This is a genomic window from Bradyrhizobium sp. JHI2711, from assembly GCF_056156565.1.
This window is the reverse complement of the sequence record NZ_JBPZPT010000001.1, coordinates 333,702-445,358: the sequence shown is the minus strand read 5'-3', so window position 1 is coordinate 445,358 and position 111,657 is coordinate 333,702. Positions and strand designations below refer to the sequence as shown.

Sequence of the window (111,657 nt, the reverse complement as noted above, 5' to 3'; positions counted from 1 at the left end):
GTCATGCCGCGTTTTCGGACGCGAACCCGTGCCCACTTCGCGGGAAAACGCTTTAGTCGCGCGCGATCACCTTCAGCCCGCCCATATAGGGCTGGAGCACGTCCGGGACCGCGATCGAGCCGTCCTCCTGCTGATAGGTTTCCATCACGGCGATCAGCGCGCGGCCGACTGCGGTGCCGGAGCCGTTCAGCGTGTGCACGAAGCGCGGCTTGCCGTCGGGCCCGCGCGAGCGCGCATCCATGCGCCGTGCCTGGAAGTCGCCGCAGACCGAGCAGCTCGAGATCTCGCGGAACGCCCCGCCCTCGCCCTGCCCGGGCATCCAGACCTCGATGTCATAGGTTTTTTGCGCCGAGAAGCCCATATCTCCTGCGCAGAGCGTCATCACACGGTAATGCAGGTCGAGCTTCTGCAGCACCTGCTCGGCGCAGGACAGCATCCGCTCCAGCTCGTCCTTGCTCACTTCCGGCGTCGTGATCGAGACCAGTTCGACCTTGGTGAACTGGTGCTGGCGGATCATGCCGCGAGTGTCGCGCCCCGCCGCACCCGCCTCGGCGCGGAAGCATGGCGTCAGCGCGGTCAGCCGCATCGGCAATTGCTTCTCATCGAGGATGGATTCGCGGGCGAGATTGGTGAGCGACACTTCGGCGGTGGGGATCAGACCGAGGCGCTCGGTCTTCAGCCGCTCATGGTCCGGCGAGGCGAGCAGCTCGCCCTTGATCGCCCAGAACTGATCGTCCTCGAATTTCGGCAATTGCCCGGTGCCGAACATCACCTCGTTGCGCACCAGGAGCGGCGGATTGATCTCGGTGTAGCCGTGCTCGGTGGTGTGCAGATCGAGCATGAACTGGCCGATGGCACGCTCGAGCCGCGCCAGCCCCTTCTTCAGCACGACGAAACGCGCGCCGGAGAGTTTTGCCGCCGCTTCGAAATCCATGTAGCCGAGCGCGGTGCCGAGATCGTCATGCAGCTTCGGCGCAAAGCCATAGTTGCGCTTGTTGCCGAACACGTGATGCTGCACGTTGCCGTGCTCGTCGAGACCGTCGGGCACGTCCTCGAATGGAATGTTCGGGATCGCGGCCAGCTCTTTGGTCAGCTCATCGTCAGCGGCTTTTGCCGCCGCTTCGAGTTCGGGCATCGTGGTCTTGAGCTCGGCGACCTCGGCCATCAGCTTCGACGCACGCGGCTCGTCCTTGGCCTTCTTGGCATCGCCGATTTCCTTCGAAGCTGCATTGCGCCGCGCCTGCGCCTGCTCGGAGGCGAGGATCGCCGCACGCCGCTTCTCGTCGATCGCGAGCAGCGAGACCGACATCGGCTTCAAACCGCGCCGTGCGAGGCCGGCGTCGAAGGCTTGCGGATTGTCGCGGATCGCTTTGATGTCGTGCATGGCTGTGGTCCTGGATCAGCGCGTAAATAGTCAACGTTTATGCCGACAACTTACATTGGCGCGCTTTCCCCTAGCATTCTGTCATCGCCCGTGAAAGCGGGCGATCCAGTATTCCAGAGACGTCAGTGTTTCCCCGAGGGGCCGCGGCGTACTGGATTCCCCGCTCCAGTGCGCAATTGCGCACAAGGCGGGGAATGACACCGGTGGGCTTGGTCGCCCTACTCCGCCGGATTGGCCGGCGTCGACACGTCAGTGCCGGTGGCAGCCTGTGCGGCGGCCGCTTTCCTCTCCACCATCGCCACCGCGAGGATCGAGCCCTCGTAGAGCGCCATCAGCGGAAACGCGAGGGAGCACTGGCTGAGCACGTCGGGCGGCGTCAGCACGGCTGCGATCACGAAGGCCAAGACGATGAAATAGCGGCGCTTCTCGCGCAACATTGTCGAGCTGACGATGCCGATCCGCCCGAGCAGCGTCAGGATCACCGGCAGCTGGAAGGCGATGCCGAAGGCGAAGATCAGCGACATCATCAGCGACAGATATTCGCCGACCTTGGGCAGCAGCTGGATCTGCGCGGTCTCGTCGCCGCCGGTCTGCTGCATGCCGAGCGAGAAGCGCACCAGCATCGGCAGCACGACGAAATAGACCAGCGCCGCGCCCAGCACGAAGAAGAACGGTGTCGCGACAAGATACGGCAGGAACGCCTGCTTCTCGTGCTTGTAGAGCCCGGGCGCGACGAACTTGTAGATCTGCGTCGCCACGATCGGGAACGAGATGAAGCCGGCGCCGAACAGCGCCAGCTTGAGCTGGGTGATGAAATATTCGAGCAGCGCCGTGTAGATGAATTTCGAGTTCTCCGGCCCCGCAATCCACACGAACGGCCAGACAAGCACGTTGTAGATCTGCTTGGCGAAGAAGAAGCAGAAGATGAAGGCCAGGCCAAAGCCGAGCAGCGCCTTGATCAGCCGCGAGCGCAGCTCGATCAAATGGTCCATCAGCGGGGCTTTGCTGGCCTCGATATCGGCGTCGGTCATGACGCTTTGGCGTCCTTGATCGCTTCGGATGGCGCGGTGTCCTGCGCAACCTCTGCCTGTTCGACCTCACGGGTGATCGCGAGCGGCTCGTTCGCGGCCGCATGCGCTTCGGCTTCCATGAAGGTCGACGGCGTCGGGGTCTCCGGTGTCGTGGGCGTGACGGGCGGATCGATGGTAGTAGCGGCCGGCGTCTCGGCCGGCTTGTCCAGCGCATCGATGCGAAGCGCGTCGCTCACGTCCTTCTGGAGCGAGCTCATCGGATTGAAACCCGTGGCGGCTTCCTTGACCTCGTCGAAGCTTTTCTTGAGGTCGGCCATCTCGGCCTCACGCATCGCCTCCTGGAACTGGCCCTGGAATTCGGCCGCCATCTTGCGCGCCTTGCCCATCCACTGCCCGACCATGCGCAGCACGCCCGGCAGCTCTTTCGGGCCGATGGCGATCAGGGCCACGACCCCGATGAGGACCAGTTCACTCCACCCGATGTCGAACATGAGGTCTTCCGTTCACGCGAAGCCGGAGCCGGCCCAATCCCTTGCGCGCAGGATCGGGCCGCTACCCGCGTCTCGCGTGCTTCTTCCGGCTCAGACGGCCTTGCTGCCGACGTCGGACCGTGTCGCGGTCGGCGCAGCATTGTGCTCGATCGACTTCGCCGGCTCGGGCTTCTCGGCAGCCTTGTCGTCGTCCTGCATGCCCTTCTTGAACGCCTTGATGCCCTGAGCCACGTCGCCCATCAGATCCGAAATCTTGCCGCGGCCGAACAGCAGCAGGACCACTGCGATCACCAAGATCCAGTGCCAAATGCTGAGTGAACCCATCCTGCAACCCTCCAAACGCGCATGGCCGGGGACCCGGCCGATCTCACCGAAACCTAGGCTTGGCAGACCTCAAAAACAAGGACCAAGGCAGCGCCAATTCGCTGTCGGCGCTACGCAATCTTGCTAGTGTTAACTGGTCGCAGGGGCCCGTATTTCGCCGGTACGTCAGTCCTCGGCGCCGCCTTCGCTGCCACCCTCATTACCGCCTTCTGGCGGACTCTCAGGCTCGACCGCAGGCGCAAGGGCGAGATCGAGGTCATCGCCCGGTTCCAGCGGATCCTCGTCCTCCCGCAGGGCCGGATCATCCGACGGCGTCGGCACGCTGAACCCGGTGGGCAGGCGCGAATCCAACAGGCCCGTCCCCTTCAGCTCTTCCAGGCCCGGCAGGTCGCCGAGCTGTTCCAGGGTGAACTGCGACAGGAACTCCTCGGTGGTTCCGAAGGTCAAGGGCCGGCCCGGCGTCTTGCGCCGGCCGCGCGGCTTGATCCAGCCGGTCTCCAGCAGCACGTCGAGCGTGCCCTTCGACGTGACGACGCCGCGGATCTCCTCGATCTCGGCCCGCGTCACCGGCTGGTGATAGGCGATGATCGCGAGCACCTCGATTGCGGCCCGCGACAGGCGGCGGGTCTCGGTGCTCTCCCGCGTCATCAGCCAGGCCAGATCGCCCGCGGTGCGGAACGTCCATTTGTTGGCGACGCGAACGAGATTGACGCCGCGCGAGGCATAATCGGCCTGCAACTGCTCGAGCGCAGCCTTGACGTCGACGCCCTCGGGCATGCGCTTGGCCAGCGTCGCAGTGTCCAGCGGTTCATTCGAGGCGAACAGCAGCGCCTCCAGCAGCCGCAACTCCTCGGGACGCGCCTGGGATTCGTTCTCCATCGGCTCGGCCTCTTCTACCCGCACTTCAGCCAGGCTTGCCATGGCAGATTCTCCTTCTTGCACTTAAGCGACCGGCGCATCAGGCGCAGGAGCTGCGTCCGGGACCGGTTTTGGGCGCCCCTTCCGGAAATAGATCGGCGCAAACGCTTCCTTCTGATTCAGCTCGAGCTGACCTTCGCGCACCAGTTCGAGCGCGGCGGCAAAGCTCGAGGCGAACACCGTCGCGCGCTGCGTCGGGTCGGCGACATGCCGGATCAGGAAGTCGTCGAGAACACCCCAATCGTCCTGCTCGGTGATGCTGCCGACCAGCCGCTCCAGCGTGGCGCGTGCTTCGGCGAGCGACCACACCGTGCGCTTGGCCAGATGCACGCTCGCCAGCACGCGCGACTGGCGTTGCGCGGCATAGGCGGTGAGCAAATCATAGAGCGTGGCCGTGTATTTCGGGTGCTTGATCTCGGCGATGTGCTCGGGCTCGCCACGCGCGAAGATGTCGCGCTGCAATTGCGGCCTGTTCATCAGCCGGTTGGCGGCTTCGCGAATGGCTTCCAGGCGGCGCAGCCGGTTGGCGAGCGCCGTCGCCATCTGCTCGGCGCTCGGGCCTTCCGCGCTCGGCGGCTCCGGCAGCAGCAGGCGCGACTTCAGGAAGGCAAGCCATGCGGCCATCACCAGATAGTCCGCGGCGAGCTCCAGCCGGATCTTTCGCGCGGCTTCGATGAAATGGAGGTACTGGTCGGCGAGCGCGAGAATCGAAATCTTGGCGAGATCGACCTTCTGCTGCCGCGCCAGCGCAAGCAACAAATCGAGCGGGCCCTCATAGCCCTCGACGTCCACCACCAACGCCGGCTCACCCTCGGCGAGCTCTGCGGGCCGCCCGGTTTCGAACGATAGGATTTCTGCAGTCATGCCGATGCCGTGTTTGCCCGTGCGATCAATGCATCCAGTTCGGCGCGTGCGGCCACGCGGTCGAACGGCTGCGGCGGCTTGCGTGCGGCGAGCGCGGCGTTCGCCCGCTCCAGCGCCCCACCGGCCAGTTCAGGTGTCTCGCCGGCGACGTCGCGCATCTCCTCGATGTTGCCGTTGCAATGCAGGGCCACGTCGCAGCCGGCCGCGAAGATCGCGCGAGTCCGCTCGGCGATATTTCCCGACAGCGCGTTCATCGACACGTCATCACTCATTAACAAACCCTGGAACCCGATTGCGCCGCGAATCACGTCAGCAATCATTGTCGCAGATGTCGTCGCCGGATGGGCGGGGTCGAAGGCGCTAAACACAACATGTGCAGTCATCGCCATCGGCAGATCAGCCAGCGGTTTGAATGCGGCGAAATCGGTCCGCTCCAGCTCGTCCCGGGGCGTGTCGACGGTCGGCAGCTTGAAATGGGTGTCGGCGGTGGCGCGGCCATGCCCGGGAATATGCTTGAGCACCGGCAGCACGCCGCCCTGCTCCAGGCCCTCGGTGACTGCACGGGCGATCGCCGCGACCTTGCCCGGCTCCGTGCCGTAGGCCCGGTTACCAATGACCGCATCGGCGCCCGGCACCGGCACGTCGGCCAGCGGCAGGCAATCCACGGTGATGCCGAGATCGGCGAGATCGGCTGCGATCAGGCGGGCACTGAGGCGCGCCGCAGTGAGCCCGAGGGCCGAATCAGTGTCGTACAAATTCGCGAATACGGCCCCCGGCGGATAAACCGGCCAGTGTGGCGGCCCCAGCCGCTGCACCCGTCCCCCCTCCTGGTCGATCAGGACCGGCGCGTCGGGGGCCTTCGCGACCGAACGCAATTCTGCAACCAACGCAGCAACTTGTGCTGGTGTTGCGACATTACGCTTGAACAGGATGAAGCCCCATGGGCGTTCGGCACGGATAAACTCCCGCTCGGCGGCGGTCAGTTCCGTTCCGGATACGCCGGTAATGAAGGCCCGCGTGCTCATAACGGCCGATTAACTCTGCCCCGCGAGGGGGTCAAGGAAACGACCGTTAATTCCTCTGGACGAAGCAGGCAGACAGGCCTGCGGACTTCAGATTGTTGCAGGCTTGCGTCGCTTCCTCGGCCGAACCATAGGGGCCGGCGAAGGCGCGGTAGACGACTCCCTTGCCCTTGTCGGTGAGGTCGACACGCTTGATGACGGGCGAACGGGAACCGAGCACGCTGCCGTACTTGCCCTGGAGCACCCGGTAGGATGCGGCGGCGCTGTCCTCGCTCTGCTGCGAGGAGACTTGCACGATGTAGCCGCCACCGCTGCTGGTGGGCGCGATCTGCGTCGGGTTGGTCGCAGCTATCCGCTGCGGCGGCTCGGCCGCCGGGGACGATTGCGGCGCCAGCGACATCGGCTGGTTGGCGCTGGCATTGGCCGAGGTCGGCGGATTGCGCGGCGCGGCGGGCGCAACCGGCGCGGCAACGGGCTTCGGCGCCGCGGGCGCCGGCTTGGCGGCTGCCGATTGCGGCACGGCGCTATCGGTCTGATCGCCCTTCACCGCAACGGTCCTGATCGCGCGCGGCGAATTGTTCGGCAGCGTGCCGTTGCTCGGGCTCGGGCCCGCGCTCGGCGGCGGCACGGTGGATGGCGACACGCTCGCCACCGAGGGCGGGTTCGCATTCTGGTTCAGCGGCGGGAACACCACGCGCGGCCCGCCCGCCTTGGCGTTGACGTCGACGGGCGCCTCCTCGCGTGGCACGATCTTTTCGGTGCCGTCACCGCTGACCATGCGGTCCGGTACCTTGACCGCGGAGTCCGTCGGCGCCGGCACGATCTTGGTCGGGGTGTTGTCGGCCTTGATGATCGGCGGCTCGCCGCTACGAGGCGAGCCGATATAGGTCTTGTAGGCGAATGCAGCACCGGTGCCGAGCACGGCAAGCGCCAGGATCGCCGCGACCGTCATCATGCCGCCGCGCTGCTTCTTCGGCTCCTCGACCTCGTCCTCCGGATAGTCGCTCTGGTCGGCGTAAGGGTCGTCGGGATAGGCCGGCTCGCGCTGATAGTCCTGCTCGCCCGTCTCCAGCCGACCATAGAGCGCATCGTCGTAGCGCGACGGATCGGGCTGCGCATACGGCTCCTGATAGGATTGCTCCTGGTAGGCCTGACCATGCTGCTGATAGGCCTGCTCCTGATGAGCCTGATCTTGATGAGCCTGATCTTGATAGGTGTCCTGATAGGCCTGGGGCTGATAAACGACAGGCTCGGGCGCGGCAGACTTGGCGGCGTAGCGATGCAGCGGGTGGACCGGGCTTACGGTGACCGGATAGTCAGGCTCCGGCGCGGGTGCCGGCTGCGGTTGCACGTTGGCACGCCGCATCCATGAGGGCGGCGACGGTGCCTGCTCCGCGTAGTCCTGCTGATCATCGAGCTGGCGGTAATCGTGGTCCTGATAGCTCTGGACCGGCGGACGCGACTGCGCTGCAAACGGATCGGTCTGCCCGATCAGACGGGCGAGCTCGGCCAACGGATCGCTATCCGCCTTCCCATGCTGGTCGCCGCCGCGACCATAGTCATCGGAAGGAAACGGTCTGTCCTGATATCGTTCGGCCATCGTGATGATGCGTCCCTTCGGGAAAGCCGCGCGCCCCTCGACCAAGGCACGGCTTTCGACCCACAAGGCTTTGAACCAAGTCTAAGCGATCCGGCTTCTGCCGGTTACCCCCGAATTCCCCTTAAGTAGTTCGCCCCAAACTACCGCATCTCGTCCGGGGCATGGACGCCGAGGATGGCGAGGCCCGATGCCAGGACCGAGACGACGCCCTGGACCATTGCCAATCGCGCCTTTGTAAGATCTGCATCATTATTGATAATGAAGCGTAAATAGGGCAAATCGCGCCCTTTCGTCCAAAGTGCATGAAATTCGCTGGCTAAATCATAGAGATAAAAGGCAATTCGGTGCGGCTCATGGGCCGCGGCGGCAGCTTCCAGCATGCGCGGATAAATTGCGAGGCGCTTAAGAAGATCGAGCTCGACGGGGTCCGACAGCCGTTCCACCGCCGACTCAGCGAGCCATGCGATCCGCGCGCCGGCATCCTCCGGGAGTTCCGGGAACACCTCGGCGCGAGCATTGCGGAAGATCGAGTGACCGCGAGCATGGCCGTACTGGACGTAGAACACCGGGTTGTCGCGCGACTGTTCCATGACCTTGGCGAGGTCGAAATCGAGCACCGCGTCGTTCTTCCGGTACAGCATCATGAAGCGGACGGCGTCCTGGCCGACTTCATCCACCACTTCACGTAAGGTGACGAAGTCCCCGCTCCGCTTGGACATCTTCACCGGCTCGCCGTTACGCAAGAGCTTCACCAGCTGGACGATCTTGACGTCGAGCGATCCCTTGCCCGAGGTCGTCGCTTTCACCGCCGCCTGCATGCGCTTGATGTAGCCGCCGTGATCGGCGCCCCAGACGTCGATCATCTCGGCAAAGCCGCGGTCGAACTTATTCTTGTGGTAGGCGATGTCGGAGGCGAAGTAGGTGTAGGAACCATCCGACTTGATCAGCGGACGATCGACGTCGTCGCCGTAGGCGGTCGCCCTGAATAGCAGCTGCTCGCGGTCTTCCCAATCCTCGACCGGCGCGCCCTTCGGCGGCGGCAGGCGGCCTTCGTAGATGTCGCCCTTGGCCTTCAGGAAATCGATGGTCTCGGCGACCTTGTTGTTGCCGGTTTCGATCAGGGAGCGCTCGGAGAAGAACACGTCGTGGCGGATGTTGAGGGCGGCGAGATCGTCCTTGATCTCGTCCATCATCATCGCGATGGCCTTGGCGCGCACGGTCGGCAGCCACTGGGCCTCGCTCATCGCGAGCAGCTTGTCGCCATGCTCCGTCGCCAGCGCCTGCCCGACCGGCTTGAGGTAGTCGCCGGGATAGAGCCCTTCCGGGATCGCGCCGATGTCCTCGCCGAGCGCCTCGCGATACCGCAGGAAGGCCGAGCGCGCGAGCACGTCGACCTGGGCGCCGGCGTCGTTGATGTAATATTCGCGCGTGACGTCGTGACCGGCGAACTGGAGCAGGCTGGCCAGCGCGTCGCCGAACACGGCGCCGCGGCAATGGCCGACATGCATCGGCCCGGTCGGATTGGCCGACACGTATTCGACATTGACCTTGGCGCCGCCCCGGATGCGGCCGTAATCGGCGCCTTCGCGCAGCACCGTACGCAGCGCCTCGGCCCAGGCGGCCGGCTTCAGCGTCAGATTGATGAAGCCGGGACCGGCGACATCGACCCTGGCGATGAGCGCGTCGGCACGCAGCCGTTCGGCAATCTGCTCGGCGAGATCGCGCGGCTTTGCCTTTGCCTCTTTCGCAAGCACCATGGCGGCGTTGGTCGCCATGTCGCCATGGGAGGCATCGCGCGGCGGCTCGACGACGACGCGGGAGAAATCGATGCCCTCGGGCCAGCTGGAATCCGCCGCAAGCGCGCGGCAGGCGCCGTGCACGCGTGCGAGCACGTCGGCGAACAGATGCAGCGATGAGGATGTCTGGGGCATGGCCGCCGCCTAACGCAAATCCGGGGTCGAGTCAAAGAGCCGCTGGTGCTCGGTCAGGGCGAAACGGTCGGTCATTCCGGCGATGAAATTGCCGATCCGGCGGGCCCGGTCGCCCTCATCGTCCGCCTCCGACCCCAGCAGCCATTCCGGCGGCAGCTCGCTGGGGGATTTCAGGTATTTTGCGAACAGGTCAAACAGGATCTGCTCGGCCTCGCCCATCACCCGCATCACCCGCGCGTGGCGGTACATGTGCTGGTACAGGAAGCGTTTGATGGCGGCCTCTTCCTCGGCCACTTCGGCGGGGAACGCGACCAGCGCCCGGCTCTGCCGGCGGACATCCTGGGCCGATTGCGGCTTCACGGCCGCCAGGTTCTTCCCTGTCTCCGCAAACACCGCTCCGATCAGGTGCGAGATCAGCTCGCGCACCAGCTCAGCACCGCGCCGGACGTCTTCAAGATCGGGATAATGCGCCGCAGTCTCGGCGATGATCTCCGCCGTCAGCGGCATCACCTTGAGATCGTCGAGCTGGAACAGGCCGGCGCGCAGACCGTCATCGATGTCGTGGGCATCATAGGCGATGTCGTCGGCGATCGCGGCGACCTGCGCCTCCAGCGAGGCGAAGCTCCACAATTCGAGATCGTAGGTCTTGACGTAGTCGGCGATCCCGACGGGAACGCCATGCTCGCGGTAGCCCCCGACCGGGGCGCCGCTGCGGTCGGTCAGCGGACCGTTATGCTTGACGATGCCTTCCAGCGATTCCCAGGTCAGGTTGAGCCCGTCGAACTCGGGATAGCGGTGCTCGAGCGAAGCCACGACGCGCAGCGTCTGGGCATTGTGGTCGAAGCCCCCGAACGCCTTCAGACAGGCGTCCAGGGCCCGCTCGCCGGCATGCCCGAACGGCGGATGACCGAGATCGTGCGCGAGCGCCAGAGTTTCGGTGAGGTCCTCGTCGAGCCCGAGCTGGCGGGCCAGCGCGCGGGCGATCTGGGCCACCTCCAGCGAATGGGTCAGCCGGGTGCGGTAGTGGTCGCCCTCGTGGAACACGAACACCTGGGTCTTGTACTTGAGGCGGCGGAACGCGGTGGAATGGATCACCCGATCGCAATCGCGCCGGAACGGGCTGCGGGTCCGGCTCGGAGGCTCGGCGACCAGCCGGCCGCGGCTGCGATCGGGGTCGCAGGCATAGGGCGCGCGGGGGGCTGCCATTCCGACGGACACGGCGAATTTAGTCCCTATCCATTTGATTCTGCGTATGGTGGCACTTAACTATGTCGGGCGCGGGATACCAAATGAATTGGGTATGACGCCGGGACTATCGGAGACCAGCAATGACGACTGCCGTGACCATCAGCGACCGGGCCGCACGCCGGATTGGGGAGATCCTCAAGGGCGAAGGCTCGGGCGCGATGCTGCGCATTTCGGTCGAGGGCGGCGGCTGCTCCGGCTTCCAGTACAAGTTCGACATCGACCGCGCCCGCACCGAAGACGATCTCGTGATCGAGCAGGACAATGCGGTGGTGCTGGTCGATTCCGCCTCCCAGCCGTTCCTGGCGGGGTCGCAGGTCGATTTCGTCGACGACCTGATCGGCGCCTCGTTCCGCGTCAACAATCCCAACGCCACCGCGTCCTGCGGCTGCGGGACGAGCTTCTCGGTCTAGCGCGCCTACGCGCCCGTTATCTCCCTTTCCTCGTCCGTCCAGGCCACCTCGACCGGCATCAACGTCGGCTGGAGCGGTGCGTCCTCCGACATGACGTGACCGTCCAGCGCCCGCAGGAGCGCTCCGACCAGTGCCGGCTTGCGCAGCGGCTTGGCCAGGAAGTCCGACATGCCGGCTTCGCGGCAGATCTTGATGTCCTCGGGGAAGGCATTGGCGGTCAGCGCGATGATCGGCATGGCTTCGAAGCGCTCGCCTTGCGCGCGGATCGCGCGGGTGGCGGCGAGCCCGTCCATGTCGGGCATGCGCACGTCCATCAGCACGACGTCGTAATTGCCCTCGCAGGCTGCCGCGACGGCTTCGGTCCCGTCGGTGACGACACGCAGCTCGATGTCGAATGCCCCCAGCATCTTGCTCACGACCATGCGGTTGACCGCATCGTCCTCCGCGACCAGCACCTTCAGCGGCCGGTCGAGACCGGAGATCCGGGCCTGGAGCTCGTCGGCTTCGTCGCGGCCGCCAGCCTGATCGGACGCCTGCGCCTGGCTCCAGGGCAGGACCAGCGTGAAGCGGAAGGTCGAGCCCTCTCCCGGCGTCGAGATGACGCCGATCGTGCCGCCCATCTGCTCGATGATCCGCCTGCTGATGGCAAGGCCGAGGCCAGTGCCGCCGAAGCGGCGGCTGATCGAGGCATCAGCCTGGGCGAAGTCGCTGAACAGCAGGTCGAGCTTGTCGGGCGCGATACCGATGCCGCTGTCGGTCACCGTCCATTCGACGGTCGCCAGCAGGTCGCGCCGCGCCTGGCAGGTCGCCGATATCGTCACCTCGCCTTCGTCGGTGAACTTCACAGCGTTGGAGGCGAGATTGAGCAGCACCTGGCGGATGCGCGCGACGTCGCCGCGGAGCGTCGGCGGCAGGTTCGGATCGAGCTCGACCTTGACCGTGAGCCCCTTGCTCTTGGCGCTGGCGCGCACCACGGTCGCAACCGTCTCGACCAGCGCCTGCGGCGCGAAGTCGATCGCCTCGAACTGGAAGCGGCCTGCTTCCAGCTTGGAGAGATCGAGAATGTCGTTGAGGATGCGCTGGAGGTTGTCGCCGGACTCGCGGATCGTGGTGACGGCCTCGCGCTGCTCCGGATCGAGCCTGGTTTCGAGGAGCATGCTGGCAAGACCGAGCACGCCGTTCATGGGCGTGCGGATCTCGTGGCTCATCACCGCCAGGAAGTCTGACTTGGCGCGGCTTTCGGCCTCGGCCTTTTCCGCGCGCCAGCGCTCGGTGACGTCGCGCCCGAAGCCGCGATAGCCCAGGAAATGACCGTCACGATCATGGGCCGGCTTCGCCGTCAGCGACCACAGCCGGGCCTCGCCGCCGGCGACGACCTTGAGATTCATCTCGTGCAGCGGCTCGGCCTGCTCCATCAGGCCGACGATGTTGTAGGCCGCTGACTTGTCCTCGGGGCAGAGCATGTCGAGCACGTCGGCGAACTGCGCGCCTTTCAGCAGCGGAAGCGGCAGCTGCGCGACGTCCGCGAAGCGCTCGGGCACGTCGACGAGGCGTCCCTCGGCATCGGTCTGCCAGAGCCAGTCGCTGGCGTTCTCCTGAAAATCCTTCAGCAGCAGCGAGATGATCTCGGTCTGGCGCTCGAGCTCGAGCTGGGCCTTGAGATTGCCGAGGAAGAGGTTGCCCTGGGAGACGATGTTGCGCGCCATGAAGAATGCGAACAGCAGCAGGAACACGGCGGTCACCAGATATGGGCCGGTGCCGCACAGGAGCAGCGCACCGGCGCAGGCGATCGTCATGGTCGCGAGATAGACGAGGCCCGCGCGCGGGAAGGTCGAGAGCGTGAAAGCGCCGCCGGACATCATGCCGACCATCAGGCAGGCCAGGAGCAATTGACTGGTCGGCTCGATGCGGCTGAACAGAGCGAGCGGCAGCGCGCCCCAGATCGCGGCGAGAAAAAACGCCTGCCGCAGCATCTGCCGCGCCGCGTGCGGCGATGCCTCCTGCGGCGGGTTCTGATGCGACTTGTGCCACGCGCGCACCGCGAGCGAAGCGGTGGCGGCGAGCGTCAGGCCCCAGATCGCGAGGAAGTCGTTCCAGCCCCTGCCCCAGAACAGGATCAGCACGATGGCGACGTTCAGCATCGTCACGGCCATCGTCACGGGGATCAGCTGGGTCACCGCGTCGATCTGCTTGGCGCGGATGCGGCGGATCTCGCGCTCGCTGAGATCGGCGGTCAGACCGTCCTCGATCTCGAAGCCGCCGAGCCAATACAGGAACGCGCCGATCAGGCCGTCACGCGGCTGAGTTCGATTCATCGCCTTGTCCGGCCATCCATCCGAGGAACCTCTTGACGATCAATGGCCTGCGGCCTGCTTAAGCCGGGTTAATTTTGTGGGAGATTTTGCGGCCGGCTTGACGGGTGCGTTTGCATTTTGTTCTAACAAAGACCCCTGCCCGGAGCCCCCCATGCCCATCAGAGTAGCCACCTGGAACGTGAATTCGGTCCGGCAGCGGATCGATCTGCTCCTGACCTGGCTGAAAGAGTGCCAGCCGGACATCGTCTGCCTGCAGGAGATCAAGTGCGTCGACGAGGCCTTTCCGCGGCTGGAGATCGAGGCACTCGGCTACAACGTGGTGACGCACGGGCAGAAGACGTTCAACGGCGTCGCCCTGCTCTCCAAGCTCAGGTTCGACGAGACCAAGTCGGGCCTCGCCGGCGACGACGAGGATAGCCATGCCCGCTTCCTCGAAGGCGTGGTGACGCTGAAGCGAGGGGTGCTGCGCATCGCCTGCCTCTATCTGCCCAATGGCAATCCGGTCGGGACCGATAAATATCCCTACAAGCTCAAATGGATGTCGCGGCTTCTTGATTATTCGAAGGAGCGACTCAAGGAGGAGGTCCCGCTGATCCTGGCCGGCGACTTCAACGTCATCCCGCATGCCCGCGACGTGCACAATCCGGCCGCCTGGACCGAGGACGCCTTGTTCAAGACCGAGACGCGCGAGAGCTTCCAGTCCCTGCTCGGCATCGGCCTCAGCGACGCCTTGCGCGCCGTCACCGACGAGGGCGGGCTCTACACGTTCTGGGACTACCAGGCCGGGGCCTGGCAGAAGAACCAGGGGCTGCGGATCGACCACCTGCTGCTGTCGCCGCAGGCCAGCGACAAGCTCGCCAATGTCGGCATCGACAGCTATGTGCGCGGCTGGGAGAAGCCGTCGGATCACGTGCCGGTGTGGGCGGATCTCGATCTCGAGGCGGCTTAAGGCCGCCTCAGCCGATCACTCCCGACGCCCCTGCACCCATTGCTCCAGCATTTGCAGGGCCATGGCGCGGTCGTCGTCGGAGGCCTTGGCGAAGGCGCGGTTGTAGCTTTCCTTGATCCAGACCTCGTCGGCACCGGCGCTGTCGCGCGCCAGCGTCAGCCACATCAGGCCGCGTGCGGCCTGCCGCGGCAGGCGGTCGCCGTTGAACAGCATCTGACCGAGCAAGGCCTGGGCCTGATGCTGGCCCTTCTGCGCCGCGAGGCCAAGCCAGCGCGCGCCATAGCGGTAGTCCTCGCGCGAGGCGTCCGGGGTCTTCAGGTACAGACGGGCGAGGTCGTACTGCGCGTCCGCGTTGCCGAAATAGGATGCGGCATAGGAGAACATCTCGCGGGCGCGGTCCGGGTCGGCCTTGACCTTCGAATTCGGGATGCCGGCCAGATAGTAGCGGCCGAGGGCGACGAAGGCGTTGGCCACGATCTGCGCCTGCGGCGCCGACGGGCTGTCCTCGGCATGCGCGTTGGCGATCCGGCTGAAATATTCGAAGGCACGCAAATCGTCCTGGGCGACGCCGTCGCCGTTGGCGTACATGCGGCCGAGCTTCCATTGCGCGATGGGGTGGCCGCCCTCGGCGGCATATTGCAAGGCGGTGAGCGAGGTTTCCTGGGTCGCGACCTGCGGCGGAACCTTGGTGCGCACCGCACCCGCAGCGCCGGGCAAGGTCGTCACGACCGGGATGGTGGCATCCTTCGGGTTGACCGGCGCACCGTCGAAGGCGAACGCCGGCGCGGCCAGCGCAGCCGCCCCCAACACAAACGCAACTGTGGCACGCCTAAATGTCCGCATAGCACTGTTTCTCGTGCGCGCCGCCCGGATGGGTCACTGCCCCCCCGACCGCCGGTCCAACCTGCTGAGCATATTTCCAGAGCGCACCCGACGTGTGGTTAGTCGCGCGGGCGCTCCATTTGGTTCTGCGCTGGGCGAGCTCGGCGTCGCTCAATTTTACGTTAAGAGTACCGGCCACCGCGTCGATCTCGATGACGTCGCCGTCCTCGAGCAGCCCGATCGGGCCGCCGACCGCCGCCTCCGGCCCGACATGGCCGATGCAGAAGCCGCGGGTGGCGCCGGAGAAGCGGCCGTCGGTGATGAGCGCGATCTTGCCGCCCATGCCCTGGCCGGTCAGCGCTGCCGTGGTCTGGAGCATTTCCCGCATGCCGGGACCGCCCTTCGGCCCCTCGTAGCGGATCACGATGACTTCGCCTTCGCGGTAGGTGCGATTCTGGACCGCCTCGAACGCGTCCTCCTCACGGTCGAAGCACCTGGCCGGACCGGTAAACCTGAGGTTGGACATTCCCGCGACTTTCACGATCGCACCTTCTGGCGCCAAATTGCCCTTCAGGCCGACCACACCGCCTGTCACGGTGATGGGCTTGTCTGCCGGGTGCACCACGTCCTGGTGCGGATTCCATTTCACGCTCTTGAGGTTTTCGGCGATCGTGCGGCCCGTGACGGTAAGGCAATCACCGTGCAGGAAGCCGTTGTCGAGCAGCGTCTTCATCAGAAGCGGTATGCCACCTACTTCAAACATGTCTTTGGCGACATAACGGCCACCCGGCTTCAAATCCGCGACATATGGTGTCTTTTTGAAGATTTCAGCGACGTCGAACAGGTCGAACTTGATGCCGACCTCGTGCGCGATCGCAGGCAGGTGCAGCGCAGCATTGGTCGAGCCGCCGGATGCAGCGACCACGGCGGCCGCATTCTCCAGCGCCTCGCGGGTAACGATGTCGCGCGGCCGGATGTTCTGGGCGATCAGGTCCATCACCTTCTCGCCCGCGGTCATGCAGAAGGCGTCACGGATTTCATACGGTGCGGGGGCACCGGCCGAGTAAGGCAGCGCGAGGCCGATCGCCTCAGACACGGTCGCCATGGTGTTGGCGGTGAACTGCGCGCCGCAGGCGCCGGCCGAGGGACAGGCGACGCGCTCGATCTCGTCGAGGTCCTCGTCCGACATGGCGCCGACCGAATGCTTGCCGACCGCCTCGAACATGTCCTGCACGGTGACCTGCTGCCCGCGGAAATTGCCGGGCAGGATCGAGCCGCCATAGATGAAGATCGAGGGCACGTTGAGGCGGACCATCGCCATCATCATGCCCGGCAGCGACTTGTCGCAGCCGGCGAGCCCGACGAGCGCGTCATAGGCATGGCCGCGCACGGTCAGCTCGACCGAATCGGCGATGCATTCGCGCGACGGCAGCGAGGAGCGCATGCCGTCATGGCCCATGGCGATGCCGTCGGTCACGGTGATGGTGCAGAATTCGCGCGGCGTGCCGCCGGCGGACGCGACGCCTTTCTTCACCGCCTGCGCCTGACGCATCAGCGCGATGTTGCAGGGAGCAGCTTCGTTCCAGCACGAGGCGACGCCGACGAAGGGCTGGTGGATCTGCTCGGTGGTCAGACCCATGGCGTAGAAATAGGACCGGTGCGGCGCGCGCGCAGGGCCTTCCGTCACGTGACGGCTCGGCAGCCTTTGCTTGTTGATCTTCGCGCCCATCGCAACCAGCTTCTCCGGCCAACCCTTTCAGACCCGAAAAATCAGAGCCAAGATTTGAATCGACCTTGGGATTTTCTCGTCGCCTTCGAAGACCGCCACTGCCCTTAAAACATTAGAGCGATTTTATTCATGTCCGGGTGTGGCCAAAAAGCGGCGGCGATGCGAACCGCCGGTGATAAGGGTTAAATCCGATGTGGGTGTTGCACAGACAGCACAATCGTTACCGGGAAGACACGGGTTTGCTTACGAGATACCTCGCTAAAGTGACGATCCACAACCTCAGATCTTTCGGAAGGCACAGAACATCCACTCTGGACGACAGGCGGGCATTCCCGAAGTGAGTCGGCGGCAGCCCCACGCGAAGCGATGCGGTTCGCTCGTTGTCCCGGACAAGTTGCAACGCGCGGGGCGTTGCGGCGCAGAGCCGGGACCCAGGGGCGACATGGTACGGCGCAGATGGATGGGCCCCGGCTTCGGCAGCGCATCGTCGAACCGGACGATGCTTCGCATCGCCGGGGGGACGCTGCGCTGCGTCCGGGGCACGAGAGAGTTTAGCGCTCGCACTCTCCTCCTCGTTGCGAGGAGCCCTTGCGACGAAGCAATCCAGATTCCCGCCGCGGAAAGATTCTGGATTGCTTCCGCCTTCGCCAAAGGCTTCCGCGGACAAGTTGCTGCGCTCGTAATGACGGAGTGTGAGGCGACGCTGCGTTCTCCAAGTAACACTGTCATTCCCCGCCTTGTACGCAATCGCGCACTGGAGCGGGGAATCCAGTACGCCGCGGCCTCTCGATTCAATCACTGGCGTCTCGGAGTACTGGATCGCCCGGTCAAGCCGGGCGATGACACCGAATGTGTGGACGCAGACGTGCGTATTCAGCCCCGCAGCGCATTTTGCCCGAGCTTTGCTTGGTCTCGCCGCCCTCATAGCCAAGAGGGCGCAGGGAAGGCCGGGTGCCGGCGGCACCCGCGGTCCGCTGCGCTAGAGCACACGCAGGAAGAACCGCACAGCAGCATACAGGTGAAGCCCAACACACGGCCTTCCCTGCGCGATGGTCGGACGGCTTATGCCGCGCTCTCCCGGGAGCCGAGTTCCCTCTGGCCTCCCTCGCTCCCGCGAAAGTCGCCGGCACCGCGCCGGTTGACGCCAATGCCGCATTCGCCAGAGCTTGACCGTAGCAACGACGGCCAGGACCACACGGTTTTGCCGTACGCGCGGTCCGTTGGCGCCGCAGGGTTCGACGGCGTTGTGCACGTTGCCATCGAAATGCCGGCGCGACGAACCTGACAGCGCCGCTCGTCCGTACGAAGCCTCGGGCTCACGGAGAGCAATCCGCCCCGCCCTCAGCTCTCGTACACGACGCTGCCGCGTCCACCGCAAGCCCGGCTCGCGACAATGACGACCTCATGATCGCCCCTCGAGATTGAGCCGGGATGGGCGATACATACGCCATTTCCGAATTTCGGTAAAGTGGAATATTTCTATGCGGGCAGATTGACAGAGAAGCGAAACACCGACGAGACGGCGACGCCGAACATCAGGACCGCCCGCGCGAGCGTTGCGCCTGGGCCCAGGCGACAGCGACATCGCGTGGCGGGGCATCCACGCGCTTGATGGGGGTCAATTCGCCGGAGGCCGAGACGATCGCCGTTTCTTCGCGGCGGCAACGCGTGCAGACGAAGCGGACCTCGTGCGGCGACGCCGACCAGCTCGACCGTTTCACATTGGCCGCCATCGGCCAGGCATCGCAATGCGAGCACGACACCAGAAATCGACCGGGATCGAGCATACCCATTCCATTGGACTCCGCGTCCTGCCGCCTCCTTCAATGATTAATGCATGTGAATCGTTCCGGTGCTCCAGCACCGCCGGCATTGGCTCGAGGGCCCTACCGGTTCCGCGCATCCGCAAAGTGCTCAGCGGGCGCCCTTGAGGGTGCAGGAGGTCGTGCAGGTGACCGTCGTGCCGCGGTCGCACGTTTTGCAGGCGCTGACGCACTGGTTCATGTCGCGTGGATTGTAGCTGTAGTTGCGCAACGGACAGGCCGGCGTCGTCGAGCCGGTGATGTCCTGCTCCTGATCGCAGGCCGCCGTCATGAGCGCGAATATGATCACTGCAACGAGGCGCATGGGATTGCCCTGTCAGACATGGCAAATCACACTCACGAGGCGCGCTGCATTGCAGCGAACCCCGGCCTTCCCACCAACGAGTGTCACCGACCGGCGATGCTCGCTTGCTCCAAGGATGCGCGCCAAACGTTAAGAACGGATTTCAGCCGGCTCAGGCCGCAGCCGTCGTCGCGATCGCCTGCCGGATATCGACGGCCAGCTGACGGTACTGTTCCCCGAGCTTCAAATAGAACTCGCGCTTGCTGCTGTCGGTGGCGAGCTTGGCGATCAGCTCGCATTCGGCGGTGAGCGTCTCGAACCGTTCCAGCCTGTCTTCGAGATGTGTCATCGGCGTGTCCCCATCAGACGCCTCATGGACACCCAACCTAAGCCCGGGAAATAGGTCACGGCGAACATCGTTATGGAGTAGCATCTTTTTTTCCGGCGCGGCGTGCCCGACCGCAAAGCACGGCTATTTCTGCTCCAGCCGCCAGACGCCGTCCCAATCGGGATCCGGCGGATTGGCCGCAAATTGAGCGATGCGGCCGAGCATCGTGCGCGAGGGGCCGTCGCCGGGGACCGCCTCGAGCGCCGCGTTGAAGGCGGCGCGGGCCTCGTCGAAGCGCCGCGCACGATAGGCGGCGAGACCATCGGCATAATGCGTGCGCAAGCTCACTTGCGCATCGCTGAGCGCGCCCGGTCTCGCCATCAGCTCGAAGATCGCCTGCGGCGCGCTTTGGCCCGCGACCGCCAGACGGTCGATCTCGCGCAATTCCAGGCGCGATCCGATCCCGTCCGCGGTCGCCTGCGAGATCAGGATGCGGGTGCCGTAGACCTTGTTGACGGCCTCCAGCCGCGAGGCGAGATTCACGGCATCGCCCATCACGGTGAAGCTCATCATCAGCTCGGAACCGATACTGCCGGTCAGGACCTCGCCCGTGGCGATGCCGATGCGAAGATCGCACGGCGCCGGCATGGCGCGGATGCCGAGCAGGTCCGGCAGCTGCTTCTGCAGCGCGGGCACCTGATCGGTCATCTCGACGGCGGCGAGCCCTGCGAGCAGACCCTGCTCATCCTCCTCGATGAAGGGCGGCCCCCAATAGGACATGATGGCGTCGCCGATATATTTGTCGATGATCCCGCGATTGTTCCTGATGGGAGCGGACATCACGGTGAAGTAGTGGTTCATCACCTTGACGAGGCCGCGCGGCGTCATGCCCTCGCTCATCGAGGTGAAGCCGCTCATGTCGCAGAACAAGATGGTCATCACCCGGCGCTCACCGTCGATGGCGACCTCCGGCCGGTCGATCAGGCCCTGCACCACCTTCGGGTCGATGTAACGGCCGAAGGTCTCGCGAATGCGCTCGTTGTGCCTGAGCTGCTCGATCATGCGGTTGAAGGCGGCAGCAAGCTCGCCGATCTCGTCCTGTGTCGAGACGGTGATGGGCTTGTCGAACCGGCCCGCCTCGACCTCGCGGGCGCCGGCCAGCAGCAGGCGCACCGGTCGCGTAATGCCGCTACTCACCAGCAGCGCAAACACGAAGCCGACGATCGCCGCGAGCAGGGTTACGACCCCCGAGACGATGATGGTCTGGTGCTGGCGGCCGATCACCTGAGACGTCGAGAAATAGACCTGCGCCAGCATGTCGGCGCGGATCGCATCGACCTTCCGGTTGAACGCATCGCGCAGCGTGTCGAGGTGTTCCAGCGTGCCGCGGGCCGCGGCCATATCCTTGGCGTCGACCTGCTTGAGCAGTTTCGCATTGCCCTCGTCCAGATCGCGCCGCAGCTCGGTGACGGAGCTTTCGATCCGGACGTCGAGCCGTGCCAGCGCGGCGTTGTCGGAATACGTCCTGGGGTCGTCGATGATCGCGTTGATGAGCTTGCGAGCGGCCTCGGCCTCCCGCTCGAAATTGCGGTCCAAGGCCTCGAAGTCGCGAAGCCGCGCCGCGTAGGCCTCCTCGTCCGACGGCGCCTCCATCCTGGTCATCACCATCCGCCGCTGCGCCAGCGCCCGTTCCAGCGAGCGGATGTTCGCGCGCGCCAGATGGCTATAGGCCGGGATGTAGCGGTTGGTCAGCTCGTCGAGCAAAATGCCGACCTGGCTGGACATCACCATCGACAGGATCGAGGTGACCAGCATCAGGACGATCAATCCGAGCGCGATGCCGACGATCTTGCGCCGGATCGACTGGTTGAAAATCGGCATAGGTACAGGGCAAAGGTTGAAAGGATGAAGAGAAGGAACTCATACACCGGATTTCGCCGAGGGAACACGCGCAATCTGGCCGTTCCGGCGTCCTGTACCGTGCGCAATCGTCGCGCGAGTCCAGATCGTTAACAAAGATTAAAGCCACTGCCTCTTCCGTCACTCGGAAGTTCCCCAGTTCCAATCCGTATTTTGCCGCATTGTTGCGACAGCCTGAGGATGCGACACGATGCCGACGCATCGTTCGGTACTTTGATTCGCAAGCCGCATGTCGCGGACCTTGGTTTGTAGTGGTTTTCGCAGGGGGGACCATCCAATGAACCAGTGCCTACGCTCGCTCGCGTGTGTCGTTGCCGTGGCCGCGATGGCCCTCCTTCCCACCGAGCTTGCGGCGAAGAGCAGTCAAAACTCATCCGCACCGAAGAAGACGCATGAGGCGAAAGCGGGCAAGCACCGCCACGCATCCGCCGGCAAAGCGCGGCACGGCAAGCACGCCGAGGCCAAACGCAAATCGAAGAAGGCGGTCGAGGAGCCCGCGGCCAAGCCGCCGCTGACCGGCGATCTTGCCGCGCTCAAGGACGCCATCGACCTGACGCGCAAGGGCAAGACCGAAGACGCGAGCGCTGCGCGCGACCGCATCACGGACCCTGCCGGACAGAAGCTCGCCGACTGGTTCATGCTGCGCCATCCCGACAGCACCGCGAATTTCAAGCGCTACGCCGCCTTCCTCGCCGCCAATCCCGGTTGGCCGAGCAGCGCCCTGTTCCGCCGCCGTGCCGAGGCACGGCTGTGGCAGGAGAAGGCCGACGCGGCCATCGTGCACAAGTTCACGATGGATCGCCCGACCAGCGCCAAGGGCAAGTTCGCACTCGCGCGCGTCCTGCTCGCCGAAGGTGAGACCGACAGGGCTGCGCGGCTGGTCCGGGAAACCTGGCGCGCGGAGGAACTGTCCGAGCGGAGCGAAGAGGACTCCTATGCGGCGTTCGGCGACCTTCTGTCCGCCGACGATCACCGCGCGCGCATGGACAAGCGCCTCGGCGCCAAGGATTATGCAGGTGCGCGGCGCGCGGCGAAGCGGCTCGGCGAGGACGCGCTCGCGATCGTGAAGGCCTGCGCCGCCGTCACCGGCAAGGCGAGCAAGGCCAAGGATCTGCTCGAGGACGTCGCGGCCGAGGAGCGACGCGATCTCGGTTACGTGCTGTGCCGCGCGCAGTGGCATCTTCAGAACGACCGCATCGACGACGCGGCCGAGGTGATCCTCGCTGCCAAGCCCGACATGATGGCCGCGCAGGACACCGATGCCTGGTGGCGCGAGCGCCGCATGCTGGCGCGCAAGCTGCTCGATCAGGGCAAGGCCAGGATCGCCTATGACGTGGTGCATACGGCCGCGGTGCCGGAAAAGGAGGTCTACCGCGTCGACTATCACTTCATGTGCGGCTGGATCGCGCTACGCTATCTCGACGATCCCAAGACGGCGATGGTGCATTTCGCCTCGATCGACGCTGGCTCGTCCAATCCGATCGCGCTGTCGCGGGCGCATTACTGGCGCGGCCGCGCGGCCGAAGCCATGGGCGCGGCGGCCGACGCGCGCATGAGCTACCGGGCGGCGGCGCGCTATCACACCGCCTATTACGGCCAGCTCGCCCGCGCCAGGCTCGGCCTCGACGGCATCGAACTGCGTCCGCCCTCGCCGGTGCTGGCCTCGGCCGATGCGCAGCTTGCGGACGAGCGCGTGCGCGCCGCCGACATGCTCTACGGCATCGGCGAGCGCGACATGGTGTTCTATTACGCCGAGGATTTCGCCAAAGAGAGCACCGACGTCGCCGCGCTGGAAGCGCTCGGCGAGCTTGCGGGCCGGCGCAACGATGCGCGCGTGATGCTGGAGGTCGGCAAGACCGCGCTGGCGCGCGGGCTCGCGCTCGACCATTACGCCTTCCCGACCATCGGCATCCCCGAGCACAAGCAGGTCGCACCGGCGATCGAGACCAGCGTGATCTATTCGGTGGCACGCACCGAGAGCTCGTTCGAGCAGCGCGACAAGTCGCATGCCAACGCGGTCGGGCTGATGCAGGTGACGCCGGAAGCGGGACGCGACACCGCGAAGCGCTTCGGCCTGACTTACGACTGGGACAGGATGGTCTCCGACCCCGTCTACAACACGCAGATGGGCGCCGCCGAGCTCAGCGCGCTGTTCTCGGAATATCGCGGTAACCAGATCATGACCTTCGCCGGATACAATGCCGGCCGCGGCCGCGTGCGTGAATGGGTGCAGAAGCGCGGTGATCCCCGGGACCCCAACATCGATCCGGTCGACTGGGTCGAGCGCATCCCGCTGTCCGAGACGCGCAACTACGTCCAGCGCGTGATGGAGAACGTGCTGGTCTACCGGGCAAGGTTCGAGGGCAGCAGCATGATCGCCGGCAAGAGCGACCAGCGCGTGGTGACGCACGAGGCCAGCGCAACGGAGCCAGCGGCGGCCGCAGCACCCATTCCCTGATCAACGCCGCCGGGGCTGGACGCGGCGCCTGCAAGAATACGGTGCTGCGGCTTCTACGCGCGTGCAGCCGCGCAGCTAAAGCGCGATGCGATTAGGATGAATCGTCATCGCGCTTTAGGTTATTGTTTGAGCATGATCGTTTCGGAAAACCGCTTCACACTTTTCCGGATCATGCTCTAGGTGTCACCTCCTTCCATCGTGATCGGGTCGCGACTGTCCAAATATGCGCCGGTCAAAGCTCTCGCGAAGGTCCAGGCGGTGATCGTGCAGCTCCAGCACCAGACGGCACTCATCACCGTCAACGTCTGGATCATGCTGCCAGCGGCGAGCTCGACCTTGCCGGCAATTGGTTCCGTCCGCCCAGGCACCGGCCAGTGCATGAACAGCGTGGAGAATTCGCCGCGCCGGTAACAATCGTCGTCACAGTAACGGCGCTGCGTCCGCGCATGGCGGACATAGCCGGAGCGGAGCGACCGCGAGCATGTGCTGCACGCGGCCGCGTGCAACGGCGGCTCGTGATTGACCACCACGAATTTCATGAAGCCGCTCTCACGCCATCTTTGGCGAGCGTCTCGCAGAACAGCGCGTAGCACTGATGATCGCAGTAAGGCAGACGGGTCGCAATCTCGCGCAAATAGCTGCCCCTGATCGGCTCGCAGCACTGCATGCACGAGGTCTGCCGGAAGGGGGTCCGGCCGTTGACCAGCACGAAAGCGAATCTCATGTGGCACCTCCCAAAGCGAAGCAGTAAACGCTGTCGAGCGGAGACAGTGCGGGCGGTGGAGCGCACAGATGGTTCCGGCCGTCCGGATTATCCCTGTTTCGCTCCACCTTTTGCGGTGGGATCAGAATGTATCTCCCGTCCTCCCGGCGCCGCGCATAGATCTGGCCGTCGATGTACTTGATGTCGGTCGGATAACAGTCGGCGCTGTTGCAACAACTGAGGCTCGGGTTATCAGGCATGTGCCAGGTGGAATAGAACTTTTCGTGCAGCGCCTGGTCCTGGGGTGGGTGCTTGCGATGAACGGCACCGTGTCCCGTCTCCTGTGCCTGGCCGGCCGCGATGGGGGCGATGAGAACGATCCAGCAGAAGAGCTTGCATGAGCGGTTCAACGCACGGCCTCCCGGATCAACTCTCCAATCCAGCCTTATGCGACCTGGGCCCGAAACAACCACCGGCGGTCGCGTTCGCTTCGCGTGCGGAAACGATCAACGCACTTCTTGGAGCAGAGCGCCGTGCGCCAGGAATAGTAGCGGATCAGGCCAAACTTGCCGCCGCACACTGCACAGCCCTTGACTGAGGAGCAACTTTCGGACGCCGATGGGCGACGCTCAGGAAGTACCGACATATCGCACATTGCTGTCTCCCTCTGTTGCTTGCGCTTTTCTCGGCTGTTCGCTTCGACACTCCCGATGGTCGAGAGGCTAGTCCGCCGGGCACGAAACGCTCAATTGTACGGAGGTAAAATGGCCGACATGACTAGGCATGGAGGAGCTATACCTAAGTTTGTCCCGTATTCGCCCGGGCCCACGCGGCCCGAGTTCAACGAGACGGCGCACGACGCACCGGCTGCACGGTCACCGTGAACCTCGGCCGGCACGGTGTCCTTGAGGCGCCGCAATGGACCTGGCGGTGAGCGGACGGTCCAAAGGCGAACGTCATGACGGCCGACCCGACTTTGGCTGGAATTGCTCCTCTGGCCGCAACGTGCTCTACTCCTGTTCACGCAGAGAGTGCCGGGAGCGTCAGCGATGAAGCCTGGCCGGGCAGCGACGTTCGGAAAGTCAGCCGCGCAATTCCTCGTCGGCTGCTTGAGGCAAACTGTTCCCGCCAAGCAGCGCACCGATGCCAATGCCGCCGACTTGCTCGAGGCGGTCAAGCAATGGCAGCAGGTCTTCGAGCACACGCCGGTCATGTACTTCATGGTCGATCCGGCCGGTACCGTGATCAACGTGAACACATTCGGCGCCGAGCAGCTGGGCTACACGCCGGCGGAGTTGATCGGCCGATCCGTGCTGGATGTCTTCCTCGCGGAAGATCGCGCCACTGTCCGCGCCTGTGTCGCGTTGTGCCTCAAGACCCTTGATCAGTCACACACCTGGGAGATCCGGAAGGTTCGCAAGGACGGCTCGATGTTATGGGTGCGCGAGAACGCCAAGGCCATGCTGCGAGCCAATGGCGGGCCGATCGTGCTGGTCGCCTGCGAGAACATCACTGAGCGGAAGGAGGCCGAGAACGCGCTGCGACAGAGCGAGGCTTATCTCGCCCAGGCGCAGGAATTGAGCCACACTGGTAGTTTTGGCTGGAAGGCCGCAACCCGCGAGATCACCTGGTCCAAGGAGACCTATCGCATCTTCGAATGCGAGGAAGGGACGAAGCCCGCGATCCCCTTCATGCTCCAGCGGATCCATCCGGAGGACCGGCTCGCTGTGCAGCAGACGACGGGCCGGGCGGCGCGCGAGGGCAAGGACTATGATCACGAATACCGGCTGGTGATGCCCGACGGTTCCATCAAATACGTCCGAGCGGTGGCACGGGCAACGCGAGATGCGAGCGGTCGCGTTGAGTTCGTCGGATCGGTCACCGACATCACCGCGACCAAGGAGGCAGAACGCAGGCTTCGTGACAGCGAGCAGCGCTTTCGCGACTATGCCGAAACCGCGTCTGACTGGTTCTGGGAAACCGGGCCGGACCACCGGGTCACCCAGATATCCGAGCACTCCGATACCAACACCGCCCCCGCCGGCCTGATCGGGCTCACGCGTTGGGACATTGCGCCCGACGCCGCTCTCGAGCCCGAAAAATGGCGACAACATCGAGCGGCGCTCGACGCCCACGTCCCGTTCCGCGACCTGGTGTACCGCAGCAAAGACCGTAGTGGGCAGCCGATCTACGTCCGGACCAGCGGCAAACCCTTCTTCGACGCGGACGGCACTTTCCTGGGCTACCGTGGCGTTTGCACGGACGTAACCGCCGCCATCCGGGCCAACCAAGCCGAAGACGCACTGCGCAAGGCCCAGGCCGAGCTCGCCCATGTGACACGTGTCACGACACTGGGTGAGCTGACCGCTTCGATTGCGCACGAAATCAATCAGCCGCTCGCTGCAGTGATCGCAAACGCCGACGCCTGCCTCGCCTGGCTGCAGCGCAGTCCGCCGGATCTCAAAGCGGCCCGCCGCTCGGTCGAGTGGATCATCGAGGACGGCAGGCGTGCCGGCGACGTGATCCGTCACGTTCGGGCGCTCGCCAAGCGTTCTGACATCGAGATGGTTCCGCTCGACGCCAATGCGGTCGTGCGGGAGGCCGTCGCGCTGGTTCAACGCGAGATGGCCAGCCACGCCGTGTCCGTCCGCATGGAGCTGTCGTCGGCACTGCCGAGGATCTTTGGCGATCGCATCCAATTGCAGCAGGTCCTGATCAACCTGATCATGAACGGGATCGAGGCCATGGCAGACGTCCACGATCGCCCGCGCGAGCTGGCGATTCGCTCACAGGCGAGCGGCGATAGCGCGATGCAGGTGAGCGTTTCCGACTGCGGAACCGGCATCAGCGAACAGGCGATAGACCGCCTGTTCACGCCGTTCTTCACCACGAAGTCCTCCGGCATGGGCATGGGCCTGTCGATCTGTCGATCGATCATCGAGGCCCATGGCGGACGACTTTCCGCCATACCAAATCAGGAGCGCGGCGCGACTTTTCAGATCACCTTGCCCCTCCACCGAGAGGAAGCATCGTGACCGAGCGCGCGGAATCTTCGCCGCCGCAGAAGGACGGCGATCAGCCCCTTGTCCTCATCGTCGACGACGACGCGTCCATGCGCCGTGCGCTCACCAATCTGTTCGAGTCGGTCGGTCTCAAGGTCGAAGCATTCGGCTCGGCGCCGCAGCTCCTCCAGGCCAAGCCGCCAGACGTCCCGAGCTGCCTGGTGCTCGACATCCGCCTGCCCGGAACGAGCGGCCTCGAGCTGCAGGCCGACCTTGCCAAGGCAAATATCCACACGCCTATCATCTTCATTACCGGTCATGGCGATATCCCCATGACGGTTCGGGCCATGAAGAGCGGGGCGATCGACTTCTTGACCAAGCCGGTCCGCGATCAGGACATTCTCGACGCAGTTCAGGCCGCCATCGAGCGAGACCGCAAGCGCCGCGACATCAACAGGACGGTCTCGACGGTCAGATCACGCTTCGAGTCACTGTCCTCGCGGGAGCGAGACGTATTGTCACTGGTGACGTCCGGCCTGATGAACAAGCAGGTCGCCGCCCAGCTCGGATTGGCCGAAATCACCGTCAAGATCTACCGCGGCCAGATCATGCGGAAGATGGGCGCGAAGTCGCTGGCCGATCTGGTGAGAATGAGCGAGGCGCTCGGGATCGGCCCGAACAAGCCCGATGCACAAACCTAAGTATGAGTTTCCAATCGTGACCGGCAGGTCCACCTTGCGCCTTTATGTTCTAGCCGTGGCGACGGCAAGCGTAATTCCCGGCGAGGAGCGGACGTCTTGTCAGTGGCTTCGGTCATCTCGGTGCTTGACGACGACCCCTACGTTCGGGCCGCGATCAACAATCTCCTGGAATCGCGCGGATACAACGTCCACACCTTCGCCTCGGCGGAAGAGTTCCTGAGCTCGACCGATTCGAGCGACACCTCGTGCGTGATCGCCGACGTGCAGATGCCGCTGATGAGCGGAATCGATCTGTTGACGCAAATGCGGGCGCAGGGGTCGGCTACGCCGTTCATATTCATCACAGCTTTCCCGGATGAGGGCGTGCGTGTGCGGGCGCTCGATGCGGGCGCAATCTGTTTTCTCGGTAAGCCGTTCGCCGCCTCGGATCTGATGCAATGCCTGGACCGTGCGCTGGCACCAGGTCACCAAACCACGTCTTGAGCGCCCCGCCGCCAGCAAACGCGGCGGTGACGCCGCGAGGAGTGCGCCGCCGGTTCAATCCACCTTGATGTTGGCCGCCTTGATGATCGGCCACCATTTCGCGATCTCGGCCTTTTGCCGCGTGCCGAGCGCTTCGGGCGTGAGCTGATCCTTCGGTGTCATCTCGAGACCCTGGCTTTCGAGCTGCTTCCTCACCGCAGGATCGTTCAGCGCCTCCACGGTCGCGGCGTTGAGCTTTGCGACGATCTCCTTCGGTGTGCCCTTCGGCACCCACATGCCCGACCACAGCGTCATGTTGAAGCCTTTCAGGCCCGCCTCGTCCGCGGTCGGGATCTCGGGCGCGGAGGCGAGGCGTTTGTCGTCGGTGACGGCGTAGGCGCGGATGGTGCCGGCGCGGACCTGGCCGATGGAATTGGAGGTCTGGTCGACGATGATGTCGATCTGGCCGGCGATGAGATCGTTCAATGCCGGTGCAGTGCCGCGATACGGCACGTATTGCAGCTTGATGCCGGAGACGCTCTCGAAATAGACGCCGGCGATGTGGCTGCCGGAGCCCGCGCCGGCCGTGCCGGCGGTCGGCGGCGACGGTCGCGACTTCAGCCAGTCGATCAGCTCCTTCAGCGAGGTCGCCGGCACCGCATTCTTGCTGACCACGATCATCGGGTTGCTCGGCAGCAGCACCACCGGCTCGAGGTCGGCGACGAGGTCGAATTTGAGCTTGTAGACGGCGCCGTTGGCGACATGGGTGCCGAGATGGCCGAACGAGATGGTGTAGCCGTCGGGCGGCGATTGCACGGCACGACCGACACCGATCGAGCCGCCTGCTCCGGTGACGTTTTCGACCACGACCGGCTGGCCCAGCGGCACCCGCATACGCTCGGCGAGCACCCGCGCCATTGCGTCCGAAGGGCCCCCGGCCGCGAACGGCACGATGATGGTAATGGGACGCGAGGGAAAATCGTCGGCGCGCGCGGCGCCTGCAACAGCGAGAACAGCAATCAGCGCAGCCCAGAAGGCCTTCTTCATTGTCTTCTCCCCAGTGATGTCTTTTTCTTCACCTCGCCCCGCTTGCGGGGAGAGGTCGAATTGCGAAGCAATTCGGGTGAGGGGGAGTCTCCGCGAACTCAACTGTCACTGTGTTTGCGGAAGCAGCCCCTCACCCCGACCCTCTCCCCGTAAGAACGGGGAGAGGGAGAAGCAAGTTAGAACTTCGAATAGTCAATCGGCTTGTGGCGATCGAGCGTGCGGGTGACCGGCGGCAGCGGATATTTCAGGCCGGTCGCGCAGTTGAACAGCATGACGCGATCGGTCTTGCTGACCCGGCCGTCGGCGAGACTTTCCTTGTAGGCGGCGTAGGTCGCGGCACCCTCGGGGCAGAGCAAGAGCCCCTCCTCGCGCGCGACCTCGTTCAGTGCCGCCGAGATCTTGTCGTCATCGACGGCAATGGCAAAACCTTTGCTCTCGCGCACGGCACGCAGGATGAGGAAATCGCCGATTGCCTGCGGCACGCGGATGCCCGAGGCGATGGTGTGTGCGTCCTCCCAGCGCGTCGCATGCTCGGTCCCGGCCTCATAGGCGCGCACCATCGGCGCGCAGCCGGAGGCCTGCACCGCGACCATGCGCGGGCGCTTTGAGCCGATGAAGCCGATCTTCTCCAGCTCGTCGAACGCCTTCCACATCCCGATCAGGCCGGTGCCGCCGCCGGTCGGATAGAAGATCACGTCAGGCACGTCCCAGCCGAGCTGCTCGGCGAGCTCGAGGCCCATCGTCTTCTTGCCCTCGATGCGGTACGGCTCCTTCAAGGTCGAGGTGTCGAACCAGCCGACTTTCGCCTTGCCCTCGCCGACGATCTTGCCGCAATCGTCGATATAGCCGTTGACGCGGTAGACGGTCGCGCCCTGCAGCTCGATCTCGCTGACGTTCACTTCGGGCGTATCGGCCGGGCAGAAGATCGTGGTCTTGATGCCGCAGGACGTGGCATAGGCCGCCAGCGCCGCGCCGGCATTGCCGTTGGTCGGCATCGCCATGTGCTTGATGCCGAGCGCCTTGCCCATCGACACCGCCATCACGAGGCCGCGCGCCTTGAATGAGCCGGTCGGCAGCCGTCCCTCGTCCTTGACGATGACCTCGCCGCCGCCGAGTTTTGCGCCGAGCTTCGGCAGCCGGATCAGGGGCGTCGTGACTTCGCCGAGCGAGACGATGTCCTTGCATTTGCGCACCGGCAGCAGCTCGCGATAGCGCCACATGTCGCCGGGGCGCTGGGCGAGCGCATCCTTGGTCAGCGCCTTCTTCACGCCCGCGAGGTCGTAGCGGACCAGAAGCGGCTTGCCGGCCTTGGAGAGGTTGTGAACCTCGTCGGCCGCGTAATGATCGCCGTCCATCGCGCATTCGAGATGGGTGACGAAGGTCGGGCGTTCGATGGTGAGATTGTCGTTGTCGTTCATGCTGCTTCTTTCTTCTTGTTTATTCAATCCGCTCTATCCACTCGTCATTGCGAGGAGCTCTTGCGACGAAGCAATCAAGACTGTTTCCACAGCTGCAGTCTGGATTGCTTCGCTTCGCTCGCAATGACGGCTGTCAAATGTTCAACACCCGTCCATACGCATCCAGCACGGCTTCCTTCATCATCTCCGACAGGGTCGGATGCGGGAAGACCGTGTGCATCAGCTCTTCTTCCGTCGTCTCCAGATTCATGGCGACGACGTAGCCCTGGATCAGCTCGGTGACCTCCGCGCCGACCATGTGGGCCCCGAGCAGTTGGCCGGTCTTCTTGTCGAAGATCACCTTGACCAGGCCCTGGTCCTCGCCGAGCGCGATCGCTTTGCCATTGCCGACGAAGGGGAAGCGGCCGACGCGGATTTCGCGGCCGCTCTCTTTCGCTTTGGCTTCGGTGAGGCCAACCGAGGCGACCTGAGGGTGGCAATAGGTGCAGCCCGGGATCATGTTCTTGTCGAGGGGATGCGGATTGAGGCCCTTGATCGCTTCGACGCAGATCACGCCCTCATGCTCGGCCTTGTGCGCCAGCATCGGCGGACCGGCGACATCGCCGATGGCGTAGATGCCGGGGACGTTGGTCTTGCCGTAGCCGTCGACCACGATGATGCCGCGGTCGGTCTTCACGCCGACTTTTTCCAGGCCGAGATTCTCGATGTTGCCGACGACGCCGACCGCCGAGATCACGCGCTCGAACTCTGATGTGACGGGCTTGCCCTTGCCGTCGTCAATGGTGGCGAGAACGCTGTCGGCCTTCTTCTCCAGCTTGGTGACCTTGGTCGAGGACATGATCTTGATGCCCTGCTTCTCCAGCCGCTTGCGGGCGAGGCCCGCGATCTCGGCGTCCTCGACGGGCAGAATCTGCGGCAGCACCTCGACCACGGTGACGTCGCTTCCCATGGTGTGGAAGAACGAGGCGAACTCGATGCCGATCGCGCCGGAGCCGACCACCAGCAGCGACTTCGGCATCCGCTCCGGCACCATCGCCTCGAAATAGGTCCAGACCAGCTTCTTGTCCGGCTCGAGGCCGGGCAGCACGCGCGGCCGCGCGCCGGTGGCGACGATGATGTGCTTGGCCTGGTAGGTCCCCTCGCCTAGCGCGCCCTTCGGGCCCTCGACGTCGGACTTCTTCACCGTGACCTTGCCGGGCGCATCGATCGAGGCCGCGCCCCAGATCACGCTGACCTTGTTCTTCTTCATCAGGAAGCCGACGCCGTCGTTGAGGCGCTTGGAGACGCCGCGCGAACGTTGCACCACCGCCTTCGGATCGAACGAGACCTTCTCGGCGGAGAGCCCGTAGTCCTTCGCGTGCTGCATGTAGTGGTAGATCTCGGCCGAACGCAGCAGCGCCTTGGTCGGAATGCAGCCCCAGTTGAGGCAGATGCCGCCGAGATAGGATTTTTCGACGATCGCGGTCTTGAAGCCGAGCTGCGCGGCGCGGATGGCGGTGACATAGCCGCCGGGGCCGGAGCCGATGATGATGACGTCGAAGGATGTGTCGGCCATAGCGGCTCCCGTTCAACTCAAGAAGCGCCGCGGGCGCGGCGCTTGACCAGAAAAGACCTCACCAGCCATTCGAGCAGCACCACCAGGACTATGATGGCAAGCGCAGTGAGCACGATCGGCTGAGCGATGTTCCGTGCCAGCTGCTCGCCGGCAAAGAACGCAGAGTGAAGAAAATCGAGCCCGACGGGGTTGAGCGCGACGATGACTCCGAGCAATAGCGATATCCATGGCCAGCGGGTCCGGACATGCAAGGTTGCCCCCTCTGCCGCCGCTTCAGACCATCATCATCACGGGTTTTTCGATCAGCTGCTTGAACGCGCCGATCAGCTCGGCGCCGAGCGCGCCGTCGATGGCGCGGTGATCGCAGGACAAGGTCACGCTCATCATGTGCGCGATCTCGATCTTGCCGCCGCGCACCACGGGACGCTCCTCGCTGGTGCCAACCGCAAGGATCGTGGCATGAGGCGGATTGATCACCGCAGTGAAGTGGCTGATGCCGTACATGCCGAGGTTGGAAACGGCCGTGGTGCCGCCCTGGTATTCCTCCGGCTTGAGCTTGCGCGAGCGGGCGCGCGCGGCAAAATCCTTCATCTCGTTGGAGATGGTCGAGAGCGTCTTGGTCTCCGCTTTCCGGATGATCGGCGTGATCAGGCCGCCGGGCATCGCGACGGCGACGCCGACGTCGGAATGGTGGTGCTTGACCATGCCGCTTTCGGTCCAGCTGACGTTGCAGTTCGGGATCTTCTGCAGCGCCACCGCCATCGCCTTGATGACGAAATCGTTGACCGAGATCTTGTAGAGCGGCTTCTTCTCCTTGTCCTTCGGCGCGGCGGTGTTGATCTCCTCGCGGGCAGTGAGCAGCTTGCCGATGTCGCAGTCGATGGTGAGGTAGAAGTGCGGGACGTTCTGGATCGATGCGGTCAGGCGCTGGGCGATGGTGCGGCGCATGCCGTCATGCGGGACGATGTCGTAGGAGCCGGGCTCGAACAGCGATAGGATCTGCTTGTCCGACATGGTCGGCGCGATCGCAGGCGCGCCTGACGGTGCCGCGGCGGGCGCTTTCAGACCCTTGCCGGACTTGGCCTGCTCGACGTCGCGGGCGACCACGCGGCCGTGCGGACCGGTGCCGGCGACCAGGGCGACATCGATGCCGGCCTCCTTGGCGAGACGGCGCGCCAGCGGCGACGAGAATACACGGCCGCCATGACCATTGGCTTGCGCTGCCGGAGCTGCAGCCTGCTGCGCGGGTGCCGCGGCGGGCGCAGCAGCTTTCGGTGCGGCAGGCGCAGGCGCGGGAGCCGGCGAAGCAGGAGCCTCAGCAGCCTTCGGCGGCGCGGCCGAAGCGCTGGGCTTGGCGCTCCCTGCAGCCTTCACGTCCTCACCCTCGCCGGCGAGTACCGCGATCACGTCGTTCACCGGAACGTCCTGCGTGCCCTCGGGCACCAGGATCTTGGCGATCGTGCCCTCGTCGATCGCCTCGACCTCCATGGTCGCCTTGTCGGTCTCGATCTCGGCGATGACGTCGCCGGACTTGACCTTGTCGCCCTCCTTCTTCAGCCACTTGGCGAGGTTGCCCTTCTCCATCGTCGGCGAGAGAGCGGGCATCAGGATGTTGATGGGCATGCTGACCTCAAGAAGAACTTTGCAAAACGTCGTCATCCGACAGCGGCGACGAACAGACCAGGTTTAGTTGCCGATGTCGCCCTGCCACAGGCGCTCATTGGCAGGGATGGAACGCCAATTCTTCATCATGGTGATGGAGCGGTCGTCGGCAAGGTCGATCCACGGAATCCCGAACTTGTCGAGAATGTCCCTGGAGCCTTCGAAGGTGACGGATTCCCCGATCACCACCAGCTTGACCTTGAACAGCGCGAGCGCGCCGGCGCACATCGAGCAAGGCGACAGCGTGGTGTACATGACGGTGTCGTGGAACGAGATCGCGCCGGCCTCGCGCAGGCAGCTCATCTCGCCATGCAGGATCGGATTGTTCTCCTGCACGCGGTTGTTGTGGCCGCGGGCGATGATCTTGTTGTCGCGCGTCAGCACCGCGCCGATCGGCAAGCCGCCCTGCACGATCGAGGCTTCCGCCTCGCGGATCGCCTCCAGCATGAAATCGTAATGATAGGCTTCGATCGCCATGGTCAGTGCCCCTTGCCGCGTGGCGTGGTAGTGCCCGTGTCGGTGGGGCGCTCGATCTCGGCCTGGAACATGTCGAGGATCCGGTTCAGCGCGTCCTCCTCGGTATATTCGCTCTCGCGCGCATAGGCGCGCGCGGCATGACGTGCGAGATCGACGAGCAGGAGGCCCCACATGTCCGGCTCCTCGAAGGCGCGCTGGAACGCCATCGACAGCCCACCATCCAGAACGAACACGCGCAGGATCTCGACCGCGTCGTCGCGGGTCATGACGTCTGGCGGCAGTGGCTGCTCCTTGGGGCCTGCCATGATCTACCTGTAGCAGACGGCTTTGGCGGCTTCGACGACGTCCGCCGCCGAGGGCAGCGCGAGCTTCTCCAGGTTCGCGGCATAGGGCATCGGCACGTCCTTGCCAGACACGCGCGTCACCGGCGCATCAAGATAGTCGAAGGCGTTCTCCATGATGCGCGCGGCGATCTCGGCGCCGACGCCGCTCTGGGCCCACCCCTCTTCCACCGTAACCGCACGTCCCGTTTTCTTCACGGAGTTGATGATGGTCTCCGTGTCCATCGGGCGCAGCGTGCGCAGGTCGATTACCTCGGCCTCGATGCCGTCCTTGGCGAGCTCGTCCGCAGCCTTCAGCGCATAGGTCATGCCGTTCGACCAGGAGATGATCGTGACGTGACTGCCGGCGCGCACGATGCGCGCCTTGCCGATCGGAATGATGAAGTCGTCGAGCTTCGGGACTTCGCCAGTGTGGCCGTACAGCACCTCGTTCTCGAGGAAGATCACCGGGTTGGGATCGCGGATCGCAGCCTTGAGCAGGCCCTTGGCGTCCGCGGCGGAATACGGCGCGACCACCTTGAGGCCCGGGACGTGCGAATACCACGCCGAATAGTCCTGGCTGTGCTGGGCGGCAACGCGCGCGGCCGCACCGTTCGGACCGCGGAACACGATCGAGCAGCCCATCTGGCCACCGGACATGTAGAGCGTCTTGGCCGCGGAGTTGATGATCTGGTCGATCGCCTGCATGGCGAAGTTGAAGGTCATGAACTCGACGATCGGCTTGAGACCGGTCATCGCGGCACCGACGCCGACGCCCGCGAAGCCGTGCTCGGTGATCGGCGTGTCGATCACGCGCTTGGCACCGAACTCCTGGAGCAGGCCCTGGGTCACCTTGTAGGCGCCCTGATATTCGGCAACTTCTTCGCCCATCACGAACACGTCCGCGTCGCGGCGCATCTCTTCGGCCATGGCATCGCGCAGCGCTTCGCGGATGGTCTGCGTCACCATTTCGGTGCCAGCGGGGACTTCCGGATCCGGCTCGGCGACGGCCTGCGGAGCAGGAGCGGCTTTCGGCGTGGGCGCCTCGGCCTTTGCTGCGGCCGGCGGCGCGGACTCCGCAGCCTTCGCCGCCGCTGCGGGTGCCTTGGCGAGATCAGCCGCGCTCTCGCCGTCTGCGAGGATGGTCGCGATCGGGGTGTTCACCGCGACGTCGGCGGTGCCCTCGGGGATCAGGATCTTGCCGAGCGTGCCCTCGTCGGTCGCCTCGACCTCCATGGTCGCCTTGTCGGTCTCGATCTCGGCGATGACGTCGCCGGACTTGATCGTCTCGCCCTCTTTCTTCAGCCATTTGGCGAGGTTGCCCTTCTCCATCGTGGGCGACAACGCGGGCATCAGCACTTGAATTGGCATATCTTCTCCAAAGAAAGCTTGCGCGCGTTCAGCGGTACACGTCGGTCCAGAGCTCGGCGGCATCCGGCTCGGGATCATGCTGGGCGAAATCGGCGGAGGCGTTGACGATGTCGCGCACCTCGGCGTCGATCGCCTTGAGGTCGGCCTCGCTGACCTTGGCGGCGAGCAGGCGATTGCGAACCTGCTCGATCGGATCCTGGTCGTGGCGAACCTTCTCCACCTCCTCGCGCGTACGATATTTTGCAGGATCAGACATCGAGTGGCCGCGATAGCGATAGGTCTGCATCTCCAGGATGAAAGGACCCTTGCCACCACGGCACCAGGCCGCCGCCTCCTCGCCCGCCGCCTTCACGGCGCGGACGTCCATGCCGTCGACCTGCTTGCCCGGGATGTTGAATGACGCCCCGCGCTTGGAAAAATCCTGCTGCGCCGAGGCGCGCGAGACCGAGGTGCCCATGGCGTAGCGGTTGTTCTCGATGACGTAGATCACCGGCAGCTTCCAGAGCTCCGCCATGTTGAAGCTCTCATAGACCTGGCCCTGATTGGCCGCGCCGTCGCCGAAATAGGTGACGCTGACATTGTCGTTGCCGCGATAGTGGTTGGCAAAGGCAAGGCCGGTGCCGAGCGAGACCTGGGCGCCGACGATGCCGTGACCGCCGTAGAAGTGCTTCTCCTTGCTGAACATGTGCATGGAGCCGCCCTTGCCCTTGGAATAGCCGCCGCGGCGTCCCGTCAGCTCGGCCATGACACCGTTGGCATCCATGCCGGTCGCAAGCATGTGACCGTGGTCGCGATAGCCGGTGATGACCTGATCGCCCTCTTTGAGGGCCATCTGCATGCCGACCACCACGGCCTCCTGGCCGATATAGAGGTGGCAGAAGCCGCCGATGGCGCCCATGCCGTAGAGCTGGCCTGCCTTTTCCTCGAAGCGCCGGATCAGGAGCATGTCGCGGAGCGCCTTGAGTTCCTGCTCCTTCGTGAATTCCGGGGGCGAACCGCCGTCGGTCTTGTCCTGTGGAGCGCTTGCGGCGGCTTTCTTGGGTGCGGCCATGGGAATTCCGGGTCAGAGAAAACTTTCGCCCTCTCTAACCCAAGTCAAACGCCCTTGGAAAGCACCGCGGCGGCATGGCACGACTTTCATTATGCCGCACTGCAACGTGATCGAAATATTGCAAAATCTTTGGCGCTGATCGGGCAACAAATCTATGAGCGCCATCGCGCGCGCAGATTCGTGACCGGATCAAGAACGGTGCACGACGCCAATTCCGACATGCGGAGCGGACGGCGCCGAAGCGGCGCCGCCCTCTCCGATCCGATCAGAAGAAGCCGAGCTTCTTCGGGCTGTAGCTGACCAGGAGGTTCTTGGTCTGCTGGTAATGATCGAGCATCATCTTGTGGGTCTCGCGCCCGACGCCCGACTGCTTGTAGCCGCCGAACGCCGCATGGGCGGGATAGGCATGGTAGCAATTGGTCCAGACCCGGCCGGCCTGGATCTCCCGGCCGAAGCGGTAGCAGCGATTGGCGTCGCGGCTCCAAACGCCGGCACCTAGGCCGTAGAGCGTGTCGTTGGCGATCGCGAGCGCCTCTTCGTCGGTCTTGAAGGTCGTGACCGAGACGACGGGGCCGAAAATCTCCTCCTGGAAGATTCGCATCTTGTTGTGGCCCTCGAACACGGTCGGCTGGACGTAGAAGCCGCCGGTGAGATCGCCGCCGAGATCGGCGCGTCCGCCGCCGGCCAGCACCTTGGCGCCCTCCTGCTTGCCGATGTCGATATAGGAGAGGATCTTGCTGAGTTGCTCGCTGGAGGCCTGTGCGCCGATCATGGTGGTGGGATCGCGCGGATCGCCCTGCTTGATCGCAGCGACGCGCTTGAGCGCCCGCTCCATGAAGCGGTCATAGATGTCGGCGTGGACCAGCGCCCGGCTCGGACAGGTGCAGACCTCGCCCTGGTTCAGCGCGAACATGACGAATCCCTCGATCGCCTTGTCGAAGAAATCGTCGTCCTCGGCGGTGACGTCCTTGAAGAAGATGTTCGGCGACTTGCCGCCGAGCTCGAGCGTGACAGGAATCAGATTCTGGCTGGCATATTGCATGATCAGCCGGCCCGTCGTGGTCTCGCCGGTGAAGGCGATCTTGGCAATGCGCGGGCTCGACGCCAGCGGCTTGCCGGCCTCGAGGCCAAAGCCGTTGACGATGTTGAGCACGCCGGCCGGCAGCAGGTCGGCGATGATCTCGGCGAAGACCATGATCGAGGCCGGGGTCTGCTCGGCGGGCTTGAGCACCACGCAATTGCCGGCGGCCAGCGCCGGCGCGAGCTTCCAACAGGCCATCAGAAGCGGAAAGTTCCAGGGAATGATCTGGCCGACCACGCCGAGCGGCTCGTGGAAATGATAGGCGATGGTGTCGTGGTCGATCTCGCCGATCGAGCCTTCCTGGGCGCGGACGACACCGGCGAAATAGCGGAAATGGTCGATCGCGAGCGGCAGGTCGGCGGCGCGCGTCTCGCGGATCGGCTTGCCGTTGTCCCAGGTCTCGGCAATCGCGAGGCGCTCGAGGTTCTCTTCCATGCGGTCGGCGATCCGGTTCAGGACCGCGGCGCGCTCGGCGACGCTGGTGCGGCCCCAGGCGGACTTGGCGGCATGCGCCGCGTCGAGCGCTGCCTCGATGTCCTGCGCGTCGGACCGCGCGATCTTGCAGACCACCCGGCCGGTCAGGGGCGAGGCATTGTCGAAATATTTCCCGGAGATCGGCGCGACGAACTTGCCGCCGATGAAATTGTCGTAGCGTTCGGCAAAGGGCACTTTGGTGACGCTGAGGAATTCCACCTTGTTCATTGATCACTCCCGATGTTGCTGTTTGCGCTTGTCGTCGCCTGTTCGCGACTTGCGCCGACGATGATGCGGGAGGTGTTTTCTGTCAGCCCGGGCGGAAGCGATGGTGGGGCGGACCTGTCGCAGAACTGCGACAGTCGTGGACGAGGTAAGCGTGAGATGGAGCGCTCACGGCCACCCTATCGTCATTGCGAGCGCAGCGAAGCAATCCAGAGTCCCTCCGCGGAAAGATTCTGGATTGCTTCGCTGCGCTCGCAATGACGGATGAGCTCAGTGGTTCAGCTCGAACCGCTTCAGCTTCCGATGGAGCGTGGCGCGGCTGACGCCGAGGGCCTTGGCGGCGGCGGAGACATTGCCGCCGGCGCGGAGCAGCGCCCGCTGCAGCACCGCGCGCTGGCCGCCGGCAAGATGATCGCGCGCGGCATCGCCGCCGAGAAGATCGGCCGCGGGCACCGGCCGCAACGCACCGCCGGGCGCGATGCCGAGCGCCAGCCGGGCGGAGCGCGTTGCGCCGATCACGAGATCGTCCGCATCGACCGCAACGAGGCCGCCGCAGCTTCCATCCGCCGCCTGTGTCAGCACGATGCGGGCATGGGCGAAGACCTTGCGAAATAGGTCGGCCTCGATCCGCCTGGCCGCCTCGCCTGCCGCGAGCGCGATCAGGCTGGCAAAGGCGTCGGTGCGGTCGGCGCGGCAGGAAGAGACGTCGAGCACGCCCGCGAGCGCCGCCTCGTGATCGTAGATCGGAACGGCGGTGCAGCTCAGAAGCGTGTTGCGCGCAAAGAAGTGCTGGTCGCGATCGATGGTCAGCGGACGCAGCTCGACGAGGCAAGTGCCGATACCGTTGGTGCCCTCGTGCTCCTCGCTCCAGAGTGCACCGGTCCAAAGGCCCCAGGACTGAAACGTCGCATCGTCCGCCACCGTGCCGCGGCGATCGACCGGCACGCCCTCGCGATCGGCGAGCAGCACGCAGCAGCCCGCAGCGCCGACAGCCTGATAAAGCCGGTCCATGGCGCCCTGGGCGGCCGCCAGAAGCGGCGCGATGCGCTCGCGCGCCTGCTGCAGCTCGGCCTCGGTCAGCCGCATCGGCGCGGCGTGGCCGCCGGGATCGAGATGGTGCAACCGGGAGGAACGGCGCCACGAGGCCACGAGCGCGGACCGTGCCGCCTGGCCTGACGCTATGGCGGCCTCGACGCGGGCCGCGTGATGCCGGGGCATTGTCCCATTCATCACAGTTTCCTCCGGATATCGATTGTAGGACGCGCCGGTGCTCCCCGGTTGATCTGCGTCAACTTCAGCGCGCGCCAGCAAAGGCATGAGCCCGCCGCGGCGCCGCCGTCAAGGGAACCGCCCGGATCGGGGGTTACGACCTTCGCAGGAGGAGGCAAAGTTGTGGTGGTCGGATGTCAGCAGCGACTTTCCCTGCGGCGTTCGAAAGCTGCGGATGCCGCTAGTTCGCCGGGATCATTCGAACGAGATCGCGCGGATGGACATAGTCGAGCTGGAAGCGCGCCCGCTCGTCCAGCATGTCCGGGTCGATCTTCTCGGACCGCAGCAGCGACACCCGTTGTTCGCTTCTGGCGCGCTCGCGCTTGAGCTGAGCCAGCTCGCTGGTCAGCGCGATGATCTCCTGGTCGAGCTCCTGGCGGGCGTTGAGACCGTATTTGCCGGTGTAGGCGTTGACGCCGAAATAGCCGACGATCGCCGCCGCCATCGCATAGAGGGCAAGACCGGTCAGGATCGATTTCAGGCGCGCGCGGGAGACCATCTTTGGAAGATGGGACAGGTTGGTTAAGGAAGTGCTAATTGCCAGAACGAGGCACTATCTCCATGACGCGTCATGCCCGGGCTTGTCCCGGCCATCCACGTGCTTTGCCGGCGATAACGAAGAACGTGGATGCCCGGGACAAGCCCGGGCATGACGGAGCGTCGGCTTGGCCGGAAGCTCAGCCCTGATTCTTCGCCACATGCGCGGCGAAGGCGTCGATGTATTGCTGCAGCACCGTCTTGAGGGAGTCCTTGGTCAGATTGCCGTCCGCATCGAAGGCATCGCCGACGCTACTGAGATAGATTTCCGGCTGCTGGAGGACCGGACCGGAAATGCCCGGCAGGATGTTCTGCAGATGCTTGGCCGCGCTGACGCCGCCGAGCAGCCCCGGCGAATTAGAGATGATGCCGACCGGTTTGCCGAGGAACGAGCTCTTGCCATAGGGGCGCGAGGCGACGTCGATGGCGTTCTTCAGGACGCCCGGGATCGAGCGGTTGTATTCGGGCGTGACGAACAGGACGCCATTCGACGTCTTGAGCTTCTCGCGGAAGGCGAGCCAGTCCGCGGGCGGCGCGCCCTCTAGGTCCTGGTTGAAGAACGAGATGCCCGCCGGCGTGATCACCTCGAGCTTGAGCGAGGCAGGCGCAAGCTTGGCGAGCGCATTGGCGATCTTGAGTGAGAAGCTGTCCTTGCGCAGGCTGCCAGCGATCGTGACGATGTTGTAGGCCATTGGGTGTCCTTGAAGGCTCGAGCGGAAATGCCGGGACGGCACTTAAGCCATCCGGGTCAATAGATGCAAGTGCATGAACCGGTCCGATTTGGAAACGCTGCGTTTCTGGAAATGGGTCCGGTTGCGATCCGTCCAGGCCACGATCAAAAGCAATCAGGCCGCCAAGCGGCGGCCTGATGCGTGTCGATAACCGACCGAAGCGATCACTTGTTCGGGTTGATGAGGAATTTTTCGCCGGTGGCCCGCTTGGCGTAGACTGCGATATTGGCGGGATCGAGCGCCTCGGCGAGCGAGACAACCTTGGTGTAATGGCTGGCGAAGGTGGTTTTGAGCTCGGATGCCACGCGCTGGCGCAGGCGGCCGATCTCGGCCGGGCCGATGTTTTGAAGGAATGGCGTGAGCAGCCAGCCGCCGACGCCCCAGCTGAGCCCGAACGAGCGGTTCAGCTCCGTCGGCCGCGTGTCGAGGCTGCCATAGATGTAGACCTGCTTGTACACGTTGGAGCCGTAGCGGCTGTATTCCTTCGCGGTCTTGTTGGCTGCGATCTCCATCGCGGTCAGGATCTGGCTCGCCAGCTTGCCGCCGCCGATGGCGTCGAAGGCGATGGTGGCGCCGGTCTCGACCAGCGCGTTGGTCAGATCGTCCATGAAGTTGGGCGCGCTGGAATCCACGACGTACTTTGCGCCGATCTTGTGCAGGATGTCGGCCTGCTCCTTGTTCCTGACGATATTGACGAGGCCGATGCCGTCCTTGATGCAGATCTTGTTGAGCATCTGACCGAGATTGGAGGCTGCGGCCGTGTGCACGAGCGCCTTGTGGTTCTCCCGCCGCATCGTCTCGGTCATGCCGAGTGCAGTTAGCGGATTGACGAACCAGGAAGCGCCGTCCGCCGCCGTGGTGCCCGGCGGCAGCTCCATGACGTCGCGGACCTTGAGCACGCGGTACTGCGTGTACATCCCGCCGCCGATCATCGACACCGTCTTGCCCATCAGGGCCTTGGCCGCATCCGACGATCCGGTCCGTATCACCGTGCCGGCGCCCTCGTTGCCGACCGGCAGCGACTGATCGAATCTCGCCGCCATCATCCGCATCGCCGCCTCCGGCATCGTGGCGGTGATGACCGGCATCTCCTTGCTGCCGGAGACCTTGGCGGCCGACATGTCGGCGGGACCGATCAGGAGCCCGAGGTCGGACGGGTTGATCGGGGTGGCCTCGACGCGAACCACGACCTCATCGTCGGCCGGCTCCGGGGTCGGGACCGTCACGAGAGACAATTCCAGCTCGCCGCTCTTCTTGAGCAGCGAACGCAATTCCAGTCCGGTCTTGCCGTCACTCATGTCGATCCTCCCCTGTCCTTCTGTTCGCGCGGATCGAGACGCCGGCTTACGCCAGCGCCTTCAGTGCCGCCCTGCCGCCATAGAGCGCCTGCTTGCCGAGCTGCTGCTCGATGCGCAAGAGCTGGTTGTATTTGGCGGTCCGGTCGGACCTTGCAAGGGAGCCGGTCTTGATCTGACCGCAATTGGTGGCGACCGCGAGGTCGGCGATGGTGGAATCCTCGGTCTCGCCGGAGCGGTGCGACATCACCGAGGTGTAGCCGGCCTTGTGCGCCATCTCGACCGCGGCGAGCGTCTCGGTCAGCGTGCCGATCTGGTTGACCTTGATCAGGATCGAGTTGGCGCGGCCGGTCTTGATGCCTTCGGCAAGGCGCTTGACGTTGGTGACGAAGAGGTCGTCGCCGACCAGCTGGCACTTCTTGCCGATCAGGTCAGTGAGCTCCTTCCAGCCGTCCATGTCGTCTTCCGACATGCCGTCCTCGATGGTCACGATCGGATAGCGCGCGACGAGGTCGGCAAGATACTTCGCCTGCTCGGTGATCGAACGGGTCTTGCCCTCGCCTTCATAGACGTATTTGCCGTCCTTGAAGAACTCGGTCGAGGCGCAGTCGAGGCCGAGCATGATGTCGGTGCCCGCCTTGAAGCCGGCCTTGCCGATCGCATTCATGACGAAGTCGAGCGCGGCGTCCGCCGACGGCAGGTTCGGAGCGAAACCGCCCTCGTCGCCGACATTGGTGTTGTGGCCGGCCTTCTTCAATTCGGACTTCAGCGTATGGAAGACTTCCGCGCCGTAGCGCAGGCCCTCGGCAAAGCTCGAGGCGCCGACCGGCAGGATCATGAATTCCTGGAAGTCGATCGGGTTGTCGGCGTGCACGCCGCCATTGATGATGTTCATCATCGGCACCGGCAGCAGGCGCGCGGAGGTGCCGCCGACGTAGCGATAGAGCGGCATGTCGAGCGAATTCGCGGCCGCCTTGGCGCAGGCCAGCGAGACGCCGAGGATGGCGTTGGCGCCGAGCCGGCTCTTGTTCGGCGTGCCGTCGAGGTCGATCATGATCTGGTCGATCTGGGCCTGCTGCTCGACATCGAGGCCGCTCAGGGCCTCGAAGATCTCGCCATTGACGGCGCCGACCGCCTTGGTCACGCCCTTGCCGAGATAGCGCGCCTTGTCGCCGTCGCGCAGTTCCACGGCCTCATGGGCGCCGGTGGAGGCGCCGGACGGAACCGCGGCGCGGCCGAGCGCCCCGTCCTCCAGCACGACATCGACCTCGACGGTGGGATTGCCCCGGCTATCGAGAATTTCGCGGCCGATGATGTCGATGATGGCGGTCATGATGTCCACTTCCGTTCGTTGGGGCTGATCGGTGCCGCGGGTCTTACACGGGCCGCAAGCAAATGTGAACGCTTGGACGCACGGCTCCGACTGACGCGAAAGGCGCCTCAGAATATGCTCGACCACGTCTGGTCCGCGTGCCCAACCTCAATCTCAAACAGTCGGGGTAACGCCATGAATCGCCGCCAATTTCTTGCTTCGAGCGCCGCGCTGCTCGCCGCCCGTCCAGGTTTTGCGCAGGAAGGCCCGTTCCGGACGAGATACTACCCGATCAGTCCGGGTATCGGCCTGCACGATCTCACGCCCGCCCCTGACGGCACCATCTGGTTCACGGCGCAGGGCAAGGGTCTGCTCGGCAGTCTCGATCCACGCGATGGCCGTTTCAAGACGGTCAGCCTAGGCCAGGGCGCAGCCCCACACGGCGTAACCGTCGGGCCCGACGGTGCGCCCTGGATCACCGAAGGCGGCCAGAACGCGATTGCGCGGGTCGACCCTGCCGATCTCAAGGTGACGCTGTTCCGCCTGCCGGAAAAGTTAGCCTCCGCCAATCTCAACACCGGCGTGTTCGACAGGGATGGCACCTACTGGTTCACCGGCCAGTCCGGCTATTACGGCCGGCTGTCTCCGAAGACCGGCGAGATGAACGTGTTCAAGGCACCGAAGGGGGTCGGCCCCTACGGCATCACGGTCACGCCCAAGGGCGATATCTGGTACGCCTCCCTCGGCGGCAGCCATATCGCGAAGATCGACCGCGCGGGCGGCAATGCGACCGTGGTCGAGCCGCCGACCCCGAACCAGGGGTCGCGGCGCGTCTGGTCGGATTCGAGGGGCCGGATCTGGGTCAGCGAGTGGAACAGCGGCCACGTCTCGGTGCATGATCCCGCGGACGGCTCGTGGAAGACCTGGAAGCTGCCAGGCGAACGTCCCCGCGCCTATGCCGTTTATGTCGACGACAAGGACAAGGTCTGGCTGACCGATTTCTCCGCCAACGCCATCGTGCGCTTCGATCCCGCCACCGAGAAGTTCAACGTCTTCGCCAGCGACAAGGCCAACGCCAATGTCCGCCAGCTCGACGGGCGGCCGGGCGAGCTTTGGGGCTGCGAGTCCGGCAACGACCGCATCGTCATGATCCAGACAATCGCCGCAGGTTGACGACGAGCCCGTTTGCGTCCATCCCGGCATCCTCTGGAGCGCGATCTTATCGCGCTCCTATTGCTTAATTGAGCATGATCTTTCGGAAAACCGGTGCCCACTTTTCCGGATCATGCTCCACAGGATGTTGACGACGATGGCGAAAAAGTCCCTCCAGCTCGGCCGCGCGGTCGAATGGCCGCACACGCCGGAAGAGGCCCAGCTCGACCGCGTGCCCAATCCGCAGAAAGGCACGGACTATCTGGTCCGCTTCACCGTGCCGGAATTCACCTCGCTCTGCCCTGTCACGGGCCAGCCGGATTTCGCGCATCTGATGATCGACTACGCGCCGGGGGCGTGGCTCCTGGAGTCGAAATCGCTCAAGCTCTACATCGCGAGCTTCCGCAATCACGGCGCCTTCCACGAGGACTGCACCGTGATGATCGGCAAGCGTATCGCGTCCGAGATCAAGCCGAAATTCCTGCGCATCGGCGGCTATTGGTATCCGCGCGGCGGCATCCCGATCGACGTGTTCTGGCAGACCGGCCGCGTGCCGAAGGGACTCTGGGTGCCGGAGCAAGGCGTGGCGCCCTATCGCGGGCGGGGCTAGGGCATGCTCGGTCACGTGTGACCATCAAGAGAAAACGGCCTCGGTCGACAGCGACGAGGCCGCTCTCGCAGCACGGTCCTAGCTTGCCAAGCGCTGCCTCAGGCTCTGGTAGAGCGCCGTCTCGAAGTTCATATAGCCGATGAATGATGTCGGATCACCGAAGGGCAGAATCTGGGTGGCCCAGAACCCGCCGACGTTGTTCTGCCGATCGATCCAGTAGAACAGGTTGGCAAGCCCGGCCCAGCCCAGCGCGCCGGCGGGACGTCCTGTCGGGGCTTCCTCGTCGTTGACCATGAAGCTCAACGCCCAGGATTTGGATTGGCCCGGAAAGAATTCCGCGTCGTTGCACAGTGACGGGATGACACCCGTGATCGGCGTTACCTTCCTGTCGCCCAGGTGGTTCCTTTCCGCCATCCGAACGGTTTCGGCTTTCAGCACGCGGCCGTGTTCGCCAACCCCATCATTCAGCCACATGCGGATGAAACGCATGTAGTCGCCGACCGCGCCGTACAGGCCGTGGCCGCCCATATGGACTTCGGGCTTTGCCGGAAGCTCGAAATCCATCGGCGTCAGCGACCCGTCGGCATTCCGCGCGTGGATGCCGGCCAGTTTCTGGCGCATCGCATCGGTCAGCTCGAAGGTCATGTCCTCGATCCCGAGCGGTTCGAAGATGCGTGTCTTGAAGACTTCACCGAGTCGCTTGCCCGCGATGGCCTCGACGATCTGGCCGCACCAGTCGAGATTTGTTCCATAGTCCCAGCGCTCGCCGGGATCGAACAGCAGCGGGGTCATCAGGGAGGCCTTGGTCGCGGTGATCACGCTGGGCTGCCCCTTCTCCTGCGCCAGCCGGTTGTAGATGTGGTTGATGAAATGGTAGCTCAGGCCCGCCGTGTGGGTCATCAGCATGCGCGTGGTGATATCGCGCTTCGGTGCACGCAGGATCGGCTCGCCCGCTGCATCGAAGCCCTCGATCACCTGCAGCTTTCCGATCTCGTTCGCGTAACGCTTCGCGGGCGCATCGAGATCGAGCTTGCCCTCCTCGACGAGTTGCAGAACGGCCGTGCCGGTAATCGCCTTGGTGGTGGAGAAAAGGGCAAAGACGCTGTCGGTGGTCATGTCCGCCGGCCGATCGAGACGGCGTTTGCCGGCTGCGCCTTCATAGATGTTGCGCCGGCGGTCCGTCACCATCGCGACAACGCCGGGCACGCGCGGCGTGGATGTGACGACGCCGTCGAGAACGGCATCTGCCGTCGCGCCAAAATTCATGATCATGATCGTCCTCCCGTGCTGGATTGTTTGATGTGGTCGATGCTCGCGTCGCGAGCGCTCATTGCATCGCGAAGCCCTCGTAACCGTTCACCGCGGCCTCGTCGCACTTCTGTCGATACGCGCCGACGCCGCCGCAGTACGACAGGACACGGCGCGGCTTGCCTTCGACGTTCGAGCCCAGGTACCAGGAATTGGTTTTCGCGATCAGCGTCGCGTTTGCGATCTCATCGTGATGGGCCACCCAGCTGTCCTGGGCGTCCTTTGTCGGCTCGACCACCTTCAGATCCTTGCTGCGCATGTACTTGATGCAGTCATCGATCCATTCGACCTGCTGCTGCAGGCACGTGGTCATGTTGCACAGCGCAGCCGATGGAGCGAGCGGAACGGCGGTCGTGAACAGGTTGGGATAGCCGTGAACCTGCAGGCCCATCGTGGTGCGGATGTCCCTGCCCCAGTCCTCCCTCAGCGATCGGCCGTCGCGACCCCTGATATCGATGCGCGTCAAGGCACCGGTGCCGGCGTCGAAGCCGGTTGCTAGGATAATGACATCCAGCTCATGGACCGTACCGTCAGCGGTCTGAATACCAGTGGGCGTGACGCGATCGATCGGATTGCTCTTGACGCTGACGATCTCGACGTTGGGGCGATGGAAGGCCTCGAGGAAGTTCTGCTCGAGCGGCACACGGTGCGTTCCGAAGCCATAATCGGCAGGAATCAACGCATCGCACAGTTTCGGATCCTCGAGCCGCTCGCGCATCTTCCCGCGCACGAATTCGGAGATCTCGGCATTGACCTCCGGGTCGAAGAACAGCTCGGCGAACGAGGATATCCATAGCTTCAGAGAACCGTCATTCCAGCAGGCCTCGATCACCGCGCGGCGGCGCTCCGGCGTGAGGTCTGCCCAGGCGTGCTCGAAGTCGTATTCAAAGCCGGTGAATGTGCGCGGCAGGCGTTCGGTGAGTGACTTGAATCTCGACTTGTAGTCCTCGACCTCCGCGGCCCCAAATTTCGGATTCTTCATCGGGATGATGTATTGCGGCGTCCGGATGAACACCTTGAGATGGCCGACATCGCCGGCGATCGTCTGGATGACCTGGATGCCGGTCGCACCGTTGCCGATGACTCCGACGCGCTTGCCTGCGAGTTCGACAGGCTGCTCCGGCCAGCGCGCCGTATGGAACAACTGTCCCTTGAAAGTCTCCTGCCCCGGAAAGGATACGTAGGGAGCCGACAGCATGCCGCAGCAGGTAACTAGAAACTGAGTATCGATCACGTCGCCCCGGTCGGTCGTGACCAGCCAGCGCTGCGAAGCCTCGTTGAAGTGCGCGCTCTTGACCGTCGTACTGAACTGGATGTCCTTGCGCAGATCGAGACGGTCGGCGACGTAGTTCATCCAGCGTTCGATTTCGGGCTGGCCCGGAAACTTCTCGCTCCAGCTCCAATCCTTGTAGAGCTCCTCGGAGAAAAGATATTGATAGATGTAGGCCTCGGAGTCGAAGCGCGCGCCGGGATATCGATTCCAATACCACGTGCCGCCGACGCCTGACGCGGCGTCGATCCCCCTGACGCTCAATCCCTGCTCGCGCAGACGATAGAGTTGATAGAGCCCGGCGACGCCGGCTCCGACAACCACGGCATCGAACCTCGCTGTTCCATGCGAACCGTTGCTTCCATTGGATTTGGTCAGGGCTTCCGCCATTTTTTCCTCCTCGGTGATTTTTGAGTGCGCACGACCTTCCCCATCCGTCATGCGATCGGGGGTGGTGCAGCGCGTCATTGTTGATCCCGTCAGTACGGGACGGGGAAAAGTTATGAGTATTCCGCCGGCTGGAGCTTGAACAAATCGGACAATTCTTTGAACGAAGCCGCGCGCTCCTCAGCCGGTCCTGCAGTTCGGCAACACGGCTCGCTTGGCAAATGGCAAAACCGGCTTATGCTCGTCTCCGCCGTTCGGCCAATGAGAAGCAGAAGCGGTCAACCGCGCCTTAGAATCAGGGAAGGAGTGGCGCGCGATGGGCCAATTAATCACGGTTGAGGAGCTCCCCCGCTACGCTCCCGGCCAATTGATGCTGGACAGTTCCGCCGTGGGCAAGGCTGACTTTCGGTTGCGCGTCTTCCGCTATGCGCCGTCCGACATCTGGGTGCCGCCGTCCGAGAATTTCCTGATCGTCGTCTATCGCGAAGGCACCACGTCAATGAACCGCCGTGTGACCGGCGCGTGGAAGCAGGATCACGTCGGACGCGGTGTCACAACCCTGCTGACACGTGCGGAGCCTTCGAACTGGCGCTGGAGCAATGACCTCGAAGTCAGCCATTTCTACATCTCGCCGAGCCTGATGACGAAGACCGCGAGCGAGGCATTCGACCGCGAGTCAGACGGCGTCGAACTCTACGATCTGCTCAGGATCGAAGATCCGGTGCTGACCTGGATCGGTGACCGGATGGTGCAGGAAGTGTCCGAAGGCGGCCCGGGCGGCCGGCTCTGCTACGATGCGCTGGCACTTCAGGCGAGCGTGCACATCTTGCGAAAATACGCCTCGGTGGAATTCAAGCTGCCCTGTCCGCAGGGGCGCTTCAGGCCAGCGCATGCAAGGCTGATCGAGGACTATGTCGAACAGAACATCTCCAGGAACATCACGCTCGAGGAGCTAGCCAACATCTGCAACTGCTCGCCGGTGCAGTTCGCGCGCAAGTTCCAGGTGCACTATGGCATGCGGCCGCATGCCTATGTCCTGAGCCGCAAGGTGGAGCGCGCCCGCCAACATCTGCGCAAGGATCGGCTCGCCCTGAAAGAGATTGCGCTCTTAAGCGGATTTTCCGATCAAAGCCATCTCAATCGGATTTTCCGCAGGTACATGAACGTCACGCCAGCTGAGTATCGCAAGAGCTGCGTGAGCTAGCCTCCTCCACCCAGTGTGACGTGGACGAAGTGAGACAGCCCACCCGTGTTCCGCGCAAGGTGCAGCGCGAAACGCTGCGCCCCGCACAGCCGGGACCGAGCGCCACGAATTCCGGACCCCGGATCAGCAACGCACCACGCCGCAAGTGCGGCGCGCTGCGTCGCATCAGGGGAACGAAAAACAATGTCTCGGTATAGTCAGTAGGCGCTCAGCAAATCCACCTTGGCATTCGCCAGCACCAGCCGCCGCGCCAGGATGGCGGCAAGATTGCGCATGATCTTCAACGACGTTTCCGGGTGCAGCCGGCGGTAATCGGCAAAGCTGTCGAGCGGCAGTTCGAGGCAGGTGACGGGCGTGTCGGCGAAGACGTCGGCGCTGCGGCTGTGCTCCAGGATCGCCATCTCGCCGAATTCCATGCCGGGACCATGCGAGGCGAGCCGCACGCCGCTCCGCAGCTCGCGCGGTGGGCGGGGACGTCCCGCCCACCCGCTTTTTCATCCGCCTCAGGTGATCGCGATCGGACAGCCATTGCTGCCGGTCGCGCCTTTGATCGGCGACGGCGTGAAGCAGTAGACGAACTGGTACTTCTTGTCGGCAATCAACTCGTCGAAGATCAGGTTCTCGTGGTTGAGAATGCCGTGCTTGGTCTGCAATTCGGAATGAACCGCGAAAGCGAGCGACTTGTCGGGATTGGGCACCACTTCGACCGCCCAGGTGTCGGCCGCAGTCAGCGCGAGATCCTTCTCAATGATCCACTTCGCGGCATCGAGACCGATTCCAGGCTCGCCGCTATTGTACCGATCATTGTTCTTCATCCACAGGGAGCCCCAGCCGGTGTGGAACATGATCGCATCGCCCGGCTTGATGTCGCTCTCCGCGATGCTTTGCTTCGCGAGCGCCGCCTTGATATCGGCCGAGGTGATCTCTTGGCCCGCGTCCATCATGCCGCCCTTCAGCGCGACCATATCGATCAGGTGGGCGCGTGTGAACAGCGGCTTGAGCTTCTCGGCGCCAAGCTTCTTCAGGCCGTAGGCGTCGCTGATCTCAGCGGCGGTGAAGCCGTTGTAGAAGCGCATCTCGCTCTTGTCGCCGTCCTTGCCCAGCTGGATGCCGATATGGCCGAGCCCGTCGAATTGTGTGCCGGTCTGGCCGATCTCGGTAGCGAGAAACTCGTCGTGATAGACGAGCTTGTTGTCGCCGAACGGGCCGCCAGTCGGCCCGCCGGGAATGCGCAACGAGAATGCGCGGGCGCCGAACAACGGCATGCCTTGCTCGTAAACGCGCCCGATCTTGTAGATCTTGCCATCCTTGATCCACTTCACGGCATCAAGAACCTTCGCCGGTGTCATATGGTTCGACGCGCCAGCCTCGTCGTCCTTGCCCCATTTCGAGGGCCACCAAGGCTTGTCCACGCCCTTTGGCATCGTTGTGGTTTGGGCCTGGGCCGCTGTGATCGGTGCGAGTGAGAACTTGCCGTGCATCGCACCTGCGAATGCCGCCCCAGCCGCACCAGCAAGGCCTGCCGTGCGGAGCAAGGTCCGGCGATCGGTCGCAGCACCGCCCTTCTCTTCGTCGCCTTTGGTGTCGTCCATCGCTTCCTCCCGGGTTGTGCCCGCTGAGATCGGGCTTAAGATCCTGTTTTCGGAATGCTCGTCCTCCATTAGGCTGTTGTCCAGCGACAAAAATAAGACCAGGGTTGAGGACGCCGATGAGCCTGTTCGAGAGCGACAAATCCGCCGAGCGGACTCCGGTGTCACTGATCACCGGCTTTCTTGGCAGCGGCAAGACCACACTGCTCAACCGCCTGCTACGCCACGACGCGATGAAGGACAGCGCCGTCGTCATCAACGAATATGGCGAGGTCAGCCTCGACCACCTCCTCGTGGAACGCGTGGATGGCGAAGTCGCCGTGCTTGCGAGTGGTTGTATTTGCTGCACTATTCGCAGCGATCTGGAAGAGACCCTGCGCGCGCTGCTGGTGCGCCGCGATCGTGGCGAGGTCCCGCCGTTCCGCAGGATTTTGGTCGAGACGACGGGGTTGGCTGATCCCGCTCCCATCGCTCAGCTGCTGCTGAACAACCCCTTGGTCTCGCATTTCCTGCGGCTCGACACCGTGGTGACGACCGTCGACGCGGTCAATGCTGCGCGGCAGCTCGACCGCCAATACGAGGCGGTGAAGCAGGTCGCGCTCGCTGACCGGCTGCTGATCACCAAGCGCGATTTAGTCAATGATACTGACGCACTGGACTTGCGGCTTCGTCGGCTCAATCCTAGCGCCAGGATCGAGAACGTGGCGCATGGCGATGTCGATCCGGCTCAACTGTTCGGCGCCGCCCTCATTGACCCCGAAAAGAAGACAGCCGATATCGAGCGCTGGCTCAACGAGCAGGCGTTCGCCGACGTCGCCAAGGCTGCACATGAGCGCGCCCATCATCACGATGACGGTCATGCCCATCACGAGCATCATAGCCACGATGCATCGATCCTTAACTTCATGATCGCATTCGACGATCCCCTTGACTGGATGGCCGTATCGCGCTGGCTCGCGCATCTGCGCGCCACCCGGGGAGAGGACCTCTTGCGGGTCAAGGGCATCTTGAATCTTCGTGATGAAGCGGCGCCGGTCGCGGTCCATGGCATCCACCACGTCTTCCATCCGCCGGTGGCGCTTGCAAAATGGCCCAATACCGACCGCCGTTCGCGCATCGTGTTCATCACCCGTGGCATTCCGCGTCACGAGGTGCTTGACCTCTGGCAGGAGGCCCACGCGGGCGCTTGACCACCACAAAGACCGCTCGCGAAGGTTTTTGAGAGGGCGCTTCGTCCGGACGCGGCCTCAGACGCGGGCGTCTGACGGCGCCCGCTGCTTGAGCAGCCGCGCGCAGACGAGGCCGAGCAGCACCATGATCGCGGCGCTCGAAGACAGGGTCGCCATCTTGCCGGCATGCTGAAGCCCGAAGCCATAGGCGAGCGGTCCCACCGTCTGTCCCATGAAGAAGAAGAACGAATGCAGCGACATTGCCGTGGCGCGCGCCTCGACCGAGAGCTCGCTGGCGAAGACCTGGAGACAGCCATGGGCGATGTAGAAGCCCCAGCCCATCACGACGAGATTCAGCGCCTGCACTTCCCAGCGTGGACCGAAGGCGACGGCGATGAGCTGTGAGGCCACCAGCGTCATCCCTGCGATCATCATGCCCTTCACGCCGAGCCAAGGCAGCAGGCGCGACACCGTCAGCGTGTAGAACAGGCCGCCGACCGCAAAGCCGGCGATGACGATGCCGGCGATCGATAGCGAGGTCTGGCCGAGCTCGAACAGGAACGAAGCGATGTAAGGAAACAGCCCGAGCACGCAGCAGCCTTCGATGAACACCGCCGAATAGCAGACATAGGCATTCGGGTTGGTGAAGATAGTGCGATAGCCGGCCTTCAACGCCGACAGGCTCGTCTTCGGCGGATGCTTGACCTTGGCGCCACGAAAGCCGGCCGCGACCGCGATCGATGCGATGATCACCAGGACACCGAGCACCGCCAGCACGCCGCGCCAGCCGAGGAAATCACCGATCAGGCCTGAGGCCGAGGCGCCGAGCAGATTGCCCGTCATGGCGCCGGCGAGCGTGCGGCTGATCGCAACCTGGCGCTTCTCGGGACCGACGAGGTCGCTGGTCAGGCTGAGCGCCACCGGAAATACGCCGCCCGAGCCGATCCCCGCGAGGATGCGGGTTGCGAACAGAACCGAGAACGACGTCGAGAATGCGCCCAGGATGTTGGCAAGGCCGAGCAGCGCGAGGCAGCCGATCATCAGCCGCGTCTTGCCGAACAGGTCGGCGGCGGCTCCGATAATCGGCTGGATGATCGAGAAGGTGAAGGCGAACACCGCGGCAAAGCCCGCGGCGGTGGCGATGCTGACGCCAAAATCCTCGGCGACGTGCGGCAGCACCGGATCGAGCGCGCGAGCCGACAAGGCAGCGGCAAAGCTTGCGCCTGAGATGACGTAGAGCGCCGTCGGCAAGCCATCTTGCGGCCGCGCCTCGCTCTGTTGCATCAGCGCGGATTCTTTGCCAGAGCGTCGAACGCCATCAGCCGGGCGATGAGCCCCTCGAACTCGCGCAGCGGCACCATGTTGGGGCCGTCCGACGGCGCGCGATCGGGATCGGGATGAGTCTCGATGAAGACGCCGGCAACGCCGACTGCCACCGCCGCACGTGCGAGCACGGGCACGAATTCGCGCTCGCCGCCCGAGGACGTCCCCTTCCCGCCCGGCTGCTGCACCGAATGGGTGGCGTCGAAGATCACGGGCGCGCCGGTGGTGCGCGCCAGGATCGGCAGCGCGCGCATGTCGGACACGAGCGTGTTGTAGCCGAATGAGGCGCCGCGCTCGGTAACGAGCACGTTCGGATTGTTCGCGCTCGTGATCTTGGCGACGACATTGGCCATGTCCCAGGGCGCCAGGAACTGGCCCTTCTTGACATTGACAACCTTGCCTGTCGCAGCCGCCCCCAGCAGCAGATCGGTCTGCCGGCACAGAAAGGCTGGAATCTGCAGGATGTCCACGGCCTGCGCCACCTCGGCGCATTGCGTGGCTTCGTGCACGTCGGTCAGAACCGGCAAGCCGAGCGAGGATCGGATTTCCGCGAAGATCGGCAGCGACTGCGCAAGACCCAGCCCGCGCGCCGCCGCCGCGCTGGTGCGATTGGCCTTGTCGAACGAGGTCTTGTAGACGAGGCCGATGTTCAGCCGCTCCGCGATCTCCTTCAGCGCGGAGGCGACCTCCAGCGCATGCTGGCGGCTCTCGAGCTGGCAGGGCCCGGCAATGACCGCGATCGGCAAATCATTGCCGAACTTGACCCTGCCGATGGTGACGACCGGCGCCGCTGAATTCGAAGAGCTCAAGGCACATCCCTCGTTTCGGCGCGACCATAGCCGGCATGAGGGTCGGATCAACCCTCTTCCGCCCGGACGGTCCGAATATCAGGGTTGCGCCAGGGTTCCCTGCCCGCCGCCTGCTACTTCACCGCCGAGAAGGCGGTCGGCGCCAGGATCTGGCTGACGATGTTGGCGACGATCTGGCCGTCGGCTTCGCTCTCGGCGCGCGCCTTCATCCAGTCCGGATCGGTCATGAACGCGCCCCACTTCTTCTCGCGCTCGGCAAGCGAATCCCAGGCGAGGAAATAGGTCAGCTCCTGGTTGGATTCGCCGATCAGGGTGGTGAAGAACCCGGCCTGCTTGATGCCATGCTTCTCCCAGATCTTGAGCGTGGCGGTCTCGAACCGCTTGAGCAATGCCGGTAGGCGGCCGGGCACGCAACGATAGATACGCATTTCGTAGATCATTCTTGCTCCCTCCCTGGCAGGAGAGGCGGTTATACCCGCTGGCCACAACTCTGTCTTGAGCCTCACCCGGGGCCCCCTCATGGCGTTCCGCGCATAGCTCGATAGCGCGGGGCCAGCGCTCTTGATAATGTGCAGGCTCGGTCCGGACGTATCAGCCGCCGACTGCCCGAGAGCAATCGGCAAAACGACCGAAGCGATCAAAGGGGGCGAAGGCAATGACCTATTTTGATCTCGGACCCTACAGCCGCAAAATCAGCACGACTTCGCCCGATGCGCAGCTCTGGTTCGACCGAGGGCTCAACTGGGTGTTCGGATTCAACCACGGCGAGGCGATCAAATGTTTTCGCAAGGCGCTCGAGTTCGATAGCAGCTGCGCCATGGCGCATTGGGGCATCGGCTACGCCGCGGGTCCCAACTACAACCTGCCCTGGGTCCGCTATGACGCACAAGGCCGTCAATTGGCGCTGGCGGCATCATACGATGCGACGCAGAACGCGCTCGCGCAGGCGGATAAGGCGAGCCCGGTCGAGCAAGCGCTGATCCGCGCCTTGTCGGTGCGCTATCCGCAGCGTGAAGCGATCGAGGACATGGCGCCGTGGGACAAGGCCTTCACGCGAGAGATGCGAAAGGTCTTCGCCACCTATCCCGACGATCTCGAGGTCCTCGCCATCTTTGCCGAATCGATCATGAACGAGACGCCGTGGTTGATGTGGGACCTCTCGTCTGGAGAACCCACCAAGGGCGCTGGCACCGAGGAATGCAGGGCCGTGCTCGAACAAGCTTTCGATCGATGGCCGGCTGCGTGGAATCATCCGGGTCTGCTCCATCTCTACGTCCACCTCATGGAGATGTCGCCCTTCCCGCAACGGGCGATGCGGGCCGGGGACCGGCTGCGCGGGATCGCTCCCGATAGCGGCCATCTGATCCACATGCCGACGCATCTCGACGTGCTGTGCGGACAGTACAACGACGTCCTGCTCTACAACCAGAAGGCGCTGGCGACCGACCGCAGGTTCCTCGCCTATTCGGACGATCCGGGTGTCTACCTGGTCTATGTCATTCACAACTTCCACTTCGCCATCTACGGCGCGATGTTCCTGGGTCAATACGCCCCCGCGATCGCAGCGGCCGAGGAACTCATTGCCACCGTGCCCGAGCCAGTGCTGCGCATTCAATCGCCCCCGATGGCGGACTTCCTAGAAGGCTATTTGACGATGAAGCAGCACGTTCTCGTGCGTTTCGGCAAATGGCACGACATCATTGCCCAACAGCTACCGGAGGATCGGCAGCTATACTGCTCGGTGACGGCGATGATCCACTACGCCAAGGCGGTGGCTCATTCGGCGCTTGGCCACATAACTGAGGCCGAAACCGAGAAAGCGTTGTTCGCACAGGCGAAGACGCGCGTGCCGGAGAGCCGACTCGTGCACAACAACAAGGTCATCGCCCTGCTCGACGTGGCCGAAGCCATGTTGAATGGCGAACTGGAATATCGCAAAGCCAACTACGACTTTGCGTTCGCTGAGCTGCGCCGATCCGTCGCGCTCAGCGACGCCCTGCCCTATGACGAGCCGTGGGGATGGATGCAGCCACCGCGTCACGCACTCGGCGCGCTGCTGCTGGAGCAGGGAAGGATCCAGGAAGCCGAGGCGGTGTACCGTTCCGATCTCGGCCTCGACGGAAAGCTGAGCCGGGCCTGCCAGCATCCCGACAATCTGTGGTCGCTTCACGGCTTGCACGAATGTCTCATGCGACGTGGCGACAAGGCCGAGAGGCCGCTGATCAAGCAGCGACTTGACCTTGCCCAGTCGCGGGCGGAGGTGCCGATCAAGGCATCTTGCTTCTGCCGCAGGATGGACATCGCGGCCGCGTAGCCGGACGTGCGAGCAAGACTTTGTCAGGGCAGACCCAGCCGGCTACACCAGCCGGCTCTGCTTCGCCGCTGCCTCGATGAACGAGGCGAACAGCGGATGCGGCTCGAAGGGGCGCGACTTCAGCTCGGGGTGGAACTGGACACCGATGAACCAGGGGTGATCCTCGTACTCGACGATTTCAGGCAGCACACCGTCGGGCGAGAGGCCTGAGAATTTAAGGCCGTGCTGCTCGAGGCGGTCCTTGTAGGCGGTATTGACCTCGTAGCGATGGCGGTGACGCTCGGAAATCTCGGTCGCGCCGCCATAGACCTGCGAGACCCGGCTGCCCCGGTTCAGCGTTGCCGGATAGGCGCCAAGCCGCATCGTGCCGCCGAGATCGCCGGCCTGCGAGCGCTTCTCGAGCTCGTTGCCGCGCAGCCACTCGGTCATCAGGCCGACCAGCGGCTCCTTGGTCGGGCCGAACTCGGTGGAATTGGCGTCCTCGATGCCGACGAGGTTTCGCGCGGCCTCGATCACCGCCATCTGCATGCCGAAGCAGATGCCGAAATACGGCACGTCGCGCTCGCGCGCGAACTGCGCTGCCTTGATCTTGCCCTCGGCGCCGCGCTGGCCGAAGCCGCCGGGCACCAGGATGCCGTTGACGTGCTCGAGGAACGGCGCCGGATCTTCCTTCTCGAAGATCTCGCTCTCGATCCAGTCGAGATTGACCTTCACCTTGTTGGCGATGCCGCCATGCGAGAGCGCCTCGATCAGCGATTTGTACGCATCCTTCATGCCGGTGTACTTGCCGACGATGGCGATGGTGACGTTGCCTTCGGGGTTGCGGATGCGCTCGTTGATCTCCTGCCAGCTGCGCAGCTCCGGCGGAATCCGAGAGGCGATCCCGAAAGCGGCGAGCACCTCGTCGTCGAGGCCCGCATTGTGGTAGGCCTCGGGCACCGCGTAGATGTTGTCGACGTCGCGCGCCTCGATCACGGCGCTTTCGCGCACGTTGCAGAACAGCCCGAGCTTGCGCCGCTCTTCCTTCGGGATCTCGCGATCGGTGCGGCAGAGCAGGATGTCCGGCTGGATGCCGATCGAGCGCAGCTCTTTCACCGAGTGCTGCGTCGGCTTGGTCTTCAATTCACCAGCGCTCGGAATGTAGGGCAGCAGCGTCAGATGGATGTAGACGGCATGATCGCGCGGCAGTTCGTTCTTGAGCTGGCGAATCGCCTCGAAGAACGGGAGGCCCTCGATGTCGCCGACGGTGCCGCCGATCTCGACCAGCACGAAGTCGTAATCGTCGTTGCCGTCGAGGACGAATTCCTTGATGGCGTTGGTGACGTGCGGAACGACCTGGATAGTCGCGCCGAGATAATCGCCGCGGCGCTCCTTGGAGATGATGTCCTGGTAGATGCGCCCCGTGGTGATGTTGTCGGCCTTGGTCGCGGGACGGCCGGTGAAGCGCTCGTAGTGACCGAGGTCGAGATCGGTCTCCGCGCCGTCATCGGTCACGAACACTTCGCCGTGCTGATACGGCGACATCGTTCCGGGATCGAGGTTGAGATAGGGGTCGAGCTTGCGGAGGCGGACCTTGTAGCCCCGGGCCTGCAGCAGGGCACCCAGTGCCGCCGAAGCCAGACCCTTGCCGAGCGAAGAAACCACGCCGCCGGTGATGAATATGTACCGCGCCATGGGACTTAACCTCTAATCCCCTAAATACGATTCGCCAAAGCGATTCGTATTCCGCCCCAAAGATTTTGCGGGCCTGTGGGTGAGCCGAAACGAAGAGTGATGACAGGGCCTTGATGGGGATTGTTGATGCAGGACGGTAGCCGCCGCCCTGCATGCCCCCCCTGCTTTATTGCGAGCGCGGCACCTGGGGACCGGTCGGAGCCGGCGCCTGTTGCTGCTCGTCCGCCTTCTTCAGAGAATCCAGGATGCCGCCCGAGGTCGGCGGCGCGATCGGCGACCCGCCGACCGGCTGGGTCTGCGAGGGCTGGCCGATGATCGACGACGGCTTGCGGTCGTAACCGGCATACCAGGACAGAAACAGGCTGGTGAGGAAGAAGCCGACGGCCAGGATCGCCGTGGTCCGCGTCAGCAGGTTCGCGGTGCCGCGGCTCGACATGAAGCCCGCACCTCCGCCCATGCCGAGACCGCCGCCTTCCGACTTCTGGAGCAGGACGGCCCCGATCATGACGGCGACGATCATGAGGTGGATGATGATGACAACGGTCTGCATGATATCCTTCCGTCACAAGCGGGCGGCGCCTGACGGCGGCCGAGCGCGCTTCGCGGGTTTTCCTGAAGTTGCGCGGTGTTACACGATCGTCGGGGGTATTGCCACCCCCGATCAGATCCGGACCAACGGTCCGAATGAGTTAGGGGCAGCCTTTGGCAATCGCAAGGAAGTCGGCCGCTTTCAGGCTGGCGCCGCCGACGAGTGCCCCGTTGACGTTAGTCACCGCCATCAGCTCGGCCGCATTCGAGGGCTTGACCGAGCCGCCGTAGAGAATGCGCATCTTGGCACCGTCAGCCTTGAACCGGGAGGTCAGGAGTTCCCGGATAAACCCATGAATCTGCTCGACATCCTTGGCTGTGGGGGTCAGCCCGGTGCCGATCGCCCAGACCGGCTCATAGGCCACGACCAGATTGGCCGCCGTCGCGCCATCGGGCAGCGAGCCGGCGAGCTGGCCGCGCAGGATGTCCAGGGTCTGGCCGGCGTCGCGCTGGCCCTGCGTTTCGCCAATGCAGACGATCGCAATGACCCCGGCGCGCCAGGCCGCCTCGGCCTTCTGCCGGATCAGCGCATCGTCCTCGCCGTGGTCGGCGCGGCGCTCGGAATGGCCGACTATGATGGCCGTCGCGCCTGCATCGGAGAGCATTTCGGCGGCGATATCGCCAGTATGAGCGCCGGAGGCCTTGGGATGGCAGTCCTGGGCCCCGATCGCGACCTTCTTGCCGCGCGCCTTCTCGGCGAACGCCGCAACCAGGGTCGCCGGCGGGCAGACCAGCAGGTCCGCGTTGCCAGCCACGTCTGCCGCGCCGTTGAGCATGGCGTCGAATTCAGCAGCCTGGGCTTTCAGGCCGTTCATTTTCCAATTGCCCGCGATCAGCGGTCGGATGGCGTCGGTCATGTCAATGTCCAGCAGAATGAGGTTTGTTCTTGCGCTAGCAGAGGTGCCCCTGCAGTTCCAGAGACCAGAGGCCCTTTCGCCGCAGCTTCAAGCGGTTGCCCGAGGCGAGGTTGCGGGGGGAAAGCCGCCACTTTATGATGATCTATCAATTTGGTGACGCGCTTTTGCGGAATCTGCATTAAGACGCGCTCCGTTCCCCTTCCTGACCAAACAAGTTGGACCAAATGCTCCGAGGAATACGCAAGGCCTCATCGAACTGGCTCGGCAAGATCGTTATGGCCGTGGTGATGGGCGTGTTGATCATCAGTTTCGGCATTTGGGGCATTGCTGACATCTTCAAGGGCTTCGGCCAGTCCACGGTCGCCAAGATCGGCAGCACCGAGATCTCGCTCAACGAGTTCCGCCAGATCTACACCGACCGCCTGCAACAGATCAGCCGCCAGTTCGGCCGTCCGTTGACGCCCGACCAGGCGCGCGCGTTCGGCCTTGACCGCCAGGTGCTGCAGCAGACCATTGCCGAGGCCGCGCTCGACGAAGAGGCGCGCCGGCTCGGCCTTGGCCAATCCGACGAGCAGATCCGCCAGCTCATCATGAACGACCCCAACTTCAAGGGTATCGGCGGCAATTTCGACCCCAATCGCTTCCAAGCCTTGATCCGCAATTTCGGCTACACCGAGCAGCGCTATGTCGCCGAGCAGCGCAAGGTATCGCTGCGCCGGCAGATCACCGGCACGGTCGGCGCCGGCCTCGAGCCCCCGAAGGCCATGGTCGACGTCCTGACGCGCTACCAGAACGAACAACGCTCGATTGAATTCGTCCGGCTCGACGCCGCGCAGGCCGGTCCGATCGACCCGCCCTCGCCCGAGGCGCTCGCCGCCTATTTCGAGGATCACAAGGTCCAGTTCCGCGCGCCCGAATATCGCAAGATCTCCTTTGTCGTGGTCTCGCCGGAAGAAATCGGCAAATGGACCGAGGTCTCCGATGAGGACGCCAAGAAGATGTTCGAGCAGCGCAAGGATCGGCTGGGCACGCCTGAGAAGCGCCAGATCCAGCAGATCGTGTTTCCGAACGTTGCCGAAGCGCAGGCCGCTCGCGAGCGCCTCGTCGGCGGGACGTCCTTCGAGGACATCGGCAAGGAACGCGGGCTGAGCGCCTCCGACGTCGACCTGGGGCTTGTGACCAAGTCTTCGCTCGCGCCCGCCGTCGGCGATGCCGCGTTCGCGCTGCCTGCCGGCGAGATCAGCCAGCCGATCCAGAGCGGGCTCGGCGTCGCGATCGTCAGGGTCGACAAGATCGAGCCGGGCGCCGAGGCCGACTACGCCAAGCTTGCCGGCGACATCAAGCGCGAGATCGCGACTGAGCGTGCACGCGTCAAGGTCGCCGACCTCCGCGACAAGATGGAAGACGAGCGTGGCGGCGGCTCCAGCGTGATCGACGCGGCGCAGAAGCTCGGCCTCACCGCCGTGACCATCGAGGCCGTCGACCGCTCCGGTCGCGCCCCGAACGGCCAGCCGGTCGCCAGCATCCCGCAGGGCCTCGACGTGGTATCGCAGGCCTTCAACACCGATGTCGGCGTCGACAACGACGCGATCTCGTTCAAAGGCGGCTATGTCTGGTACGACGTGCTCGCCATCACCCCCTCGCGCGACCGCAATCTCGACGAGGTCCGCGATCAGGTCGAGGCGCGATGGCGCCAGGACCAGATCGCCGCCAAGCTGAAGGCCAAGGCGACCGAGATGGTGCAAAAGCTCGATGCGGGCGGCAAGCTCGCCGACGAGGCCACCGCCGTCGGCGCCAAGGTCGAGACCGCGAGCGGCTTCAAGCGCGACGACTCGCCCGTCGGCGTGCCCGGCACCGTCGTGGCGGCGGCCTTCCGCACCGACAAGGACGGCATCGGACAGACGGCCGTGAGCGGCGGCAGCGAGGTGATCGTGTTCCGCGTCACCGACATCGTCGATCCCGCGGTCGACTTTGCCTCCGACGCGGTCAAGAAGCTGAAGGAGAGCCTCGACCGCGCCCAAACCGAGGAGCAGGTCGCTTCCTACGTCAACAAGCTTGAAACCGACATCGGGACCACCATTAATCAGGCCGCCTTCGCGCAGGTGACCGGCGCGAACCAGTGAGTTGAAAGCACGCGATGGACGACCTGAAATCGATCATTGGAAAAGTGGCGACCGGCGCTAGCCTGTCGCGTGACGAAGCCGCTTCCGCCTTCGATGCCATGATGAGCGGCGAGGCCACGCCCTCGCAGATGGGCGGGCTCTTGATGGCGCTGCGGGTGCGCGGCGAGACCGTGGACGAGATCACCGGCGCGGTCGCGGCGATGCGCGCGAAGATGCTGACCGTGCAGGCGCCGCCGGAGGCAGTCGACATCGTCGGCACCGGCGGCGACGGCTCCGGCTCGGTCAACGTCTCGACTTGCGCGTCCTTCATCGTCGCGGGCGCCGGCGTGCCCGTGGCCAAGCACGGCAACCGCGCGCTGTCGTCGCGCTCGGGCGCCGCCGACGTGCTGGCCTCGCTCGGGGTGAAGATCGATCTCAAGCCGGAGCAGGTCGGCCGCTGCGTGCGCGAATGCGGCATCGGCTTCATGTTCGCCCCCGCCCACCATCCCGCCATGAAGAACGTCGGCCCGACCCGGGTCGAGCTCGCCACGCGCACGATCTTCAATCTGCTCGGTCCCCTGTCGAATCCGGCCGGCGTGAAACGGCAGATGGTCGGCGTGTTCTCCAGGCAATGGGTACAGCCGCTGGCGCAGGTGCTGAAGAATCTCGGCTCCGACTCCGCCTGGGTGGTGCACGGGTCCGATGGTCTCGACGAGATCACCCTCACCGGCCCGACCTTCGTCTCCGCGCTCCGCAACGGCGAGATCCGGAATTTCGAGGTGACGCCGGAGGAAGCCGGGCTCCCGCGTTGCGAGGCCGGTGCGCTCAAAGGCGGTGACGCCGATGCCAACGCGATCGCGTTGCAGAGCGTGCTCGACGGCAAGCCGAGCCCCTATCGCGACGTGGCGCTGCTCAACGCAGCCGCCGCGCTGGTCGTGGCCGGCCGCGCCAAGGACCTCAAGGAGGGCGTCGCGATCGGCGTTCGCTCGATCGACAGCGGCGCAGCCAACGCGAAGCTGAAGCACCTGGTCACGGTCTCCAAGAGCTGAACTCCCGCATGTCCGACATCCTGACCAAGATCGAGACCTACAAGCGCGAGGAGATCGCGGCGGCGAAGCGAGCGCGTCCGCTCTCCACCGTCGAGGCGCAGGCCAAGGCCGCCTCCGCGCCGCGCGGCTTCCTGCGCGCGATCAAGGCAAAGCACGCCAAGGGCGGCTACGCGCTGATTGCCGAGATCAAGAAGGCCTCGCCCTCCAAGGGACTCATTCGCGCCGATTTCGACCCGCCGGCACTCGCAAAGGCCTATGAAGCCGGCGGCGCCGCCTGCCTGTCGGTGCTGACCGACACGCCCTCGTTCCAGGGCCATCTCGACTTCATGGTAGCCGCGCGCGAAGCAACCTCGCTCCCCGTGCTGCGCAAGGATTTCCTGTTCGATCCCTATCAGGTGGTCGAGGCCCGCGCACACGGCGCCGACTGCATCCTGATCATCATGGCGGCGCTCGATGACGCCGCGGCAAGAGACCTCGAAGACGCCGCCCTCGCCTACGGCATGGACGTCTTGATCGAGATCCATGACCGCGCCGAGCTCGACCGGGCGCTGAGACTTCGCTCGCCGATGATCGGGGTCAACAACCGTAATCTTCGGACCTTCGAAACCACGCTCGCGACCAGCGAGGCCTTGGCGCCGCTGATCCCTTCGGACCGGCTGATGGTCGGCGAGAGCGGCATCTTCACGCCCGCCGACCTCGCCCGGCTCGAGCGCGTCGGCATGTCGACGTTCCTGGTCGGCGAGAGCCTGATGCGGCAGGCCGACGTCACGGCGGCGACGCGCGCGCTGCTCGCGCGCGAGGCCAGCGCGCGCGCCACAGGCGCGCGCTGATGGCGCGCCAGCCAGCGAAGACCATTTCAGCCAAGACGAAGCCGGCCAAAGCCAAGGCCGGGCCGGCCCTTACCCATATCGGCGCCTCCGGCGAGGCGCGGATGGTCGACGTCTCGGACAAGCCAGCGACGGAGCGGCTGGCGGTCGCCGAGGGCCACGTCGTCATGACCAAGGCGACGCTCGATCTGATCGTGTCGGGCAACGCCAAGAAAGGCGACGTGCTCGGCACCGCGCGCATCGCCGGCATCATGGCCGCCAAGCGCACCTCGGAGCTGATCCCGCTCTGCCATCCGCTCGCCCTGTCGAAGGTCATTGTCGATATCGAGCCTGACGCCAAGCTGCCGGGCTGCGTGGTACGGGCCACCGTGAAGGTGACGGGACCGACCGGCGTCGAGATGGAGGCGCTCACGGCGGTGTCGGTCGCCTGCCTCACCATCTACGACATGATCAAGGGCGTCGAGCGCGGCGTGCGCATCGAGGGCATCCATCTGGTCGAGAAGCTCGGCGGCAAATCCGGCCATTACCGCGCCTGACGCGGGCTTGCGTTAGCGCCCCACTTTCGCGCCGCGCGCATGGATTGCTTTTGCGCGCGGGTATTCACGTCTCGTTAACCGCGCTTCCTAACTTTACTTCCACACCGCCACCGTAAACCAACGGATGTTCTCGGGGTCCTGAATTGATCCTGACGTGTGCGCGGCAACGATCCAGCATGAAGATGAAATTCGGCAGTCGTCTCTTTGACCAGGTCTTCGTGCGCAGCGGCCCGATCCGCTGGCTTGTGGTTGGCGGCACGCTGCTGATCGCGGCCATCGCCATAGGCTCGGTCCTGATGGCGCAGAACTTCCGGGAGCGGGCGCTGCGCAATTCCGGCCGCGAGCTGGAAAACACCGTGCTGCTGCTTGCTCATCATTTCGATCAGCAATTGCAGGACTTCGCCGTCATCCAGAAGGGTTTCGTCGACTACGTCCGCACCACCGGAATTACCTCCGGAGAGGAGTATCGCAAGCGCCTCTCGGGCGAGGACGTGCACCGGATGCTGCGGTCGAAGATCGAGGCGCTGCCCTATATGGGCGGCCTCAACATCATCGATGCCGAAGGCAATCTGATCAATTCGTCGACCGCATGGCCGACGCCCAAAGTGAATGTCGCCGATCGCGCCTACTTCCGCACCTTCAAGTACGATCCCAATGCGCCTGATGTCCTGATCGAGCCGCTGCACAGCCGCGTCTCCGGTGCGTGGACCATTCTGGTGGCCCGGAGGGTCGTCGGGCCACGCGGCGAGTTCCTCGGCGTGGTCGGACGCGGGATCGAACCCGCCAATTTCGAGAAATTCTTCGCCTCCGTGGTGCTCGGCGAAGGCGCGACGATCTCGATGCTGCATCGCGACGGCACACTGCTCGCCCGCTATCCGCAGTCCGGCGAATTGATGGGGCGAAACTTCAAGACCGGACCGTTCGAGCATCAAAGGGTGTTCGGGCTCGATCATTTCGCCGGCCGCTTCAACAGCCCCGTCGACGGCGAGGACCGGCTGATCTCCTCCCGTGCCCTGCCCCACTTCCCGATCCTGGTGATGGCCACCACGACGCGCGCAGCGGCCTTGGCTGACTGGCGCGAGCAGATCGGCATTCTGATCTCGATCGCAGCCTCTTCCGCGCTCGCGATCGCAGGCGTGCTGATTGCCGTCGTGCGCAAGCTGCTGGAGCAGCACCGCCTTTCGCGCGAACAGCTGACGCTGGAGAAGCAGCGGCTCGACCGCGCGGTCAACAACATGACGCAGGGCCTGTTGCTGTTCGATTCCGAGCAGCGGCTCGTGGTCTGCAACCAGCGCTACATCGAGATGTACGGCTTGTCGGCCGAGATCGTGAAGCCCGGCTGCAGCTTTCGCGACATCATCGCCCATCGCAAGACAACCGGCTCGTTCACCGGCGACGTCGATGCCTACGTCGCGCGTGTCCTGAAGGACATCCATCTCCGCAACTCCATGGTGGTCGATACCGCCGACGGCCGTTCGATCCACATCCTCAACGAACCGCTCGCGGATGGCGGCTGGGTGGCGACCCATGAGGACATCACGGAGCGCCGTCGCATCGAGGAGCGCATCACCCACCTCGCACATTACGACGCGCTGACGGACCTGCCCAACCGTGCCATGTTCCACGAGCATCTGCGGCAGGAGCTGGCCGCAGTCCGCGACGGCGAGCAGGTCGCGATCCATTACATCGACATCGACGAGTTCAAGGGCGTCAACGACGCGCTCGGCCATCTCGTCGGCGACGAGCTGTTGAAATCGATCGCGACGAACCTCCGCCGCTGTGCCGGCCCGACAGACTTCGTGGCGCGGCTCGGCGGCGACGAATTTGCCATCGTCCAGGGCGCGGTGACGTCGTTGAATCAGGTCAACGAGCTCGTCGCACGCGTCTTCGAAACCATCCGCACGCCGTTCGACTGCATGGGTCATCATCTCACCAGCGACGCCAGCATCGGCATTGCGCTGGCGCCGGAGCACGGCACGGCGCTCGACCAGATCCTGAAGAATGCGGACATGGCAATGTACGCGGCCAAGTCCGCCGGACGCCACACCTACCGCTTCTTCGAGCCGGACATGGACGCCAAGGTCCGCGAACGCCGCCAGCTCGAGGGCGACCTGCGCCACGCCATCGCACAAGGCGGTCGCAAGGGTGGGCTCGAGGTGTATTACCAGCCCTGCCTCGGCCTGAAGGACGACCGCATCACCGGCTGCGAGGCTTTGGTGCGCTGGCGCCATCCCGAGCGCGGCTGGGTCTCGCCGGCCGACTTCATCCCGATCGCCGAAGACACCGGCCTGATCAACGAGATCGGCGAATGGGTGCTGGCGACCGCGTGCCGGGACGCGGCAAGCTGGCCCGACGACATCCGCCTCGCCGTCAACGTCTCGCCGGTGCAGTTCAAGAGCGGCACGCTGGCACTGAAGATCATGGCGGCGCTCGCCGCGTCGAACCTGCCGGCGAGCCGGCTCGAGCTCGAGATCACCGAGGCAGTCCTGATCCGCGACGACGATGCCGCGCTTGCCATCCTGCACCAGCTCCGCGCCATCGGCGTGCGCATCGCGCTCGACGATTTCGGCACCGGCTACTCGTCACTGAGCTATCTGCACCGCTTCCCGTTCGACAAGATCAAGATCGACCGCTGCTTCGTCGAGGACATCGCCCGTCCCGACGGCTCCGCCAGCATCGTTCAGGCCGTCGTCAACCTGGCGGCCGCCCGCCGCATGACCACGACGGCCGAGGGCGTCGAGACCGAGGAGCAGCGGCGCCTGCTGCGCACGCTCGGCTGCTCCGAGATGCAGGGCTATCTGTTCAGCGCCGCCAAGCCCGCCGACAAGATGCTGGAGTTGTTCGCGCTGCACCGCAGCCGGCTCGCCCGGCGCGAAGGCAGCGAGAGCCGCCGCCGCGAGGTCGGTTAGGTCGAAACGGCGCTGGAAACGAAATCGCCCGGAAGCGGTCCTCCGCTCCCGGGCGAAACATGATCCGGAACGTCGTAAGATCTAGTTCGGCACTGCAGCCTTCGTCGCGCGCTTGGCAGCGACGGCATTTGCCGTAACGCCGTGGAGGAAGTCGTAGGCTGCGTGCAGAGCCTTATCGTCCTTCTCTTCCGGCGGAACGTAGGACTGCGATCCGGTCTGCTCGGTGCCGTCGGCCGACAGATGCCCGCGCATCTGGGATTCCGCCATGGTGTCCATCCGCCCCTTCAGCTCGGGCGGCACGTCCTGGAGGATCTCGATGTCGGGCGCGATGCCTTGGGCCTGAATCGAGCGGCCCGACGGCGTGTAGTAGCGCGCCGTGGTCAGCGCCAGCGCGCCATTGCCGGAGCCGAGCGGAATGATGGTCTGCACCGAGCCCTTACCAAACGATCGCGTGCCGATCAACGTCGCGCGCTTGTGGTCGTGCAGCGCACCGGCAACGATCTCCGAGGCCGAGGCCGAGCCGCCGTTGATCAGCACCACGATCGGCTTGCCTTTGGTGAGGTCGCCGCCATGGGCGGTGAAGCGCTGGGTTTCTTCCGGACTGCGGCCGCGGGTCGAAACGACCTCGCCGCGCTGCAAGAAGGCGCTCGACACCGACACGGCCTGGTCGAGCAGGCCGCCCGGATTGTTGCGCAGATCAACCACGTAGCCGGCGAGCTTCTCCGGCGGGACCTGCTTGGAGACCGAGGCGATCGCCTTCTTCAGGCCGTCGGCGGTCTGCTCGTTGAACGAGGTGATGCGGATATAGCCGATGTCGCCGTTCTCGACGCGGAAGCGCACCGGACGCACATGGATGATCTCGCGCGTGATCGCAACCTCGAGCGGCGCATCCGCACCCTTGCGGATGATGGTCAGCTTGGTCTTGGTGTCGACCGGTCCCTTCATCTTGTTGACCGCCTGCTCGAGCGTCATGCCCTGCACGGCCTCGCCGTCGATCTTGCCGATGAGGTCGCCGGACATGATGCCGGCCTTCGAAGCCGGCGTGTCGTCGATCGGCGAGACGACCTTGACGAGGCCATCCTCCATCGTGACCTCGATGCCGAGCCCGCCGAACTCGCCGGAGGTGGTCTCCTGCATCTCGGTCCAGGCCTTGGCGTTCATGTAGCGCGAATGCGGGTCGAGCGAGGTCACCATGCCGGTGATCGCCCCCTCGATCAGCTTGGCATTGTCCGGCTTCTCGACATAGCTGGCCTTGACCCGCTCGAACACCGCGCCGAACAGATTGAGCTGGGAATAAGCATCACCCGCACTCACTGCCGCCCGCGCTGCCCATACGCCGCCCTGCGGGCTGGCTACCAGAAGGGTCAGGCACGCTCCCGTGAGCGTGCCCAGGGGGAACAGCAGGGTTTTCCGCATGAAGGTGCCTTTTGTGCTTGGCGTTTCTCTTGAGGCTGGGAGACGCCATGCAAATGGCGATCCAGTCCATCTCTCACAATACCATTCTGGTTTCTTCAAGGCCGGGATGCCGCGCTGGCGGGTACACCGAAGAAATCCCTTCGCCTTGGCCTAAACTTTTGGCAACGTTCCGAAACTGTTTCGAAGCAACACGACACCGGTCCGGGCCGCCCACGCTTCGCAGCTATGCGATTTTAGGATGGTTTTGGAGGGCCGGACGCGATAGGCGATGGCGACAAGACTTCAAATTCTCGGGAGGACAACAATGAATGAAGCGCCCCGCATCCGGCCGGAACGGAACGTCGAGCTCGGCGCTAGCGACGAGCCGTTCCAGAACCTGCACGAGTTCATCCGGAAGGCGCGCGCCAACCTCAACCAGAATGCCTGGGACTACATCATCGGCGCCGCCGAGACCGAGACCACGATGCGGCGCAACCGCATGGCGCTCGACGAGATCGCCTTCCGCCCGCGCGTGCTGCGCGACGTGCGCAGGATCGATGGCAGCGTCGAGCAGTTCGGCCGCAAGCTGCGTCTGCCGGTGGTGCTGGCTCCCGTCGGCGCACTCGAGATCTTCGATCCGGATGGCGCGGCGAGCGTCGCGCGCGCTGCGGGCAGGTTCGGCGCGGCGCACATGCTGAGCTCGGTGTCCGAGCCCGGCCTCGAGACGACCGCCGAGGCTGCCCCCGATGCACTGCGTCTCTATCAACTCTATGTCCGCGGCGACGATGCCTTCGTCGCCGACGTCGTCGGCCGGGCCGAGAAGAACGCCTATGCCGCCTTCTGCCTGACCGTCGACACCGCCCATTACAGCCGTCGTGAACGTGACATCGCCAAGCGCTACGTTCGCGAGAGCCGCCTGCGCGCCACCGGCGGCGATTTCCAGAAGGGCCTGGAGTGGCGGACCGTGAAGATGATCAAGGACACGTTCAAAATTCCGCTGATCCTCAAGGGTATCGCCACGGCCGAGGATGCGCAGATCGCGCTCGATCACGGCGTCGAGTGGATCTACGTCTCCAACCATGGCGGACGCCAGCTCGACCACGGCCGCGGCGCCATGCACGTGCTGCCGGAGATCGTCGACGCCGTGAAGGGCCGCGCCAGGATCATGGTCGACGGCGGCTTTTGCCGCGGCACCGACATCGTCAAGGCGATCGCGGCGGGCGCCGACCTCGTCGGCATCGGCCGGCTGCAATGCTGGGCGCTGGCGGCAGCCGGCGAAGCCGGCGTCGCGCGGATGCTGGAGTTGCTCGAAGACGAGGTGCTGCGCTGCCTCGGCCTCCTGGGCGCCACCTCATTCGCCGAGCTCGACAAATCCTGCCTGCATCCGGCGGCCGCCACCAACGCGCCCAGCGTGTTCAGCGCGTTCCCGCTGTTCGACCACGAGCCCTATCGTTACTGACGCGCCATACCGAAGTGAAAAGGACGCAATGACATCGCTCTCTCCCGGCAGCGCGGATGCGCTGCTGTTCGACCTCGGGCGCGTTGTGCTCGACATCGACTTCTCCAAGGCGATCGCCTGCTGGGCGGGACATGCCGGCTGCCAGCCCGAGGCCATCATCGCGCGCTATGTGCGCGACGAGGCCTACCGGTTGCACGAGATGGGCAAGATCAGCGATGGGGACTATTTCGCCTCGCTGCGGTCCTCGCTCGGGATCGGCATCTCGGATGCGCAATTCCTGGAAGGCTGGAACGCGATTTTCGCCGGCGAGATGCCTGATATCGCCGAGCTGCTGCCGCGGGCGGCGAAGCAGATGCCGCTCTATGCCTTCTCCAACACCAATCGGCCGCACGTCGACTATTTCTCGAAGGAATATGCCGGTCTGCTCGGCCATTTCCGCGAGCTGTATCTGTCCTCCAGCATCGGCCTGCGCAAACCGGATGCCGAGGCCTTCGACCATGTCGTGGCGGCGATCGGCGTGCCGGCCGAGCGCATCGTGTTCTTCGACGACCTCGCCGAGAACATCGAGGGAGCGCGGGCGCGCGGGTTGACCGCCGTGCATGTCACCTCGCCGCGTGATGTCGGGAACGCATTGAAAGCACTGGGAATCTGAGCCGCGGGAAAGCCCGGAGCGCGCTCACTTGCCGGAACAAAAACTGCTGAAGATGTGGAACCTGATCACTTTGTGCATTTTTATACAGAGTTCCGGGAACGGAATACCACCCTTCGGACTCATGAGTCCGTTGGAACTTCTACATTGGACTGATCGACGTGCTGGGCAAGACCTATCTCACCAAGCAAGCCTCTCTCCTGCTCGAATTCGCCAGAACCACCTCGGATTCTGACCTCTCCGCCAAGCTGATCAGCAAGGCCGCCGACCTAAAATCCCAGGCGGACCCGCTGCCGGACAAGGATCAGGGTCCCAAGCCGCCCGACGTCGCGGATTTCAGTCCGGGCGATCCGACGGGGCGTTGAACGATGTTGGCCGTGGCGCTCGTCATTCTCGTCCTTGCCATGGCAATCCTCGTTCCGGTCTGTCTCGCCTTCCGCATCATGCCGCGGCGGAGTTGAGCCCGCTCAGACGTCAGAGTGCTCGCGTTCCTGTGCGGGATGCTTGATCGCAAGAACGACGATTTCGCCGGCCTCTACCTCCAGCCGGTAGTAAACCAGGTAACGGTACCGCCGCGTTACCAGCTTGCGCACGCCCTCGACCTCCTGCCGTCGTCCAAGTTGCGGAAAGCGAACAAGATCTCGAAGGGATTCAAGGATCGCAGCGCGCACGCGCAATGCGCCTTTGGGGCTGTGCTCCCTAACATAATCGGCAATCTCAATCAGATCCTTGGCCGCGCGTTGCGTAAATCTGAGCTTCATCGCTCGAAGCGGCGAAAGGCGGCTTCGATCTCGGCGTCAGACGCAAATTGCCGGAGGTTCGCCTGCGTGAGCCCCTCGAGGACCGCCGCAAGATGACCGGGATCGACTTCCTCAGCCTCCTCTCCGGCGTCGCTCAACGCCAACATGGCGCGTGCAATCTCGTCCTGGCTATCCGCAGGAAGCCGCCGCACGGCCTTCAGCGCCTTGTCGAGCAGTTCTGTCATTGGCAGAAGATAAGCCGGGTCGAGACCAAAAGGAAGTGTGGTTCCTGGCTGGCAAGGGAGGCCTTTTGCTTCAGCTCCTCCGCTCGGCTAGAACTTGCCGACCCAGTCCTGATTTGTTGCGGAGTTCGCCCGTGGCCCTGATGCCGGTTTCTGACGCGCTTGCCGCGGTGCTGGCCGGCGTCGAGCCGCTGGCTGAACAGATGGTTTGCCTCGACGAGGCCTACCATCGTGTGCTCGCCCGCGATGTCGCGGCGCGGCGCACGCAGCCGCCGGAGGCGATGTCGGCGATGGACGGCTATGCCGTGCGCACGGCCGACGCGGCAAACGATTCGAGGTTGACCGTCGTCGGCGAGGTCGCGGCGGGCCGGCCGTTCGCGGGAAGCGTCGGCCCCGGCGAAGCCGTGCGGATCTTCACCGGCGGCGTCGTTCCCGACGGCGCCGATGCCGTCGTGATCCAGGAGGACACGGCTGCCGACGGCAAACATGTGACGATCAAGGAAGCCGCCATTTTCGGCCGGCACATCCGCCCTGCAGGCGTCGACTTCCGCGAAGGCGACGTGCTGCTGCGCAAGGGAATCCGCCTCACCGAGCGCGATCTCGCCCTCGCCGCCGGAATGAATCATCCGCATCTCGCCGTCATCCGCCGCCCGAGGGTTGCCGTTCTCGCCACCGGCGACGAGCTCGTGATGCCGGGCACCACGCCTGGTCGCGGCCAGATCGTCTATTCCAACGGCTATGCCCTGCATGCGCTCGCCCGCAGCGAGGGCGCCGAGACCATCGACCTCGGAATTGCCGCCGATACACTGGAGGCGACGTCCGCCGGCATCCGCCGCGCGCGCGAGAGCGGCGCCGACATCCTGATCACGACCGGCGGTGCCTCGGTCGGCGACCACGACCTGGTCCAGCAGGCGCTCAAGGGCGAAGGCATCGCGATGGCGTTCTGGAAGATCGCGATCCGGCCGGGCAAGCCGATGATGCACGGTCGGATAGGCGCGATGCGCGTGATTGGCCTGCCCGGCAATCCCGTGTCGTCCTACGTGTGCGCCTTCCTGTTCATGGTCCCCTTGATTCGCGCCCTGTCGGGCCGTTCAGCGATTCATCATCGGCGCGAGCGCGCCGTGCTGGGCCGCGATCTCGCCGCCAACGACCAGCGCGAGGACTATCTGCGTGCGCGGCTGGAGGAGCGCGACGACGGCACGCGCGTCGCCCTTCCGGTCAGCCATCAGGACTCCTCCCTTCTTGCGAATCTCGCTGCGGCACAGGTACTTCTGGTGCGCGCACCGTTCGCGCCGAAGGCCGAGGCCGGCACGCCTTGCGAGGTGCTCCGGCTGCCCGTCTGAGCCGCCCAGCCACACGCATTCCGCGAGCTTGGCCGCGTTCACCATAAATTAAGCAGTTGCGGAACACATATCGAACATATAGTGTCCGTTCATGATTTGTTTCGAGGATGTAGCGGCTTAGTGCCGACTTCATCGTGTCGGAATCGAACGACATCAACCGGGGGACTTTGGTCGAGATGTTGACGCGCAAACAATACGAGCTTCTGCGGTTCATCAGCGAACGTCTGAAGGAAAGCGGCGTGCCGCCGTCCTTCGATGAGATGAAGGATGCGCTCGACCTGCGCTCGAAGTCAGGCATCCATCGCCTGATCACTGCGCTCGAGGAGCGCGGCTTCATTCGCCGCCTGCCCAACCGTGCCCGTGCCATCGAGGTGATCAAGCTGCCCGAGCTCCAGGCCGCCGCCGGCAATCGCCGTGGCTTCACCCCGAGCGTGATCGAGGGCAATCTCGGCAAGGTGCGCGCGAGCTCCAGCCCGCCTGCGGACGATGGCGAGCGCCCCGTCGCGGTACCCGTGATGGGCCGCATCGCCGCCGGCACGCCGATCGAGGCGCTGCAGACCCGCAGCCATACCATCAGCGTGCCGCCGGACATGCTCGGCTCGGGCGAGCACTACGCGCTCGAAGTGCGCGGCGATTCGATGGTCGAGGCCGGCATCCTCGACGGCGACATGGCGCTGATCCAGCGCAACGAGACCGCAAATACCGGCGACATCGTGGTGGCATTGATCGACGACGAGGAGGCCACGCTCAAGCGCTTCCGCCGCCGCGGCGCCTCGATCGCGCTCGAGCCCGCCAATGCCGCCTACGAGGTCCGCATTCTTCCGCCGAACCGCGTGAAGATCCAGGGCAAGTTGATCGGGCTTTATCGGAAGTACTGATACCGGAAGTCTCAAGCGCCGCGCGCGCTTCGATCGGCATCGGCGATCCAGGATCGGAGCGGATACTTGTCCGCTCCGGCCGGATGGTTTGTCTGGTTCTGCGCCAGCTGTCCGGTCCATCTTCCCGCGCGACATTCGCCCGTGCAGGCGCGCAGCAATCTCTCTCTGCTTCGCCGGTAGAGTTGTGCCGGCAGTGCTGATAGCTGCGGCCAAATGCAAGGACGCGAGGTTTGTTCCTATCGAATCCGGGAAAGATAATGTGATCGCGTGCTGCGAACGCGAGCCGCAGATTTGCCCATAACCGAGCAGAGCGTTGTATGCTTCCACTCTGATAGAGGCCTGCGCCTCGAAAGAGACGCGGGTCGCTATCCCAGCATGAGGAGCACCCGATGTGTGACTACAGCCTGCATGCCGTCGCGACGCGCCCCGCCGAAGTCGGCGAGACGATCGTCACGACAACCTTCCGCGGCACCTCGACGCGCGGTTTCGCTTCCGAAGCCGATCCCTCCGTCGCGGTCTGTCTGCTGCCGGGGACGGAGCTCGCTTTCGCCGACAATGTCCGCTACGACAACCGCTGGATCTGGACGCGCACCGTGAACTCTCGCGTCGGCAAGTTCGGCAAGATCGACCCGCACATTCCCGATCGCCATCATGACGCGATCGAATTCCCCGACGGCAAATACGTGCTGGTGACGCAGCTCGTCGAAGGCCAGCGCGCGACCGTGCTGCAATTGCCGGTGACGCAGCCAGCCCCCGAGCGCGAGCACAAGCCGCAGATCGTCGCCGACACGCGGCCCACGATCACGCGCCTGCCGATCGGCTGACGCCCTTCGGCCGACAGGCCGAGCCCGGGATTGAAATTGCCGTCGCCGGCCGAGGCCGGCGAGCCCGGTAAGTTTGTGTTTCAGGACATTCGATCGGCGAGCCCACCGCCGCGCCTCGTCGTCGCACGAAGTTTGGGCCGTGCTGCCCGCATTTTGAACGTCCGCTCCGCAGCCAAATGACCGATGCTGTCGTGGTTTGAGGCGGCGGACACGCTCGATGAAGACCTTCATTCGCGTCGTTGAACTCTGGGTACCCGAACGGACGCGCATGCGGCTGGAATTCGGCGGCGGCCTCTACGACGATGGGCTGTCCGCGTTCAAAGCCGTCAGCGAAGAGCTGCACTTCGGATATGACGAGGGACTTCCAGGCAAGGCCTGGGCCTGTGGCCACCCCGTCATCCTCACGAAATTCGCCAACTCCTATTTCAAGCGGACCGATCAGGCCGCTGCGGCCGGCCTCACCTGCGGCGTGGCGGTGCCGGTGTTCGCGGGCGAATTCCTGCAAGCCGTGCTGGTGCTGTTCTGCGGCGACGACGAGGCGCATGTCGGCGCGATCGAACTCTGGCACAACGATCCTGATCTCTCGCATGAGATGGGGCTCGTCGATGGCTATTACGGCACCGCGGACATGTTCGAATTCAACTCCCGCCACACCAGATTTCCGCGCGGCTTCGGCCTGCCCGGACGCACCTGGAAGGCGGGCCTGCCGCTGATCATCAAGGACTTGCACGACGCCAAGAGTTTCCTGCGCTGGGAGGATGCCGCCAAGGTCGGGATCAATCTCGGCGTCGGCGTGCCCTACCGAACCGGTACCGACCAGACCTGGGTTCTGACATTCCTCTCCGCGCAGGCAACGCCGATTGCACGACGCTTCGAAATCTGGGTCCCGAACGAGGACCGTTCGGCGCTGGTCTTTCGCGCCGGCGATTGCAGCGCGCAGACCGACCTCGCCGCACGCTATGCGGCGCAGTCCATCGCCAGGGGCGAAGGCAGCATCGGCGGCGCCCGGGCCGCCGGCATGCCCGCGCTCAACGACGATCTCACCTGTGACGGCTCGATCGCCGGCTCCGAAGCCTGCGCAGCCGGGCTGAGCCGAATGGTGGCCCTGCCGGTTATCGGCAACGGAAGGCTTGACGCCGTGCTGGCCTGGTATTTGTGATCCGCGTCAATCGTCGGCCTGCAAGTCGGCCTCCGATGGCGTTGCGTCCCGGTTGCGGGGCACGGCCGCCTTCGGCACGAGGCTGCCGTCGAAATCCCCCTCGCCGGCGCCGGCCGGCAGCCAGGGACGGCTTGCTCCCCTCGTCCTCACCGCCTGCACCGAAAAGCCCTCGCCGCGTCTCGTCAGAGCCAGTGCGCCCTGACTGGCAAGACGCGCCCGATCGACCACCATCGCCGCGCAATCGGGTGGCGCAGGCCGCGCCGTCACCACCAGCGCGGAGCGGCTGCAATCATCGGCCAGCGCGTCGATACGCGTCGCCAACGCGATCAGTCGTCCGTCCGCGAGCGGCGCCACGCAGCCGGACTCGTCACACGACACCCCGCTCGCCAACGAGGCGTTGCCGGCATCGCGCGGATCGGCATCGGCAGCCAACCACTCCTTCAGCAGGAAGCTGTCCTTGCTGGCGCGGATCACCTGCAAGCGCCCATCCCCGCCCCGGACCGCGACGCTCGCGCCATCCCCGGCAATCAGGATATCGGGCTGCCGCACCGACAGTCCCCAGAGGATCGCTGCCAGCAGCACCAGGGCGCCGGACCAGCGCAAGGGCGTGCGCAACAGGCCCATCACGATGAGCCCGAGGCTCGCTGCGATCAGCGGCGCGATCCCGAAGGCGGGAATGCGGCCGACGGCGCCCGGCAGGGCCGCCACCCAGCGCGCGACCAGGACCATCCACTCGATGCCGATCCCCATCAACCACCAGAACACGCCGTCGAGCCCGAAGGGCGCCGCGAGCAGCCCCAACAGCCCGGCCGGCATCACCAGCGCCGAGACCACCGGCATGGCGCCGAGATTGGCGAGCACGCCGTATGGGGTCACGCGATGGAAGTGGAAGGCGGCGTATGGCGTGGTCGCGAGCCCCGCGATCAGCGAGGCCAGGAACAGCATCGCGATCTCCCGGCCGCCCCACAACGCGATCCGCGCAGTCGCGGAATGATCGGGCGATGCGAGCAGGTTCGGCATGCCGATCTGCACCAGCGCCACCAGCCCGAGCGTTGCCGCAAACGACATCTGGAAGCTTGGATGCACCAACGCCTCCGGCGCGACCGCAAGCACGATCAGCGCGGCAACCGCCAGCGTGCGGAAGGTGATGGCGCGGCGGTCGACCATCACTGCGATCAGCACCACCGCCGTCATGAAGAACGATCTTTGCGTCGCAACCTCCGCGCCCGACAGCAACAGGTAGAACGCGGCCGCGACCAGCGCCGCGGCGGCCGACCATTTCTTGATGGCAGAGCCGGCCGCCAGCCCCGGGATCAAGGCCAGCAGCGCGCGCACCGCGAAGAAGACGACGCCGGCGACGACCGCCATGTGATAGCCGGAGATCGACAGCACATGGCCGAGTCCCGAGACGAACATGGCATCGTTCACGGGCGCGGTGATCGCATCGCGCCGCCCCGTGAGCAGCGCCGTCGCAATCGCGCGGTTGTCGCCTTCGAGCGTTGCGCGGATGCGCGCGTCGATCGCGTCGCGCAGGCCCTGCATGAAGGCGGCATAGCGCAGCCGCAGGCCGCCGCCATCCGGCGGTGTGGACGCCGTGATCGCGCCCATCACGAAGCCGGAGGCGCCGATGCCCTGGAAGAACATGTCGCGCGAGAAATCATAGCTGCCGGGGCGCACCGGCGAGATCGGCGGCATCAGCCGCGCCTTCAATTGCACGAAGCTGCCGACCTCCGGCGCCGTGCCCTTGCGCACCGAGAGGCGGACGCGCTCGAGCTTGACGTCGCTGCGCTGCGCCTCCATCGCGCTGACGCGCAGCACGAAGCGATCGGTGCGCTCGCGGATGTCGCGCGCTTCCACGAAGCCCGACAGCGACACCGAATAGAGCGGTTTTGCCAAAACGGTGTGCGCGATACGCGCGGTCTTCCAGGTCGCCACGGCAAAACCAGCCGCGACCGCCGCGAGCATGATGGCGGGCGCAAACAGCCGGCTCCGCCGGAGCAGCACCGCGCCGAGCATCAGCGCGATGGCTGTGGCGGCAACCACCCACAGCACCGGCTCATGATCGGCGGCGAAATAAAGCGCAATGCCGCCGCCGAAGGCGACCGGCACCCACGGCAACAGCCGGCCAGGCCCGGCCTCGCCCCGAGCCCATTGGCGCAGCGTCTCGATGATCGCCGGCCAGATGCCAAAGCCCACCGGCGCAAAACCGCCGGCCGGGGTAGCGCGGCCGACCGGCCACGTCCCGGCAACTCCCTGGGACCGTCCTGGCCGGCCCGGCTCCGCCATTCCCCTGCACCTTACGATACGCGACGGCTGCGGAGGCTACCGGACCGTGCGGCTGCACGAATAGCGGTACGGATCGGGAACAGGCGAAGAGCGCCCTACTTTTCTCCGGGCTGGCGCCCGTTGCTAGATCAGCGGCGCCTGCGAGGAGGCGTGGTGATTGACGATCTTCCACTCGCCGTCCTCGCGGATGATGACCCAGCTCATTTTGACGACGAGATCATCCCGCTCGCCCGCGAGATCGAACGTGATCTTCGCGGCCATGTTGATCAGATCAGGGCCGGCCTGCGCGGCGTGCACATCGGAGAACGCGGCGCTTGGCCTGCGCCAGCGCGGCAGGCCGTTGAAGTATTCGGCGACGCCGTCCCGGCCGCGATAGAGCTTCGGGTTGGAGCCGAAGAAGAATGCGTCCTTCGCATAGAGCGAGGACAGCGCGGCCGCATCGAGCGTCGCGAAGCCGGCGCACCATTTCGCGATGATGGCGGAAACGATGGCGTCGGCCTCGCTGCTCATGTCCTGCTCAGCCCTTCTCAACCCTTGGCGACTTCCTTCGCGAACGTGTCGCGCAGACCGATCGTGCGCGAGAACACCGGCTTGCCGGGCGTCGAGTCCTTGTCACGCACGAAATAGCCCTGGCGCTCGAACTGCATCGGCTCGGTCGAATTGCTCTCCGCAACGGACGCCTCGACCCGCGCATCGGCGAGGATCTCCAGCGAGTTCGGGTTGAGATCGGTCGCGAAGTTCGAGGCATCCGGGCTCGGATTGGCGAACAGCTGGTTGTAGATGCGGATCTCCGCCGGCTTGGAGGCCGCCGCCGGCAGCCAGTGCATGGTCGCCTTGACCTTGCGGCCGTCGGGCGCGTTGCCGCCCTTGGTCGCGGGATCATAGGTGCAGCGCAGCTCCACCACCTCACCCTTGTCGTTCTTGATCACGCCGGTACACTTGACGAAATAGGCATAGCGCAGCCGCACCTCGTTGCCAGGCGACAGGCGGAAGAACTTCTTCGGCGGGTTCTCCATGAAGTCGTCCTGCTCGATATAGAGCTCACGGCCGAACGTGATCTTCCGCGTGCCGGCCGAGGGATCGTCGGGATGATTGATCGCCTCGAGCTCCTCGGTCTGCCCTTCCGGATAATTCTCGATCACCACCTTGAGCGGCTTCAAGACCGCCATGCGCCGCTGCGCCGTGCGGTTCAGCTCCTCGCGGATGCAGAACTCCAGCATGCCGACATCGACCACGCTGTTGGCTTTGGCGACGCCGATGCGCTTGACGAACTCGCGAAGTGCAGCCGGCGGCACGCCGCGGCGACGCATGCCCGCCATGGTCGGCATGCGCGGATCGTCCCAGCCCGCGACATGGCCGTCGCGGACGAGCTGGGTCAGCACGCGCTTGGACAGCAGCGTATAGGTGAGATTCAGCCGCGCGAATTCGTACTGATGCGGCTGTGAGGGCACCGGCAGCTTCTCGATGAACCAGTCGTAGAGCGGTCGGTGGTCCTCGAACTCCAGCGTGCAGATCGAATGCGTGATGCCTTCGATGGCATCCGACTGGCCGTGGGCATAGTCGTAGCTCGGGTAGATGCACCATGCGTTGCCGGTGCGCGGATGGTGCGCATGCAGGATGCGGTACAGCACTGGGTCGCGCAGATTGATGTTGCCCGCGGCCATGTCGATCTTGGCCCGCAGCACGCGCGCGCCGTTGGGGAATTCGCCCGCCTTCATGCGGCGGAACAGGTCGAGGTTCTCCTCCACGGAGCGTTCGCGGAACGGCGAATTCTTGCCGGGCTCGGTCAACGTGCCGCGCGAGAGGCGGATCTCCTCCTGGGTCTGGTCGTCGACATAAGCGAGGCCGTCGCGGATCAGCTGCTCCGCCCATTCGTACAGGCGGTCGAAATAGTCCGAGGCGAAGAACAGGTTCTTGCCCCAGTCAAAGCCGAGCCAGCGCACGTCGGCCTGGATTGAATCGATATATTCCTGCTCTTCCTTGACCGGGTTGGTGTCGTCGAAGCGCAGGTGGCAGCGGCCCGGAAACTCCTGGGCGACGCCGAAGTTGAGTGCGATCGACTTGGCGTGGCCGATATGCAAGTAGCCGTTCGGCTCCGGCGGGAACCGGGTCACGATCTCCTTGTATTTGCCCTGATCGAGGTCGGCCTGGATGATGTCACGAATGAAATCGCGCCCAACCTCAGCTGCCACCGGTTCTATCATTACGAAAATCCTGTAGGGAAATCAGCGGTCCTTCTGCCAAATTCGCGTGGCCGCGCCAAGAGCTTACAAGAGCTTAAGCAAGGCCTGCCGGGTCCGCCGTCGCCCTTTAGTTATGTCCCGTTCCTGCTATACACCACCGCCTCCAATGCATAGGCCCTGCCAAGAATGTCCGATTCCGTCGTCACGCGCTTCGCTCCCTCGCCGACCGGCTTCCTCCATATCGGGGGCGCCCGCACGGCGCTGTTCAACTGGCTCTATGCCAAGAAGCACGGCGGCAAGATGCTGCTGCGGATCGAGGACACCGACCGGGAACGCTCCACGGAAGCGGCGATCGGCGCCATCCTCGACGGGTTGAAGTGGCTCGAGCTCGGCTGGGACGGCGAGGTCATCTACCAGTTCGCCCGCGCCGCCCGGCACCGCGAGGTCGCCGAGCAGCTGCTCGCCGATGGCAAGGCCTACCGTTGCTACGCCACCGCCGAAGAGCTCGCCGCCATGCGCGAGAAGGCGCGCAGCGAGGGGCGCACCCGCCTCTATGACGGCATGTGGCGCGACCGCGACGCGGCCACGGCTCCGAGCCACGTCAAGCCCACCATCCGCCTGCGCGCGCCGCAGACCGGCGAGACCGTGATCGAGGACCAGGTCCAGGGCCGCGTGGTCTGGCAGAACGAGAACCTCGACGATCTCGTCCTGCTGCGCGGCGACGGCAACCCGACCTACATGCTCGCCGTGGTGGTCGACGACCACGACATGGGCGTCACCCATGTGATCCGCGGCGACGACCACCTGATCAACGCCGCCCGCCAGAAGCAGATCTACGATGCGATGGACTGGGAGCTGCCCAGCATGTCCCATATCCCGCTGATCCACGGCCCGGACGGCTCGAAACTCTCCAAGCGGCACGGCGCGCTCGGCGTCGATGCCTACCGCGCGATGGGGTACCTGCCGGCTGCGCTGCGCAACTACCTGGTCCGGCTCGGCTGGAGCCACGGCGACCAGGAGATCTTCTCGACCGAGGAGATGATCGACGCGTTCGATCTCGGCAGCGTCGGCCGCGCCGCCGCCCGCTTCGATTTCGCCAAGCTGGAAAACCTCAACGGCCACTACATCCGCCACGCCGACGATCAATCGCTCGTGAAGATGTTCGAGGACGTGCTCGACCACGTCGTGCCGAGCCGCGACGAGATCAAGGCCAAGTTAAACGACACCACGCGCGCGCAGCTGCTCAAGGCCATGCCGGCGCTCAAGGAGCGCGCCAAGACATTGATCGAGCTGATCGACGGCGCCCATTTCATCTTCGCCGACCGGCCGCTGGCGCCGGATCCCAAGGCGCAGGCGCTGTTGACGCCCGAGAACCGCAAGCTGATCGGCCAGCTACATTCCGCGCTGGAGAAAGTCGAGACGTGGAGCGGCGCCACCACCGAGGCCGCGCTGCGCGCCTTTGCCGAGGAAAATAGTCTCAAGCTCGGCGCGGTCGCCCAGCCGCTTCGGGCGGCGCTCACCGGACGGACGACGTCCCCTGGTATATTTGAGGTTTTGGAGGTGCTTGGACGCCAGGAAAGCCTCGGCCGGCTTAGGGATCAGTCTACGACGTAAGTCGACCATGCGTGCGGCGATCTTGCAGCGCACATAGCAATAATATACCCATCTCCCCCACATTCTGGAACATCCGGCCTGCCCCCATGGTCGCCCTGGGGGTCTCCGGCTCCGGCCCGTCTCACCACACATCGGGGACCTCTGATGGACGCAAAAGAAAGCCCAAAGACCGCGACGCTGACGGTCGGAAACAAGAATTTCGATCTTCCGATCCTCAGCGGCAGCGTCGGGCCTGACGTCATCGATATCGGCAAGCTCTACGGCCAGTCCGGCCTGTTCACCTACGATCCGGGCTTTACCTCGACCGCGAGCTGCCAGTCCAAGATCACCTATATCGACGGCGACGCGGGCGTGCTGGAATACCGCGGCTACCCGATCGAGCAGCTCGCCGAGCATGGCGACTTCCTGGAGACCTGCTACCTCCTGCTCTACGGCAACCTGCCGACCGCCGCGCAGAAGAAGGATTTCGACTACCGCGTGACCCATCACACGATGGTGCACGAGCAGATGGCCCGTTTCTTCCAGGGCTTCCGCCGCGACGCCCATCCGATGGCGATCATGGTCGCGGCCGTCGGCGCGCTGGCCGCGTTCTATCACGATAGCACCGACATCAACGATCCGAAGCAGCGCATGATCGCCTCGATGCGCATGATCGCGAAGATCCCGACGCTGGCTGCGATGGCCTACAAATACACCGTCGGCCAGCCCTTCGTTTATCCGAAGAACTCGCTCGGCTTTGCCGAGAACTTCCTGAACATGTGCTTCGCGGTGCCTTGCGAAGACTACAAGGTCAGCCCGGTGCTCGCCGACGCGCTGGAGAAGATCTTCATCCTGCACGCCGACCACGAGCAGAACGCCTCGACCTCGACGGTGCGCATCGCCGGCTCCTCGGGCGCCAACCCGTTCGCCTGCATCGCGGCCGGCATCGCCTGCCTCTGGGGCCCGGCCCATGGCGGCGCCAACGAAGCCGCGCTGAACATGCTCTATCAGATCGGCACGGTCGACAAGATCCCCGAGTTCATCGCCAAGGTGAAGGACAAGAATTCCGAAGTCCGCCTGATGGGCTTCGGCCACCGGGTCTACAAGAACTACGATCCGCGCGCCAAGATCATGCAGAAGATGTGTCATGCCGTGCTCAAGGAGACCGGCCATGGCGACGATCCGATGCTGAAGGTGGCGATGGAGCTCGAGAAGATCGCGCTCAGCGACCAGTACTTCATCGACCGCAAGCTCTACCCGAACGTGGACTTCTATTCGGGCATCACGCTGAAGGCGATGGGCTTCCCGGTCTCGATGTTCACCGTGCTGTTCGCGGTCGCCCGCACCGTCGGCTGGATCAGCCAGTGGAGCGAGATGATCGAGGATCCCCAGCAGAAGATCGGCCGCCCGCGCCAGCTCTACACCGGCGTCGCCAAGCGCGATTACGTGCCGATCGACAAGCGCTAACGTCGGCCATCACGCCTTTCGCAGCGGCGCCATCGCAAGATGGCGCCGTTTTGTTTGCGCCCGCACTTTCCCTCGTGCTGCCACGCACAACAACAAGTCCATGCTCACGGCGGCAAGCGCCTTGACAGCCTAAATGCTCCGCGCGCATTCTTACTCTAAGTAAGAATGACGACAGGGATGGAAATGCCGGAGCAGCCGAGAAGTCGGCGGCAGACGCGCGCTGCCATTTTGACTCATCTGCTTCAGTCGGGCGGCTCGTTTCGTCCGCCGCTGGCCAAGGCCGTGCGTCTGTCGGAAGCGAGCCTGTCGCGCATCCTGCTCGACCTGAAGGCCGAGGGTCTGATCGAGGAAGTGCGGCGCCCTGCCCCTTACGTCGGCGGCCCGACCGGTCTCGTGTCGCTGGACGGCGCGGTGGCGCTGGCAGCCTTCGAGCTGACGACGCAGCGGCTCAGCGTCGGGGTCGGCGGCCTGTCGGGTGAGCTGCACTACACCGAGCGTGTGCCGCTCCCGAAGACGCCTGACGTCGAGACCGTCGGCCGGGCATTTCGCGAAGCGATGACGTTGTTGCGCGACTGGACGCGGCGCCGCCGGATCACCCTCTCGCAGATCGGCGTCTCGATTCCCGGCCTCGGCCGTCTCAGCATATCGGCCAATCCGATCATTCCCTGCGACGTCGCTCGCATCAGCGACATGTTCGGCGAGATGTTCGCCGGCGTGCCGCTCGAATTCACCAATTCGGTCGTCGCGCATGCCACCTTTCACCGCTGCCGCACGGAAAACTACCCGTTCAACGACACGCATCTGTTCGTGCTCGTCAGCCACGGCGTCGCCGGCGCCTGGATGGATGATCCGGCCGAGACCGATGCTCTGCAGCCGATCGAGCTCGGCCACATGGTGTTCGGGCCTGACGGACCGCGCTGCCGCTGCGGACATCACGGCTGCGTCGAGGCCTATACGTCGATTCCCGCGCTGGCTGCGCTTCTCGGCGTTTCCGAGACCGAGCTGCTCCAGCTCGGCAACGAATGGGTCAACACGGTCCCGATCTCATCGCGCGTGCGGCAGGATTTGCGCCGTCGGCTGTTCCGGCTCGGCCTTGCGATCGGCAATACGCTGAACGTCAAGCCGTGCGGCGGCGTTGCGATCAGCGGCTGGCCGTCGCTTCTCGCTGAAGAGGATCGGCAAGCACTGGTCGATGGGATCGACGCCTGCCTGCTGGGCGGACGCAAACTGGCGCAGGTCTCCCTCGCCTTCGTGCCGCCGTCGACCGGCAACGATCCGCAGGCTGCGCTCGCCTTCGCCGCCTTTTGTCTCGCCAGCCGTGGCGGCATGCCCGCGGCATCGACGGAGGCGGCCTGACATGCGCTGAGCCCAAACGGCCTGTAAAGCGCGAAAGATTTCACACCGGGAGGAACTGCCATGCCGATCACAACAACAAGGCGTCGTCTGCTCGCTGGCTCCGCTGCCGCGCTCGCCTTTCCGCACCTTGCCCGCGCGCAAGGCGCGGCCAAGCCGCGACTGACCGCGATCTCGCAATGGTCGGCGGGCAGCGACGGGGCGGCCATTACGGCGCTCGGCAAGAAATTCGAGGAGAAGGGCGGCGTTTGGCAGCACTCGCCCGTCCCCGGCTTCACCACCGAGATGATGAACAAGCTGCGCGCGCAGATCATGGCCGGCGATCCGCCGGCTTGCTCGCAGCTCAAGGGGCCCGAGATTGCGGCCTGGTCGAAGATTGCGCCCACCGTCAATCTCGATGCCCTCGTCGCGGCCGCCGGCTACGAGAAGGTCGTCGCTCCGGACCTTGCAAAGCTGCACAAGCCCGGCGGCAAATGGATTGCGCTGCCGCTACAGATCTACAGCACCAACATGCTCTTCCTGTCCAAGCGCGCGATGGACAAGGCGAAGGCGGACAAGGTCCCCGTCACCTGGGCCGACTTCAACGACCTCGCCGAAAAGATGAAGGCGGGCGGAGTCGCCTCTCCTATCGCCAATGGCGGCACCCGCCCGGACGACGGACAGAAATTCGAGGCGGCTCTCGCGGGCATCAGTCCGCTCGCCTATCGCGCGGCCATCATGAATCTCGAGAAGAAGGCCCTCGAGGGTCCGGAGATCAAGGCCGCGTTCGCCCAGGTCCGCAAGATCGCCGACTGGATGGACCCCAACGTCGGCGCCCAGCATTTCTCGACCAACCTGAAGCGCTTCATCGACGGCGACATGGGCATGATGATCATGGGCGGATGGGCGCAGGGCGTATTGCGCAATGCCGGCTTCAAGCTCGAGGACTTCATGATTGCGCCAGGCCCGAGCGACAACGGCAAGCCGGTCTTCCTGTTGAATGCCGACGCCTTCATCTTCTGGCAGCGCAAGGAGGCGGACCTGCAAGCCGGCCAGACCCTGATGGCTCAGCTCGTCATGGATCCGGCGATCCAGACCATGTACTCGCAGATCACCGGCTCCATCCCCGTGCGCACTGACGTCGATCTATCAGGCGAAGGCTGGTCAGAGGGGCAACGAACAACCTCGAAGGCCTTGAAGGAGGCCATCGCCAGCAATCAGGCCGTCCTCAGCATGGCGCACAACATGGCGCAGGAAAACGGAATGACCGCGGCGATGATCGACGTAATCACAGAGTACGTGAAGAACAAGACGATCAAGCCGGAGCAGGCGGCCACCCGCCTCGCCGAGGCCGTCGAGGGCGCGCGTTGAGCAATGCCGCCACGATGAGACCGGGCCGGCCGGCGCTTCCCGAATGGGTGCGCCGGCTGCCCGAATATCTGACGATCTGGGTGCCGCTGCTGCTGTCGGCGGCGCACCTCGTCTCGTTTTCGCTCTGGACGATCTGGATCTCGTTCACGCCGTCCACCCTCGTTCCCGTTGCGGGCTGGGTCGGCTTGCGCAACTACACGGCGGTCACGGCATCGCGCAACTGGCAAATCGCCTTCGACAATTTGCTGCTGTTCGGCAGCGCTTTCGTGCTGCTGAGCGCAGCGACCGGCCTCATCCTCGCGATCCTGCTCGATCAGCGCATTCGTGGCGAGAACGTGCTGCGCTCCATCTTCCTCTATCCCCTGGCGGTGTCCTTCGTGGTCACCGGCACGGTCTGGAGCTGGCTGCTCAATCCCGGTCTCGGGATCCAGAAGCTGGTGCACGACCTCGGCTGGACCTCTTTTAAGTTCGACTGGCTGATCGACCGCGACATGGCGATCTGGACCATTGTCATCGCCGCGATCTGGCAATCCTGCGGCTTTGCCATGGCGCTGTTCCTTGCCGGCCTTCGCTCGGTCGATCCCGACATCATCAAGGCCGCGCAGATCGACGGCGCGGGACCGGTCCGAACCTACCGGCGTATCATCCTGCCGTCGCTGTGGCCGATCACGGTCACCGTCGTGGTGATCCAGTTGCAGTTCGCGATCTCGACCTTCGATCTCGTGCGCGCACTCACCAACGGCGGACCAGGAATCGCGACCCAGCTGCCGGCACTCGTCGTCTACGACCTGATGTTCCAGCGCAGCCTGCTCGGCCGCGGCGCGGCGGCGGCCGTGCTGATGTTGCTCATTCTTCTCGCGGTGCTGCTGCCCTACGCGGCGTGGCGATACATCCAGCGACGGCGAGGCGCCCATGCCTGACCGCAGCTTCGCACCGACCCGGATCCTGATCTATCTCGCCGTCTTCTTGATCGCCGCGGCCTGGCTCGCGCCGCTCGTGGTCGTGGTGCTGAACTCGCTGCGGACCAACGAGGAGATCGCGCAGGGATCGATGATCGGCTGGCCGCAGCATCTGTCCTGGAGCAACTACGCCGCAGCCTGGAGCGGCTTCTGTGTCGCCGAGACCTGCGCCGGCATCCGGCCCTACATGCTGAACTCCGCGCTGGTCACGATTCCCGCCACGATCTTCTCCACCCTGCTCGGCGCAATCGCCGGTTACGCCGTGTCGCTCTGGCGCTTCCGAGGCGACAACTGGATCTATGGCATCGTGACGCTTGGCCTGTTCCTCCCCCAGCAGATGCGCCTGTTGCCCTGGACCATCGTGCTGCGGGACATCGGCCTCATCAACACGCTGACCGGCCTCGTGCTGATTCACACCATTCAGGGGCTCTCATTCACCACGCTGTTCTGCCGGAATTATTATGTCGCCATTCCCCATGAACTGATCAGGGCCGCCCGCATCGACGGCGCCGGCTTCTTCCGCATCTTCTGGCGCATCATCCTGCCGCTCTCAGGTCCCATCCTGATCGTCACGGTGATCTGGCAGTTCACCCATATCTGGAACGAGTTCCTCTATGGCGTGACGTTCACCACCGGCCAGCAGCAGCCCGTCACCGCAGCGCTTATCGCGCTGTCCGCCGCCGTCGCGGATATCCCGCAGCATGGCGTGCAGAGCGCAGCGGTGATCATCGCCGCGCTGCCCACGCTGTTGATCTACCTGCTCGGCGGCAAGTACTTCGTCCGCGGCCTGACTGCCGGGGCCGTGAAATGATGGAGTTGTCATGGCAGCACTGAGCATTCGCGCCCTGTCCAAGCGTTACGCCAATCTGGAGGTGCTGAAGGACATCGCGCTCGACATCGAGAGCGGCGAGTTCACCGTGCTGGTCGGCCCGTCCGGCTGCGGCAAGTCCACCCTGCTCAACATCGTCGCCGGGCTCGACCGCCCGAGCGCGGGAACGATCGAAATCGGCGGCCGCGTGGTCAATGACGTCGCGCCGAAGGACCGCGACATCGCCATGGTGTTCCAGTCCTACGCGCTCTATCCCTCGATGACCGTGCGCCAGAACATCACCTTCGGCATGGAATGCCGTCACGTTCCCAAAGCCGAGCAGGACGCTGCGGTCGGCCACGTCGCAAAACTGCTCCAGATCGAGCCGCTGCTCGGCCGCAAGCCCTCGCAATTGTCCGGCGGCCAGCGCCAGCGAGTGGCGATGGGACGCGCGCTGGTGCGCAATCCCCTGCTCTTCCTGTTCGACGAACCGCTCTCCAATCTCGATGCCAAGCTGCGCGTCGAGATGCGGATGGAGATCAAGCGCCTGCACCAGCGCATCGGCGCCACCATCGTCTACGTCACCCACGACCAGATCGAGGCGATGACGATGGCGACGCGGATCGCCGTGATGCATCAGGGCAGCGTGCAGCAATTCGCCGATCCCGACACCGTGTACCGCTATCCCGCCAATCTGTTCGTCGCACGCTTCATGGGCTCGCCGCCGATGAACACCATGCCGGCGCGGCTCGAGGCCGAAAATGACGGTCCGGTCGTCGTGATCGGCGCGGGACGGCCCGACGAGCTTCGTCTGCGCCTGAGGGGATATGACGCCGCAGCACCCTTTGTCGGGCGCAAGGTGGTGTTCGGAATCAGGCCGGAATGCATCGCTGAGGGGAGCCGCACGTTTTCCAGCGAAGCGCCTGTCCTCGTCGAGGCGCCGGTGGAGCTGGTCGAGCCCACCGGCGCCGAGACGATGGTGCTCCTGCGGCTCGGCGGCGAGCCCGCGATGGCACGAGTCTCGCCGGATATCCGCCCCGCGCCCGGCACGTCCGCCGCCTTCGCGCTCGACACCCGCCGCATTTGCCTGTTCGACCCCGAGACGGAGCGCCTGATCGCATGACGAAGACGACCTATTCCAGCCTAGCCGGCAGCGTGGTGCTGATCACCGGAGGCGCCAGCGGCATCGGCGCCGCCTTCGTCCGGGCCTTCGCGGGCCAAGGCGCCCGGGTCGCCTTCTTCGACATCGATAAGGACGCCGGCGAAGCCCTGGTGCGGGAAATAGCGGCCTCGTCCGGGCCTGCGCCGCTGTTCGTGCCCTGCGATCTCCTCGACATCGATGCCCTGCGCAGCGCGATGGCAGAAGCCCGCCGCTCGCTTGGCGACGCCACCGTTCTCGTCAACAACGCCGCCAACGATCAGCGCCAGGCTCTCGCCGAGGTCACGCCGTCCGAGTTCGACTGGATGATCGGCGTCAATCTCAAGCACGTCTTCTTCGCGGCGCAAGCGGTGGTGCCACAGATGCAGGCGCGCGGCGGCGGCTCGATCATCAACATGTCGTCGATCGCCTGGATGCGCGGCGCGCCGGCACTGCCGGTCTACGCCGCGGCGAAAGCGGCGATCGTCGGCTTCACCAACTCGCTGGCGCGCTCCGTCGGTCCCGACCGCATTCGCGTCAACGCGATCGCGCCGGGCATGGTCATCACCGAGCGCCAGCGCAGGCTGTGGTATCCGGACGATCGGGTCATCGCCGAGATACGCTCGCGCCAGGCGGTGCCCGATGCGGTAACGCCCGAAGACATTGCCAATATGGCACTGTTCCTCGCCTCCGACGAAAGCCAGCGCATCACCAGCCAGTGTTTCAGGGTTGATGGCGGACTCGCCTAGGCCGGTGCGCATAAGACCGTTCGAGTGCCCTTTGCTTAGCCCTACGTGACGTTCGACAATAGTGATTGGAACTAGGAAACCTTGGGAGGTTCGCGCGTTTAGGGGCCGGAGCAAGCCGTGGAGGAGAAGCATGCGAACAGCAATTCTCGCATTGATTGTAGTTGCCGGAAGCGCAATGAGCTTCCAAGCAACGGCCCAACAGCAAAAGGCCGCACCCAGTGAGCAAACCAAGGAGGAGATGAAGCGCGACGTGGACCGGGAGCTCAAGGCTGGCCAGCCCAACGAGCAGATGCAGCGCGATGCGGACAAAGGGATCAAGACCCGCAACTCCGGAGAGTCCGGATACGTGGCCGATCAAGACAAGCCGGCCGCTTCGGCGCATCCTCCGGGCCGACCGGGAAGTGAGCAGACCACGGGTTCGGGTAGCCAGACCGGCACTCCGAAATAGAACACTCGGCCTGCTCTGCGTCTACGGCGAGTTGCGCGGGCGCCGGAAGTGGCCAATTCACGGGTCGCATGCGGTCCCGGGTTAGCGGGTCGTCCGCCTGGTTGCCGCCCAAATGTCCTCCCGGGGTCAGTATGTCGCGCTCAGTGTACGCGTGGAGCGAGACCCCGGGGGCAAGTGCGGGCCGTCATAGGGCGCACAAGCGCCAGTCGAGGCAAGGACGGCCTCCGCGTTCTGTCCACCGCCGATAGCCGACATCCAAGCTGCCTCAAATTATCCGGCTAAGGGCCACGGTGCGACCTGGAGCGGGATGTTACTCTATGAACAGCAGTCCCCTCTTCTTATCGCCGTCAAACGTATTTACAGCGTCGAACAGCCGCTTCCGTTCGACTAGCCACGGCTGGAAATCGAAATTGACATCGAGCACGAAAACGAGGTCTTCGGCTTCGAAATAGCCCCCAATTGGGGAATGGTGTCCACTACCAGCACCAAAAATATGAGCGCGATCGAAATTCACGATGTAGCGTCGCCGCGGATCGTTGGAGCGACGGAGATGCTCCAGAAACTCATTTTCGCTGAGATCGCGCAAGACAGTAACTTTCCGGCTGGTGTTGGACTGGGCGATGTTGGCCAGTTCGTCAAGCGTGAGCCCCATGATGCATACGCCTGTCCAGCAACTCCACGTCCCGGCCAACACCTTGCCTTCCGTCCTTGCCGCCTCGCCAAGGGACCGATACGCATTTGCAACAGCGGCAGGTCCGCAGCGAGAGCCATTTGACTGCCAATCAACGTGTCCTTCAAATGTTGCTGCCACGGGCAGGTGCCACGCACGCTCAATAAGCTCCGGAGTACGTGTGACCGATGAGGCTATGGCTTCTGATGGCACGTGCGATTGATTGACCACCAGGGCTCCGGCACACACCAGACTCAGGGCAATCACCAAGCTACTGATGCTTACGCGGTGCCATCGCTTCATGGATCGGAACCTTGGCGGCAATGACGACTTAGGCGCGCAAATTATACTCGGAAGCCGGAGAGCGCGAAGAAGATACCTGTCCGCGTTCGTCCGGGCTGAAAATGCGAACATAATCTCCGACAGGACGACCCGAGTTCTTCTTTGGGTCGAACAGGAAAGTGACAGCCAATCGGACCCTTTCCGCGGCATCCCCGAGATGTATCAGCGTCGAGATCTCAGTGCTAGACTTCCTGCTCCTACCGATTAGGAGGACGAACATGCCCGATAGCGTCTACAAGGTCATTGAACTGGTCGGTACTAGCAGCGACTCATGGGAGAAGGCGGCCGCTAACGCAGTCGAGCAAGCTGCTAAATCTCTCCGAGATCTCCGCATTGCAGAAGTCGTCAAGCTCGATATGCAACTGGATGACAAGGGAAAAGTTGAGGCCTATCGCGCCAAGCTCAACGTATCGTTCAAGTTCGAGGGCTCCTGAGCCTCAGCACCTCGCCGCTTCGGGCGAGGACGGCTCATTGGACAGGCGCGTTGCGGTCCGCCAGCCGGACGCTGTGGCCCATCCCGGAAGTTGGCACTAGTCCGAGCGGGACCGAAATGCTTTGATGCGCAGGAGCGTATGGCGCGTGGTGGCCCCATGTACATGGTCATTCGCAAGTACAGCAAGGTTCGTTCGGTCGCGGACGCCGCTCGTCGCGCCAAGAGCGGCGTTGGTGAGATCCTAAGACAATCGCAGGGATTCAAATCTTACCATGTGCTGGATGCGGGCGACGGTGTCGGTATCGCGGTGATGATATTTGACGACCGCGAAAGCGCCAACGCAGCGAACGCCAAGATACTGGCATTTGTTCAAGCCAGTCTACCGGACCTCGAACTTGGAGTTCCTGAAATCGCTGCCGGCGAGGTTTTGGTGAACATAGAGCCCAATGGGTCCTCGGGCATCAAGTAGCCGAAAACGCTGCCTGTTGCATGGCCCGCCGCCCGCTGATCGTGCAGTCTACCCGACCTGCATCGCGTTTGCGGCGGTCGCGCCCCGGCACCGGCATATGCCGGCCAAGAATCTGGCGACTGCGCCAATTTTCGAGGAGCACAATGCCATGAAGCAACACACCTCCGAAGCATTTTCCACCACAGCCAGGAAACTGCTCATGCGGATGCGCATCGTGATGCCACCCAGGGACCCCGATGAAGACGAGGAGGATGAAGACGAGGAGGACGAAGACGAGGATGAGCAAGATGATGCCGACGAACCGGCGGTCGTGCGCGAGCCGGACGAAGACTAGACTAGCCGGTGTCTGGCAGTCGCCGTTATACTATCTCTGATGGGCTGGGATGCGAAAGACATAGCGCTTCTCAAAAGGCTCTGGTCCGCGGGGCAGAGCGCGGCGCAGATTGCGCGCCATCTCGGCTGCAGTCGTAACGCGGTATGCGGTATGCTGAACCGTCTGGGCCTGAAGCGCGGCCACAAGCCGCCCACAGCGCAGCCCCAGATAAGGCCGGCCCCGAAGCTGAGGCCGTCGTCGGCCGCCTGCGCCCGTCCCATCGCGCGGAGGGTGTCGCCGAGTACAGCAGAGAGGGAGCTGCCAAAGGAATTCAGCCGGCAGCAGCTTTACGCCATTCTGGCTGAGGCGGTCAGAAACACTGGTTAAGAGCTCACCACGAACGTCCTTGCCCTCCCGTCCATGTCGGCCGCGTCGTTACTTTGCAAATAAGCGTCGGCCACCCGCGAGACAGAAACAGGGCCCACCTCACACGCATACGTTGATGGAACCGGGTTTTAGCTCGCGTTGTTTCGGCTCGGGGTCGTCACAGCCACGTCGCTATAGAGAAGCCCTGTATACGGGAGTATAGTCGCCAAAGGCATATTCCCGATCGATCTTGATCGGCTCCGGGGGGACGCGATCCGGCACGAGAAATCTGTCGATTGATCCATCACGCGTGAGCAAGAGATGATCATGCAACATGCGATTGAAGTGCCGTCGGTCGCCCTCGATTCGAATGAGTGCAAGCGCCCCGAGGAGGCACTGCGCGAGAGCGAGGAGCGCTTTCGCACGCTGGTGCAATTCTCCTTCGATGTGTACTGGGAAACGGACGCGGAGCATCGCTTCATCCGCCAGGAGTTCGCCGAGACGCTTCCCGAGCCGCCTGTCTCCGAGATCGGCAGGACACGATGGGAGGTCCCGTATCTCGAACCTGACGCAGATGGCTGGCGCAAACACCGGGAGATACTCGACGCTCACCTCCCGTTTCGCGATTTCGAGCTCGCGCGGCCGATGCCCGACGGCGGCAAGCGCTATATTTCCGTCTCTGGGCTGCCCATCTTTGACAAGACAGGGAACTTCGTGGGTTACCGAGGTGTGGGGCGCCACATCACGGAGCGCAAGCGCGCCGAACAGGCGCTGATCGAGAGCGAGGCCCGTTTCCGTACCTTCGTGGACCACGCGACCGATACGTTCATGCTGCACAGTGAAGATGGTCACGTTCTCGATGTGAATCGGAATGCCTGCGAAAGTCTCGGCTACAGCCGGACCGAACTGGTTGGGGCAACTGCGGCCTTGTTCGATCTGGAGATGGATGAAGCGACTTGGCGTCGCAACCGCGAGCGTCTCAAGGCCGGCGGCATCGCTACGCTCGAGAGGCGCTATTGCCGAAAGGATGGCACTGTGTTTCCCGTCGAAGTTCGTATGCGCGAGTTCTGCGAAGTCGGACAGTCACGAATCATTTGTCTGAGCCGCGACATCACCGAACGCAAGCGAACCGCCGAGACGTTCCGCGAGATGCAAGCTGAACTAACACACGCCAATCGCGCGGCGGCAATGGGCCAGGTCACGGCTTCGGTGACACACGAACTAAGCCAACCAATCACCGCGGTGCTCTGCAACGCAGAGGCCGCACTGAACTGGCTAGGAACACAATCTCCGAATTTCGAAAAGGCACAGCAGGCGCTCGTATCCATCGTCACAGAAGCCAAGCGAGGCGGCGAGATCATCAGTTGGATCCGTTCCTTGATCAAGAAAGCTCCGGCGCCGAAGGAGAGCGTCGATGTCAATGGTGCAATCCTGGACGTGATCACCATCGCCCGTAGCGAGCTGCTCAAACATGATGTCTCGATCCAGACCGACCTCGCTCCGGGCTTGCCGCTCGTGAAGGGCTATCGCGTTCAGCTGCAACAGGTGGTTCTCAATTTGATCCTCAACGCGATCGAGGCAATGAACTGCGTCGACGTTGGCGGACGAGAGCTGCGGATCAGCACGGCTGCGGATGCTTCAAATCGCGTTGTTGTCGCCGTACGGGATACCGGACCTGGACTTGACGTCGCAATCGTTGACCGCCTGTTCGAGCCCTTCTACACCACCAAGCCGGACGGGACCGGCATGGGCTTGTCGATTTGCCAATCGATCATCGAGGCTCACGGAGGACGACTTTGGACTGGTGCGAATGAACCACGGGGGGCGGTGTTTCACTTTAGTCTGCCTTCGCAACAGGAGTGATCCACGTCGCTTTAGCGTAACTCACGCCTTCGCTGTTGCGTTTCTTGGCGTCTGGTCTTTGAGGGCAGCTCACGCTTTGGAGGGGGCAGCTCAAGCAGCCTTTTTGAAACACCCTAGCTCGTTCGCCGGCCCTGGCGCATCGTTGCGAGCACGATGTCGGCGGCGAGCACGCTCGGCGATGTGTTGCCGGTCGACATGATCTGATCGAGCCTGGCGAAGGCCTCGACCTGCTGCCGGCGCAGCGGAGACTCCGTCAGCACGTCCCGAAGCGCCGGCGCCAGCTTCTCCGGCGTGCATTCCTCCTGCAAATACTCGGGAATGACATCCTTGCCGATCACGAGATTGGCAAGGATCACCGAGGAGACACGGATCGCGCGTCGCAGGATGAACGCCTCGATCGCGCCGACGCGATAGGCCGTCACCATCGGAATGCCCGACAGCGCGAGCTCGAGCGTCACCGTGCCGGATTTCGCCAGCGCGGCCTGAGCGATGCGGAAGGCCGCACGCCGCTCGTTCTCGCCGATCACGATCTGAGGCTTGACCGGCCAGCTCGCGATGCCTTCGCGGATGGTGGCTTCGAGATGCGGCATGGTCGGCAGCATCAGTTCGAACGCACAGCCCTCACCCCTTAAGCGGCCGAGCGTTGCGCCGAACACGTCGAGATGATGCCTGACCTCGCTGCGGCGGCTGCCGGGCAGCACCAGCAGCACCGGCGGCTCACTGTCGCGGCGCGCCTGCTCCTCCGCACTCGGCCGCAGCGAGCCCAATTGCTCGATCAGGGGATGGCCGACATAGCTGCAGGGCGGCCCGCCGAGCTTGCGGTATTCCTCGGGCTCGAACGGCAGCAGGCCGAGCACGTGGTCGACATAGCCGAGCATGGTCCGCGCCCGTCCTGGCCGCCATGCCCAGAGCTGCGGCGAGACGTAGTCGACGATCGGGATCGCGGGATTGCGCGCGCGCACGCGGCGGGCGACGCGATGGGTGAAGTCGGGGCTGTCGATGATGACGAGCACGTCGGGCGCGGCCTCGGTCACTGCGTCGGCGGTCTGCCGGATCAGCCGCAGGATCTTCGGCAATTGCTGCAGCACCGCGGCAAACCCGACGATCGAGAGCTCCTCAATCGGAAACAGCGATTCCAGGCCCTCGCGCGCCATGGTGCGGCCGCCGACCCCGACGAACTGCACGCCGTCGCCGAGGCGCTGGCGCAGCACCTTCATCAAGGCGCTGCCGAGCCTGTCGCCGGACTCCTCCGTCGCGATCAGGAAGATCTTGCGCTTGGGATCACGCGACATCACGCGGGCAGGCCGATGACGAAGAGATATTTGGCATCGGCAAGCGCGATCATGGCCTGCGGCTCGGCGGCGATGGTGTTGCCCGCGATGACGGCGATGCCGGCAAGGCCGGCAGCCGCGACGCCCTCGATGGTGCGCGGACCGATCGTCGGCAGGTCGAAGCGCAGGTCCTGGCCGCTCTTCGGCGCCTTCACCAGCACACCGCGTCCGGTGGCGGCGCGGATGCGGCCCTCCTCGCGCAGCCTCGCGACGCGGGCGAGCAGCGAGTCGGTGCCCTCGATGTCCTCGACCGCCACCACGTGGCCATCGATCACGACCACGGCCTGGCCGATGTCGAACGGACCGAGTGCGGTCAGCACCGCCCGGCCGCGCGCGATGTCGGCCTTGCTGGCATCGCTCGGCCAGGCGCGGCTGATGCAGCCCTCGGGCATCAGGAGATCCGGCGCAACGTCCTTGATGCCGACCATCCGGAAGCCGTCCTGCTCGAGGATGCGGCCGACACCCGACAGCAGATGATCGTCGCCGCCGCGGAAGGCGCGGATGACATTGCCGAGCAGGCGCAGCGTCGTGAAGTCGAACCGGATCTCGGACAGCGAAGGCCGCACCAACGTGCCGATGAAGATCAGGTCGCGGCAGCCCTCCTCGCGGAACAGCCGCATCGCGCGTCCGAGCTGGCCGACGGAGATCCAGCGATGCCGGAACTTCTCCACTCGCTGGGGATCGCAGGCCCCGCGCAGCGGAAACAGCACCGGCGTGATGCCGTGCGCGGCGAGCGACTCGGCGACCGCGAACGGCATGGCACCGCCGCCGGCGACGATGCCGACCGGTGACGAAACCTGCAAAGCCGCCGATGTCGTGCCCGCGGCCATCCCAAGATCACTCCAAGATCATTTCAAGATCACTTCGCGATGGCGGGAAGACAGAGCGGGCGCTTGCCCTTGCCGATGAAGTCGAGGATTTCGGCAATCGCGGGGTCCTCGCCCGCGAGCGGCCGCGCCGCCTCCAGCCGCTCGGCGAAGGTGCCGGCGCCATGGAATAGCTTCTGGTAGAACGCACGTACGGTGGCAAGCCGCTGCTTGGTGAACTTGCGACGCTTCATGCCGATCAGGTTGAGACTCTCCAATACCGCATATTGGCCGTTGACCAATCCATACGGAATGATGTCGTCGCGTACGCCACACACCCCGCCGACCATGACGTAGGGCCCGATGCGGGTGAACTGGTGCACGGCGGACAGGCCACCGATGTAAACGGCATCGCCGATCTCGCAATGACCGCCGAGCGTTGCCGAGGTCGCGAAGATCACGTTGTCGCCGACCATGCAGTCGTGGCCGACATGGCTATTGTTCATGAAATAACCGCCGTTGCCGACGCGCGTCAGCCCGCCACCCTTGGTCGTGCCGACATTCATCGTCGCACCTTCTCGGATGGTGCAGCCAGACCCGATCTCGAGCCGGGTCGGCTCTCCCTTATAGCTGAGATCCTGCGGGGCGCCGCCGAGCACAACGAACGGCGAGATCACGCAGCCATCGCCGAGCGAGGTATGGCCAATGACAGTGACTTGCCCGATCAGCTTGCAGTTCGCGCCGATGACGACGTTCGGGCCGATGATGCAATAGGGTCCGATCTCGGTGCCCTCGCCGATCACGGCGCCGTCCGCGATCCGCGCGGTGGGATCAATCTTGCTCATCAAGCCAATCTTACTCGTCAAGAAGGTCGGGTTATGTATTGAAGTCGCTCGGTTTTCGGCTGGTTAGCGCGACTATGCCCGATCTGTCCAGTGACGTATCATCTCGCCGTGTTTCAAGTGCCGGATGAGGCGGCCTTCCCGTCCCGTCGTCAGGTTCATGCGGAGCTTCAACGATCGTGGTCAGGGCCCTGATCCTTCTGCTGGCGCAGCTCGCGGATACTCCGATCGTGTCGGAGGCGGTCGAGACCGGCGAACACCGCCTGGTCGATCTCCGGACATTCGAGTGCCGGGACATCACCCGCAGCACGGTGCTTCAGCGGGTCTGTTACGATCGCGCGCAGCAGGACCTGATCGTCGCGAGCAACGGCGCCTATCACCGCTATTGCGGCGTGACGGCCGACACCGTCGAGCGCCTCCTCGGCGCGCCGTCCATGGGCCAGTTCTTCAACCGGACTATCAGGCGGGAGGCGGCCGGCAGCCGCTACGATTGCACCTGAGCCCAGTGCCGCTCAATCGGTCAGCATGGCGCCGACGTCGGCTTCGGCGACGACCTGACCGTTGACCTTTGCATCGCCGTGAAACCACCACATGGTCTTGCGGCGGCCGAGCGAGCGCATGTGATACTCGATCGTGTCGCCCGGCAGTACCGGCTTGCGAAACTTGCACTTGTCGATGGTGAGGAAATAGACCGCCCGCGGCTTCTCGGTGCCCTCGACCGACTTGATGCCGATCACGCCCGCGGTCTGCGCCATCGCCTCGATCATCATGACGCCGGGATAGACCGGACGCTCGGGGAAATGTCCCTGGAACGCCGGCTCGTTGAAGGTGACGTTCTTGATGCCGATGCCGCTGTAATCGGCGCGGATGTTGATCACGCGGTCGATCAGCAGCATCGGAAAGCGGTGCGGCAGTGTCTGGAGGATCGCGTTGATGTCCACCAGCTCGAACTTAACAGGTGATTCCGCCGTCATTCCCGTCCCTCGTCCTTCGGATCGGCCTTGCTGTCGCGTACCAGCCGCTCCACCGCGATGATCTCCTTGAACCATTGCTTGGTCGGCTTGGCGAAGTGCCCGCCCCAGCGGCCGCCCGGCGGGATGTCGTCCTTGACCGCGCTCATCGCCGTCACCTGCGCCCCGTCGCCGATCTTGAGGTGATTGTTGATGCCAACCTTCGCTCCGAGCGCCACGTTGTCGCCGATGGTCAGGCTGCCGGCGAGCCCGATCTGGGCCGCGAGCAGGCAGTGCCGGCCGATCGTCACATTGTGGCCAATCTGGACCTGATTGTCGATTTTGGTCCCCTCGCCGATCACGGTGTCACGCAAGGACCCGCGGTCGATCGTGGTGTTGGCCCCGACCTCGACGTCGTTCTGGATCAGCACGCGCCCGGTCTGCGGCACCTTCAGATGGCCCTCCGGGCCGAAGAAGATGAAGCCGTAGCCGTCCTGGCCGATCGAGCAGCCGGGATGGATCAGCACGTTGTTGCCGATCAGGGCGCACTGGATAGCGGTCCGGGCGCCGACATTGCAATCCCGGCCGATCTTGACGCCGGGACCGATCACCGCCCCGACGCCAATCACAGTGCCACTGCCGATCTCGACGTCCGGGCCGATCACGGCCAGGGGGTCGACGACCACGCCGTCCTCGAGCCGGGCCGTGGGATCGATGATGGCCGATGGCGCGATACCGTCGTTGCCGACCCAGGATTGCGGCCGCAGCGCGTCGGCGTGCCATTCCCGCGCGATCCGGACAAAGGCGCGGAATGGCTGCGCCACCCGCAGCACGGCCACATGTTCGGGCACCTCGGCCTCGAAGCGCGGACTGACCAGACAGGCCCCCGCCTTGGTCGCCCTAAGCTGATCGGCGTATTTGAGGTTGTCGAAGAACGCCAGATGCATCGGGCCAGCTTCGTCGAGCGAAGCAAGGCCCGTGATGACGTGGCCGCCCCTCGCGGGGTCGACCAGCTGCGCCTTTGTCAGCGTGGCAATGTCGGCCAACGCTGCGGCAGGCGGCTTTGTGAAGAAGATCGGCTGCGCCATTCCACCCCGTCGCGGTCCGGCTTCGGCATGAAGCGGTCAGGCCGCATCATGCCTCATGTCCTGGATCGGCACGATCCCTTTCCGAAACCGGTTCCGGTGATCCGGATCGTGCCGTGCTGATCGAATTAGAACGTGGTGCCGCCGCCGAACCGGAATTCCTGCGTGCGGTCGTACTTGCCCTTGCTGAGCGGCACGGCGTAGTCGAAGCGCAGCGGTCCGAACGGCGACTGCCAGATCACGCCGACACCGACCGACGAGCGAACGACCTTGCTGTCGTCATAGACGAGACCGGTGCAGGTCCCCGTGCTCGAGGGATTGATGCTCGACGGGATACATCCCGGCGCATTGACCTCGTTGGTGGTGGTCCAGCTCGTCGGTCCCTTGTAGTCGTAGAGGCCGCCGGCGTCGGCATAGACGGCGCCCTTCAGACCCACTTCCTTGGGCAGGAACCAGAACGGCATCTGCAATTCGAACGAAGCACCCCAATACTGGGTGCCACCGAGCGCATCCTGCGTGCCGAACGGGTTCAAGTCGCGCGGACCGATGCCGTTCGGGGCGAAGCCGCGGACGAGGTTCGGGCCCATCTGGAAGTGGTCGAGCATGCGCAGATCGGTGCCGATCTTGTTCAGCATGCCGCCTTGCAAGCGGACGAGGCCGACGATGTCGGAGACGAGCGGAGTGTAGTACTTCGCGTCGACGACCGACTTCAGATAGGAGACGTCGCCGCCGACGCCGGCGAAGTCCTGCCGGAAGTCGACGAGCAGACCGTCGGTCGGGTTCTTGTTGTTGTCCAGCGTGTTGTAGGTCAGCGTGTAGCCGAGCGCCGAAGTCAGCGTCTTGCCGTTGGCGAGCTCCTTGCGCACCGGCAGCGAGGCTTCGCCATCGTTGTAGCAGCCGAGGCCGTTGGTGGACGGATCCAGAGGTATACCGGTGGCAGCAGAGAAGGCCGGGCTGGGATTGAAGGCCGCCGAACCAACCACGTTGTTACAGTTCGCCAGGTAGCCCGGCAGGGTGATTTCCTGCCGATAGATCGAGTAGCGCACCTGGAGCGAGAGATCTTCACGCAAGGAGAAGCCGAGGCGCGGCGAGAAGCCGAGCGTCTTGGTGCCGTAGGAGATGTAGCTGTTGGACTTCTGCTCACGCTGATAGAGGTCGAGGCCGAGCGCGACGCGGTAGTCGAGCAGGTACGGCTCGACGAACGACAGCGAGTAGCCGCGCGCATACTGGCCATAGGTCACCGCAGCCTTGGCGAACAGGCCGCGACCGAGCAGGTTGCGCTCGGAGATCGAGACTTCGGCCAGCGCGCCGTCGGTGGTGGAGTAACCGCCCGAGACCGAGAAGTCGCCGGTCGACTTTTCTTCCATGTCGACGATCAGGATGACGCGGTCACTCGACGAGCCCGGCTCGGTCGTGATCTTCACGCTCTTGAAATAGTCGAGGTTCTTCAGCCGCCGCTCGGCACGGTCGACCAGCGCGCGGTTGTAGGCGTCGCCTTCCGAGATGTCGAACTCGCGGCGGATCACGTAGTCGCGCGTGCGGGTGTTGCCGCGCAGGTTGATGCGCTCAATATAAGTGCGCGGGCCCTCGTCGATGTTGAACACGACGGACACGGTGTGCGCTTCGAAGTTGCGATCGCCGCCGGGCCGGACCACGGCAAAGGCATAGCCGCGGCGGGAGGCTTCGATCTGCATCTCCTCGACCGACTTCTCGACCAATTCGACGTTGTAGAGCGAGCCGACATTGAGGCGCGAATAGGCGCGCATCGAGCTCGGATCGAAGTTTGGAATGCTGCTGCGGAAATCCACCGCGCCGACGCGGTATTGCTGACCTTCCTCGATCTTGAAGGTGACGTTGAAGCCCTTCTTCTCCGGATCGTACTCGGTCAGCGCCGCGACGACCTGCACGTCCGCGAAGCCGTTCTTGAGGTAGAATCGGCGGATCAGGTCGCGATCGGCTTCGACGCGGTCGGGATCGTAGACGTCACCGCTGCCGAGGAAGCTCAGCAGATTCGTCTCGCGCGTCTTGATCACGTCGCGGAGGCGGTAGGACGAGAAGGCATTGTTGCCGACGAACTCGATCGACCGGACGCCGGTCTTGACGCCCTCCTCGACCGTGAAGATCAGGTCGACGCGGTTGTTCGGCTGCTCGATGATCTCGGGCGTGACGCGCACGTCGTAGCGGCCGGAGCGGCGATAGATTTCGGCGATACGGAGCGTGTCCGACTGCACCATGGCGCGGGAGAAGGTGCCGCGCGCCTTGGACTGGACTTCAGCAGTGAGCTGCTCGTCCTTGATCTTCTTGTTGCCCTCGAAGGCGATACGGCCGATCACCGGGTTTTCCACCACGGAGACGATGAGCTGGCCGCCGGAACCGCGGTTGATCCTGACGTCCTGGAACAGGCCGGTCTCGATCAACGCCTTGAGGCCGTCGTCGATGGCGGCCTGATCCAGCCGGCCGCCGGGACCCGGCTTGAAATAGGAGCGGATCGTCTCCACCTCGACGCGGCGATTCCCTTCGACGGAAATCGACTGAACGGTCTGGGCGAGCGCAGACGAAGACACGAAAACAGCCCCAACCGGGGCAACCACCGGCGCGCCGAACAAGATCAGGGTCGCGAGCAAGCCCCCCCGGAGTCGCAGTCCAAACTTCATCGCGCAACGCGCCCTTATCATTCCCTGCCAGACCCAACCCCAACGCCGGTCCGGAGATTCCCCAAGTTCAGGCCGCTTGTAGCCAATTTCGCCGACGCCGCAAACGGCCGAAAGCGCCGTAATTTCAATTTCATTCCAAGACGTTGCTCAACAGCAACGCCACAAAAAAGCCCCTATCAGGAAGCTGCCATCCGCAGGATGTCGTTGTAGGTCGCAAACACCATCAACATCAGCACCAGGCCAAGCCCGATTCGGAACCCCATTTCCTGGGTCCGCTCGGACAAAGGCCGGCCCCGGACCACCTCGGCCGCATAGAACATCAGGTGGCCGCCATCGAGCAGCGGGATCGGGAACAGGTTCAAAAGGCCGATCGACACCGACAGCACCGCGCAGAGATTGATCACGAACTGGAACCCAGCGCTGGCCGCCTGCCCCGACATTTTCGCGATTCCCAGGACGCCGCTGACCTCGTTCGGATTGCCCTGGCCGACGAACAGCGAGCCCAGGAACTTGAAAGTGCTGGTGATGATGAACCAGACCTGCTCGACGCCGATCTTGAGCGCTTCGCCGACGCCGACCGGGGTGGTCGAGGCCTCCCCGGCCTGCGACTTGTGCTCGATGCCGAGAACGCCGAGACGGTGGCTGTTGCCGAACGGGTCCTTGCGCTCCAGCAGCGCCGGGGTCGCGGTCAGCGAGACGACGGCGCCGTCGCGCTTCACCTGGAAGGTAAGAGCCGAACCGGCGTTCATCGCAACGATTCGCTGCATGTCGGCAAAGCTCTCGATCGGCTTGCCGTCGATCTGGATGACGACGTCGCCCACCTTGAAGCCGGCGGCAGCCGCCGCGCCGTTGGCGACGACACCGTCGACCCGGGCGATCGTGCTGGGCTTGCCGTAATAGAGCGCCATTCCGGCGAAGATCAGCGCGCCCAGGATGAAATTGGCGATTGGTCCGGCCGCGACGATCGCCGCCCGGGGACCAACCTTCTTGTGGTGGAAGCTGCCGGCGCGCTCCTCGGCCGACATAGCCGCCAGCGTCTGGGCCGACGGGGTCGAGGCCTCGCTCTCGTCGCCGAAGAACTTGACGTAGCCGCCGAGCGGGATCGCCGAGATCTTCCAGCGGGTGCCATGGCGGTCGTTGAAGCCGACCAGCTCGGGGCCGAAGCCGAGCGAAAAGGTTAACACGCGTACGCCCGCCCAGCGCGCGACCAGGAAATGGCCGAGCTCGTGGAAGAACACGACAATGGTCAGGACGAACAGGAAGGGAACCGCGTAGCCGAGGAGCCCATGGCTCAACGTATTGAAACTATGGACGAAAAAGTCGATCATCGAATTCCCTCACCCAGCGCCGCAAGGCCCTGGTCCCGAACCAACTAGGATGCCTTTAAGGCAATTTGAGGCAATAGGGCGGCAGCCCTATTTCGCGCAACATGGTCAACAGAGATTGCATCGTCTGCGGAGGTCAGAGGCGCCTGGTTGCCGCCTTTGATCCAATCCTCAAGGGTCGCCTCGACCAGCCGGGCAATCGCACCGAACCGGATCTTGCCGCCGATGAAGGCGGCCACCGCGACCTCGTTGGCGGCATTGTAGACCGTGGTCGCGCCCTTCCCGGTCCGGAGCGATTCGTAGGCCAGCCGCAGTCCAGGGAAGCGCTCGAAGTCCGGCGCTTCGAAGGTCAGCTGGCCGATCTTGGCAAGGTCGAGCTTGGCCGCCGGGCCCTTGATGCGATCGGGCCAGCCGAGGCAATGGGCAATCGGCGTCCTCATGTCGGGCGCGCCGAGCTGGGCCACCACCGAGCGGTCGGAAAACTCGACCATGCCGTGAATGATCGACTGCGGATGAACCAGCACGTCGATCTCGTCCGGCGAGAGCGCGAACAGATAGGACGCCTCGATCACCTCGAGCCCCTTGTTCATCATGGAGGCCGAATCGATCGTGATCTTCTGGCCCATGCTCCAGTTCGGATGCTTCAGGGCCTGCTCGAGCGTCGCCTGCTCGATGTCGACAGGCTTCCAGGTCCGGAACGGGCCGCCGGACGCGGTGATGATGACGCGGACGAGCTCGTCCCGATTGCCTGAGCTCAGCGCCTGGAACAGCGCGTTGTGCTCGGAATCGGCCGGCAGGATGCAGGCGCCGGCTTTTGCCGCGCGCTGCATGAAGAAGTCGCCGGCGCAGACCAGGCACTCCTTGTTGGCGAGCGCGACATGCGCGCCGCGATCGACCGCGGCGAGCGCCGGCTTCAGCCCGGCAGCGCCGCTGACCGCCGCCATCACCCAGTCGGCCGGACGCGCGCCGGCCTCGATCACCGCGCTTTCGCCGGCGCCGCATTCGGTACTGGTGCCCGCGAGCGCAGCCTTGAGCTCGGCGAGCTTGGAGGTGTCGGCGATCGCGACATAGCGCGCATTGAATTCCTTGGCGAGCTTGGCGAGCGCTGCGACATTGCCGTTCGCCGTCAGCGCCTCGACACGGTAGCGCTCGGGCGAGGCGCGCAAGAGATCCATCGTGCTGTCGCCGATCGAGCCGGTGGCACCGAGGACCGTGACGCTGCGAATGTCGGACGCAGCAAGCCTGTTGTTACGCAAGGGAACGGCGCTCATATCTTCACCAAACCATAAGACCGCTTCCGGCGCTATGCACACCATGGCGGAAAAAGCCGATAAACCAGGCCGCCAGGATGGCGGCGACAAAACCGTCCAGGCGGTCCATAAGCCCGCCATGGCCGGGAATTAAGTGACCGGAATCCTTGACACCGAAGCGCCGCTTCACGGCGGATTCGAAGAGATCGCCGAGCTGCGACACCACCGACAGGACGGCGCCGACGAGCAGCAGCGGAACCAGCTTTCCGATCCCGCAGGCGGCGAAGCCGGCAGCGACCGCAAGGCTCGCCGCAAAGCCGCCGAGCGCGCCGGCCCAGGTCTTTTTCGGGCTCACGCGTGGCCATAATTTCGGGCCGCCGATGCTGCGTCCGGCGAAATAGCCGCCGATGTCGGTCGCCCACACCACGAGCAGCACGAACATCAGCGCGGAGAAGCCGTTGACGAGATCCTTGCGCACCAGGATCGAGGCCAGCAGCGCCGCCGCCGCATAGGCAAACCCGCTCGCCGCCCACAAGAACTTGCCCCGGGCGATCAGCGTCACGATGGCACCGCCAATGAGGCCGGTGACGACGGAGGTCTTGAGCGCGCCGAAAGCGACGGAGGCTCCCATCATGGCGATCACGACCGTCCCTGCCCCGGTCAGCGCGGCCGATGCTGCGCCCACCACCATCAGCCATTCCGCGAACAGCCCGATCGAGACCAGGGTGACAAGAAGCGCCCACAACCAGCCACCGGCATAGGCGATCGCGATGGCCAGCGGCGCCAGCACCAGCGCTGCGAGGACCCGCATCACCAGATTGCTCGGGGCAGGCTTGGCGCCCGCCGATGCAGGATCGGGTTCGTTCACGAGGCGGTCTTCGCAACCAGGCCGCCGAAACGGCGCTCGCGCCTGGCAAATTCGGCGATCGCGCTTTCCAGCGCCGCCTTGTCGAAGTCGGGCCAATGGATCGGCACGAACACGAGCTCGCTATAGGCGGCCTGCCACATCAGAAAGTTCGACAGGCGCTGCTCGCCGCTGGTGCGGATGATGAGATCAGGGTCCGGGATGTCGGGCGCATCGAGATGCGCGCCAAGCGTCTCGGCGTCGATCGTGGCAGGATCCCGCCTGCCCTCGGCGACCTCGCGGGCCAGCTTCTGCGCCGCCTTCGCAATCTCCTGCCGCGAGCCGTAGTTGAAGGCGACGACCAGCGTCAGGCGCGTGTTGTCGCGCGTCAGCTCCTCGGCCTCGTTCAGCAAGGCGCAGATGTCGCTCTCGAGCCCCTCGCGCTCGCCGATGATGCGGACCTTGACGCCGTCGCGATGCAGGCTCGCCAGGTCGTTGCGGATGAAGCGCCGCAGCAGGCCGAACAGGTCGCCGATCTCGCTTGCCGGGCGCGACCAGTTCTCCGACGAGAACGAGAAGATGGTGAGATAGCGGATGCCGAGCTCGTGCGAGGCGCGCACCACGCGGCGCAGCGCGTCGACGCCGCGGCGATGCCCTTCCGCACGCGGCAGACCGCGCGCGGCCGCCCAACGCCCGTTGCCGTCCATGATGATGGCGACATGCGCAGGCGCCTCGGACCTGTCGGGCCCTTCCGTTGCGGGCGCGGCGGCGTTGGACATGAAGGCGATGCCTTAAAGCATGATCCGGAAAAGTGCGAAGCGGTTTTCCGACAAGATCATGCGCGAACAATAGTCTAAAGCGCGATGATGATACTCATCGCGCTTTAGACGGTGAGGATTTCTTTTTCCTTGGCGGCCAGCAACTGGTCGATCTCGGCGATGGTGCCGTCGGTCGCCTTCTGTACCTCGTCGGCGTGACGCTTCTGGTCGTCCTCCGACATCTCGTGATTCTTCTCGAGCTTCTTGAGCACGTCGAGCCCGTCGCGGCGGACATGGCGCGCGGCGACCTTGGCGGCTTCGGCATATTTGTGCGCGACCTTCACCAGCTCCTTGCGGCGCTCCTCGTTGAGCTCGGGAATGCGCAGGCGCAGCACCTGGCCCTCGGTCGCGGGCGACAGGCCGAGATTGGAATCCACGATCGCCTTCTCGACGGCCTTGACCATCGACTTGTCCCAGACCTGCACCGAGATCAGCCGCGGCTCCGGCACGCTGACGGTGGCGAGCTGATTGAGCGGCATGTGGCTGCCATAAGCCTCGACCTGCACCGGATCCAGCATCGAGGCGGAGGCGCGTCCCGTGCGCAGGCCGCCGAGCTCGTGCTTGAGCGAGGCGACGGCGCCCTGCATGCGACGCTTCACTTCGTTGAGATCGAAATTACCCGTGGCCATCACGTTTCTCCTTCAAAATCCCGGCGACCGCTCCGCACCGTCCGTTCGGCGCGCCAGATGAGCCGTCAGCCGGCGACGATGGTTCCGTGGCCGACGCCACGCAGAATCGCGCCGATCGAGCCCGGCTCCGCGATCGAGAATACGATGATAGGCAGCGATGTCTCGCGGGCAAGCGCGAAGGCGGTCGCATCCATCACCTTGTAACCGCCCTCGATCGCCTGCGAATGCGTCAGGCGGTCGAACCGCGTCGCGGTCGGATCCTGCTTCGGATCGGCCGAGTAGACCCCGTCGACATTCGTCGCCTTCAGGACCGCCTGCGCGCCGATCTCGGCGGCCCGCAGTACCGCGGTCGTGTCGGTGGTGAAGAACGGGTTGCCGGTCCCGCCGCCGAGCAGCACGATTCGGCCTTCGGCCAGGTATTTGTGTGCCGCGGTGCGGGTGAACAGCTCGGAAATCTCGGGCATGACGAAGGCCGACAGCGTCCGCGCCGGCGTTCCCTTGCGCTCGATCGCCGCTTCCAGCGCGAGGCAATTCATCATGGTGGCGAGCATGCCCATGGTGTCGCCGGTGGTGCGCGACACCCCGCGGGAGGAGACCTCGACGCCGCGGACCATGTTGCCGCCGCCGATCACGACCGCGACCTCGGTGCCGAGCTTGCGGGCGGCGATCAGATCGTCCGCAACCCGGTCGACGGTCGGCTGATCGATGCCAAAGCCTTGCCGTCCCGCGAGATACTCGCCGGACAGCTTGATCACGACGCGACGATAGACCGGATCAGTCATGAGCACTTTCCTTGTCCGGGCGCCGCTTCCGGCGGCACGCCGGAAGGAACTTCCGGCGCTTACTTCTTGCCGCTGGCCGCGGCGACCTCGGCCGCGAAGTCGCTTTCCTGCTTCTCGATTCCCTCGCCGAGAGCATAGCGCACAAAGCCCGCGATTTTCACAGCCCCGCCGACCTTGCCCTCGGCCTCCTTCACCGCCTGCGCCACCGACTTGCCGGTGTCGTGGATGAAGGCCTGCTCGAGCAGGCAGACTTCCTTGTAGTAGGTCTTGAGGCCGGACTCGACGATCTTCTCGATCACGTTCTCGGGCTTGCCCTGCTGACGGTACTTGTCGGCCAGTACGTCCTTCTCGCGCTTGACCACCGCCGGATCGAGGCCGGACGGATCGAGCGCCAGCGGGTTGGCGGCCGCAATGTGCATCGCGATCTGACGGCCGAGCGCTGCGAGCTCATCGGCCTTGCCCGGCGATTCCAGCGCCACGATCACGCCCATCTTGCCGGCCCCTTCGATGACGGCACCATGGACGTAGTGCGAGACCACGCCCTGGCTCACCTCGAGCTGGGCGGCGCGGCGCAGCGTCATGTTCTCGCCGATGGTGGCGATCGCATCATTGATGGCGGTTTCGATCGTGACGTCGCCGACCTTGGCGGCCTTGATCTTCTCGACGTCCGCTCCGACGTCGAACGCGACCTGGGCGATCATCTTGACGAGGCCCTGGAACTGGCCGTTGCGCGCAACGAAGTCGGTCTCGGAGTTGACCTCGACCACGACGCCCTTGGTGCCCTTGGTGAGCGCGCCGATCAGGCCCTCGGCGGCGACGCGGCCCGACTTCTTGGCGGCCTTGGACAGCCCCTTCTTGCGCAGCCAGTCCTGCGCCGCTTCCATGTTGCCGTCGTTTTCGGTGAGCGCGGCCTTGCAGTCCATCATGCCCGCGCCGGTCGATTCGCGCAGGTCCTTGACCATCGCAGCTGTGATCGTTGCCATCGTTGAAAATCCTTTGTGCCTGCCGGTTTGCCGCGGCGCGGCATCGAATCGCCCCGCCGCGGTCCATCTCAGGAATTCGCGTCAACTGAAATGGTGGCCGGATCCTATCCGGCCAACCCATCGCTCTTTTTGACTATTCCGCTTCCGCGGTCAGCGCCTTGGCCTTGGCCACCCAGGCATCCGCACGGCTCGGCAGACCGACTTCTTCGCCGATCGTGTGCGCGGTGTCGTGGTCGAGCTCGGCGAGCTGCCAATAGTGGAAGATGCCGAGGTCGTTGAACTTCTTCTCGATCGCGCCCGACACGCCCGGGAGCTTCTTGAGGTCGTCGGCAGTGCCGCGGGGACCCGCAAGGCCCTGGAAGCCGCTCGAGGACGCCGCCGGCAGCTCTTCGGCGACCGGCTGGGCCGAGGCGCCGACGTCGATGCCCGAATCGCCCTGCGCGCGCGAGATGCCGTCGATCGCCGCACGCGCGACGAGATCGCAGTACAGCGAGATGGCGCGGCCGGCGTCGTCATTGCCCGGCACCACATAGGTGATGCCCTTCGGGTCCGAATTGGTGTCGACGATCGCAGCGACCGGGATGTTGAGCCGCTGGGCCTCCTGGATCGCGATGTCTTCCTTGTTGGTGTCGATCACGAAGATCAGGTCGGGCAGACCGCCCATGTCCTTGATGCCGCCGAGCGAGCGGTCGAGCTTGTCGCGCTCGCGCTGCAGCGTCAGGCGCTCCTTCTTCGTGTAGGAATTGGCTTCGCCGCCCGAGAGCACGTCGTCGAGGTGACGCAGGCGCTTGATGGAAGCCGAGATCGTCTTCCAGTTGGTCAGCGTGCCGCCGAGCCAGCGCGAATTGACGAAATACTGCGCGCAGCGCTTGGCCGCGTCGGCAACGCCGTCCTGCGCCTGGCGCTTGGTGCCGACGAACAGGATGCGGCCGCCCTTGGCCACCGTGTCGCTGACGGCCTGGAGGGCCTGGTGCAGCATCGGCACGGTCTGGGCGAGGTCGACGATGTGGATGTTGTTGCGGGTGCCGAAAATGAACGGAGCCATTTTCGGATTCCAGCGGTGAGACTGGTGACCAAAGTGCACGCCAGCTTCGAGCAGCTGACGCATAGTGAAATCGGGCAGTGCCATCGTTCTAATTCTCCGGTTGGTTCCTCCGGAAACGTGTGAGCAAAACGGAGCGTTCACGCCCCGGTTGCCACCGGACGGCCTTGTGAGCCATGTTTCCGTGTGAGATGGCGCGCTATATAGCGCCATTTCGGCCAGAAGCAAGGAAATAACGGCCTTTGGGGACGCCTCTAGGCTGCTATCGCATCCCGGCATCCCCTGCCCCTCGCGCCTCCTAACACCTGGGCTGGCCCGGGGGGCAGCTCTTCGGTGGCGGTCCGGCCGGCCGCGGAGGCGCATGCGGCGCGGCGGCCATCGGCGGCGGCGCCGGTCGGGCGACCGGAGGTGACGGCGGCGGCGGCGCTGGCCGCGCAACCGGCGGCGGAGGTGGTGCCGGCCGCGCCATTACTGGCGGAGGCGGAGGCGGCGCCGGCCGGGCAACAGGTGGCGGCGGCGCCGGCCGTGCCACGGCCACGGGCGGAGGCGCCGCTCGCGGCGGCGGAGGTGGCGCAACGCGCGGCGGAGGCGGCGGCGTCGGCCTTGCCAGAGCCTGA

Annotated in this window: 105 protein-coding genes (1 of these 105 cut by a window edge); 38 read left to right on the top strand and 67 right to left on the bottom strand. The window is 64.6% G+C overall.

Translation table 11 applies throughout. The features are described from left to right. Positions 1-52 precede the first annotated feature (52 nt). The 10 genes from serS to ACTEK7_RS02075 all read right to left on the bottom strand — a co-directional run bounded on the left by serS (position 53) and on the right by ACTEK7_RS02075 (position 10,783). Positions 53-1,384 (bottom strand): serine--tRNA ligase, encoded by a 1,332-nt coding sequence (serS, locus tag ACTEK7_RS02120; protein WP_036028231.1) that lies wholly within the window; start codon positions 1,382-1,384, stop codon positions 53-55. A gap of 218 nt (positions 1,385-1,602) precedes the next feature. After that, complete coding sequence (gene tatC, locus ACTEK7_RS02115; RefSeq protein WP_036044242.1) at positions 1,603-2,415, bottom strand: twin-arginine translocase subunit TatC; 813 nt, start codon at positions 2,413-2,415, stop codon at positions 1,603-1,605. After that, on the bottom strand, positions 2,412-2,906 hold the full coding sequence (gene tatB / locus ACTEK7_RS02110) for a Sec-independent protein translocase protein TatB (protein ID WP_036012760.1): 495 nt from the start codon (positions 2,904-2,906) through the stop codon (positions 2,412-2,414). The genes tatC and tatB overlap by 4 nt, the downstream gene beginning before the upstream one ends. Positions 2,907-2,996: 90 nt before the next feature. Further along, positions 2,997-3,230, bottom strand: coding sequence for a twin-arginine translocase TatA/TatE family subunit (locus tag ACTEK7_RS02105; RefSeq protein ID WP_036012762.1), 234 nt, complete (start codon positions 3,228-3,230; stop codon positions 2,997-2,999). 165 nt (positions 3,231-3,395) lie between these two features. Beyond that, the gene (scpB, locus tag ACTEK7_RS02100) at positions 3,396-4,151 is read right to left on the bottom strand and encodes an SMC-Scp complex subunit ScpB (protein ID WP_036012763.1); all 756 of its coding nucleotides are present in this window, start codon (positions 4,149-4,151) and stop codon (positions 3,396-3,398) included. A 21-nt stretch (positions 4,152-4,172) separates the two neighbouring features. Beyond that, positions 4,173-5,012 (bottom strand): segregation and condensation protein A, encoded by an 840-nt coding sequence (locus ACTEK7_RS02095; RefSeq protein WP_036012765.1) that lies wholly within the window; start codon positions 5,010-5,012, stop codon positions 4,173-4,175. Continuing rightward, a complete protein-coding gene (gene nagZ / locus ACTEK7_RS02090) occupies positions 5,009-6,037 on the bottom strand; it encodes a beta-N-acetylhexosaminidase (RefSeq protein WP_036028239.1) in 1,029 nt (342 codons plus the stop codon). Before nagZ ends, ACTEK7_RS02095 begins: the two co-directional genes overlap by 4 nt. A gap of 46 nt (positions 6,038-6,083) precedes the next feature. Next, positions 6,084-7,634, bottom strand: coding sequence for an SPOR domain-containing protein (locus ACTEK7_RS02085; protein ID WP_225147102.1), 1,551 nt, complete (start codon positions 7,632-7,634; stop codon positions 6,084-6,086). Positions 7,635-7,774: 140 nt separating this feature from the next. After that, on the bottom strand, positions 7,775-9,565 hold the full coding sequence (gene argS / locus ACTEK7_RS02080) for an arginine--tRNA ligase (protein WP_036028247.1): 1,791 nt from the start codon (positions 9,563-9,565) through the stop codon (positions 7,775-7,777). A 9-nt stretch (positions 9,566-9,574) separates the two neighbouring features. Beyond that, positions 9,575-10,783, bottom strand: a complete 1,209-nt coding sequence (locus tag ACTEK7_RS02075) for a deoxyguanosinetriphosphate triphosphohydrolase (protein WP_036028249.1) — start codon at positions 10,781-10,783, stop codon at positions 9,575-9,577. Between the two features lie 110 nt (positions 10,784-10,893). On the opposite strand from ACTEK7_RS02075, the gene erpA reads away from it, so the two are divergent. After that, positions 10,894-11,223, top strand: coding sequence for an iron-sulfur cluster insertion protein ErpA (erpA, locus tag ACTEK7_RS02070; protein ID WP_225147103.1), 330 nt, complete (start codon positions 10,894-10,896; stop codon positions 11,221-11,223). Positions 11,224-11,228: 5 nt separating this feature from the next. Here erpA and ACTEK7_RS02065 read toward each other — a convergent pair whose 3' ends face one another. Then, complete coding sequence (locus ACTEK7_RS02065) at positions 11,229-13,538, bottom strand: ATP-binding protein (protein WP_225147104.1); 2,310 nt, start codon at positions 13,536-13,538, stop codon at positions 11,229-11,231. A gap of 151 nt (positions 13,539-13,689) precedes the next feature. Here ACTEK7_RS02065 and xth point away from each other — a divergent pair, with 151 nt between their 5' ends. Continuing rightward, positions 13,690-14,487 carry an exodeoxyribonuclease III gene (gene xth / locus ACTEK7_RS02060; protein WP_225147105.1) on the top strand — a complete coding sequence of 266 codons (798 nt, stop codon included), beginning with the start codon at positions 13,690-13,692 and terminating at the stop codon, positions 14,485-14,487. Positions 14,488-14,502: 15 nt separating this feature from the next. On the opposite strand, the gene ACTEK7_RS02055 is transcribed toward xth, so the two are convergent. The 6 genes from ACTEK7_RS02055 to ACTEK7_RS02030 form a co-directional block, all read right to left on the bottom strand. After that, positions 14,503-15,330 carry a tetratricopeptide repeat protein gene (locus tag ACTEK7_RS02055; protein ID WP_225112491.1) on the bottom strand — a complete coding sequence of 276 codons (828 nt, stop codon included), beginning with the start codon at positions 15,328-15,330 and terminating at the stop codon, positions 14,503-14,505. Further along, positions 15,317-17,038 (bottom strand): dihydroxy-acid dehydratase, encoded by a 1,722-nt coding sequence (gene ilvD / locus ACTEK7_RS02050; protein WP_225147106.1) that lies wholly within the window; start codon positions 17,036-17,038, stop codon positions 15,317-15,319. Before ilvD ends, ACTEK7_RS02055 begins: the two co-directional genes overlap by 14 nt. Before the next feature lie 1,535 nt (positions 17,039-18,573). Next, the gene (locus ACTEK7_RS02045; protein ID WP_036009816.1) at positions 18,574-18,831 is read right to left on the bottom strand and encodes a hypothetical protein; all 258 of its coding nucleotides are present in this window, start codon (positions 18,829-18,831) and stop codon (positions 18,574-18,576) included. A gap of 121 nt (positions 18,832-18,952) precedes the next feature. Beyond that, on the bottom strand, positions 18,953-19,165 hold the full coding sequence (locus tag ACTEK7_RS02040) for a hypothetical protein (RefSeq protein ID WP_036044357.1): 213 nt from the start codon (positions 19,163-19,165) through the stop codon (positions 18,953-18,955). Between the two features lie 151 nt (positions 19,166-19,316). Continuing rightward, positions 19,317-19,493, bottom strand: a complete 177-nt coding sequence (locus ACTEK7_RS02035; protein ID WP_167361664.1) for a hypothetical protein — start codon at positions 19,491-19,493, stop codon at positions 19,317-19,319. 123 nt (positions 19,494-19,616) lie between these two features. Then, positions 19,617-21,353, bottom strand: a complete 1,737-nt coding sequence (locus ACTEK7_RS02030) for an adenylate/guanylate cyclase domain-containing protein (RefSeq protein WP_225147107.1) — start codon at positions 21,351-21,353, stop codon at positions 19,617-19,619. 316 nt (positions 21,354-21,669) lie between these two features. On the opposite strand from ACTEK7_RS02030, the gene ACTEK7_RS02025 reads away from it, so the two are divergent. Further along, positions 21,670-23,850, top strand: coding sequence for a lytic transglycosylase domain-containing protein (locus ACTEK7_RS02025; RefSeq protein WP_225147108.1), 2,181 nt, complete (start codon positions 21,670-21,672; stop codon positions 23,848-23,850). A gap of 176 nt (positions 23,851-24,026) precedes the next feature. Here the strand turns inward: ACTEK7_RS02025 and ACTEK7_RS02020 are convergent, their stop codons facing one another. From ACTEK7_RS02020 to ACTEK7_RS02010, 3 genes are read right to left on the bottom strand one after another with little or no spacing between them, the layout of a single operon-like run. Next, positions 24,027-24,389 (bottom strand): hypothetical protein, encoded by a 363-nt coding sequence (locus ACTEK7_RS02020; protein ID WP_036044352.1) that lies wholly within the window; start codon positions 24,387-24,389, stop codon positions 24,027-24,029. Beyond that, positions 24,386-24,574, bottom strand: coding sequence for a hypothetical protein (locus tag ACTEK7_RS02015; protein ID WP_225147109.1), 189 nt, complete (start codon positions 24,572-24,574; stop codon positions 24,386-24,388). Before ACTEK7_RS02015 ends, ACTEK7_RS02020 begins: the two co-directional genes overlap by 4 nt. Then, positions 24,571-24,963, bottom strand: coding sequence for a hypothetical protein (locus ACTEK7_RS02010; RefSeq protein ID WP_036031659.1), 393 nt, complete (start codon positions 24,961-24,963; stop codon positions 24,571-24,573). Before ACTEK7_RS02010 ends, ACTEK7_RS02015 begins: the two co-directional genes overlap by 4 nt. A gap of 639 nt (positions 24,964-25,602) precedes the next feature. Between ACTEK7_RS02010 and ACTEK7_RS02005 the strand changes: the two genes are divergently transcribed. The 3 genes from ACTEK7_RS02005 (at position 25,603) to ACTEK7_RS01995 (ending at position 28,739) form a co-directional block, all read left to right on the top strand. After that, positions 25,603-27,588, top strand: coding sequence for a PAS domain S-box protein (locus ACTEK7_RS02005; protein ID WP_225147210.1), 1,986 nt, complete (start codon positions 25,603-25,605; stop codon positions 27,586-27,588). Beyond that, complete coding sequence (locus ACTEK7_RS02000; RefSeq protein ID WP_225147110.1) at positions 27,585-28,256, top strand: response regulator transcription factor; 672 nt, start codon at positions 27,585-27,587, stop codon at positions 28,254-28,256. The genes ACTEK7_RS02005 and ACTEK7_RS02000 overlap by 4 nt, the downstream gene beginning before the upstream one ends. Positions 28,257-28,352: 96 nt before the next feature. Next, positions 28,353-28,739 carry a response regulator transcription factor gene (locus ACTEK7_RS01995; RefSeq protein ID WP_109143649.1) on the top strand — a complete coding sequence of 129 codons (387 nt, stop codon included), beginning with the start codon at positions 28,353-28,355 and terminating at the stop codon, positions 28,737-28,739. Between the two features lie 54 nt (positions 28,740-28,793). Here ACTEK7_RS01995 and ACTEK7_RS01990 read toward each other — a convergent pair whose 3' ends face one another. The 15 genes from ACTEK7_RS01990 to eno all read right to left on the bottom strand — a co-directional run bounded on the left by ACTEK7_RS01990 (position 28,794) and on the right by eno (position 44,564). After that, a complete protein-coding gene (locus ACTEK7_RS01990) occupies positions 28,794-29,765 on the bottom strand; it encodes a tripartite tricarboxylate transporter substrate binding protein BugD (protein ID WP_225133700.1) in 972 nt (323 codons plus the stop codon). Positions 29,766-29,941: 176 nt separating this feature from the next. Next, a complete protein-coding gene (locus tag ACTEK7_RS01985) occupies positions 29,942-31,183 on the bottom strand; it encodes a threonine synthase (protein WP_225147111.1) in 1,242 nt (413 codons plus the stop codon). Between the two features lie 133 nt (positions 31,184-31,316). After that, complete coding sequence (gene lpdA / locus ACTEK7_RS01980; protein ID WP_225140003.1) at positions 31,317-32,738, bottom strand: dihydrolipoyl dehydrogenase; 1,422 nt, start codon at positions 32,736-32,738, stop codon at positions 31,317-31,319. Positions 32,739-32,755: 17 nt separating this feature from the next. Beyond that, positions 32,756-32,962: a hypothetical protein gene (locus tag ACTEK7_RS01975; protein ID WP_225124159.1), complete on the bottom strand. Its 207-nt coding sequence runs from the start codon at positions 32,960-32,962 to the stop codon at positions 32,756-32,758. A gap of 49 nt (positions 32,963-33,011) precedes the next feature. Beyond that, positions 33,012-34,361, bottom strand: a complete 1,350-nt coding sequence (locus ACTEK7_RS01970; RefSeq protein ID WP_225147112.1) for a pyruvate dehydrogenase complex dihydrolipoamide acetyltransferase — start codon at positions 34,359-34,361, stop codon at positions 33,012-33,014. Between the two features lie 63 nt (positions 34,362-34,424). Next, the gene (locus ACTEK7_RS01965; protein ID WP_225147113.1) at positions 34,425-34,877 is read right to left on the bottom strand and encodes a nucleoside deaminase; all 453 of its coding nucleotides are present in this window, start codon (positions 34,875-34,877) and stop codon (positions 34,425-34,427) included. 2 nt (positions 34,878-34,879) lie between these two features. Then, positions 34,880-35,182: a DUF5076 domain-containing protein gene (locus tag ACTEK7_RS01960; RefSeq protein WP_008547332.1), complete on the bottom strand. Its 303-nt coding sequence runs from the start codon at positions 35,180-35,182 to the stop codon at positions 34,880-34,882. 3 nt (positions 35,183-35,185) lie between these two features. Then, on the bottom strand, positions 35,186-36,568 hold the full coding sequence (locus ACTEK7_RS01955) for a pyruvate dehydrogenase complex E1 component subunit beta (RefSeq protein ID WP_036009859.1): 1,383 nt from the start codon (positions 36,566-36,568) through the stop codon (positions 35,186-35,188). Positions 36,569-36,596: 28 nt separating this feature from the next. Further along, positions 36,597-37,619 (bottom strand): pyruvate dehydrogenase (acetyl-transferring) E1 component subunit alpha, encoded by a 1,023-nt coding sequence (gene pdhA / locus ACTEK7_RS01950; protein WP_036025165.1) that lies wholly within the window; start codon positions 37,617-37,619, stop codon positions 36,597-36,599. A gap of 265 nt (positions 37,620-37,884) precedes the next feature. Next, complete coding sequence (gene adh / locus ACTEK7_RS01945; RefSeq protein ID WP_225147114.1) at positions 37,885-39,402, bottom strand: aldehyde dehydrogenase; 1,518 nt, start codon at positions 39,400-39,402, stop codon at positions 37,885-37,887. Between the two features lie 267 nt (positions 39,403-39,669). After that, complete coding sequence (locus ACTEK7_RS01940; protein ID WP_192893195.1) at positions 39,670-40,629, bottom strand: helix-turn-helix domain-containing protein; 960 nt, start codon at positions 40,627-40,629, stop codon at positions 39,670-39,672. Positions 40,630-40,849: 220 nt separating this feature from the next. Then, positions 40,850-41,167, bottom strand: coding sequence for an FtsB family cell division protein (locus ACTEK7_RS01935; RefSeq protein WP_025036496.1), 318 nt, complete (start codon positions 41,165-41,167; stop codon positions 40,850-40,852). Between the two features lie 178 nt (positions 41,168-41,345). Continuing rightward, positions 41,346-41,897 carry an NADPH-dependent FMN reductase gene (locus ACTEK7_RS01930; RefSeq protein WP_036009870.1) on the bottom strand — a complete coding sequence of 184 codons (552 nt, stop codon included), beginning with the start codon at positions 41,895-41,897 and terminating at the stop codon, positions 41,346-41,348. A 203-nt stretch (positions 41,898-42,100) separates the two neighbouring features. Beyond that, positions 42,101-43,234, bottom strand: a complete 1,134-nt coding sequence (locus ACTEK7_RS01925) for a zinc-binding dehydrogenase (RefSeq protein WP_109143644.1) — start codon at positions 43,232-43,234, stop codon at positions 42,101-42,103. A gap of 46 nt (positions 43,235-43,280) precedes the next feature. Further along, the gene (gene eno, locus ACTEK7_RS01920; RefSeq protein WP_109145783.1) at positions 43,281-44,564 is read right to left on the bottom strand and encodes a phosphopyruvate hydratase; all 1,284 of its coding nucleotides are present in this window, start codon (positions 44,562-44,564) and stop codon (positions 43,281-43,283) included. Between the two features lie 174 nt (positions 44,565-44,738). On the opposite strand from eno, the gene ACTEK7_RS01915 reads away from it, so the two are divergent. Together ACTEK7_RS01915 and queF are read left to right on the top strand one after the other, a co-directional pair. Continuing rightward, on the top strand, positions 44,739-45,716 hold the full coding sequence (locus tag ACTEK7_RS01915; RefSeq protein ID WP_036009875.1) for a Vgb family protein: 978 nt from the start codon (positions 44,739-44,741) through the stop codon (positions 45,714-45,716). Positions 45,717-45,828: 112 nt separating this feature from the next. Then, on the top strand, positions 45,829-46,305 hold the full coding sequence (gene queF / locus ACTEK7_RS01910; protein WP_192893427.1) for a preQ(1) synthase: 477 nt from the start codon (positions 45,829-45,831) through the stop codon (positions 46,303-46,305). 78 nt (positions 46,306-46,383) lie between these two features. On the opposite strand, the gene acmB is transcribed toward queF, so the two are convergent. Beyond that, complete coding sequence (acmB, locus tag ACTEK7_RS01905; protein ID WP_225147115.1) at positions 46,384-47,577, bottom strand: methyl acetate hydrolase AcmB; 1,194 nt, start codon at positions 47,575-47,577, stop codon at positions 46,384-46,386. A gap of 55 nt (positions 47,578-47,632) precedes the next feature. Then, positions 47,633-49,273: a flavin-containing monooxygenase gene (locus ACTEK7_RS01900; RefSeq protein ID WP_225147116.1), complete on the bottom strand. Its 1,641-nt coding sequence runs from the start codon at positions 49,271-49,273 to the stop codon at positions 47,633-47,635. A gap of 313 nt (positions 49,274-49,586) precedes the next feature. Here ACTEK7_RS01900 and ACTEK7_RS01895 point away from each other — a divergent pair, with 313 nt between their 5' ends. Then, positions 49,587-50,474: a helix-turn-helix domain-containing protein gene (locus ACTEK7_RS01895; RefSeq protein WP_225133712.1), complete on the top strand. Its 888-nt coding sequence runs from the start codon at positions 49,587-49,589 to the stop codon at positions 50,472-50,474. A gap of 197 nt (positions 50,475-50,671) precedes the next feature. Here ACTEK7_RS01895 and ACTEK7_RS01890 read toward each other — a convergent pair whose 3' ends face one another. Together ACTEK7_RS01890 and ACTEK7_RS01885 are read right to left on the bottom strand one after the other, a co-directional pair. Further along, positions 50,672-50,917, bottom strand: coding sequence for a cyclic nucleotide-binding domain-containing protein (locus ACTEK7_RS01890; RefSeq protein ID WP_225125250.1), 246 nt, complete (start codon positions 50,915-50,917; stop codon positions 50,672-50,674). Positions 50,918-50,977: 60 nt separating this feature from the next. Next, on the bottom strand, positions 50,978-52,066 hold the full coding sequence (locus ACTEK7_RS01885; protein WP_225147118.1) for a cyclase family protein: 1,089 nt from the start codon (positions 52,064-52,066) through the stop codon (positions 50,978-50,980). Positions 52,067-52,182: 116 nt separating this feature from the next. Between ACTEK7_RS01885 and ACTEK7_RS01880 the strand changes: the two genes are divergently transcribed. Further along, a complete protein-coding gene (locus ACTEK7_RS01880) occupies positions 52,183-53,253 on the top strand; it encodes a CobW family GTP-binding protein (protein ID WP_225147119.1) in 1,071 nt (356 codons plus the stop codon). Positions 53,254-53,310: 57 nt separating this feature from the next. Here the strand turns inward: ACTEK7_RS01880 and ACTEK7_RS01875 are convergent, their stop codons facing one another. The 3 genes from ACTEK7_RS01875 to ACTEK7_RS01865 form a co-directional block, all read right to left on the bottom strand. Continuing rightward, entirely contained in the window at positions 53,311-54,516 is a 1,206-nt protein-coding gene (locus ACTEK7_RS01875; RefSeq protein WP_225147120.1) for an MFS transporter, read from the bottom strand. Continuing rightward, a complete protein-coding gene (gene kdsA, locus ACTEK7_RS01870) occupies positions 54,516-55,364 on the bottom strand; it encodes a 3-deoxy-8-phosphooctulonate synthase (RefSeq protein WP_225147121.1) in 849 nt (282 codons plus the stop codon). The genes ACTEK7_RS01875 and kdsA overlap by 1 nt, the downstream gene beginning before the upstream one ends. A gap of 113 nt (positions 55,365-55,477) precedes the next feature. Further along, positions 55,478-55,804: an NIPSNAP family protein gene (locus ACTEK7_RS01865; protein ID WP_225147122.1), complete on the bottom strand. Its 327-nt coding sequence runs from the start codon at positions 55,802-55,804 to the stop codon at positions 55,478-55,480. Positions 55,805-56,262: 458 nt separating this feature from the next. On the opposite strand from ACTEK7_RS01865, the gene ACTEK7_RS01860 reads away from it, so the two are divergent. Next, positions 56,263-57,678 (top strand): tetratricopeptide repeat protein, encoded by a 1,416-nt coding sequence (locus ACTEK7_RS01860; protein ID WP_225147123.1) that lies wholly within the window; start codon positions 56,263-56,265, stop codon positions 57,676-57,678. 42 nt (positions 57,679-57,720) lie between these two features. On the opposite strand, the gene ACTEK7_RS01855 is transcribed toward ACTEK7_RS01860, so the two are convergent. The 3 genes from ACTEK7_RS01855 to tpiA all read right to left on the bottom strand — a co-directional run bounded on the left by ACTEK7_RS01855 (position 57,721) and on the right by tpiA (position 60,797). After that, positions 57,721-59,352: a CTP synthase gene (locus tag ACTEK7_RS01855; protein ID WP_100230731.1), complete on the bottom strand. Its 1,632-nt coding sequence runs from the start codon at positions 59,350-59,352 to the stop codon at positions 57,721-57,723. A gap of 166 nt (positions 59,353-59,518) precedes the next feature. Then, positions 59,519-59,902: a preprotein translocase subunit SecG gene (secG, locus tag ACTEK7_RS01850; protein WP_225147124.1), complete on the bottom strand. Its 384-nt coding sequence runs from the start codon at positions 59,900-59,902 to the stop codon at positions 59,519-59,521. 139 nt (positions 59,903-60,041) lie between these two features. Next, positions 60,042-60,797: a triose-phosphate isomerase gene (gene tpiA / locus ACTEK7_RS01845; RefSeq protein WP_225147125.1), complete on the bottom strand. Its 756-nt coding sequence runs from the start codon at positions 60,795-60,797 to the stop codon at positions 60,042-60,044. A 224-nt stretch (positions 60,798-61,021) separates the two neighbouring features. On the opposite strand from tpiA, the gene ACTEK7_RS01840 reads away from it, so the two are divergent. The 5 genes from ACTEK7_RS01840 (at position 61,022) to ACTEK7_RS01820 (ending at position 68,220) form a co-directional block, all read left to right on the top strand. Continuing rightward, a complete protein-coding gene (locus ACTEK7_RS01840; RefSeq protein WP_225147126.1) occupies positions 61,022-62,920 on the top strand; it encodes a SurA N-terminal domain-containing protein in 1,899 nt (632 codons plus the stop codon). A gap of 14 nt (positions 62,921-62,934) precedes the next feature. Beyond that, positions 62,935-63,948, top strand: coding sequence for an anthranilate phosphoribosyltransferase (gene trpD, locus ACTEK7_RS01835; protein WP_225147127.1), 1,014 nt, complete (start codon positions 62,935-62,937; stop codon positions 63,946-63,948). Between the two features lie 8 nt (positions 63,949-63,956). Continuing rightward, positions 63,957-64,778, top strand: coding sequence for an indole-3-glycerol phosphate synthase TrpC (trpC, locus tag ACTEK7_RS01830; protein WP_225147128.1), 822 nt, complete (start codon positions 63,957-63,959; stop codon positions 64,776-64,778). Next, complete coding sequence (gene moaC / locus ACTEK7_RS01825; protein ID WP_225147129.1) at positions 64,778-65,311, top strand: cyclic pyranopterin monophosphate synthase MoaC; 534 nt, start codon at positions 64,778-64,780, stop codon at positions 65,309-65,311. Before trpC ends, moaC begins: the two co-directional genes overlap by 1 nt. Positions 65,312-65,487: 176 nt before the next feature. After that, on the top strand, positions 65,488-68,220 hold the full coding sequence (locus ACTEK7_RS01820; protein WP_225147130.1) for a bifunctional diguanylate cyclase/phosphodiesterase: 2,733 nt from the start codon (positions 65,488-65,490) through the stop codon (positions 68,218-68,220). A gap of 81 nt (positions 68,221-68,301) precedes the next feature. Here ACTEK7_RS01820 and ACTEK7_RS01815 read toward each other — a convergent pair whose 3' ends face one another. Next, positions 68,302-69,636, bottom strand: a complete 1,335-nt coding sequence (locus ACTEK7_RS01815) for a S41 family peptidase (RefSeq protein ID WP_225125221.1) — start codon at positions 69,634-69,636, stop codon at positions 68,302-68,304. A gap of 304 nt (positions 69,637-69,940) precedes the next feature. Between ACTEK7_RS01815 and ACTEK7_RS01810 the strand changes: the two genes are divergently transcribed. The 3 genes from ACTEK7_RS01810 (at position 69,941) to ACTEK7_RS01800 (ending at position 72,088) form a co-directional block, all read left to right on the top strand. Beyond that, positions 69,941-71,074, top strand: a complete 1,134-nt coding sequence (locus ACTEK7_RS01810) for an alpha-hydroxy acid oxidase (RefSeq protein WP_225147131.1) — start codon at positions 69,941-69,943, stop codon at positions 71,072-71,074. A gap of 28 nt (positions 71,075-71,102) precedes the next feature. Next, on the top strand, positions 71,103-71,726 hold the full coding sequence (locus ACTEK7_RS01805; protein ID WP_225112522.1) for an HAD family hydrolase: 624 nt from the start codon (positions 71,103-71,105) through the stop codon (positions 71,724-71,726). Between the two features lie 158 nt (positions 71,727-71,884). After that, positions 71,885-72,088 carry a hypothetical protein gene (locus ACTEK7_RS01800; protein WP_109143631.1) on the top strand — a complete coding sequence of 68 codons (204 nt, stop codon included), beginning with the start codon at positions 71,885-71,887 and terminating at the stop codon, positions 72,086-72,088. A gap of 102 nt (positions 72,089-72,190) precedes the next feature. Here the strand turns inward: ACTEK7_RS01800 and ACTEK7_RS01795 are convergent, their stop codons facing one another. Then, positions 72,191-72,484, bottom strand: coding sequence for a type II toxin-antitoxin system RelE/ParE family toxin (locus ACTEK7_RS01795; protein WP_109143630.1), 294 nt, complete (start codon positions 72,482-72,484; stop codon positions 72,191-72,193). Then, positions 72,481-72,708 (bottom strand): hypothetical protein, encoded by a 228-nt coding sequence (locus ACTEK7_RS01790; RefSeq protein ID WP_225147132.1) that lies wholly within the window; start codon positions 72,706-72,708, stop codon positions 72,481-72,483. Before ACTEK7_RS01790 ends, ACTEK7_RS01795 begins: the two co-directional genes overlap by 4 nt. Positions 72,709-72,839: 131 nt before the next feature. On the opposite strand from ACTEK7_RS01790, the gene ACTEK7_RS01785 reads away from it, so the two are divergent. From ACTEK7_RS01785 to ACTEK7_RS01770, 4 genes are all read left to right on the top strand, one after another. Continuing rightward, the gene (locus tag ACTEK7_RS01785) at positions 72,840-74,048 is read left to right on the top strand and encodes a molybdopterin molybdotransferase MoeA (protein ID WP_225147133.1); all 1,209 of its coding nucleotides are present in this window, start codon (positions 72,840-72,842) and stop codon (positions 74,046-74,048) included. Positions 74,049-74,224: 176 nt separating this feature from the next. After that, on the top strand, positions 74,225-74,926 hold the full coding sequence (gene lexA, locus ACTEK7_RS01780; protein ID WP_225147134.1) for a transcriptional repressor LexA: 702 nt from the start codon (positions 74,225-74,227) through the stop codon (positions 74,924-74,926). Positions 74,927-75,315: 389 nt separating this feature from the next. Further along, a complete protein-coding gene (locus ACTEK7_RS01775; RefSeq protein ID WP_025036527.1) occupies positions 75,316-75,750 on the top strand; it encodes a hypothetical protein in 435 nt (144 codons plus the stop codon). 217 nt (positions 75,751-75,967) lie between these two features. After that, positions 75,968-76,909: a GAF domain-containing protein gene (locus ACTEK7_RS01770; RefSeq protein WP_225147135.1), complete on the top strand. Its 942-nt coding sequence runs from the start codon at positions 75,968-75,970 to the stop codon at positions 76,907-76,909. 6 nt (positions 76,910-76,915) lie between these two features. On the opposite strand, the gene ACTEK7_RS01765 is transcribed toward ACTEK7_RS01770, so the two are convergent. From ACTEK7_RS01765 to ACTEK7_RS01755, 3 genes are all read right to left on the bottom strand, one after another. Next, the gene (locus tag ACTEK7_RS01765; protein ID WP_225147136.1) at positions 76,916-79,195 is read right to left on the bottom strand and encodes a ComEC/Rec2 family competence protein; all 2,280 of its coding nucleotides are present in this window, start codon (positions 79,193-79,195) and stop codon (positions 76,916-76,918) included. Positions 79,196-79,318: 123 nt separating this feature from the next. After that, positions 79,319-79,705 carry an SgcJ/EcaC family oxidoreductase gene (locus ACTEK7_RS01760; protein WP_225147137.1) on the bottom strand — a complete coding sequence of 129 codons (387 nt, stop codon included), beginning with the start codon at positions 79,703-79,705 and terminating at the stop codon, positions 79,319-79,321. Between the two features lie 17 nt (positions 79,706-79,722). Then, the gene (locus ACTEK7_RS01755) at positions 79,723-81,399 is read right to left on the bottom strand and encodes a glutamine--tRNA ligase/YqeY domain fusion protein (protein ID WP_036025217.1); all 1,677 of its coding nucleotides are present in this window, start codon (positions 81,397-81,399) and stop codon (positions 79,723-79,725) included. A gap of 165 nt (positions 81,400-81,564) precedes the next feature. Here ACTEK7_RS01755 and gltX point away from each other — a divergent pair, with 165 nt between their 5' ends. The 9 genes from gltX to ACTEK7_RS01710 all read left to right on the top strand — a co-directional run bounded on the left by gltX (position 81,565) and on the right by ACTEK7_RS01710 (position 91,243). Further along, a complete protein-coding gene (gltX, locus tag ACTEK7_RS01750; protein WP_036025218.1) occupies positions 81,565-82,992 on the top strand; it encodes a glutamate--tRNA ligase in 1,428 nt (475 codons plus the stop codon). A 144-nt stretch (positions 82,993-83,136) separates the two neighbouring features. Then, a complete protein-coding gene (gene gltA / locus ACTEK7_RS01745; RefSeq protein WP_036009984.1) occupies positions 83,137-84,438 on the top strand; it encodes a citrate synthase in 1,302 nt (433 codons plus the stop codon). Between the two features lie 177 nt (positions 84,439-84,615). Further along, positions 84,616-85,794, top strand: coding sequence for an ROK family transcriptional regulator (locus ACTEK7_RS01740; protein ID WP_193375100.1), 1,179 nt, complete (start codon positions 84,616-84,618; stop codon positions 85,792-85,794). Between the two features lie 60 nt (positions 85,795-85,854). Next, the gene (locus tag ACTEK7_RS01735; RefSeq protein WP_036025220.1) at positions 85,855-87,141 is read left to right on the top strand and encodes an ABC transporter substrate-binding protein; all 1,287 of its coding nucleotides are present in this window, start codon (positions 85,855-85,857) and stop codon (positions 87,139-87,141) included. A gap of 14 nt (positions 87,142-87,155) precedes the next feature. Then, positions 87,156-88,061 (top strand): carbohydrate ABC transporter permease, encoded by a 906-nt coding sequence (locus tag ACTEK7_RS01730; protein ID WP_085972169.1) that lies wholly within the window; start codon positions 87,156-87,158, stop codon positions 88,059-88,061. Further along, positions 88,054-88,911 carry a carbohydrate ABC transporter permease gene (locus ACTEK7_RS01725; protein WP_036025225.1) on the top strand — a complete coding sequence of 286 codons (858 nt, stop codon included), beginning with the start codon at positions 88,054-88,056 and terminating at the stop codon, positions 88,909-88,911. The genes ACTEK7_RS01730 and ACTEK7_RS01725 overlap by 8 nt, the downstream gene beginning before the upstream one ends. A gap of 10 nt (positions 88,912-88,921) precedes the next feature. Continuing rightward, positions 88,922-90,031: an ABC transporter ATP-binding protein gene (locus ACTEK7_RS01720; protein WP_074447993.1), complete on the top strand. Its 1,110-nt coding sequence runs from the start codon at positions 88,922-88,924 to the stop codon at positions 90,029-90,031. Further along, complete coding sequence (locus ACTEK7_RS01715) at positions 90,028-90,795, top strand: SDR family NAD(P)-dependent oxidoreductase (protein WP_225147138.1); 768 nt, start codon at positions 90,028-90,030, stop codon at positions 90,793-90,795. Before ACTEK7_RS01720 ends, ACTEK7_RS01715 begins: the two co-directional genes overlap by 4 nt. 130 nt (positions 90,796-90,925) lie before the next feature. Further along, a complete protein-coding gene (locus tag ACTEK7_RS01710) occupies positions 90,926-91,243 on the top strand; it encodes a hypothetical protein (protein WP_141697647.1) in 318 nt (105 codons plus the stop codon). A gap of 310 nt (positions 91,244-91,553) precedes the next feature. Here the strand turns inward: ACTEK7_RS01710 and ACTEK7_RS01705 are convergent, their stop codons facing one another. After that, complete coding sequence (locus ACTEK7_RS01705; RefSeq protein WP_074447994.1) at positions 91,554-92,216, bottom strand: phytochelatin synthase family protein; 663 nt, start codon at positions 92,214-92,216, stop codon at positions 91,554-91,556. A gap of 257 nt (positions 92,217-92,473) precedes the next feature. Here ACTEK7_RS01705 and ACTEK7_RS01700 point away from each other — a divergent pair, with 257 nt between their 5' ends. The 5 genes from ACTEK7_RS01700 (at position 92,474) to ACTEK7_RS01680 (ending at position 95,699) form a co-directional block, all read left to right on the top strand. Next, a complete protein-coding gene (locus tag ACTEK7_RS01700; RefSeq protein ID WP_035699963.1) occupies positions 92,474-92,689 on the top strand; it encodes a dodecin family protein in 216 nt (71 codons plus the stop codon). Between the two features lie 156 nt (positions 92,690-92,845). Then, positions 92,846-93,157, top strand: coding sequence for a hypothetical protein (locus ACTEK7_RS01695; RefSeq protein ID WP_036009997.1), 312 nt, complete (start codon positions 92,846-92,848; stop codon positions 93,155-93,157). A gap of 148 nt (positions 93,158-93,305) precedes the next feature. Next, the gene (locus ACTEK7_RS01690; RefSeq protein WP_036025247.1) at positions 93,306-93,491 is read left to right on the top strand and encodes a hypothetical protein; all 186 of its coding nucleotides are present in this window, start codon (positions 93,306-93,308) and stop codon (positions 93,489-93,491) included. Between the two features lie 39 nt (positions 93,492-93,530). Beyond that, positions 93,531-93,857 (top strand): GcrA family cell cycle regulator, encoded by a 327-nt coding sequence (locus tag ACTEK7_RS01685; protein ID WP_036010004.1) that lies wholly within the window; start codon positions 93,531-93,533, stop codon positions 93,855-93,857. Positions 93,858-94,157: 300 nt separating this feature from the next. Then, complete coding sequence (locus ACTEK7_RS01680) at positions 94,158-95,699, top strand: PAS domain-containing sensor histidine kinase (protein ID WP_225147139.1); 1,542 nt, start codon at positions 94,158-94,160, stop codon at positions 95,697-95,699. Between the two features lie 113 nt (positions 95,700-95,812). Here the strand turns inward: ACTEK7_RS01680 and lpxB are convergent, their stop codons facing one another. From lpxB to lpxA, 3 genes are read right to left on the bottom strand one after another with little or no spacing between them, the layout of a single operon-like run. Continuing rightward, the gene (gene lpxB / locus ACTEK7_RS01675) at positions 95,813-96,991 is read right to left on the bottom strand and encodes a lipid-A-disaccharide synthase (RefSeq protein WP_225147140.1); all 1,179 of its coding nucleotides are present in this window, start codon (positions 96,989-96,991) and stop codon (positions 95,813-95,815) included. Next, entirely contained in the window at positions 96,991-97,860 is an 870-nt protein-coding gene (locus ACTEK7_RS01670; protein ID WP_225147141.1) for an LpxI family protein, read from the bottom strand. The genes lpxB and ACTEK7_RS01670 overlap by 1 nt, the downstream gene beginning before the upstream one ends. Positions 97,861-97,889: 29 nt before the next feature. Beyond that, positions 97,890-98,681 carry an acyl-ACP--UDP-N-acetylglucosamine O-acyltransferase gene (gene lpxA / locus ACTEK7_RS01665; protein WP_225125199.1) on the bottom strand — a complete coding sequence of 264 codons (792 nt, stop codon included), beginning with the start codon at positions 98,679-98,681 and terminating at the stop codon, positions 97,890-97,892. Between the two features lie 176 nt (positions 98,682-98,857). Here lpxA and ACTEK7_RS01660 point away from each other — a divergent pair, with 176 nt between their 5' ends. Then, positions 98,858-99,178 (top strand): KTSC domain-containing protein, encoded by a 321-nt coding sequence (locus tag ACTEK7_RS01660; RefSeq protein ID WP_225147142.1) that lies wholly within the window; start codon positions 98,858-98,860, stop codon positions 99,176-99,178. A gap of 12 nt (positions 99,179-99,190) precedes the next feature. Here the strand turns inward: ACTEK7_RS01660 and fabZ are convergent, their stop codons facing one another. The 12 genes from fabZ to ACTEK7_RS01600 all read right to left on the bottom strand — a co-directional run. Continuing rightward, the gene (fabZ, locus tag ACTEK7_RS01655) at positions 99,191-99,652 is read right to left on the bottom strand and encodes a 3-hydroxyacyl-ACP dehydratase FabZ (RefSeq protein ID WP_036010015.1); all 462 of its coding nucleotides are present in this window, start codon (positions 99,650-99,652) and stop codon (positions 99,191-99,193) included. Next, a complete protein-coding gene (gene lpxD / locus ACTEK7_RS01650) occupies positions 99,649-100,716 on the bottom strand; it encodes a UDP-3-O-(3-hydroxymyristoyl)glucosamine N-acyltransferase (RefSeq protein WP_036010017.1) in 1,068 nt (355 codons plus the stop codon). The genes fabZ and lpxD overlap by 4 nt, the downstream gene beginning before the upstream one ends. Before the next feature lie 125 nt (positions 100,717-100,841). Then, positions 100,842-103,367: an outer membrane protein assembly factor BamA gene (bamA, locus tag ACTEK7_RS01645; protein ID WP_036010019.1), complete on the bottom strand. Its 2,526-nt coding sequence runs from the start codon at positions 103,365-103,367 to the stop codon at positions 100,842-100,844. Positions 103,368-103,543: 176 nt separating this feature from the next. Continuing rightward, positions 103,544-104,695 (bottom strand): RIP metalloprotease RseP, encoded by a 1,152-nt coding sequence (gene rseP, locus ACTEK7_RS01640; RefSeq protein WP_036010021.1) that lies wholly within the window; start codon positions 104,693-104,695, stop codon positions 103,544-103,546. 44 nt (positions 104,696-104,739) lie between these two features. Further along, positions 104,740-105,963: a 1-deoxy-D-xylulose-5-phosphate reductoisomerase gene (gene dxr / locus ACTEK7_RS01635; RefSeq protein WP_036010023.1), complete on the bottom strand. Its 1,224-nt coding sequence runs from the start codon at positions 105,961-105,963 to the stop codon at positions 104,740-104,742. 4 nt (positions 105,964-105,967) lie between these two features. After that, positions 105,968-106,810: a phosphatidate cytidylyltransferase gene (locus tag ACTEK7_RS01630; RefSeq protein WP_225147143.1), complete on the bottom strand. Its 843-nt coding sequence runs from the start codon at positions 106,808-106,810 to the stop codon at positions 105,968-105,970. Beyond that, on the bottom strand, positions 106,807-107,565 hold the full coding sequence (locus tag ACTEK7_RS01625) for an isoprenyl transferase (protein WP_036010029.1): 759 nt from the start codon (positions 107,563-107,565) through the stop codon (positions 106,807-106,809). The genes ACTEK7_RS01630 and ACTEK7_RS01625 overlap by 4 nt, the downstream gene beginning before the upstream one ends. 104 nt (positions 107,566-107,669) lie before the next feature. Then, the gene (gene frr, locus ACTEK7_RS01620; RefSeq protein ID WP_025036556.1) at positions 107,670-108,233 is read right to left on the bottom strand and encodes a ribosome recycling factor; all 564 of its coding nucleotides are present in this window, start codon (positions 108,231-108,233) and stop codon (positions 107,670-107,672) included. A gap of 65 nt (positions 108,234-108,298) precedes the next feature. After that, entirely contained in the window at positions 108,299-109,015 is a 717-nt protein-coding gene (gene pyrH / locus ACTEK7_RS01615) for a UMP kinase (protein WP_225147144.1), read from the bottom strand. Between the two features lie 59 nt (positions 109,016-109,074). Continuing rightward, positions 109,075-109,998: a translation elongation factor Ts gene (gene tsf, locus ACTEK7_RS01610; protein WP_109143611.1), complete on the bottom strand. Its 924-nt coding sequence runs from the start codon at positions 109,996-109,998 to the stop codon at positions 109,075-109,077. Between the two features lie 133 nt (positions 109,999-110,131). Then, positions 110,132-111,127 (bottom strand): 30S ribosomal protein S2, encoded by a 996-nt coding sequence (locus ACTEK7_RS01605; RefSeq protein WP_036010040.1) that lies wholly within the window; start codon positions 111,125-111,127, stop codon positions 110,132-110,134. A gap of 211 nt (positions 111,128-111,338) precedes the next feature. Continuing rightward, positions 111,339-111,657, bottom strand: partial view of a caspase family protein gene (locus ACTEK7_RS01600; protein WP_225147145.1) — the 3' end only. 2,483 nt of this gene lie beyond the right edge of the window; the window shows 319 of its 2,802 coding nt (coding positions 2,484-2,802); its start codon lies off the right edge, out of view; its stop codon occupies positions 111,339-111,341.

What these genes read in the sequence shown, in the direction of transcription:
- ACTEK7_RS01855 (WP_100230731.1), bottom strand. Translation starts at nt 59,352, where the DNA reads ATGGCGCGGTACATATTCATCACCGGCGGCGTGGTTTCTTCGCTCGGC.
- ACTEK7_RS01760 (WP_225147137.1), bottom strand. Translation starts at nt 79,705, where the DNA reads ATGAGCAGCGAGGCCGACGCCATCGTTTCCGCCATCATCGCGAAATGG.
- ACTEK7_RS01930 (WP_036009870.1), bottom strand. Translation starts at nt 41,897, where the DNA reads ATGGCCTACAACATCGTCACGATCGCTGGCAGCCTGCGCAAGGACAGC.
- ACTEK7_RS02040 (WP_036044357.1), bottom strand. Translation starts at nt 19,165, where the DNA reads ATGCGCCTCGTTGCAGTGATCATATTCGCGCTCATGACGGCGGCCTGC.
- ACTEK7_RS02105 (WP_036012762.1), bottom strand. Translation starts at nt 3,230, where the DNA reads ATGGGTTCACTCAGCATTTGGCACTGGATCTTGGTGATCGCAGTGGTC.
- ACTEK7_RS01895 (WP_225133712.1), top strand. Translation starts at nt 49,587, where the DNA reads ATGGGCCAATTAATCACGGTTGAGGAGCTCCCCCGCTACGCTCCCGGC.
- ACTEK7_RS01790 (WP_225147132.1), bottom strand. Translation starts at nt 72,708, where the DNA reads ATGACAGAACTGCTCGACAAGGCGCTGAAGGCCGTGCGGCGGCTTCCT.
- ACTEK7_RS01935 (WP_025036496.1), bottom strand. Translation starts at nt 41,167, where the DNA reads ATGGTCTCCCGCGCGCGCCTGAAATCGATCCTGACCGGTCTTGCCCTC.
- ACTEK7_RS02095 (WP_036012765.1), bottom strand. Translation starts at nt 5,012, where the DNA reads ATGACTGCAGAAATCCTATCGTTCGAAACCGGGCGGCCCGCAGAGCTC.
- ACTEK7_RS01690 (WP_036025247.1), top strand. Translation starts at nt 93,306, where the DNA reads ATGAAGCAACACACCTCCGAAGCATTTTCCACCACAGCCAGGAAACTG.
- ACTEK7_RS01605 (WP_036010040.1), bottom strand. Translation starts at nt 111,127, where the DNA reads ATGGCACTGCCCGATTTCACTATGCGTCAGCTGCTCGAAGCTGGCGTG.
- ACTEK7_RS01875 (WP_225147120.1), bottom strand. Translation starts at nt 54,516, where the DNA reads ATGCAACAGAGCGAGGCGCGGCCGCAAGATGGCTTGCCGACGGCGCTC.
- ACTEK7_RS01670 (WP_225147141.1), bottom strand. Translation starts at nt 97,860, where the DNA reads ATGGCCGCGGGCACGACATCGGCGGCTTTGCAGGTTTCGTCACCGGTC.
- ACTEK7_RS02055 (WP_225112491.1), bottom strand. Translation starts at nt 15,330, where the DNA reads ATGCGGACATTTAGGCGTGCCACAGTTGCGTTTGTGTTGGGGGCGGCT.
- ACTEK7_RS01815 (WP_225125221.1), bottom strand. Translation starts at nt 69,636, where the DNA reads ATGCGGAAAACCCTGCTGTTCCCCCTGGGCACGCTCACGGGAGCGTGC.
- ACTEK7_RS02085 (WP_225147102.1), bottom strand. Translation starts at nt 7,634, where the DNA reads ATGGCCGAACGATATCAGGACAGACCGTTTCCTTCCGATGACTATGGT.
- ACTEK7_RS01820 (WP_225147130.1), top strand. Translation starts at nt 65,488, where the DNA reads ATGAAGATGAAATTCGGCAGTCGTCTCTTTGACCAGGTCTTCGTGCGC.
- ACTEK7_RS02025 (WP_225147108.1), top strand. Translation starts at nt 21,670, where the DNA reads ATGAACCAGTGCCTACGCTCGCTCGCGTGTGTCGTTGCCGTGGCCGCG.
- ACTEK7_RS01915 (WP_036009875.1), top strand. Translation starts at nt 44,739, where the DNA reads ATGAATCGCCGCCAATTTCTTGCTTCGAGCGCCGCGCTGCTCGCCGCC.
- tatB (WP_036012760.1), bottom strand. Translation starts at nt 2,906, where the DNA reads ATGTTCGACATCGGGTGGAGTGAACTGGTCCTCATCGGGGTCGTGGCC.
- ACTEK7_RS01770 (WP_225147135.1), top strand. Translation starts at nt 75,968, where the DNA reads ATGAAGACCTTCATTCGCGTCGTTGAACTCTGGGTACCCGAACGGACG.
- eno (WP_109145783.1), bottom strand. Translation starts at nt 44,564, where the DNA reads ATGACCGCCATCATCGACATCATCGGCCGCGAAATTCTCGATAGCCGG.
- ACTEK7_RS01740 (WP_193375100.1), top strand. Translation starts at nt 84,616, where the DNA reads ATGGAAATGCCGGAGCAGCCGAGAAGTCGGCGGCAGACGCGCGCTGCC.
- ACTEK7_RS01940 (WP_192893195.1), bottom strand. Translation starts at nt 40,629, where the DNA reads ATGAATGGGACAATGCCCCGGCATCACGCGGCCCGCGTCGAGGCCGCC.
- ACTEK7_RS01685 (WP_036010004.1), top strand. Translation starts at nt 93,531, where the DNA reads ATGGGCTGGGATGCGAAAGACATAGCGCTTCTCAAAAGGCTCTGGTCC.
- ACTEK7_RS01680 (WP_225147139.1), top strand. Translation starts at nt 94,158, where the DNA reads ATGATCATGCAACATGCGATTGAAGTGCCGTCGGTCGCCCTCGATTCG.
- ACTEK7_RS01730 (WP_085972169.1), top strand. Translation starts at nt 87,156, where the DNA reads ATGAGACCGGGCCGGCCGGCGCTTCCCGAATGGGTGCGCCGGCTGCCC.
- ACTEK7_RS01985 (WP_225147111.1), bottom strand. Translation starts at nt 31,183, where the DNA reads ATGAACGACAACGACAATCTCACCATCGAACGCCCGACCTTCGTCACC.
- ACTEK7_RS01705 (WP_074447994.1), bottom strand. Translation starts at nt 92,216, where the DNA reads ATGAAGCGATGGCACCGCGTAAGCATCAGTAGCTTGGTGATTGCCCTG.
- gltX (WP_036025218.1), top strand. Translation starts at nt 81,565, where the DNA reads ATGTCCGATTCCGTCGTCACGCGCTTCGCTCCCTCGCCGACCGGCTTC.
- queF (WP_192893427.1), top strand. Translation starts at nt 45,829, where the DNA reads ATGCTCCACAGGATGTTGACGACGATGGCGAAAAAGTCCCTCCAGCTC.
- tpiA (WP_225147125.1), bottom strand. Translation starts at nt 60,797, where the DNA reads ATGACCGACGCCATCCGACCGCTGATCGCGGGCAATTGGAAAATGAAC.
- acmB (WP_225147115.1), bottom strand. Translation starts at nt 47,577, where the DNA reads ATGATCATGAATTTTGGCGCGACGGCAGATGCCGTTCTCGACGGCGTC.
- gltA (WP_036009984.1), top strand. Translation starts at nt 83,137, where the DNA reads ATGGACGCAAAAGAAAGCCCAAAGACCGCGACGCTGACGGTCGGAAAC.
- rseP (WP_036010021.1), bottom strand. Translation starts at nt 104,695, where the DNA reads ATGATCGACTTTTTCGTCCATAGTTTCAATACGTTGAGCCATGGGCTC.
- ACTEK7_RS01795 (WP_109143630.1), bottom strand. Translation starts at nt 72,484, where the DNA reads ATGAAGCTCAGATTTACGCAACGCGCGGCCAAGGATCTGATTGAGATT.
- lpxD (WP_036010017.1), bottom strand. Translation starts at nt 100,716, where the DNA reads ATGGCGCAGCCGATCTTCTTCACAAAGCCGCCTGCCGCAGCGTTGGCC.
- lexA (WP_225147134.1), top strand. Translation starts at nt 74,225, where the DNA reads ATGTTGACGCGCAAACAATACGAGCTTCTGCGGTTCATCAGCGAACGT.
- ACTEK7_RS02035 (WP_167361664.1), bottom strand. Translation starts at nt 19,493, where the DNA reads ATGACACATCTCGAAGACAGGCTGGAACGGTTCGAGACGCTCACCGCC.
- ACTEK7_RS02020 (WP_036044352.1), bottom strand. Translation starts at nt 24,389, where the DNA reads ATGAAATTCGTGGTGGTCAATCACGAGCCGCCGTTGCACGCGGCCGCG.
- ilvD (WP_225147106.1), bottom strand. Translation starts at nt 17,038, where the DNA reads ATGGGCGCGAAGATCAACAAGCAAAGGCTGCCGAGCCGTCACGTGACG.
- lpxA (WP_225125199.1), bottom strand. Translation starts at nt 98,681, where the DNA reads ATGAGCAAGATTGATCCCACCGCGCGGATCGCGGACGGCGCCGTGATC.
- ACTEK7_RS01775 (WP_025036527.1), top strand. Translation starts at nt 75,316, where the DNA reads ATGTGTGACTACAGCCTGCATGCCGTCGCGACGCGCCCCGCCGAAGTC.
- nagZ (WP_036028239.1), bottom strand. Translation starts at nt 6,037, where the DNA reads ATGAGCACGCGGGCCTTCATTACCGGCGTATCCGGAACGGAACTGACC.
- ACTEK7_RS01885 (WP_225147118.1), bottom strand. Translation starts at nt 52,066, where the DNA reads ATGGACGACACCAAAGGCGACGAAGAGAAGGGCGGTGCTGCGACCGAT.
- ACTEK7_RS02005 (WP_225147210.1), top strand. Translation starts at nt 25,603, where the DNA reads ATGAAGCCTGGCCGGGCAGCGACGTTCGGAAAGTCAGCCGCGCAATTC.
- ACTEK7_RS01925 (WP_109143644.1), bottom strand. Translation starts at nt 43,234, where the DNA reads ATGAGTGACGGCAAGACCGGACTGGAATTGCGTTCGCTGCTCAAGAAG.
- ACTEK7_RS01625 (WP_036010029.1), bottom strand. Translation starts at nt 107,565, where the DNA reads ATGTCCAACGCCGCCGCGCCCGCAACGGAAGGGCCCGACAGGTCCGAG.
- pdhA (WP_036025165.1), bottom strand. Translation starts at nt 37,619, where the DNA reads ATGGCCGCACCCAAGAAAGCCGCCGCAAGCGCTCCACAGGACAAGACC.
- frr (WP_025036556.1), bottom strand. Translation starts at nt 108,233, where the DNA reads ATGGCCACGGGTAATTTCGATCTCAACGAAGTGAAGCGTCGCATGCAG.
- ACTEK7_RS01960 (WP_008547332.1), bottom strand. Translation starts at nt 35,182, where the DNA reads ATGGCAGGCCCCAAGGAGCAGCCACTGCCGCCAGACGTCATGACCCGC.
- adh (WP_225147114.1), bottom strand. Translation starts at nt 39,402, where the DNA reads ATGAACAAGGTGGAATTCCTCAGCGTCACCAAAGTGCCCTTTGCCGAA.
- ACTEK7_RS01700 (WP_035699963.1), top strand. Translation starts at nt 92,474, where the DNA reads ATGCCCGATAGCGTCTACAAGGTCATTGAACTGGTCGGTACTAGCAGC.
- tatC (WP_036044242.1), bottom strand. Translation starts at nt 2,415, where the DNA reads ATGACCGACGCCGATATCGAGGCCAGCAAAGCCCCGCTGATGGACCAT.
- moaC (WP_225147129.1), top strand. Translation starts at nt 64,778, where the DNA reads ATGGCGCGCCAGCCAGCGAAGACCATTTCAGCCAAGACGAAGCCGGCC.
- argS (WP_036028247.1), bottom strand. Translation starts at nt 9,565, where the DNA reads ATGCCCCAGACATCCTCATCGCTGCATCTGTTCGCCGACGTGCTCGCA.
- ACTEK7_RS01805 (WP_225112522.1), top strand. Translation starts at nt 71,103, where the DNA reads ATGACATCGCTCTCTCCCGGCAGCGCGGATGCGCTGCTGTTCGACCTC.
- ACTEK7_RS01735 (WP_036025220.1), top strand. Translation starts at nt 85,855, where the DNA reads ATGCCGATCACAACAACAAGGCGTCGTCTGCTCGCTGGCTCCGCTGCC.
- lpxB (WP_225147140.1), bottom strand. Translation starts at nt 96,991, where the DNA reads ATGTCGCGTGATCCCAAGCGCAAGATCTTCCTGATCGCGACGGAGGAG.
- ACTEK7_RS01710 (WP_141697647.1), top strand. Translation starts at nt 90,926, where the DNA reads ATGCGAACAGCAATTCTCGCATTGATTGTAGTTGCCGGAAGCGCAATG.
- scpB (WP_036012763.1), bottom strand. Translation starts at nt 4,151, where the DNA reads ATGGCAAGCCTGGCTGAAGTGCGGGTAGAAGAGGCCGAGCCGATGGAG.
- dxr (WP_036010023.1), bottom strand. Translation starts at nt 105,963, where the DNA reads ATGAGCGCCGTTCCCTTGCGTAACAACAGGCTTGCTGCGTCCGACATT.
- ACTEK7_RS01900 (WP_225147116.1), bottom strand. Translation starts at nt 49,273, where the DNA reads ATGGCGGAAGCCCTGACCAAATCCAATGGAAGCAACGGTTCGCATGGA.
- serS (WP_036028231.1), bottom strand. Translation starts at nt 1,384, where the DNA reads ATGCACGACATCAAAGCGATCCGCGACAATCCGCAAGCCTTCGACGCC.
- trpC (WP_225147128.1), top strand. Translation starts at nt 63,957, where the DNA reads ATGTCCGACATCCTGACCAAGATCGAGACCTACAAGCGCGAGGAGATC.
- fabZ (WP_036010015.1), bottom strand. Translation starts at nt 99,652, where the DNA reads ATGACGGCGGAATCACCTGTTAAGTTCGAGCTGGTGGACATCAACGCG.
- lpdA (WP_225140003.1), bottom strand. Translation starts at nt 32,738, where the DNA reads ATGGCCGACACATCCTTCGACGTCATCATCATCGGCTCCGGCCCCGGC.
- ACTEK7_RS01965 (WP_225147113.1), bottom strand. Translation starts at nt 34,877, where the DNA reads ATGGCGATCGAAGCCTATCATTACGATTTCATGCTGGAGGCGATCCGC.
- ACTEK7_RS01715 (WP_225147138.1), top strand. Translation starts at nt 90,028, where the DNA reads ATGACGAAGACGACCTATTCCAGCCTAGCCGGCAGCGTGGTGCTGATC.
- ACTEK7_RS01970 (WP_225147112.1), bottom strand. Translation starts at nt 34,361, where the DNA reads ATGCCCATCAACATCCTGATGCCCGCTCTCTCGCCGACGATGGAGAAG.
- ACTEK7_RS02065 (WP_225147104.1), bottom strand. Translation starts at nt 13,538, where the DNA reads ATGAATCGAACTCAGCCGCGTGACGGCCTGATCGGCGCGTTCCTGTAT.
- trpD (WP_225147127.1), top strand. Translation starts at nt 62,935, where the DNA reads ATGGACGACCTGAAATCGATCATTGGAAAAGTGGCGACCGGCGCTAGC.
- secG (WP_225147124.1), bottom strand. Translation starts at nt 59,902, where the DNA reads ATGCAGACCGTTGTCATCATCATCCACCTCATGATCGTCGCCGTCATG.
- bamA (WP_036010019.1), bottom strand. Translation starts at nt 103,367, where the DNA reads ATGAAGTTTGGACTGCGACTCCGGGGGGGCTTGCTCGCGACCCTGATC.
- ACTEK7_RS02015 (WP_225147109.1), bottom strand. Translation starts at nt 24,574, where the DNA reads ATGAGATTCGCTTTCGTGCTGGTCAACGGCCGGACCCCCTTCCGGCAG.
- ACTEK7_RS01880 (WP_225147119.1), top strand. Translation starts at nt 52,183, where the DNA reads ATGAGCCTGTTCGAGAGCGACAAATCCGCCGAGCGGACTCCGGTGTCA.
- erpA (WP_225147103.1), top strand. Translation starts at nt 10,894, where the DNA reads ATGACGACTGCCGTGACCATCAGCGACCGGGCCGCACGCCGGATTGGG.
- ACTEK7_RS01725 (WP_036025225.1), top strand. Translation starts at nt 88,054, where the DNA reads ATGCCTGACCGCAGCTTCGCACCGACCCGGATCCTGATCTATCTCGCC.
- xth (WP_225147105.1), top strand. Translation starts at nt 13,690, where the DNA reads ATGCCCATCAGAGTAGCCACCTGGAACGTGAATTCGGTCCGGCAGCGG.
- ACTEK7_RS01720 (WP_074447993.1), top strand. Translation starts at nt 88,922, where the DNA reads ATGGCAGCACTGAGCATTCGCGCCCTGTCCAAGCGTTACGCCAATCTG.
- ACTEK7_RS01765 (WP_225147136.1), bottom strand. Translation starts at nt 79,195, where the DNA reads ATGGCGGAGCCGGGCCGGCCAGGACGGTCCCAGGGAGTTGCCGGGACG.
- ACTEK7_RS01695 (WP_036009997.1), top strand. Translation starts at nt 92,846, where the DNA reads ATGTACATGGTCATTCGCAAGTACAGCAAGGTTCGTTCGGTCGCGGAC.
- ACTEK7_RS01955 (WP_036009859.1), bottom strand. Translation starts at nt 36,568, where the DNA reads ATGCCAATTCAAGTGCTGATGCCCGCGTTGTCGCCCACGATGGAGAAG.
- ACTEK7_RS01865 (WP_225147122.1), bottom strand. Translation starts at nt 55,804, where the DNA reads ATGATCTACGAAATGCGTATCTATCGTTGCGTGCCCGGCCGCCTACCG.
- ACTEK7_RS01755 (WP_036025217.1), bottom strand. Translation starts at nt 81,399, where the DNA reads ATGATAGAACCGGTGGCAGCTGAGGTTGGGCGCGATTTCATTCGTGAC.
- ACTEK7_RS01840 (WP_225147126.1), top strand. Translation starts at nt 61,022, where the DNA reads ATGCTCCGAGGAATACGCAAGGCCTCATCGAACTGGCTCGGCAAGATC.
- tsf (WP_109143611.1), bottom strand. Translation starts at nt 109,998, where the DNA reads ATGGCAACGATCACAGCTGCGATGGTCAAGGACCTGCGCGAATCGACC.
- ACTEK7_RS02045 (WP_036009816.1), bottom strand. Translation starts at nt 18,831, where the DNA reads ATGGGTATGCTCGATCCCGGTCGATTTCTGGTGTCGTGCTCGCATTGC.
- pyrH (WP_225147144.1), bottom strand. Translation starts at nt 109,015, where the DNA reads ATGACTGATCCGGTCTATCGTCGCGTCGTGATCAAGCTGTCCGGCGAG.
- ACTEK7_RS01810 (WP_225147131.1), top strand. Translation starts at nt 69,941, where the DNA reads ATGAATGAAGCGCCCCGCATCCGGCCGGAACGGAACGTCGAGCTCGGC.
- ACTEK7_RS02030 (WP_225147107.1), bottom strand. Translation starts at nt 21,353, where the DNA reads ATGCCGATTTTCAACCAGTCGATCCGGCGCAAGATCGTCGGCATCGCG.
- ACTEK7_RS01990 (WP_225133700.1), bottom strand. Translation starts at nt 29,765, where the DNA reads ATGAAGAAGGCCTTCTGGGCTGCGCTGATTGCTGTTCTCGCTGTTGCA.